Origin of the sequence: Yimella sp. NH-Cas1 (assembly GCF_022359705.1) — a bacterium.
Taxonomy (GTDB): Bacteria; Actinomycetota; Actinomycetes; order Actinomycetales; family Dermatophilaceae; genus Yimella; species Yimella lutea.
The window spans coordinates 743,267-858,609 of the sequence record NZ_JAKSGG010000003.1 but is presented as its reverse complement, the minus strand read 5'-3'; the positions used below and the strand labels follow the sequence as shown (position 1 = coordinate 858,609).

Genomic DNA, 115,343 nt, shown 5'->3' with positions numbered 1-115,343 from the left:
CGGCGGGCACTCCACACCCGAATCGCTCATCGCTCGGTACACCGCGGCGGCGTCCTCGGCGTCGCCGATCAAGCCGTCCGGCAACGGCACCAGCCGCATCGTGGGTGCGGTCCGTGCCGGCCACCCGTGGTCGTAGGCGGGCATGTCACCCGGGAATGCCATCGCAAGTTGCCGATGAACGATCTCCGAACCTGTTCGGAGCAGATCGGTGGACCGTGCGGCGATCTCGAACCCGCCGTGTTCCCGCCAGAACGCCAACCCGTCGAGGATCGCGAGCATCGGCGTGAAGTCGACCGTGCCCGGGAAGTCGTGCGACGCGGGAAATCCGCGTGCGCTGGTCCATGAGGTGACCGCGGGACGGATGGCGTCGCGATACTCGGGGGCCACCCACAGCGCACCGGTACCCCGCGGCGTGTAGCACCACTTATGCAGGTTCGTCGCCCAGAACGCTGCTCCCAGGCCGGCCACGTCGACGTCGAGCGTGCCCGCCGCGTGAGCGGCATCGACGTACACCGGAACGGGCGCGACGGCGTCCACCACGGCCTTCACCGGGAGCATCAGGGCCGTGGGTGAGGTGATCTGGTCGATGACCACCAGCTTGGTGCGTTCGGTGACCTGAGCCCGGAAGGCCTCGACGATCTCGTCGTCCGTCGCATCGATGGCGAAGCCGGCGATCCGCCCCTGGGCGCCGCGCACCGCAGCAGCGGTCGCCACCGTCGGGTACCCGTGGTCGGAGACGACGACCTCGTCCCCTTCCCCCAGGCCGATCGCATCGAGGATCACCCCGACGCCCTCGGACACGTTGCGCACCAGCGCGGTCGAGCCGTCACCGACACCGAGAAAACGTTCCACCTCTGCGCGCACCCGCGCGAGTTCGTCGTGGCACTCCTGCCGGAAGAACCGCACCGGGTTCGCCTCGACCCGGTCGCTCCATCGTCGCTGCGCTTCCCGCACCGAGCGGGGAACCATCCCGAACGCCCCCGAATTCATGTGCAGCACAGTCGGATCGGCGTCGAACATGTCCATCACGTCATCGCGCATGCGGATCATTCTGGTGCATTGCATGACGAAGGGGCCGGACACCACATGCGGTGCCCGGCCCCTTCGGGGTGAAGCTGTGCGATCAGACGCCGACCTTGAAGCGAGCGAAACCGGTGATCTGCAGACCGGCCTCCTCCGCGACCTTTCCGACGGTCTTCTTGGCGTCCTTGGCGAACGCCTGCTCCAGCAGGACGTTCTCTTTGAAGAAGCCGTTGACGCGGCCCTCGATGATCTTCGGCAGCGCGGCTTCCGGCTTGCCCTCTTCGCGGGCGGTCGCCTCGGCGACACGACGCTCGTTGGCGACGGTGTCGGCGTCGACGTCCTCACGGGACAGGACGGTCGGGCTGAACGCTGCGATGTGCATCGCGATGTCGCGAGCGGTCTGTGCGTCGTCACCCTTGACCGCCAGGACGACACCGATCTGCGCGGGCAGGTCGGGGCTCGTCTTGTGCAGGTAGGAGACGACGGTGTCGCCCTCCACGCTCGCGACGCGCTTGATCTCGATCTTCTCGCCGATGGTGGCGTTCGCCTCGTCGAGGATCGACTGCACGGTCTGACCGTCCAGTTCGCTGCTGAGCAGCTCCTCGGCGTTCTTGGCGTTGACGGCGACAGCCTGCTTCAGCACGCGGTCGGCGAGGGCACCGAACTTCTCGCCCTTGGCGACGAAGTCGGTCTCGCACAGCACCTCGACGAGGTTGCCGACCGATCGTTCGGCGGAGGCGGCGACGAGGCCGTTCTCCGTCGTGCGGCCCTCACGCTTGGTGACACCCTTCAGGCCCTTGACCCGAAGGATCTCGGTGGCCTTGGCCTGGTCGCCGTCGGCCTCGTCGAGTGCCTTCTTGACGTCGAGCATGCCGGCGCCGGTCGACTCACGCAGCGCCTTGATGTCGGCCGCGGTGTAGTTCGCCATGTGTTTGTTCGCTCCTTCGCGAATTGAAGTTGAACGAGGGTTGTGTCAGGCCTGGGCGTCGGTGGACGCGGGCGCCTCGACCTCGACCGCACCGGCAGCGTCGGCCGGAGCGGCAGCTGCCTCGGTGGCCTCCGCGAGCGCCTTGGCCTCGTCCTTGTCCGTGGTGTCGTCGGAGGCGAGCAGCTCGCGCTCCCACTCGGCCATCGGCTCGGACGCAGCACCCTCGGTCGCGCCGCTCTGGCCCGAACGGGAAATGAGTCCCCCGGCGACGGCGTCGGCGACCACGCGGGTCAGCAGGGTGACCGCGCGGATGGCGTCGTCGTTACCCGGGATCTTGTAGTCGACCTCGTCCGGGTCGCAGTTGGTGTCGAGGATCGCGATGACTGGGATGTTCAGCTTGCGCGCCTCGGTGACCGCGAGGTGCTCCTTCTTGGTGTCGACGACCCAGACGGCCGAGGGCACCTTGTTCATGTCGCGGATACCGCCGAGGGTGCGCTCCAGCTTGTCCTTCTCGCGCTTGAGGACCAGGAGTTCCTTCTTGGTGCGTCCCGAACCGGCGACGTCGTCGAAGTCGATCTCCTCGAGCTCCTTGAGGCGAGCAAGGCGCTTGTGCACGGTGTTGAAGTTGGTGAGCATTCCACCGAGCCAGCGGTAGTTCACGTACGGCATGCCGACGCGGGTCGCCTGCTCGGCGATCGACTCCTGCGCCTGCTTCTTGGTGCCGACGAACAGGATCGTGCCACCGTGGGCGACGGTCTGCTTGATGAACTCGAACGCGTCGTTCAGGTAGGTGAGCGACTGCTGCAGGTCGATGATGTAGATGCCATTGCGCTCGGTCATGATGAAGCGCTTCATCTTCGGGTTCCAGCGGCGGGTCTGGTGTCCGAAGTGGACGCCGCTCTCGAGGAGCTGGCGCATGGTGACGACGGCCATGCCGAAGTCCTTTCGTAGAGGTTTCCAGTTGTTCTTCACCACGGACGGGTGCCTGCGGTGAACCTGGTGCTCGGACGCCTCCCACCCGCCGCGGAAGCGACGGGACCGAACGGATGCGCCCGGCCGGAGCCGGATCGAGCACGCGAATTCGACCCGACAGTTCGGGCCGTACTTCCAGTGTAGGGGCACCGCCCACGAACCGCCGAATCGCGCGGCCCCCGTAAGGTGCCGAAGGTGAGCAACCCACTCGTGCACCGCATGCAGGACTTCGGCGAGACCATCTTCGCCGAGATGACCCAACGGGCCCTGGCGGCCGACGCCGTGAACCTCGGGCAGGGGTTTCCGGACGCCGACGGGCCGAGCGCCGTGCTCGAAGCCGCCGTCGACGCCATCCGTGCGGGCCGGAATCAGTACCCACCCTCGATCGGATTTCCCGACCTGCGTGAGGCAGTCAGCGAACATCAACGGCGCTTTCGCGGGGTCGAGGTCGACCCGGCGACCCAGGTCATGGTGACGGCCGGCGCCACTGAGGCGATCGCGACCACCATCCTGGCCCTGTGCGAGCAGGGAGACGAGGTCGTCACCTTCGAGCCGTACTACGACTCCTACGCGGCGTCGATCGCACTCGCCGGGGCGGTTCGGCGCACCAGCGTCCTGCGGTTCCCCGACTTCACGGTCGACGAGGCCTCGCTGCGCGCCGCGTTCAGCGAACGCACCCGGCTGGTGCTGCTCAACACCCCGCACAATCCGACCGGCAAGGTGTTCAGCCGGACCGAGATGGACCTCATCGCCGAACTCGCCCGTGAGCACGACGCAGTGGTCGTGACCGACGAGGTGTACGAGCACCTGGTCTACGACGCAGAGCACATCGCAATGGCGTCGCTGCCGGGGATGGCCGACCGCACGCTGACGATTTCCTCGGCCGGCAAGACGTTCGCGACGACCGGGTGGAAGATCGGTTGGATCACCGGTCCTGCCGAACTGATCACGGCGGTGCGGACCGTCAAGCAATTCGTGACTTTCTCCGGCGGCGCACCTTTCCAGCCCGCGATCGCCACCGGCCTGCGACTGCCCGACACCTTCTTCGCCGGGCTGCGTGACGACATGCGGGCGCGGCGCGACCTGCTCGCCGACGGCCTGGCCGACCTCGGCCTGCCGGTGTCGGTGCCGCAGGGCGGCTACTTCGTGGTGGCCGACGCCGCCGCGTGGGGCCCCGACGGTCTCGCCGTCTGTCGGGCACTGCCTGAACAGGCAGGCGTCGCGGCCGTGCCGGTGTCGGCTTTCCTCGATGACAAGACATCCGGAGCGACCCTGGTGCGCTTCGCCTTCTGCAAGCGTCCGGAGGTCATCAAGGAGGGTGTGGCGCGCCTGCACAAGGCGTTCTCCACAGCCTGAGGCTCCGCCGCGATCCGTCCCCGAAACTGCCGGACGGTGTCGTCTGATCTGCCCGTGGCACGCACCGTGTCGTGGATGAAGACCTTTCTCGCACTCGTCTGGCTCTCGGCAACCCTCGGGGCGACCGCGCCGGCGCAGGCGCCGACCTCACCCGCGTCATCCGTGCCGGTGCTCGCCGCGTCCGCCGGCGGGGTGGCGGTGGCCCGGTCGGGGTCCGGCACGGTTGGCACAACCCCGAACGGAGTGGCCCCGACCGGTGACTACCGGTGGCCGTTGGCGCCCACTCCACCGGTGATCAGACCCTTCGAGCAGCCGCCGCAGCCGTGGGCCGCCGGACATCGCGGGGTCGACCTGCTCGGCAGCACCGGTGCGGCAGTGCTGGCGGCCGGCGCGGGCACGGTGACCCACTCCGGGGTGATCGCCGGCCGCGGCACGGTGACGGTCACCCACCGCGACGGACGCCGCACCACCTACGAACCGCTCGACGACCGCAGCGCGGTAGGCACCTCGGTGGCCGGCGGCGATCGCATCGGCACGCTCGCCGCCGGTGGGTCGCACTGCGCCCCGCGCAGTTGCCTGCACTGGGGCCTGCTGGTCGGGCCGCGCGACTACCGCGACCCGCTCACCCTGCTCGGATCGACCCGGGTGCGGCTGCTGCCGGTGCCGTGAGCAGGGTGGTCGCTACGCCTTCGCGGCTGCGGACGGCCACTGGTTCGGGGTGCAGCCGTCAAGACGGCCGGGGCGGCGCTGAAGTACTCGACCCCTTTTGACTCAGCGGCAGTAGTTGAGCACCGCGATGACCAGTTTGGCGAGCAGCTCGCGTGCACGAACCGCACGAGTCGACCCGCTGATTGTCGACGGTGCCGGGTGAGGCGGAGGTGACGACGACGTCGGGCTTCGTACTGGCCTTCACCGGCACCCGGGTCGAGGTGCCTGCCGTGCGGCGACATCGAGCCGGCGTGCACTCCGATGCCTAGGCCGAGCTATTCGACCGCTTAGAGGCCGCGGTCAAAGCTGGCCTTCGCGAAGTCGACCTGCTGACTCTTGAGCAGCTGCTGGACTCGGCGCTCAATCGGCCTGACAGGCTCGTTGATCGGATGGCTCTTCCACAGACCGTCGGAGCGATTCACTAGGGTTTACCTCCTTAGCTGTGACGCACGCCCACCGAGGGCGAGAGACCCGTGGGAGCAGGTGCCGATGACACGAATCTTCGACAACATCGAGGACGACGACCGTCTTGGCCCTCACCTCATCAAGACCTTCGAAAGCTCTGACCGTCTGGACGCAGCCGTCGGCTACTTCAACCTACGCGGCTGGTCGACCTTCGCCGACTCGATCGATGCCAAGCCAACCTCTGACGCCCCGGTCATGCGGGTTCTCGTCGGCATGGCGGTCGGCGGCCAAGACGAGGACGAGCTCCTCCAGACCCTGCAGGCTGAACTTGAAGGGACGGACATCGCCGACGTCATAGACGGCGAGATCGCCCGCGCACGCAAAACACTCGCGGTGATGAAGTTCCGCACCCAACTCATGCGCGGTTTGCCGACGTCGCGCGACCAGGCAACACTTCGACGCCTTCGTGGCCACCTAGCTGAGGAGCGAGTGGCTATCAAGCTTTTCACACGCCGGCCGCTGCACGGCAAGACCTATCTTGCCTTCAAGGAGGACCCGAACCACCCGATCACCGGGTTCGTCGGGTCGAGCAACCTCACCATGGCTGGTCTCGAGCACAACTACGAGCTCAATGTCGACGTGCTCGATTTCAACGCGGCGGCGAAGCTCGCTCAGTGGTTCGAGGACCGCTGGGACGATCGCTTCTCCATCGACATCACCGAAGACCTCATCGCCCTTATTGACGAGTCGTGGGCGGCCGAGACCCCGCCCACGCCCTACGAGGTCTATCTCAAGGTCTGCTATCACCTCTCACGCGATGTCCGCGAAGGCCAGTTGGAGTACAGCCTCCCTCCGGACATGCGGAACCAACTCCTCGACTACCAGGTGAATGCCGTGCAGACGCTCTCACGTCGGGTCTATCAGCGCGGCGGCACGATGCTCGGCGATGTCGTCGGTCTCGGTAAGACCCTGACTGCTGTCGCCACGGCGCTCGTTCTGCGTGAGCAGTACGGCTACTCGACGCTCGTCCTCTGCCCGAAGAACCTCACCCGGATGTGGAAGGAGCACCTCGATGCTTACGACGTGCCGGGCGAGGTTGTCTCCTACTCGACTGCGCACCGTGACCTGCCGGACCTGCGTCGCTATCAACTCGTCATCCTCGACGAGTCCCATAACCTGCGCTCGGACAAGCGCCGAGACTACAAGGCAATCAAGGAGTACATCGAGCGCAACGAGTCCAAGGTGCTGCTCCTCACGGCGACGCCCTACAACGTGCGTTTCACCGACGTTGCGAACCAGTTGAGCATGTACATCGGCGAGGACGACGACCTTGGGCTGGAGCCTCGTGAGGCGCTACGGGGCAACCCCCGTATTCGCGATCTGGTGGACGGGCGAACGAACACGATGCAGGCCTTCCGACGCTCCGAGGAGGCTGAGGACTGGAAGAACCTTATGTCCGAGCATCTCGTCCGGCGCACGCGCTCGTTCGTCAAGGCGAACTACGGCAAGACCGACCCAGTGAACGGCCGTGAATACCTTGCCTTCCCAGATGGCGGCCGCTTCTACTTCCCGATTCGCCTACCTATGCCGATCGATCACGACTTCGGCCCCAAAGACCCTGCAGCCCTGATCTCCAGCGACGACGCACTCGATGCCATCAACGCGCTCAAACTCCCGCGCTACGCGCTTATCGACTATGTCGACAAGAAGGTCAAGCTCACGCCCGCCGAGGAAGAACTAGTCAAGGACTGGGAGCGTGCCAGGAGTCGGCTTATCGGCATCACCCGCACTCACTTCTACAAGCGCCTCTCGTCCTGCGGCTACGCCTACGACATCTCACTGAAACGACATCTGGCGCGTAACGAGATGTGGATTCATGCTTTCGACAACGGCATCGATGTGCCTACGGGCACGGTCATCGATGAGATGTTCTCCGACGGTGAGCCCGACCCGGACGCGAGTGACGAGAACTACGACGCACTCAAGGGCCGCAAGCCGGAGAGTGTGACTTGGGTGCGCCACGACCTCTTTACGGACGACATGGTCCAGCATCTGCGAAACGACTCCGACATCATCCGTCGCCTGATCGCGTTATACAGCGCCTGGGAGGCCAAGAACGACTCCAAACTGGCCGCTCTCATCGACCTGCTGACGAAGACGCATAAGGACGACAAGGTCCTCATCTTCACCGAGTACAAGGACACGGCCGAGTACGTCGAGCGTTCACTCAGGGAGGCCGGAGTGTCCAGCGTCGCTTTGGTCAGTGGAAATACGGACAACCCCACCAACATCGTGCGTCGGTTCTCGCCGGTGTCGAACGCGAAGCCACACGAGGACCCGAAACCAATCTCGAAGAACGACGAAGTCCGCGTCCTTGTTGCTACAGACGTGCTGTCGGAGGGCCAGAACCTCCAGGACTCCCACATTGTCGTCAACTACGACCTCCCGTGGGCGATCATCCGGCTCATCCAGCGCGCGGGACGCGTAGACCGCGTGGGTCAGCAAGCCGAAGAAATCCTGCTGTACACCTTCTTCCACAAGGACGTGGAAAACGTAATTAACCTTCGTCAGCGCATCGCCGGACGACTGGCCAACAATGCCCAGGCGTTTGGCTCCGATGAGAAGTTCTTCGGCTCACCGGAGGAGACACAGGAGTTGCACAATCTCTACGACGGCAAGCTTGTCGAAGGTGAGTCCGAAAGCGAGGTCGATGCCTCATCACTAGCCTACGAGGTGTGGGCAAACGCCGAGGAAGAGACCCCGGACCTCACCCGCAAGGTCCAAAGCATGCCCGACCTCGTCTACTCCACCCGCCCAGCGCTTCCGCGAGGCGATGCCGATGGGGTGGCGTGTTACGTGCGCACTGAGAACGGCTACGACGGTTTCGGCCTCGCCGAGCCAGGTGAGGAGCTCCGCCTCCTAACCGGTCATCAGGCCCTGAACGTGTTCTCTGCCGAGTCGAGCACCCCGACGCTGCCCATTCGCGCCGACCACTTCAACCTCACCGCCGACCTTGTGCGAGGTCCCCTGGCGCAGGCATCAACCATCGAGGGCCGGCTGCGTGGTGTGCGTCTGCAAGTCTGGAACCGGCTCAGTCAGAAGCTCGACACTCCACCCGAGGTCACCGAGGCACTTGAAGCTCTGTATGCACGACCATTGCAGACCATGGCTGAGAGGAGACTGCGCTCCGCACTCAAGACTCGACCCAGCGACGAGGACCTCGGCGACCTGCTCGCCCTCCTGCACCGCGACGAGAACCTGGTGGTTCCCGACGCCGCCGGGGCTGACCCCATCCGAATCGTCTGCACGATGGGGGTTAGCAAGGCATGAGCAAGCTCATCGACCTCGTGAACGCCGGCAAGTGGCGCGAACTTTTCATCGAAGAGCTCGGTTGGACGCGACCGAGCCTCAACCCCGTCACGATCGGCCTCCCCGGGCCCGACGACGAGTACGACGTCGTCTGCACCGAGATCGCTCAATACAAAGGCGTCCGGATCTGGCTGTGCAACGACATCCTCGACGCACGAACCCAGCGGTACGTCGACAAGGAGATTACGAAGCACTCCACTGAACGCCTCGTCATCTTTGCTGGTGACTTCGAGCAAGAGTGGCGGTGGCCGCAGTCCAGCGACGATCAGGGCCGTGGCAAGACCAGACTTGTCTCCCACCGACACATCATCGGTCGCGAGAACGAGGCCCTTGAGCAGCGCCTCGCCATGATCGAGATCAAGGTCACCGAGAGCCCAAGCATCATCGAGGTGCTCCGGCGCCTTCGTGCGGCGTTCGATGCCGACCGCATCACCAAGGCCTTCTACGACAAGTTTTCCAGGCGGCACGAGGCACTGGTCAAGGCGATCGACGGGCTGCCCGACTACGAGCAAGAGCGGACGGACGAGGACAAGAAGACCAAGAACCAAGAACGTAAGTGGTACAGCTCCCTGTTGCTGAATCGGCTCATGTTCATCTACTTCTTGCAGCGCAAGGGTTTCATGGACAACGACCGCGACTACTTGCGCAACCGCCTCAACCAGGTGAAGGCCCTCAGCGGGAACGACAAGTTCTTCGAGTTCTACGCAGATTTCCTCATCCCCATGTTCCATGACGGCCTTGGCGAGCCCGGCCTGGCCATCAAGGACCCGACTATCAAGAAGATCGTGGGTGACATCCCGTACATCAACGGCGGCATCTTCGCAGTGCACGAATTGGAGCTGACCTACAACGAAATCCACATCGAAGATCAGATCTTTCAGGAGATTTTCGATCTCTTCGACGGCTACCAATGGCACCTCGACGACCGCCCTTTGGGGAACCCGAACGAGATCAATCCTGACGTCCTCGGCCACATCTTCGAGCAGTTCATCAACCAGAAGCAGATGGGCGCGTACTACACGAAGGAGGACGTGACCCATTTCATGACCTCCTCGACCCTGCTGCCCGTCTTCTTGGAGCGAGTCGAGAAACTGACTGGAGTGAATCCGTGGGCCTACGTCGCAGCAGAGCCAGCGCGCTACGTGTGGGAATCGGTCAGTTACGGTGTGGACACTCCGTACCCAGAGGACATCACCGCCCAGTCCGCGTCGTTCCCGCGTCCCGCATGGAATGAGAAGGCGTCAGAGGATTGGGGCCTGCCGGGCGAGACCTGGTGGGAGGTCGACCACCGGCACCGCGATCACGAGCGCATCATTGCCTCTGCGAAGGCGGGTGCAATCAACTCCGCCGACGCTGCGGTCACGGCGAACATCGACCTCGAAACGCTTGCGCTTGACGTCGTCGACGGATTGGACACCCCCAAGAACGTTGTTGCGGCCTGGCGCATCCTGACGGACCTGAAGGTCATCGATCCAACTTGCGGCTCGGGCGCGTTCCTGTTCGCCGCACTCAAGATTCTCCTTGATCTTTACGACGCGATCCTCGACGCGGCTCGGTCGCACGCGGTGACCTCCGATGATGCGGAGCTTGCTGCGCTCATCGCCGAGGTTGACGAGCCGCGGCACAACCAGAACTACTACATCCTCAAGCACGCGACATTGCACAACCTCTATGGCGTCGACATCATGAAGGAAGCCACCGAGATCGCTCGGCTCCGGCTGTTCCTCAAGCTCGTGGCCGCGATCGACAAACGACAGGACTTGGAGCCGCTTCCTGACCTCGACTTCAACATCAAGCCGGGTAATGCCCTTGTCGGCGCTCTCAACGCGGAGGAGTTGAGTTTCGCCGGCGATGTTCTGACCGCCGCTGATGTCGTTGAACAGGCAAAGGCTTCTGCCGAGGTAGTAGGACTCGCATACAACGCCTTCCGCGCTGGCTCAGAGGCCGGCGACGAGAACACGATCAAGACAACCCGCAAGGCCCTGTCGTCTGCGCTCTCGTCGGCGCGGCTGGCCATCAACCGCACCTACTTCGGCGGCCAGAGCGCGGCAAGCCTCACCCTGGACGAGTGGGTGGCATCGCATTTGCCGTTCCATTGGTTCATCGAGTTTCCCGAGGTGTTCTCCGAGGGTGGCTTCGACGTGGTCATCGGTAACCCGCCCTATATCGCCAAGAGCAAGATCACCGGCTACAAGTTCAGCGGCTTCAAGACGACCGACTTGCCGGACATCTACGCGCCCTGCACGGAGCGGGCCTCTCAAATCACCCGTCCCGATGGCCGCATGTCGCTCATCATCCCGATTTCGGCCCAGTTCGGCGCCGAGTTCGTCAAGCTTCGTTCGCATCTGGAGAGCCGCTTCGCATCACTCTGGGTGAGTGCGTTCTCACGTAATCCGGCCGCACTCTTCTCGGCCGGCTTAGGAGTCCGCTCCACCATCGTCGTCGCAGGAGGGTGGTCAGCAGAGAAGGCATCTCTCCAGGTCACCAAGACCCACAGATGGGTAGATGACTTTCGGGCATCGCTATTCGAGACGCTCACCTATGTCGACGCGCGTGCCGTCCACCCGCACGCGGGCTGGATCCGGTGCGGTGATGAGGAGCTCGCGGACCTTTTCGCGAGGCTCGCGCCGAAGGGTCGGCTTTCGCAGGTCATATCACGTGCGGGGTCGGGTCGCGTCGGTTTCAAGTCCATCGTCCTGTATTGGATCTCGGTCTTCAACGAGGATCCTCCGGCGTATGACCTCGAGTTCGCGCCGACGCCACAGACGGGCTCGTCGTGGTTGAAGATCACCAACCCTCAGGATGCCAAAGTGGTGCTTGCTGTCCTGGCCTCAAAGCTGGCCTTCGTTTGGTGGTGGTCGACGAGTGACGACTTCCACGCGACAAACGACGGTCTGACCTCGACGCCGGTCGATTTCGGTGCCCTGCCCCAGGAAACGCGCGCGGAGCTCGCCGACCTAGCGGACGAGCTGGTCCAGGACTTCCCGAACCACGTCCAGTTCACCAAGTACGCCGGCAAGTGGATGGGGAACTACGTCCACTCGGAGATGCGGGACATCACGGACAGGATCGATCGCCTGCTGGCCGAGGCGCTCGGGTACACCGCCCAGCTGCCGGTCCTTGAGCGGGCTTATTACAACGCCTACAAGCCGACAGGCGACAGGCCGGGCACCCTGCGCTACGACCCGACGGTCGGTCCCACGGTCTGAGGTGTCGTGACCGCGGGGGTCAGGTCCTGGCGGACGCATTCGGCGAGGGACTCCAAGTACACGCGCCACGCCGCGTCCGTTCGGACGTCTGTTGGCGACGGGAACGGCAGGTCAAGGAGCTGAAGCTCGTAACGCGGCGCAGTCGTCCGGATCAGCACCTCGCGGCTGCGCGTCTTGCCGCGGACCGGCTGGGCGTAGAAGACGGCTCCTGCCTCGGTTAGCACGTCGGAGCCCGGGAGGACCGCGGTGTGGCTGTAGGCAAACATTTGGTCGCCGTCGGAAGCCCCCAGAGCGGACTCGTCCACCTTGTACTTGGCGTCCGCGAGGAAGCGACGGCCGTTCAGGACGAAGATGAAGTCTGCGCTTCGTTTCTCTGGTTTCCGCGTCCCGGACGCAGGGGCCCACGGCGATCCGACGGGCGCCTGGGGGTGCGTGGTCCCCGCATCCGCGACGTGCTGGAGTGCCCCGAGCAGGGACTGCTCCCACCACTTCTCCATCGAGAGGTAGATCGCCACCGCGCGCTCCGTTCCGGCGCTGCCATCCAGCGGCACCACCGAGGTTCGGGACAGGACTCGGACGGCTTGTTCGACAGCGCGCGCCCACGGCCGCTCGAGCTTGTGGAGCACAAGCTGCCGTGCCGCGAGTAGGGCACGCTCGCGCTCCAGCACGGTGACGCTGTCGAGGCGTCGGGCCAAGCCGACCGCCTGCGACCGGACAGGTGCAGCCATGTGGGCAAGCGCAGCGGGGGCATGGTCGGTCGCGACTGTCCTGAGCGCTGCCAGAACGATGCGGAGCACGGGGGTGTCCGTCGTCTGTTCATCGAATCGGTATTCGACCTCGGGTGTGCCGGTCAGCAGCGCTATGGCGAGACTCGTGCCGGACAGCGCCCCCCGCGGGCTGGAGAGCCGGTCGACACGTTCGAGGTAGCCCGGTCTGACGCGATCGATGACGCGTCGGACCTCGTCCACGAAGAGCTGCTGCTCCACGACTCTGAGCAACGACTCCGCGGCAGCGCCGCGGTACTGGTGATCGTCCAACGATGTCCGCTGGCGCTTAGCTAGGAGCATCAGGCTGATGACGGATTCGATGGAGTCGGCACTGAGCGGCGGCGGGGTCGTCCCACTGCCGCGCGCACGCACCAGTTGGAGAAGGTCCTTGCGCCCCTCGCGGTCGCTCATATCCAGCACGCCGTGAGTCAGCGCGCTGACGACACGAGCAGAGCTCGCCATTTCGGCCGACTCACCCTCGAAGAGGGTGGCGTGCGTGCTGGTGCCCGGAACGTGCTCCGGGATCAGCAGATGTCGGCGTTCGTGGGTGTTCCATGGCTTCGGGAGCACGGTGATTGTCAGTGCTCCAGCTGCCCCGTCAGGAATCACTACGAACCCCGCCCGACTGCCCCGCGGGCTCGCACGGAACGCGACGACTGGGCCTTCGGAGCTCATCGCAGCCGGCCTTTACCCCGTCGACTCGGTGACAGCCGGCTCGGCCGCCGCCGCGACCTCAGGCTCGGGCTCGCCGCCTTCGCCCTCCGACGCGTCCAGGACCTCTGGTTCGTGCGCAGGCTCGAAAGGCTCGATGGCAAGGCTGGCGGCGAGCCCGTGGCCGGTGGGCGAGATCTGCAGGCCGAGGTGATTGTTAAGGAACGCCTCGAACGAGGCGAGCGCCATCGCAGCGTCGGCAGCGACGGCGGGGGTCAGATTGGTGGTCAGCCAGTCCTGCCGAGCGGCCGGGCTCAGAAGGTCCAGGGAGAAGGCCTGGCTCACGGTCTCGATGAGCTGGGGCAGGATCGCGTATCGCCACACCGCCAACTCGGTGTCGTCGTAGCTGGTGCCCTTCGTGGACCAGATCCGTCCGAGACCGCGCACCGTGCTTGAGTAGTCGGTCACCGAACGCGCCTTGTGTTCGGCGAGTTGGGTCTTGGCGGCGTCGTGCGGGATGTACTCGAGCTGCACCTCGCCGACGCCGGTCGGCGTCCAGACAGTGATGCCGTCGGTCATGTCCCTGAACGGGATCCCGGTGTTGTTCCCGCCGAATCGGACGTTGCCGCTCGTCGGGTTCTCCAACTTGACCTTCGGGTAGGTGGCGCCGTTGTACCGGATGTCCAGCTCGGCTTCGGAGCCCCGGATGTCGAGCCGGGTGTCGACCCCCACAGCTGCGAGGAGGGCGTTGGCGAACGGCTTCGTGGTCTGGAGCTGGCCCCAGGTAACACACCCTTCGTTCACCTCCATCCAGAACTGGAAGCGCCCTGGCTTTGCGGCGATGTCGAACAGGTAGCTGTGACCCAGCATCGAATCCGGGCCCAGGGCATGCCTGAGCGCGCCGTTGAGGCTGTCGAGTGCCGCGGCCGATCGCTCGACCGCCGGTCCAGCTCCGGGAAGCGCGGCCGTCAGGGCGGTCGTGAGCGGAGTGCCAGAGAGTGGTTCGACACGGACGAACGCGAACCGGCGTCGCAGTGCGGCGTCGAGCGGGGCGATCGACCGGTCGGAGGTGTTCATCGTTCCGAGGACATACAGGTTCGACGGCACACCAAGCAGCTCGTTGGAATACGGCAGCTGGGTCGTGACGCCGTTCGACCAGCACGCCTCGTGCTTCTTGTCCGTTCGGGTGCACGCCGGATCGTGTTTGAGGCGCTTCGATGCCTCCAGGGAGAGCAGCAGGTCGCCAAGCACCTTGGAGACGTTCGCACGGTTCACCTCGTCGAGGAGGACCAGGAAGTCCTTACCGGGTTCAGCTCGCGCGGCGCCGATCCAGGTGCGAAAGACACCTGGCCTGAGCTCGAACCCGCGGGGCTTGCTGTCGGGGTCCGTCGGGTCGGAGGCCGAGGGGTTGTAGCGAATACCCTCGACAAACTCTTCGTACGTGGTGCTCGGGTGGAACGTGATGCCCCAGGACCCGTTGCCGTTCGCTGGTTTGCCGTCCGTGCCTGTGCCGATCACTCCGGGCCACTTCCTCGCAATCTCGGCCACTGAGTATGACTTCCCAGTACCAGGGGGTCCCTCGAGGATGACGTTCTTGAACACTTTGAGAGCGGCGATGGCCTCATCTGTCGTTGACATCAGCGCCACCTCCCAGCCGGATACTCACGACGGCAATCTATCTATGCTGCTCTCTTCGCGGTGGGGAAACCGGCTGGCAGAACCTGAGGCTCTCCCCCTGTCTGTCCCCGACGACGCCGGCAGGTCTCGCGCCCCGGCAGGTCTCGCGCCCCGGCAGGTCTCGCGCCCCGGCGGGACGCGCGCACCGTGACCCGCATGACGGCCCTCGCCCTCATCTGGCTGTCCGCGGCACTCTGGGCGACCGCTCCGGCACAAGCGCCGGCCTCGCCGATCCCGACCGGCGCCTACTCGCGGGGCCTTTGAGAAGCCGCGGTACCCCTGGGCCGCGGGGCATCGCGGGGTCGACCTGCTCGGCAGCACCGGTGCGGCAGTGCTGGCGGCCGGCGCGGGCACGGTGACCCACTCCGGGGTGATCGCCGGCCGCGGCACGGTGACGGTCACCCACCGCGACGGACGCCGCACCACCTACGAACCGCTCGACGACCGCAGCGCGGTAGGCACCTCGGTGGCCGGCGGCCATCGCATCGGCACGCTCGCCGCCGGTGGGTCGCACTGCGCCCCGCGCAGTTGCCTGCACTGGGGCCTGCTGGTCGGGCCGCGCGACTACCGCGACCCGCTCACCCTGCTCGGATCGACCCGGGTGCGGCTGCTGCCGGTGCCGTGAGCAGGGTGGTCGCTACGCCTTGGCGGCTGCGGACGGCCACTGGTTCGGCGTGCAGCCGTCAAGACCCAGTGTCTGCTGGCTCATGATCGGTGCGGGCTTACCCTTGGCCGGGCACTTCTCGTGGAGGTGACCGAGCAGGTGGCCCACCTCGTGGTTGACCATGTACTGCCGGTAGGCACCGAGGTTCGTGCCGTAGAACTCCACCCCGTTGACCCAACGCCAGTAGTTGAGCACCGCGCGCGGGGTGCTCGCGCAACTCGTCCTCCCCTGGGTCGACAGCGGCACGCACAGCTTGTCGACGGTGCCGGGTGAGGCGAACGTGACGACGACGTCGGGCTTCTTGCCCGCCTTCACCTGGGCTTGGTCGAGATGCACGAACCGCACCGTGTCGACCCGCTGCCAGCCCTGCGGTGCTTGCAGCACCGCCTGCACCGCCGCCGCGAGCGCCTTGCCGTCGGCCCGCAGCCCGTGTTCGACCTCCACGGTGTAGGAGACGACGCGTCCGCCACCGGTGCTGTCGGGTCGGGGCACCGCGAAGACGGTGAACTTGCCGTCGCCGTTAGGCACGGCTGTCTCCGGCCGCTGGTTCGTCGGACTTGGCGGAGTTGTCACGGTGAACGGCGTCGCGGACGGTGTCGTTGCCTGGGCGGTGCCCGTGCTCGATCCGGCGGCCGCCCCGGACGTCGAGAACACGCTTTCGCGCACCGAGGCGGATGCCGCGGCCGTCGCGCCGTCGGTCGGTGCGGCCGCCTCGTCGACGACCCCCACGGTCGAGCCGCCGAACAACCGGGAGACACCGAACACGAGGCTGAGAGCCACCACACCGGCGAGCACGCCGGCCACCGACCGGCGCCGCCGGAACATCGCTTGTCGACGTTCCCAGTCACGCCGGCGGGCGAGTTGGGCCGGAGTGGGACGCGGTGCTCGCTGCTGGGGTCGGCTGCCGGGGCGGCTGTTCGGTTGGTGCTGGGGCCGTCGCTGCTCAGGCACGAGGGTGCGCCTGACTGAACGAGCGCCGCAGCCGCTCGACCGAGACGTGGGTGTAGACCTGCGTCGTCGCGAGGCTGGAGTGACCGAGCATCTCCTGCACCATCCTCAGGTCGGCGCCGCCCTCGAGCATGTGGGTGGCGGCACTGTGCCGCAAGCCGTGCGGGCTGAGTTCGGGGGCGTCGGGCACATGTCGTAGGAGGTTCTCGAGCGAGCGCCGCACGGTGCGCGGATCGACGCGGGCGCCGCGTCGGCCGAGGAACACCGCCGGCCCCGACGTCGCGGTCGCCAGTTGCGGGCGGCCGGTGTCGAGCCAGGCGTCGAGCGCGCGAGCGGCCGGCCGGCCGAACGGAACGATGCGTTCCTTGTTTCCCTTACCGAGCACCCGCACAACCATGCGCTCCCGGTCGACATCGTCGATGTCGAGGCCGACGAGTTCGCCGATGCGCAGACCGCTTGAGTAGAGCAGTTCGAGGGCCGCTCGGTCACGCAGGTGCACCGGGTCGGCGTCGTCGGCGGCGACCGCCGCGACGTCCATGAGTTCGCCGGCCGTCGACTGACGCAGTACCCCGGGGAGCGTCTTGGATTTTTTGGGAGACTGCAGCCGTAACGCCGGGTCTTGCGCGAGCGCGCCCCGTCGCACCGCCCACCGGAAGAACGCGCGCACGCTCGTCGCACGCCGCGCGATGGTCGACTTCGCCGCGCCGGCTTCGTCCATCGACGCCAGCCACGAGCGCAGGTCGGCCAGAGCGACGTCGTCCCATCGGTCGACGCCCCGCTCGGCCAGGAACCCCGACAGCGCCTCCAGGTCGCCGCCGTAGGCCCGCACGGTGTGGTCGGACCGGTTGCGCTCGACCCGCAGATGGGTGAGGAAGTCCGCGACGAGGTGCTCGTCGGGCGCGCTGCTCATGATCGCAACTTAGTGCCGACGCACCGTTCCGGCCGGTAACGCCGCACGGTTCAGCTACGGGGAGGCAACAGCACCGCCTACAGGGTGTCTGCAATCCATCCGACGAACTGCTCGTGCGACCAGCCGAGGCCGTCGAGGAGCGTGGCTGGGAGACGGTCGGCATCGACACCGTGCACCGTGCCCTCGACGCAGCGGCCGAGAACAACGCCGGCCTCGACAACGCCACCTTCGCGGAGGTCGACGTCACCCGACTCCAGGACGCGGGGCTCGGCACCTTCGACTCCTTCCTCGACATCGGCTGCTTCCACGGCCTGTCGCACAAGCCGTTGCGCAGGGCGGCGCCGATGTTCTACCGCTTCTCGTTGAACTGAGTATGCGCTGACCCGCAGACCGAGCGCCTACGAATTTCGTTGTGGCCAAACATTGCCGCGACTTGACCTGGAGCGCGCTCCAGGGTCTTGGCTCGTCGTCATGTGGATTCTCCTGCTGACGCCCTTCGCGCTCATCGCCCTGTCTCAACTGGTCGCCCTTGTCGCCCTCGCCCGCGAGGCATCGGGCACCGGTCTCGACGCCGTCGCCCTCGGCGCGCCCGCGGTGGCCTACCTTTCCGCGGCCGTTCTGAGCCTCGCGGCGGTCGTGCTCGCCGGGCTTCCCGACCGATCGGCGGGCGGTGGGCCGCGCGAGGCGTTGATCGCACTCGCCGTCATCGCAGCCGCCCTGGTCTGCGCCGCACCGCTCCTGTGGGGTCGCACCATCGGCGCGTTCCACCTGAGCCACCACGTGGTGCGGGCGACGCTCGTCGCGGCCGCTCTCGTGTTGTACTCATGGTATGTCGCTGCCCATCGGTGAGGTGTCACGCCGCAGCGGGCTCAGCGCCGATGCGCTGCGCTACTACGAGCGCGAAGGTCTCATCCCCGCACCGGACCGGACCCTCGGCGGCGCTCGCCGCTACGAGGAGTCGACGCTCGACCAGTTGCAGGTCATCACCGCCCTGCGGGAGGTCGGCTTCAGCTTGGAGCAGGTGCGCGGGATGCTGGCGGCCAAGACCGAGACCCGCAGGGTGCGCGAGCGGATCGACGCCGCGCGGGACGCGATCGACCGACTGGAGGCGGCGCTGGAGGAGAAGGAGCGGATGCTCCTTGGTGCCCGGGCCCGGTTGACGTCGTGGCGGGCCGAACTCGACTCCGGCGAACCGTGGCCCGACACGCCGCTCGACTGCGGTCCGGACGCAGCGACCGACGCAAAGACCGACATCGAGTCAGTCGTGGACAGCGCGCTCACTGACCGGCCCGGGTGAGGCGCCACCCTTCGTCACGTTGTTCGACCATGCCGAGCGCCCGCAACTCCCCCAACCCGGCGAGCACCTCGCCCACCTCCAGGCCGGCCCGGGCGACCAGGACGTCGACGCTGACGGAACGACCGGTCGGGAAGGCGTCGCGGGTGCGACCGGCAACCTCCGACAACAGGTCGAGCATCGTGTCCTGCTCCCGTTTCGGGTCGAGGGCGGGCACGCTCAGCGGGCCGAGCAACTCCAGCACGTCCGAGGCGTCCGACACCAACACCGCGCCTTGGCGGATCAGTTCGTGGGAGCCGGCGCTGGTCGCGGAGGTCACCGGTCCGGGCATCGCACCCACCGGGCGCCCGAGATCATTCGCGTAGCTCGCGGTGTTGAGCGATCCCGACCGCAGACCCGCTTCGACCACCACCGTGCCGCCGGTGAGTGCCGCGATCAACCGGTTGCGAGCAAGAAACCGGTACTTCATCGGTGTCTGTCCCGGCGGATACTCCGATACGAGGACGCCGTCGTCCCGGATGCGGTCCAGTAGGTCGCGGTGCGCCGCTGGGTAAGCACGGTCAAGCCCACAGGCGAGCGCGGCGACTGTCGCCGATCCCGAGCCGAGTGCTCCCTCGTGGGCTGCGGCGTCGATCCCGAATGCCGCACCCGAGACCACTGTGACGCCGTTGCTGCTCAGTTCGGCGGCCAGGGTCCGCGCGAGCGTGCTTCCGTACGGCGTGGCCGCCCGGGACCCCACGATCGCGACCGAACGGGCGACCAACTGATCGAGCCGTCCGTGCCCGCGCGCCCACAGACACCAGGGAGGCACGGCCAGATCTTCCAGGCCGGTCGGCCATTCGTCGTCGCCGGGGAAGATCGGTCGCATTCGCAGGCACCTTGCGGCGTCCAACAACCGATCGAGTTCGAGTTGTTCGATGCGTGCACGGCACCGTTCGAACGGTCCGCCGAGACCGTTCTGCACGGTCGTCCACGCGTCCTGGGCCGACAGGCCCACCAGCTTCGGAGTGACGACGCGATCGAGCGGTTCGACAGCGATGTTGAGCCGCAGCCTTGCCTCGCGTTCGGCAGTCAGGTGCCGCATTTCGGCGTCGAGCGACTGCCGGTGACCGGACTCGGTACTCATGCCGCCTCCTGTGCCGACCGCAGACCCAATGCCTGCATGAGATGTGGCGCCTGCGGGCGATCAGCGCCGGCGAGGTCGGCGAGTGTCCAGGCCAGGCGCAGGCAGCGGTCGTAACCGCGCAGCGTGAGGATCCCGCGGTCGAGCTGATGGTCGAGCGGCCGCGTGACCTCCGCGGGTAGTCGCCAGCGCCCGGACCGCAGGACGGCCCCGCTGACCGAAGAGTTCGTCGTCTGACCTTCGCTCGCCCAGCGTTCGCGCTGTCGCCGTCGCGCGACCTCCACCCGTTCGGCGATCACCGCGGAGGGTTCCTGGGGCGGCGCGTTCTGCACCTTCGTCACTGCCTGGACCTGCAACTGCACGTCGACACGATCCATCAACGGGCCGGACAGCTTGTTGCGGTAGGTACGCAGAATCGTTGCGGTGCAACGACATCCACGGGTGAGGCCAAGGCCGCACGGGCACGGATTGGAAGCGAGGATCAGTTGGAAGCGCGCCGGGTACTTGAAGTAGCCCGCCGAACGCGCCACCTCGACCATGCCCGACTCCAGCGGTTGGCGCAGCGCGTCGAGCACCTCCCTGGAGAACTCCGGGCACTCGTCCAGGAACAGCACTCCACCGTGTGCGCGACTGATCGCGCCGGGCCGCACTTTCTGCGTGCCTCCGCCGACCATCGCCGCCATGCTCGCGCCGTGGTGGGGCGCCACGAACGGGGCGCGGCGCACCAACTCGCCGTCCTTCAACGCGCCGAGCACCGAATGGATCGCCGTCACCTGCAGCGCGGTCTCCTCCGGCAGTGGCGGCAGGATGCCGACCAGCCGCTCGGCGAGCATTGTCTTGCCGGCTCCGGGAGGCCCGACCATCGCAAGGTTGTGTCCGCCGGCGGCGGCGACCTCGATCGCGAACCTGGCCTCTGGCTGACCGATGACGTCGGCCATGTCGTGCACAGCGCGATCACCCCGCTTACGAGGGGCCGGCACGTCCGGCAACGGCGGGAGCGGCCGCCTCTTGTACACACACTGGTAGCGCTCGACGATCTGGGCCAGGGATGACGCCGGTACGACCTGGATCCCGCTCACCAGACTGGCCTCGCGCGCATTGCCCACCGGCACCACGACGGCCGAGACGCCGTGATCACGTGCTGCAAGCACCGCCGGCAGCACGCCCGCGACCGGACGAAGCATCCCGTCGAGTCCGAGCTCACCGAGGTGCACAATGTCGCGAATCACGCTGGGATCCAGTGCTTTTCGTGTCGCCAACACGGCCAACGCGATCGCGAGGTCGTAGCCGGATCCTTGTTTGGTCAGCGCCGCCGGCGAGAGATTCACGGTGATCTTGTCCCGCGGGAGCAGGAGCGTGCTGTTGGCCGCAGCAGCTTTGATCCGGTCGGGAGCCTGCCGGCATGCGCTGTCGGGCAGACCGATGATCCCGAACGCCGGCTGCCCGGGGCTGGTGAAGGCCTCGACCTCCACGACCGTGCCGTCGATACCGTTGACGGCAACACACAGCGTCCGTCCCAGAGTCATGCGATGTCCCGCAGGTGCTCGAGGTCGACGACGCTGCCGTCGACCAACACGATGCCGATCAGATCGACTCGCACCTGTCGGGCGGACAGACGTTGCTGTGACAGGTACATCCGCACGAGGCGGTGCAGCCGATCGATCTTCGCCTGCTTGACGGCTTCGACGGGCCGTCCGAAGTAGGCGGTCGTCCGGGTCTTCACCTCGACGGCGACCACGCATGCCTCGGCCTGGTCGTACGCGATCAGATCGAGCTCACCGGCAGGGCACCGCCAATTGCGTTCGACCACGATCCAGTCGAGTGATCGCACGTAGTCGGCGGCGATCTCCTCGCCTTCTTCCCCCAGCGACCGACGGTGCCGGGTCATTTCTTCGCTCATCAGCTCACCTCCGACGGTGAGCCTGCGACGACGCCCGAGAACGGGCGAACGCTCAGTGGCGGGCTGTGGACAACCCGGTACTCAGATCGAGGCTGTGGATCACTCCGGCATCTGCAGGTCGCGGGGCGGGAGTTCCTCGACGTTGACGTCCTTGAACGTCAGCACCCGCACGTTCTTCACGAAACGCGCCTGTCGGTACACGTCCCACACCCACGCGTCGTTCATCCGGACGTCGAAGAAGACCTCGGCGCCTTCGCCGCGCACCAGCACGTCGACCTCGTTGCACAGGTAGAACCGACGCTCGGTCTCCACGACGTGCGTGAACAGACCGACGACGTCGCGGTACTCGCGATAGAGCTGGAGTTCCTGCTCGGTTTCGTACTTCTCAAGATCCTCAGCGCTCACGCGCCCTCCTTCACGCTGGTGCGCTCCACTGTAGGCGTGCTGTCGCTGCCGGCGTAGCATCCGTCAAGCACCTGATCGGCTTGAGTGAATCGGCGCCAGGAGCGGCGGTGCAACTCACACGGCCCGTGCTCATCGAGTGCGGCCAGGTGGTCGGGCGCGGAGTAACCCTTGTTACCGGCCCAGTTGTAATGCGGGTGCTGGTCGTGCAGGGCGACAAGGATCGAGTCGCGTTCCACCTTGGCCAGCACGCTTGCAGCTGCAACGGACGAACACTTCATGTCGGCCTTGATCATCGTCCGTACCGGGGGCGCGGGCGGCTGATCACTGACCAGAGCCAGCAGTCCTTCCTGGCGTGGGTCGGTCAACCAGTCGTGGTTGCCGTCCAGAATCACCAGGTCGGGCACGATCGTCAGTTGCGCGAGCGCGCGGCGTCCGGCCAACCGTAGTCCGGCGATGATGCCGATCTGGTCGATCTCGGCCGCACTGGCGTGGCCGACGGCGTGTTCGAGTGCCCAACGCCGCACTCGCGGAACCATCGCGTCACGGGCGCGCGGGCTGAGCAGCTTGCTGTCCTTCACGCCGGCGGGTGCGGTGCGAGTGCGCTCGTCGATGACGACGACTCCCACCGACACCGGTCCGGCCAGCGCTCCGCGTCCGACCTCGTCCATTCCGGCGAGCACCCGGTAGCCCTCGCGTTGCAGCGCCCGCTCCGCTCGCAGGCTCGGCTTGCGGCCGACCGTCACTTGTTCGGCACCTTCTCGAACGTCGCGGGGTGGGCATCGACACTCTGCATCCGTGTCAGCGGCCAGGCGACGGCCACGACCTGTCCGGTGATGTCGGACTCGGGCACCGACCCCGTGCTCCCGGTGCCGTCATCATGACCGCGGGAGTCGTAGGAGGAGTCCCGGTTATCGCCCATGACCCAGATCCGGTCCTTCGGGACGGTGACCGAGAAGTCGGTCTGGCAGGGCTTGACTCCAGGCTTGAGATACGGCTCGTTCAGCGTGACGCCGTTGACCTTCATCTTCTGGCCGGAACACGCCACCTCGTCGCCGGGCAGGCCGATGAGCCGCTTGACGAGGTGCTGAGCGCCACCCGGAAGGATGCCGACGAAGGTCAGGCCGTCCTTGACGACCCGCTTCACGGCGTTGCTGCTCTCGGGCGGCGGGGGTCCCCAGGTGGCCGGCTGGGAGAACACGACGACGTCGCCGCGATGCAGGTCGGAGTGTTGCGGGGTGAACTTCGAGACCACGATGCGGTCACCGATGTCGAGGGTGTTCTCCATCGACTGCGACGGGATGTAGAACGGCTGCGCCACGAAAGTCTTCACCAGGAACGACAGAGTCAGCGCGATGACCGCGACCACGATCGCTTCCTTCAGGACGCTGGCCTTACCGCGCTTGTGCTGGGCATCCTGCTTTTCGGGAACTTCGCCGGGCGCGTAGGAATCATCGATCTTGGCGTCGTCCGGGGTGCTACGCGAGGTGTCGTGCGGGTCGTTCGCCTTCGCGGAGTCCGCGGAGTCGTTCGTCATGAATTCGGCACCTTGTCGAAGGTCGAGGAGAAATTGCTGAGCCCACCCATTCTGTCCAGTGGCCAGACGATTGCAACTGCCCGCCCCGTGATCGAGTCGATCGGGATCGAACCCTGCAGGCCGCCGGATTCCTCATCGTGCGCACGGCTGTCGCTGGAACCGCTGCGATGGTCGCCCATCACCCAGGCTCGACCCTGTGGGACGACGATGTCGAACGGCTCGTCGCAGGCTTCGTCTCCCGAGTAGAGGTAGGGCTCGGAGACCGGCTGCCCGTTGATCTTCATGCGTTCACCCGGCACGCAACTCACCGAGTCACCGGGAAGTCCGATCAGCCGCTTGATCAGGTGGTCGTCGCCCTCCGGGTAGAGCCCGAAGAACTGCAGCGGCTTCACGATCGCGTTGGCGATGGCACTGCGCTCGACGTTCGGCGACTCGAGCCAGTTCTCGTCGTCGGAGAAGACAACGACGTCGCCGCGCTTGAGATCGAACGGTCCGGGGGTCAATTTGCTGACGACCACCCGATCGCCGCGGACGAGGGTGTTCTCCATCGAACCCGACGGGATCCAGAACGGCTGCACCAGAAAGGTTTTCACGAGCACCGACAGGACGAGGGCAATGGCGACGACGATGCCGAGTTCACGCAGGAGGGACCGTGGACGACTCGACTTCTTCTCGCGCCCGAAGCGGCTCTTGCGGGGTGCCGCGGGGCCCGGAAGCCGTCCGACCTGGTTCGGTTCACCTCGCTTGGTGAGCTCCGCCAGTTGTTCGCGGGAGATGGACTCGGTCGCCGATACGTCCGGGTCCTGGGGACGCGGGAGCCGCCCGACCTGCTCGCGTTGCCCGTGTCGGCGCAGTTCGTCGAGCTCGTCGGCCGAGATGGCATCTGTCTGTTGGACCGATGAGTCCTGGGTGTTCGCCTTGAGGCGATTCAGGTCGGCACGAGAAAGAGCACCGGTGACAGCGTCGTTCGTCTTGGATTTCGACTCCTTGCGCGGCAGGCGGAACTGACGGTCATTCATCGTCCACACTCCCCCATCCGCTCTTCGGCCAGTATCTCCACACGACCTCTCCGATGACATCGGCGGCCCGTACGCTCCCTCCACCTGGGTCTCCCAGATGATTACGCGAGTCGTCCGACGCCGGTCGATTGTCACCCATCACGAAGTACCGCCCCGGGGGACCCGGATGCGCAAGGGTGTCGTGCTCGCCAGCACCCCGGGTGCGAGGTACGGCTCCTGGACAACGACGTCATCGATGCGAAGCGTTCCCGCCTCGTCGACGGTCAGTCGTTCGCCCGGCAGACCGATGACCCTCTTCACGTACACGCGCTCGTTCGGCCGGATTCCGAGGAAGTCGCCGATCCGCTGCAGCGTTCCTCGATCGGGGTGCTGATCGTAGAAGGCCTCGTCGGCGACGAACACCACCAGATCGCCGCGCTCGAGTTCTCCGTTCTTGGTGACGACGATGCGGTCTCCGGGTGACAGCGTGGGTGACATCGACCGCGACGGCACGGTGTACGTCTCGAACACCAACGGACGAAGCAACACCAACACCGCAAGTGCGGCCAACACTGCGATCCACGCTCGCCGACGCCCGGAACGCCGAGGGGAAGCAGAAGGCGGCGACGCGTCCGAAGACACATCGCCGCCCTCGAGGGTCACGACTGGACTCAGGCCTTGCTGGCCGGGGTCTCGCGACGCTCCTTGATCTTAGCTGCCTTGCCGCGCAGTTCGCGCAGGTAGTACAGCTTCGCGCGACGCACGTCACCGCGGGTTACGACCTCGATCTTGTCGATGACCGGGGTGTGCAGCGGGAAGGTGCGCTCGACGCCGACGCCGAAGCTCATCTTGCGGACGGTGAAGGTCTCGCCCACACCGGCGCCGTGGCGGCGGATGACGACACCCTGGAAGACCTGGACGCGGGAGCGGTTACCCTCGACGACCTTGACGTGCACCTTGACGGTGTCACCGGCGCGGAACGCGGGGATGTCGGACTTCAGGCTCTTGGCGTCGAGCTCGTCGAACTTCTGCATGACTGCTGCTTCCTTGTGGCGCCACAGGTCGCCACGATTTCGTGGTTCGGAACGTGTCCCTTTCGGCCTCATGACCACCGGAACCTGCCGATGGACCACTCCCCCTGCGGCGGGGGCCAGGACACAAGGATCAAGTTTGCCAGAGACTCGGCCCACCGGTGAAATCGTGCCGCTCCTTGACATGCAGCTCACGTCTGGTGATCCAGGTTGCTTCTGGCACCGCCGGCGGCACCAGTTGCGATCCGGAAGTCCGGACGCGGGCCGGATCGCCAGTTACGCGTCCGGGTGAGACAGCCGGTAGGCGGCGTACATGTCCGGGCGCCGAGCCGAGGTGCGCTCGAGTCGCTGCTGGTGGCGCCAAGCGGCGATCCGTCCGTGATCTCCCGACAGCAGGATCTCCGGGACAACCAGGCCGTTCCAGTCGGCCGGCTTGGTGTAGACGGGGTACTCCAGCAGGCCGTCCTCGTGCGATTCCTCCACGAGCGACTCGGCATTGCCGATGACGCCGGGCAGCAGTCGTGCGATCGCCTCGACCATCGCGAGCACCGCCACTTCGCCGCCGTTCAGAACGTAGTCGCCGAGCGACAACACTCGGACGTCGTAGTCGCGAGCTGCGTACTCGTAGACGCGTTCGTCGATGCCCTCGTAGCGACCGCAGGCGAAGACCAGTCGCTCCTTGCCCGCCAACTCGCGGGCGATCTGCTGGGTGAAGCGTTCGCCGCCAGGACCGGGGACGATCAGCGTCGGACGCGAATCATCTTCTGCAGCAAGCGAATCGAGGGCCTCACTCCACGGCTGCGGCTTCATCACCATGCCGGCGCCGCCGCCGTAGGGAGTGTCATCGACAGTGCGGTGCCGATCGTGCGTCCACGTCCGCAGGTCGTGCACGCGCAGGTCGAGGAGACCGTCACGGCGAGCCTTGCCGATCAGCGACAGGTCGAGGGGCGACAGGTACTCGGGAAAGATGGAGATGACGTCGAGGCGCACGCTCACTCCCCCAGTTCGAGCAGACCGGGCGGCGGATCGGCGATGACCTTGCCGGCGTCGAGGTCGACCTCGGGCACGATCTGCTCGACGAACGGCAGATAGGCGGTGCGACCGTCCGGCAGCTCGATCTCCAGCAGGTCCTGTACCGGACGCGGATGCAACGCAACGACCTTCCCGAGGGTCGTGCCGGCGGTGTCGACGACTTCGAGACCGACGAGGTCGTCCTCGTAGAACCCCTCGTCGTCCTCCTCGTCGGGAGCGGCGAACAGACGGGTGCCACGGAGCGCCTCGGCGGCAGTGCGGTCGCTCGCCTCCTCGAAGGAGAGCAACTGGATGCCGTTGTGCACGCGCTCGGCGCGGATCGTCAGCAATCCGCGATCGGGCTCGGTCGAGAAGCTCGCCCCTTCGACGAAACGCTCCTGCGGGGAGTCCGTGTGTACCTGCACGGTCACTTCACCCTTCAGACCGTGGGGTTTGCCGATGCGAGCGACGAGAACCTCATCCATGGGCGTCATCCTTCCAAAGTCCTCGACCAAGTCCCCCGTGATTCCTCGGTGGGCATCACCAGCGACAGTGCCGACACCATCACGGCACCGGCGAGCGGTAGTAACATCGCGTGCTGAATGCCGAACTCGTGAACGAGCAGACCCATGATTCCCGGGCCGACGAGCGTCGTCGCGTACCCACACGTGACGACCCGCGACATCGCGCGTCCGCCACCGAGCATGCCGGCCAGCCCGTAGATCTGCGGCGCAACGAGTGCCATTCCCCCACCGACGAGTGCCCAACCGAGCAGGAGCACCGGCATCGTGGTGCCCAAGATCGCAACGAGGTACCCGGTTGCTGCGACACCGGCTCCGATGCGCACGACGAGTCGGCGGCCGAACGTGTGCACCAGGTAGTCGCCGGACATGCGAACCCCGACCATGCACACCGAGAACGCTGCCAGACCCCAGGCCGCGGTCGTCGAGGAGACCTCGGCGACGTCGCGCACGTGCACCGAGGACCAGTCGAAGGCAGTGCCCTCGGCCAGACCGAAACCGACGGCCATGGCGGCCAGGATCCAGGCGACGCGGGGGACCTTCGTCCGCCCTCCCGATTCATCGGTGTGATCGATCGGCGCGGTGTCGGCCGCGAACCGGTGCAGCACGGGCAGATCGGTGGCGATCAGCACCGCCGCGATCACGAACGCAGCCACCGAGATCGTGACCGCCCCGCTGAACAACGATCCACACACGAGCACGATCAGCGCCCCCAGCAATGATCCGATCGACCAGCAGGCGTGAAAACGGCTCATCAGCGGACGTGGTCGCGCCTGTTCGACCTGCACGGCCATGACGTTCATCGTCGTGTCCACCAGGCCGTTGCCCAAGCCGTACACCGCCGCCACTGCGACGGCCACGGCCAGGTTCGGGGAGGCCGCGACGAGGAGCATCCCGGCCGCCATCACGACGGTGCCGAGACGCAGCGGACGCAGCGCCCCACCGTGGTCGGCCATGCGTCCCCCGATGTTGATACCGGCGATCGCCGCCAGACCGAAAGCCATCAGCAGAACGCCGAGCCCACGGGCGTCGGTGTTCCAGCGGTCGGCCAGTGTCGGCATCAGAGCGCCGACGGTGCCGACTCCGACACCGTTGACCACGAAGGTCGCGACCGTGGCCACGACGGCGTCGCGGCTGCTCAGCGCAGAACGCACTTGGTGAATCCTCTTGTGACAGTAGTGGATCGGGGAAACGCGAGACTCCCCGGAGGTTTCCCTCCAGGGAGTCTCGTGCAGGTGTCGGCGATCAGCGGCTGCGATCGGTGTCGACGATGTCGACCCTGATGTTGCGGCCGGATGCCAGAGCCTGGACGACCGTGCGCAGCGCCGAAGCGGTGCGACCGGATCGGCCGATCACGCGGCCGAGGTCGTCGGGGTGGACGCGCACCTCCAGGAGTTCGCCGCGGCGAATCTCCTTGTGGCGCACCACCACCTCGTCGTCGTGCTCGACGATGCCCTTGACCAGGTGTTCGAGCGCTTCCTCGAGCACCGGATCAGCTCTCGGTGGTCTCGGCCTCGGCCTCGGCCTTCGCCGAGTCCGGGGTCTCGTCGACGGTCACTGCCTCGTCGGCCTCGACCTGCTCGACCGTCTTGGCCTCGTCCTTCTTTGGGGACTCCGCCTTCTTCTTGGCGGTGGTCGCCGAGCCCTTGTCAGCCTTGTCGGCACCGTCCTGAGCAGCCTTGAGGGCCGCCTCGTACAGAGCCTTCTTCTCCGGCTTGGCTTCCTTGACCTTCAGGGTGCCTTCGGCGCCGGGCTCGCCCTTGAACTTCTGCCAGTCACCGGTGACCTTCAGCAGCGCCGCGACCTGCTCGGTCGGCTGCGCGCCGACGCCGAGCCAGTACTGCGCGCGCTCGGAGTCGATCTGGATCAGGCTCGGCTCTTCCTTGGGGTGGTAGAGGCCGATCTCCTCGATCGCGCGACCGTCACGCTTGGTGCGCGAGTCCATGACGACGACGCGGTACTGAGCGTTGCGGATGGCGCCGAGGCGCTTCAAACGAATCTTGACTGCCACAGTTGTGGTGTCTCCTGTTCATAGTTATGAGCGGCGGCAAGACCGGGTGAAGTCCACACCGGGGAGCCGTCGCTCGGGGCCGTAGTCCCTCGCCGCCGGGCGCGCGAGCGAGCCGTGTGCGAGTGGGTACGCGATCCATCATGCCAGAGCAGCCCGTGACCCTCCCAATCCGAAGTCTCACTCCGCCGGGGCGTGCTTCTCCAGGAACGCGTAGATCTCGGTGTCGTCGACGCCGGGAAAGACTCCCGGCGGCATGGCCGCCAAGAGGTGCGAGTGCACCCGCGCGGACGGCCACGCACGTCCGTCCCAGCGTCCGGCGAGGTCGGTGGGCGGCTGCAGGCAGCACGAAGGATCGGGGCAACGCGACTTCGACCGCTCCTGGGTGTCGCGGCCGCGCATCCACTTCACGTGCTGATACGGCACACCGACGTTGACCGAGAACGATCCGGCCGGCGTGCGGTCGACGACGGCGGTGCACCAATACGTGCCCGAACGGGTGTCGGTGTACGCCTGGTAGGCCTTCGTGAGATCAGGCTGCTCGAAGACGCGGCGCGCGGTCCACTGGCGGCACACCCGCTGCCCCTCGATCGCACCCGTCGTGTCGGACGGGAAGACGATGCCATCGTTCTCGTACGCCTTGTAGATGACACCGTCCTGGGAGATACGCATGAAATGCACCGGAATGTCGAGGTGCTTGGTCGCCAGGTTGGTGAAGCGGTGAGCTGCGGTCTCGTACGACACCGCGAACGCGTCACGCAGGTCCTCGATCGCAATGTCCTTCGCGGTCTTGGCCGATCGCAGGAGGGAGACGGTGTCCCTCTGCGGCATGAGCAGCGCGGCGGCGAAGTAGTTGATCTCGACGCGTTGCGACAAGAACTCCGAGTAGTCGGCCGGGGGACGGTGCCCGAGGACGAGGTGGCCGACCGCCTGCATCGCCAGCGAGCGTGAATCGTGTTGCCCCGCTTCGGGTTGCGGCAGGTAGATGCGCTTGTTGCGCAGGTCGCTGACCGACCGGGTGGACGTCGGCAGGTCGGACGTGTGCACGAGTTTGTAGCCGAGGTGCCCCGCGATCCGGTCGATCGCGGCGCGACTGATCGGACCGCCCGGGTGGTTGATCGACTTCAGCAACTGGGCGGCTTCGTTCTCGAGTTCACCGAAGTAGTTGTCGGCCGAGCGCATCCGCTCGCGCAACTCACCGTTGGCCCGGCGTGCATGTTCGGGTGTGGCCGCCTGATCGGCCTGCGCCGATGCCATCGCCTCATGCATTCCGACGAGGGCTTCGAGCGCCTCCATCGGCAGCCGCGGACCGATCTTCACCTTCGGCAGACCGAGCGACTCGTAACTCTCGGCACGCTGCGCCTTCTCCAGCCGAATCTCCAGGGCCGCGCGCCGGCTCGGCGGAGTTGCTGTCAGGAAGTCCTGCACGGACGCGTCCAGCACCTTGGCCAGAGCCGCCAGGACCGACAACCGCGGCTCACGCTTGCCTGTCTCGATCAGCGACAACGCGGACGCCGAGATGCCGATCGCGTCGGCGACGTCACCGAGCGTGCGGCCAGCCTCCTGGCGCACGTGCCGCACCCGGCGTCCGATGGTCAGCGGGTCGGGGGCAGCGCTGTCGAGATCGACCTGTTCTCCCGGCGCTTCGGGCTCGGTGAGGCGGCCGATTGCGGCAACGGAGTTCATACGCCCCACCCTGGCGCGACCCTTGGAGGCGGTGCGACGTAGGTCACTCGAAACAGACGTCATGGCTGCATGTTACATAAAAATTCGTGGATATTTACATCGGCAACCCGGTTACTTTCGCGTCAGGCCGGTCAAGAATCGAGATGCAGCAAGGATTCCACCGAACGAATGAGGAGCCATGACCGACCACAAACAGCTGTCCGCCGAAGAGCTGGCCAAGGACTGGGAGACCAACGAGCGCTGGAAGGGCATCGACCGCGATTACACCGCGGAAGACGTCGTCAAGCTGCGTGGCTCCTTCCCCATCGAGTACACGCTCGCGCGGCGTGGCTCCGAGCAGCTCTGGGAGAAGCTGCACACCGAGGACTTCGTCAACGCCCTCGGCGCCCTGACCGGAAACCAGGCCGTCCAGCAGGTGAAGGCCGGCCTCAAGGCCATCTACCTGTCGGGTTGGCAGGTCGCCGGTGACGCCAACCTCTCCGGCCACACCTACCCCGACCAGTCGCTCTACCCGGCCAACTCGGTGCCGTCCGTCGTCCAGCGCATCAACAACGCGCTGCTGCGCGCCGACCAGATCGAGCACTCCGAGGGCATCAAGACCGTCGACGAATGGGTCGTGCCGATCGTCGCCGACGCCGAGGCCGGCTTCGGTGGACCGCTGAACGCGTACGAGCTGATGAAGGCCATGATCGCCGCCGGCGCGTCCGGTGTGCACTGGGAGGACCAGCTGGCCTCCGAGAAGAAGTGCGGTCACCTCGGTGGCAAGGTGCTCATCCCGACCCAGCAGCACGTCCGCACCCTCAACGCCGCCCGCCTCGCCGCGGACGTCGCCGGCGTGCCGAGCGTGGTCATCGCCCGCACAGACGCCGAGGCCGCGACGCTCATCACGACCGACGTCGACGACCGTGACAAGGAATTCCTGACCGGCGAACGCACCGGAGAAGGCTTCTACAAGGTGCGCAACGGCATCGAGCCGTGCATCGCCCGCGCCAAGGCGTACGCGCCCTACTCCGACCTCATCTGGATGGAGACCGGCACGCCTGACCTGGAGCTTGCTCGCAAGTTCGCCGAAGCGGTCAAGGCCGACTTCCCCGACCAGATGCTGGCGTACAACTGCTCGCCGAGCTTCAACTGGAAGAAGCACCTGGACGACGCGACGATCGCGAAGTTCCAGCGTGAACTGGGTGCGATGGGCTTCAAGTTCCAGTTCATCACCCTGGCCGGCTTCCACGCGCTCAACTACTCGATGTTCGACCTGGCCCACGGCTACGCCCGCAACCAGATGTCGGCCTACGTCGAGCTGCAGGAGCGCGAGTTCGCATCGGAGGAGCGCGGCTACACCGCCACGCGTCACCAGCGCGAGGTCGGCACCGGCTACTTCGACATGATCTCCACCGCCTTGAACCCGGACAGCTCCACCACCGCGCTCAAGGACTCCACGGAGACCGCTCAGTTCCACAAGTGAGCACCACCTAGTACCACTCGGGCTCCTGCGGTCAACTGGCTCCGGTCGCAGGAGCCCGAGTTCTCAATCAGCACAACGCAACCCGCGAGTCAGAACCAACCGGCACAGAGCCGGGGCCCCTGAAGGAGGCACGTCATGAATCGACCCAACGGCACCCCGACGGTGCGTGGAACCATGCACCCCCGCTTCGACGAGATCGTCACCCCCGAGGCCCTTGCGTTCGTAGCCAAGCTCGACGCCGAGTTCGCCGGCCGCCGGGCCGAGTTGCTCCAGGCACGTCGTCAGCACTCACGCCGGATCAGCCAGGGCGCAAACCTCGACTTCCTGCCCGAGACCGCGTCCATCCGCGAGGACACCTCGTGGCGGGTCGCCGATCCGGCACCGGGCCTGGAGGACCGCCGGTGCGAGTTGGTTTCCCCGGCCAACCGCAAGATGGCCGTCCACGCCCTCAACTCCGGCGCCGACATCTGGCTCGCCGACCTCGAGGATGCCACCGCGCCGTCCTGGAAGAACCTCGTCCAGGGTCAGCTCAACCTGTTCGACGCGGTGCGGGGCCAGCTGAGCTACGACGAGTCCAACGGCGAGCGCCTGTCCGTCGGTGAACACCGTCCGACCCTGGTCATGCGTCCGCGTGGGTGGCACCTGTGCGAGAAGCACCTCGCCGTGGACTCGCGTCCGATGTCGGCTTCATTGGTCGACTTCGGTTTGTACTTCTTCCACAACGCCCAGAAGCTGATCGACCTCGGTGCCGGTCCGTACTTCTACCTGCCGAAGATCGAGAATCACCACGAGGCCCGCCTGTGGAACGACGTCTTCGTCTTCGCGCAGAACCAACTCGGCATCCCGCATGGCACTATCCGCGCGACCGTGCTCATCGAGACGATCACCGCAGCGTTCGAGATGGAGGAGATCCTCTACGAACTGCGCGAGCACTGCTCGGGCCTCAATGCCGGACGCTGGGACTACATCTTCAGCTACGTGCGCACCTTCGCTCACCGTGGCGAGGAGTTCGTGCTCCCCGACCGCGACAAGATCACGATGACCACCCCGTTCATGCGGGCGTACACCTCGCTGCTGGTCTCGACCTGTCACAAGCGCGGCGCGCACGCCATCGGTGGCCCGGCCGCGGTCAATCCGACGCTGCAGGACGAGGAGCGCCGCCTGCGCGCCCTCAACGTCGTCCGGGCGGAGAAGGAGCGCGAAGCTGCTGAGGGCTTCGACGGTTCATGGGTCGCTCACCCGGCGCTGGTCGAGACCTGCCGAACCGCGTACGCGGCCGTCCTCGGCACCAAGCACGACCAGCGTGATGTCCAGCGCAACGTGCAGGTGACTGCGGACGACCTCATCTCGCTCGACGGCGTGCAGCAGACGATCAGCCTGCAGGGTGTGCGCACCAACGTCTCGGTCGCGCTTCGCTACCTCGCCTCGTGGATCGGTGGACGTGGCGCGGTCGCGATCGACACACTGATGGAGGACGCGGCAACGGTCGAGATCAGCCGAGCCCAGTTGTGGCAGTGGCTGTTCCACGAGTCGCAGTTGGCCGAGGGTCCGTTCGTGACGCGTGACCTGCTCGACCGGGTGGTCGACGAGGAGATGACCAAACTGACCCGCGGCTTGGACGACCGACACACCGAGCGCTACCAGCAGGCCCGCGGTGTGCTGGAGGAGACCGCGTTCGGCGACTACCTGCCGGGCTTCTTCACCACCTACGCGTACGTGCGATACCTGATCGACCGTCCGCTGCGGATCAGCGGACCGATCGACAAGGAAGACATCCGCCAGTCGGAGATGGTCGACAGCTCGGTGAAGGCCGGTTCGGCCGCCTGACACACGACCGCGAAAGTCCGCGGATCTGCGAGGTCAACTCGCCGGATCCGCGGACTTTCGCGTTGTTCAACCGAGAGCGAGGGCGCGTGCCTCAAGCGCAATTCGTGCGATGGCGGCGGGGCCGGTGGCGCCTGCATGGACGAACAACACTCGCTCGGGCTGAACGTCTGCCCTTCGTAGGATCTCGTCGACGACGGCGGATCCCGTTGTGCCCGAGCCGATCTCAAGCACCGCTCCCCCAGCCGCGTCGGCCAGTACCGCCGCCGTCTGCTCCGGACTGAGCACTGCGTCGGACAGGACGGGGACGCCGAGTTCGCACGCCAGGTCCCGGGCCGTCGGAGACGACCCACCTGCGGACTCCACGACCACGGTGACCCTTGGATGGTCGTTCGGCCGGTACGCGACGGGATGCTCCTCAGCGGTGATCGCGTACGAGTCGTGGTCGCGCCAACTCGCCGGTCTGCCCGCGCCCTCGAGCCAGAGCATCCGCTTCATGTGCCGTTCACGCCGAAAACCGATGGACCGCAACAGACCTGCCGACCGGACGTTGGCCGGTTGCACGTTCGCTTCGAGGCGATGCAGACCCATTCCGTAGGGCTCGGCGGTGAAGACAAGACCGAGCAGGACACGCATACCCTCGGCGAACAAGCCCGTGCCGGCGTACGGGTCGTAGGAGTTGTAGCCCATCGTCGCCGATTGGAATCGTCCGCGAATTACGTTGGAGACATTGACGATTCCGACGATCGCGTGATCGCCGACGGGTTTGCGGGCGTGGATGACGAATGTACGGTGAACCGAACTCTGGCGCTCGAGTTGCCCGGCGAGGTCGCCCGGGTCGACCGGGTTCCACTCCCGGATTCGCTCGGCCGAGCGCGCAACGGCCCGCATGTACGGGACGACGTCAGCCTCGTGCACGGTCGCGACCCACACCCGCTCTCCGTCCGCTCGCAGAGGCGGCAAGGGACCAGACATGGGGTGTCAGACGACCTGACCGCGCAACACGACCTGCTGCGGGTCCTTGAGCACGCCGACGTCCTCGCGTGGGTCGGACGCGTAGACCACGAAGTCGGCGCTCTGGCCTTCCTCGATGCCCGGACGCTCCAGCCAGGCTCTCGCCCCCCAGGTCGCGGCGCTCAACGCTTCGAGGTTGGTCATGCCCGCCTTCACGAACTCGGCCACTTCGTCGCCGACGAGTCCGTGCGGCAATTGCCCGCCCGCGTCCGTGCCGACGTAGATCTTGACGCCGGCCTCGTGGGCGGCGGCGACCGTCTCGAACCGGCGGTCGTACAGGTCGCGCATGTGTGCGGCGTACTTGGGGAACTTAGCCTCACCGGCCTCGGCGAACTTCGGGAAGTTCTCAATGTTGACCAGCGTCGGGACGATCGAAATTCCTTGAGCCGCAAACTGATCGATGCTCTCAGTGGTGAGACCGGTGGCATGTTCGATGCAGTCGGTGCCGGCTGCGGCGAAGTCGAGCAGCGACTCCTCGCCGAAGCAGTGCGCGGTGACCCGTGCGCCTTCCTCGTGCGCTGCGTCGATCGCCGCCTTCAGCGCTTCACGTGGCCAGCACGGCGCGAGGTCACCGCGGTCGCGGTCGATCCAGTCACCGACGAGCTTGACCCACCCGTCGCCGCGCCGAGCTTCCTGGCGGACGTAGGCGACGAGGTCTTCGGGTTCGATCTCGTGCGCGAAGTTGCGGATGTAGCGCTTCGTGCGAGCGATGTGGCGGCCGGCCCGGATGATGCGCGGCAGGTCGTCGCGCTCGTCCATCCAGTGCGTGTCGACCGGTGAGCCGGCGTCCCGCAGCAGCAGAGCGCCCGCCGTCCGATCGGTGATCGCGTGTTCCTCGGCCCGCTCCTGCGTCACCCCGCCGGTCGCCTCGAGACCGACGTGACAGTGCGCGTCGACCAGCCCCGGAAGGACATAGCCCGACACGGTGTCGACGTCGCCGGACAGCGGCCGGTTGAAGGTCACCCGTCCGTCGACCACCCAAAGTTCGTCACGAACCCCGGTCTCGGAGACCAGGATCTGGCCCTTCACGTGCAGGACGGCGCTCATGTCCTGACACTATCGGGCGGGGCAACCCCTCAGTCCAGCGAACGTTCGCGCTGTCTGCTTGGCGTCGGCGAAATCCCAAGTGCGGGAAAGGGATCGGTGATCGAGCATATTGTTCTCAGTCCCGCTCGGCTGCAAGGAAAGGGCGGATCGTGCTCAAGAAGACGTCCGGCTTCTGAGAGTGCGGCCAGTGGCCCACGTCCTTGATGGTCACCAACCGGACGCGTGGAAACAACGCCCTCATCGCGTCGGTGTTGCGCGGCTGCACGTAACCCGAGTCACTGCCTGCCACCCACAGGGTGGGCCCGTCGTACGGCTGGGCAGCGGACGCGACGTCCTGCGGCCATCCCCCCAGATCCGCCAGTGAGCGGGCGATCAGGTCGAGGTTCATCTGCCAGCGCCAACCGTCGTCCTCGCGGCGCAGGTTCTGCAGGAGAAAAGCGCGTACACCCGCATCGTCGACCCATTCCTGGGCAGCGCGGTCGGCGTCCGACCGGTTCTCGATGCGGCCGAGGTCCATCGCCTGCATGCCCTCGACGTAGTCGTCGAAGGTGGTGAGCCCACCGTAGGAGACCGGCGAGATGTCGACGACGATCAGTCGCTTCACCAGTTCCGGGTGCTGCAACGCCAGCAGCATCGCGGTCTTTCCACCCATCGAGTGGCCGAGAACGATCCACTGCTCCCCCGGTGCCGATCGGTCGAGTTCCTCGGCAACGGCGTCGGCCATCGCTTGGTACGAGAAGTCCTGGGTCCACGTCGACCGTCCATGGTTCGGCAGGTCGATCAAGGTCGGCCGGTACTGGTCACCGAGAGCTTTGGCGATCTGGTTCCAGTTCTTGCCCTGACCGAACAACCCGTGCAGGAAGGCGATTCGCGGACCCTGCGAGCCGACGGACGTGGTGTGCAGACGGGGCGACACGGTTCTCCTGATCGAGGTGGTTCGAACGGCGACAGCCTAACGCTGTCGTGACCACGCGACCTTCGCTGCCGGGCGGCACCTCGGTCCGCTCGAAGGGGTGCAGGGCCTCATGTGGCGCACCGCCAGCCAACGGATCACTTCGTCCGACGGCGAGAACGCGAGCTTCGCGCAACAGGCGCCGGGCCGGTGGCCCGACCTAGGACGCGCTCAGTCCTTGTCGGCTCCCGGGCCGAGGAACTTTTCGAAGCCCTTGGGGAGCTTGAGGTTGCTCATGTCCGGTTCGTCCTGCTGCCCGAACGCGCCGCCGAAGGCCTTCTCGCGAGCCTCCGATTGCCGTTGCGCGAGTGCTGCTTCTTCCTGGGCACGCTTGGCCGGGTTGCCCGACTTACCCTTCTTCTTCGGTTGCTGCTTGGCCCGCTTGCCGCCACCACCGGCCATGCCGGGCATCCCTGGCATGCCTGGCATCCCTGGCATCCCACCGCCCTTGCGCATCTGGCGCATCATCTTCTGCGCCTGACCGAAGCGTTCCAGCAGCTGGTTGACCTCGGACACCGTGACGCCCGAACCCTTGGCGATACGCGCGCGCCGCGAACCGTTGATCTGCTTGGGGTGAGTGCGCTCGAAGGGGGTCATCGAGCGCACCATCGCCTCGACCCGGTCGAACTCACGCTCGTCGAGCGAGTTCAGTTGGTCGCGCATCTGCGCCATGCCCGGCATCATGCCCAGGATCGACTTGAGGTTGCCCATCTTCTTGACCGCCTGCATCTGCTGCAGGAAGTCGTCGAAGGTGAAGTCCTCCTCGTCCATGAACTTCTTGGCCATCGCCGCGGCCTGACCACGGTCGAACGCCCGCTCGGCCTGCTCGATGAGGGTGAGCACGTCACCCATGTCGAGGATGCGCGAGGCCATGCGGTCGGGGTGGAAGACCTCAATGTCCTTCACACCCTCGCCGATGGAGGAGTACAGGATCGGCTTGCCGGTGACGGTCGCGACCGACAGCGCCGCACCACCGCGGGCGTCACCGTCCAGCTTCGACAGCACGACACCGGTGAAGTCGACACCCTTGCTGAACGCGAGCGCCGTCTCGATCGCGGCCTGACCGATCATCGCGTCGATGACGAACAGCACCTCGTTCGGCTCGATCGCGTCACGGATGTCACGGGCCTGCTGCATCAGACTCTCGTCGACGGCAAGGCGTCCGGCGGTGTCGACGATCACGACGTCGTACTGGCGCACCTTCGCCTGGCCGATGCCGGCGCGTGCCACCCAGACCGGGTCGCCGAAGCTGCGCGTGCCTTCACCGGATTCGGTGGTCGCGTCGTGGCCGCCCTCGTTGCCCCGCTCGGGAGCGAAGCACGGCACTCCCGCGCGCTCGGCGACGACCTCGAGCTGACGGACGGCGTTCGGACGCTGCAGGTCGGCCGCGACCAGGAGCGGGAAGTGGCCCTTGTCGCGCAGATGGCGGGCCAACTTTCCGGCGAAGGTCGTCTTACCCGAACCCTGCAGACCGGCGAGCATGATGACGGTCGGGCCGGTCTTGGCCATGTTGAGATTGCGGGTCTCGCCGCCGAGGATCGCGATGAGTTCCTCGTTGACGATCTTCACGACCTGCTGACCCGGGTTCAGCGCCGCGCTGACCTCGGCTCCGAGCGCACGCTCGCGGACGCGTCCGGTGAACTCGCGCACCACGGCGGTCGCGACGTCGGCGTCGATCAACGCCATCCGGATGTCACGGATGGTGGCGTTGATGTCGGATTCGGTCAGTCGACCCTTGCCACGGATGTTCTTGAAGGTGGCTGTGAGGCGGTCACTCAGGCTGTTGAACACCGCACAAGGGTAATCGGTCGAGCGCCTCGGTCGAATCCGCGCATCGCCGTCCGGAGATGTGGCTTCGGCGGCCGAACCCTGGTCAGGCCTGCATCGCGTCGATGACGGATCCGATCAGTGCTGCCGCAGCTGGTGGTTCGAGCGGTCGTCCGTCGGCAGCCGTCACATAGAACGTGTCGAGGGTCTGGCCGGCGTAGGTCGCCACATGGGCCGAACGCACCGCCATTCCGGCCTTCGTGAAGGCCAGACCGATGTCGCGCAGCAGGCCCGGACGGTCGGGGCACCGGACCTCCACCACGGTCGCCGTGTCGGACGCGCCCGGAACGACAGTTGCGCGCGGCGGTGGCGAACCCAGCGGGAACGGCGCCCGCCGCCGTCGCTCGAGAGCCCGCAGCGGTGACGAGTCGCCGGATGCGAGCTGACTCAAACCACGGACCAGGTCATGTTCGGCCGGGAGGTCACCGAAGGGGGACTCGATCTGCCACGTGTTCACCGCCACGCCGTCGATCGTGCGGACGCGGGCAGCGCGCACCACAACCCCGGTCGCCGCCAGGAGGCCGGCCGAGTCCGCGAACAGGCCGAGCCGGTCGCGGTCGGCGATCAGGATCTGCGCACCGCCCGGCGTCGATTCGACACGGACGTACGGCTCCCCCATCTGCAGCGACGGCATCGCATCGGTGACGATCTCGGTCGCCGGGTCCTCCTCCGGCTCCAGGGTCGGACGCGCGGTGAGGGCGCCGCGCACCTGGTCGGACAGTTCGTTCACCAGCCCCGAACGCCAACCCGTCCATGCCTTGGGCCCGGCCGCGAGGGCGTCCGCCTCGGTGAGCGCGCGCAGTTGCTCGAACAGATCGAGCCGGTCGTCCACCGCCTTCGTGAGAGCGGCGACGGTCGCGGGGTCACGCGGGTCACGGCGGGTGGCGAGATCGATGAGCGTGAGGTGCTCACGCACCAGCAGTTCCAGGTCGGCCACCTCACGATCTCCCAGACCGATGCGGCGGGCGATCGTCGCCGCGACCGGTGCTCCTTCCGCAGCGTGGTCGAGCACCCCGGCGATCTTGCCGATGTCGTGCAGCAGAGCCGACAGCAGCAGGACATCTGGACGCGCGACATCGGCTCGGCGTTCGTAGGCCTGCACGACCGTCTCGATGAGGTGCCGGTCGACGGTGAAGCGATGGACGGAGTTGCGCTGCGGTCTGCTGCGCACGGCTTTCCACTCGGGGATCCACTGGTCGATGATGCCGGCGAGGTCGAGCGTCTCCCACACCTGCACCAGACCGGGGCCCGTCGCGAGCAGGTCGAGGAAGGCGTCCCGGACCTCCGTCGGCCACGGAGTCGGCAAGGGCGCTAGGTCACGCGACAGGTTGTCGATCGTAGTGGGCGACAACGGGATTCGAGATCGTGCCGCTGCTCGTGCGGCGCGCATCAACAGCAGGTGATCCGGTTGGGTCGAGCGGTGATTCGGGCCGAGCACGACCTCACCGTCGTGCTCGTAGAGTCCGTATCCGAGTGGGTTGAGGATCGGGCGCCGCGGGCCGACACGCAGCACGCGCGCCCGTTGGCTCTGACCGGCGCGGCGCAGCGTCTCCTCCAGTGCGTGGCTGATCCGGCGGCCGGAATCGGCGACGGTCACCAGGAGCGAGTCGCTGTCGGGGCGTCCGAGCAGGGCTGCGACGGCGTCCTGGTCCTCGAGGTGCAGCTTCTCGCGCCCGCGCCCGGTCGCGACATGCAGCGCGTCCCGCACGTCGAGCAGTCGCGCGTACGCCTCGTCGACGTCGCCGTGGGGACGGTCGGCGAGCCAGGCTCCGGCGAGCGCGCGGAGCACGGTCATGTCGCGTAGACCACCGCGACCTTCCTTGATGTCCGGCTCGAGCGAACTGGCGAGGTTGCCGTGACGGTCGTGTCGTGCACGCAGCGATTCGATGACCTCGGGCAGTCGGGTGCGGGCGTTGGAGCGCCAGTCGTGGGCGATGCCGTGCCGGACACCGGCCACCAGCACCGGGTCCCCTGCGATCCATTCGATGTCGAGCATGCCGATCGCCGCGCTGAGGTCACCGGAGGCGACCGTTCGGCACTCCCCCAAGGTCCGGACGCTGTGGTCGAGACGGATCCCGTTGTCCCACAACGGATACCAAATGGATTCGGCGATCGCTGCCACGTCACCCGCGCCGACCGTCCGCCCGTCGTGGACCAGGATCAAGTCGTAGTCGCTCAGTGGTCCGGCGTCGCCGCGGCCGAGGCTGCCGACTGCGGCGAGCGCGATGCCGTCCGCGGTGCGGTTGCCGTAGGGCTGGGTGGCGGCGTCCCACAGGTCGGCGAGCACGGTCTGGGTGTAGGCGCCGAGCCGCTGCCTTCGGACCGGTCCGGAGCCGGCCTGATGGAACGACCGGGTGTCGGCCAGATCGAGGCGCTTGGCCGCGTGGTCGTTGCTCATGTGGCTTCCCTCCCTGAAGCAAGTGTTCACCGGGTGGCCCGCGCTGGGGGACGCGGGCCACCCGGAGGTCTCACAAGGCTGCTTCGCCGCGTTCGCCGGTGCGCACGCGGACGACGTCCTCGACCGGCATGATCCACACCTTGCCGTCACCGATCCGTCCGGTCTGGGCGGACTTCACGATCACCTCGGCAACGCTGTGGGCATCCATGTCCTCCACGAGCACCTCGATGCGCAGCTTGGAGACGAAGTCGACGGTGTACTCCGCACCACGGTAGACCTCACTGTGCCCACGCTGGCGGCCGTAACCGCTGGACTCACTGATCGTCATCCCGGCGACGCCGTACGCCTCGAGGGCTTCCTTCACCTCATCGAGCTTGAAGGGTTTGATGATGGCGGTGACGAGCTTCATGCCTGCGCTCCTGCCTTCTGCGTTTCGTTGTGGTGGCGAGCGTCCTTCTCCGGACGGCTCTGCCCGATGCGGTTGCCGCTGCCGAATCCGACCAGATCGTAAGCAGATTCAGCGTGTTCGGCGGTGTCGATTCCGGCGATCTCGTCGTCCTCGTCGATCCTCCAACCCATCGTCTTCTTCAGCGCGAAGCCGATGACGAAGGTGATGACGGCGGTGTAGACGAGGGCGACCAGCGCGATGACGATCTGGACGACGAGCTGCTTCCACTCCCCGTAGGCAAGGCCCGTGCCGCGGGCGAAGATGCCCAGGGCGACCGTGCCCCACAGACCGGCGACCAGGTGGACGCCGACGACGTCGAGCGAGTCGTCGTACCCGAACTTGTACTTCAGGCTGACCGCGAGTGCCGCGAGTGCTCCGGCGATCAGGCCGATGCCGATGGCGCCGAGCGGGGTCACGTTGCCGCACGCCGGGGTGATGGCCACCAGACCGGCCACGACACCGGACGCACCACCGACGGAGGTCATGTGCCCCTCACGGACCTTCTCGATCAGGAGCCAGCCGAGTACCGCGGCGCAGGTGGCGACGGTCGTGTTGATCCATGCGAGACCGGCGGACTCGTTCGCGCCGAGCGCGGAGCCTGCGTTGAAACCGAACCAGCCGAACCACAGGATTCCGGCACCGAGCATGACCAACGGAACGTTGTGCGGACGCATCGGCTGGCGTCCGAACCCGATGCGCTTGCCGACCAGGAGGGCGAGCACCAGACCGGCCATACCGGCGTTGATGTGCACGACGGTGCCACCGGCGAAGTCGATCGGTGCCACCGATGCGGCGCCGTCGGTGGTGCCGAACAGCTTGGCCGCAACGCCGCTTTCCGAACCGGACAGCAGTCCCCCACCCCACACCATGTGGGCGAGCGGGAAGTAGGCGAGCGTGACCCAGAGGGCGCTGAACACCATCCAGGTGCTGAACTTCACGCGGTCGGCGATCGCGCCACTGATCAGGGCGACGGTGATGGCGGCGAAGGTGAACTGGAACCCGACGAAGACGAGGGCCGGGATGCCGGCGCTGGTGATCGTCTCAGCGCCCGGCTCACCGGGGATCAAGCCTTTGAGGCCGAAGAACTCGAAGGGCCCGGCGAACAAGCCGCCGATGTCCTTGGTGCCGAACGACATCGAGTAGCCGTACAGCACGTACAGGATGCCGATGAGCCCGAACGACCCGAACGACATCATCATCATGTTGAGGACGCCCTTGGAACGGCCGAGACCGCCGTAGAAGAGCGCCAAGCCTGGAATGGTCATGAACAGGACGAGTGACGCCGCCATCAACATCCAGGCCGTGTTGCCCGTGTCGAGTGGTGTCGTCGCCGCGACCTGCGTCAGGGCGGTGTAGGTGTTCATGACGAACTACCTTGTGCGGCTGCGGTTTCGCCCGATGCGTCGTCGTGTTTCATCCATGTGACATGTTCCGCGGCCCCGTAAACACCTCGTTTCACGGCTCAGTACCGATACTGGGACCCATGTTTTCCCCGTGGCAGGCCGTCATCAGGGTGCACGACGAGGTGCGCCACAAGGCGGCACTCGACCTGCGCTCGCGTACCGGTGGCGCGGACGCGACCGCCCGGGCTCGCACGATCTGGGGAGCGCCTGGGCCGCGCTGGTTCACCCCGGACGACCCCATCTGGCAGGTTCATGCGAACGCTTCGATGTTCCTCGGCGGCCTGCGTGCCCTGCTGCTTCAGGCCTTGCACCCGGTCGCGATGGCGGGAGTCGCCCAGAACTCCACCTACCGCGAGGATCCATGGGGTCGGTTGCAGCAGATCAGCACCTTCATCTCGATGACCACCTACGGACCGGTGCCGGATGCCGAGCGGCTGATGGCACGGGTGACGAAGGTGCACTCGATGATCACCGGGGTCGCACCGAACGGTCGGCACTACACCGCGAGCGATCCCGATCTGCTGCTGTGGGTGCACTGCGCCGAGATCGACAGCTTCTTGGACGCCTACCGCCGCTTCGGCCACGCGGATCCGCTGGACGCCGACCGTTACGTCGCGCAGGCCGCCCGCGCCGCCGAGGGCATCGGTGTGCCTGCTGCCCCGCGCTCGGAAGCCGAACTCACCGACGTCCTCGCCTCCTACCGTCCGCTGCTGGAAGCGGGCCCTGACGCTCTGGACGTACTGACCTACCTACGCCGACCCGCCGGCCTGGATCGCACCGGACTCCTCGGATATGCGGCGCTGTTCAACGGCGCACTCGCGTCGCTCCCGCCTTATGCCCGCGCCCTGTTCGGAATCGAGTGGGGCTCAGCCAGATCGGCGACCGCGCTGCGTGTCGGAGACTCGGGTGTCACTGCCGTCCGCTGGATGTTGAACGATCCCCTCGTCGCCGACGACCGGCTGACGCACGAGCAACTTTCCCCAGCAGGCACGGCGCGATGATCTTCCTCCGATTGCACACCGCGCTCTCCGGTCGGACGCCGAGGTCACTCTTCAGTCGAGGACGGCGTCGACGAACGCCTTCGGGTCGAACGGGGCGAGATCGTCGGCACCTTCGCCCAGGCCGACGAGCTTGACGGGCACCCCGAGTTCACGCTGTACGAGCACCACGATGCCGCCCTTCGCGGTGCCGTCGAGCTTGGTGAGCACGACGCCGGTGATGTTGACCGCCTGCGCGAACACCTGCGCCTGACGCATGCCGTTCTGACCCGTCGTCGCGTCGAGCACCAGCAGGCACTCATCGATCGGGCTCTGCTTCTCGATGACTCGCTTCACCTTCGACAGCTCGTCCATCAGACCGACCTTGTTGTGCAGGCGACCGGCGGTGTCGATGATGACGACGTCGACCTCCTCGTCCTTACCAGCCTTGACCGCGTCGAAGGCGACTGCAGCCGGGTCGGCGCCCTCCTTCTCGGAGCGGACGGTAGCCACGCCCACGCGGGCACCCCAGGTCTCGAGCTGGTCGGCCGCTGCGGCGCGGAAGGTGTCGGCGGCGCCGAGCAGCACCTCCTTGTCCTCGGCAACCAGGACGCGCGCGAGCTTGCCGACCGTGGTGGTCTTGCCGGTGCCGTTGACGCCGACGACCATCACGACGGCGGGACGGTCACCGACCCGGCTGGCCGCGATGCGACGGTCCATCGTCGGGTCGACGAGCTTCAACAGTTCCTCGTGCAGCCACATCTCCAACTGCTCGGGGCTTGCGGACCCTTCGGTCTTGACCCGCTTCTTGAGGTTGTCGACGAGTTCGGTGGTGGCTTCAACTCCGAGGTCGGCGCCCAGCAGGATGTCCTCGACCTCTTCCCACACGCTCTCATCGAGCTTGCCGCCGCCGGAGAAGGCGCCGAGCAGTCCCTTGCCCATGGCGCTGTTGGACGCGGCCATCCGGGAGCTCAACCGGGTCATGCGACCACGCGCGGATTCCGGCTCCTCGATCGACGGTTCGGTGGGAGGCGCAGGCGCGGGCTCGACCGGCGCGGGCGCTTCCTCGACGGCCGTGCCGCCGCGGTTGGCTACCTTCTCCTTCGGTTCGGCCGAGCGGACCGGCGGTTCGTCGCGCTCGTCGGTGTCCGCCGGCGGCGGCGCGGTGGCGGTCGACCCCTTGCTGGTGTCGATCTTGGCGGTGCTGCTCGGCGTGTAGGTGTTCGCCTTGCGTTGCGGAGCATCCTTCGCTGCGGGCGGCGGCTCCTGCGGCGGCAGTTCCTTGGTCTTGCCTCCCTTGCCGCGAAGGAAGGCGACGGCGAGACCGACGGCTCCAAGAAGGACGACGGTCAGAACGACAAGGATTTCCCAGAGCTGATCCACGCGCCCATCATGACAAACGGGGCCGACATCGTGTCGCCCCCGGGTCATCGTGCGAGACGAACTCGCAAGATGTGCAGGTCAGGCTTGCGAGCGCTCCCGTTTGACGGTCCTGACGACGCCGTCGGTGGCTCCCTTGGCCTTGGTGCTGACCTTGTCGGTGGTCTGCGAGACGGTGGTCACCAGGTGTTCGCCACGCTGGGTCAGGACAGGCCGACCCTCACGACGGGCAGGCACGGCAACCATGCCGAGAACGGCGGAGGCGAGGGCTACGCAGACGACCAGCGCGAGGATCAACCAGAGCATGTCTCCATGGTGACCGAACGACCCGCACAAACCCGAATCCGAAACACCGTTTCTCGGCGAAATTCCGGTGAACGACGCGTTTTGTGCCGGATCTCACACCGCGGCGGCCTCGTCGGCCGGCCGCACGTCACTCATCCGCTGACTCACCACATTGGTCACACCGTCCCCACGCATGGACACGCCGTACAGCGCATCGGCCACTTCCATGGTGCGTTTCTGGTGGGTGATGACGATGAGCTGGCTGGAGTCACGCAGTTCCTCGAACAGCGTGATCAGGCGTCCGAGGTTGGCGTCGTCGAGGGCGGCCTCGACCTCGTCCATGATGTAGAACGGGCTGGGGCGCGCCTTGAAGATCGACACCAGCAGCGCGACGGCGACCAGCGACCGCTCGCCGCCCGACAGCAGTGACAACCGCTTGATCTTCTTGCCCGGCGGGCGCGCCTCCACCTCGAGTCCGGTAGTCAGCATGTTGTCCGGGTCGGTCAGGATGAGTCGGCCTTCGCCGCCGGGGAAGAGACGGGAGAACACTCCCTCGAACTGCGCGGCGGTGTCGTGGAAGGCACTCGCGAACGCCTCCTCGACCCGGCGATCGACCTCGTCGACGATGTCGAGCAGGTCGCGCTTGGAGGTTCGCAGGTCCTCGAGTTGCTCGACCAGGAACTTGTGCCGCTCCTCCAGCGCCGCGAACTCCTCGAGCGCGAGCGGGTTCACCCGTCCGAGCTGTCCGAGTTTGCGTTCGGCGGAGCGCAGCCGCTTCTCCTGCGCCTCGCGGACGAAGGGCTTCGGTTCCGGCAGATCGTCCGGATCGTCGTCGGGACCGGGCACGGGCGGGATCAACTGGTGCGGCCCGAACTCCTCGACCAGCACCTCCGGGTCGATCCCGTGTTCCTCTACGGCCTTGGTCTGAAGGGCTTCGATGCGCAGGCGCTGCTGCGCGCGAGCGACCTCGTCACGGTGGACCGTGTCGGTCAGTACGCGCAGTTCGTCATTGATCGCGGTGACGTCCTTGCGCTGCGTGGCGAGCGCCTGGTCACGTTGAGTGCGGGCCCGGTCAGCCTCGGCGCGGCGTCCGGTGGCGATCGACAGAGCTGCGGCGACGTGCCCGGCCAGTTCGACGGCGGCAGTCTGCACGGTGCGTGCGGTCGCCGCCTCACGGGCACGGCGTTCGCGGCGCACGCGCGCCTTCTCGCGAGCTTCGAGCTCCGATCGCGCAGCGGCTTCCAGTCCGTCGGCACGACCGGAGACCGAGCGGGCCTGCTCCTCCTTGGTGCGCAGACCGAGCCGGACGTCGGTCTCGCGGCTGCGAGCAGCGGCGGCTTCTGCGGCGAGCCGATCGCGCTCGTCGGTGGTGGGTTCCTGCTCCTGCGGCGCTTCTTGCGCAGCGGTCAGCCGCTGTTGCAGTTCTTCGAGCTCGGTGCGGGCGGTGGCGAGGTTCTGTTCGACGCCGGCCCGCCCGTTCACCAGACGCTCCTGTTCCGAACGGGCGTTGCGCAGCGCCTGTCCCAGACGACTGAGTTGTTCGGCCACGGAGGACAGACGGGCATCGGACGCGTTCAACCGGTCGAGCGCGGCGTCCAGCTCAGCCTGGATCTCTTGCACGGCGGTACGCGACTTCTCGACGGCGAACTGGGCCTGCTCACCGTTGCGCCTGGCGGTCTCGACCTTCTCGCGACTTTCGTCGACGGCGGCCTGGATCTCGAGCAGCGACGGTGCAGCAGTCGACCCGCCACGCACGTACCCGGCCGCAAAGACGTCGCCCTCCTGAGTCACCGCGATCAACGAAACATCCTGAGCCGCAAGTCTTTTGGCCGAGGAAGCGTCGGGGACGACGGCAACACTGGCGAGCAGATGGGCGACGGACGTTCGCAGGCCGTCGTCCGCGGACACCACATCGATGGCCCACCGCGCGCCGTCCGGCAACGAGATCGACTGCACGTCGACGGTTTTCGATCCGGACGCGAGCAACAGCGTTGCCCGGCCCGCGTCGTCCTGCCGCAGCCGATCGACGGCAGACGCCGCGGCTTCGAGGTCGTCGACGACGACCGCGTCCGCGGCCCACCCGAGCGCGGCGGCGATCGCCGCTTCGTAGCCGGACTCGACCTGCAGCAGTTCGGTCAGCGAACCGCGCACCACACCGTTCTCAATGAGATGTGCGGCGCCGTCCTTGCGGGTCAGGCTCATCTCGAGCGCATCGACACGGGCCTGGTAGGTGCTGCGTTCCTTCTCGGCATCGGCGAGCCGCTGCTTCGCGCCGGCGAGTTCCTCCTCGGCCGCAGCCAGACGCGTCTCGGCGTCCTCGTACGCGGCGTCGAGCCCTTCTTCGCCCTCTTCGTCCTGCGCGACCGTGGACTCGAGTTCGCGGTGATCGCGTTCGATACCGGCGATGCGATCCGCGATCTCCTGGGCACTGGAGGCCATTCGTCCGAGCTCGGCCTCCCCCGCCTCGATCCGGCTGCGGCGGGCCGACACCTGGCCCTCCAGCTTGGCCAACCCCTCGCGGCGGTCGGCGGCTGCGCGGGCGAGTTTGGTCAGCCGCTGCTGCTCTGCGGTGTGGGCGTTCTCCAGATCGCCACGCCGCTGCACGGCCTCGTCCAGCGCACGACGGCCCTGCTCGATCTGATCGTTGAGCCGCGCGAGTTCCTCGCGGGCGGCCGCGGCCTGAGCCTTCAGCTTCTCCGGGTCCCGACCCGAGCCCTGCTGCTGTTCATGAGCATCATCATCGGCGAGCAGTCGCACTCGTTCGGCGGCGAGGCTCGCGGTGGCGTCGACCCGCTCCTTCAGCGAGGACAGCGCGAACCACTGGTCCTGGATCTTCGACTGCAAAGGGGCAGCGGCTTCGGCCTCGGCCTCCAACTCGCCGAGCATCCGCTGAGCGGCAGCGAGACGTTCTTGGACTCGCTTCTGCTGCTCCAACAGCGCGGTCTCGTCGGCGACCTCCTGCTCGAGGGTCGTCGTCAGCTGGACGAGGTCGTCCGCGAGCAGACGCAGCCGGGAGTCACGCACATCGGCCTGGATCATCGCCGCCTTGCGCGCCGTCTCCGCCTGACGACCGAGCGGTCCGAGTTGCCTGCGGATCTCGGTCGTGAGGTCACTGACGCGGGTGAGGTTGCCCTCCATCTGCTCCAGCTTGCGCAGCGCCTTCTCCTTGCGCTTGCGGTGCTTCAGGACGCCAGCGGCCTCCTCGATGAACCCACGGCGCTCCTCGGGGGTCGCACGAAGGACGGTGTCGAGCTGGCCCTGTCCGACGATCACGTGCATCTCGCGGCCGATACCGCTGTCGGACAACAGTTCCTGAATGTCGAGCAGTCTGCAGCTCGTGCCATTGATCGAGTAGTCGGAGCCGCCGCCCTTGAACATCGTCCGGGTGATCGTCACCTCGGTGTAGTCGATCGGCAGCGCACCGTCGGAGTTGTCGATGGTCAGCGAGACCTCTGCCCGACCGAGCGCCGGCCGGTTGGGGGTGCCGGCGAAGATGACGTCTTCCATCTTGCCGCCGCGAAGGCTCTTGGCGCCCTGCTCGCCCATCACCCACGCGAGTGCGTCGACGACATTGGACTTGCCGGACCCGTTGGGGCCGACGATGCAGGTGATGCCCGGTTCGAGCTTCATCGTGGTGGCCGAGGCGAAGGACTTGAAGCCCTTCAGGGTCAGGCTCTTGACGTACACGAGTTGAGGATCCTCCGGCCGGGCTACGGGTTCGGTCAGCCTACCGGCACGAGGGTTCGTCACCGCGGCGATCAGCGGTGATGCCGCGGACAGGAACGATCGCGACATGATCTTCCCCGAGGCCATCGGCTTCGGACAGACTCCTCTGATGACTCCGATTCGCGTCAGGTACGACGCCGACGCCGACGCTGCCTACTTCTGTTTCGCCGACGTGATCCATCCTGGAGAGGCCGTCCTGACGGTGCCCGTCAGTGGCGTCAGCATCGACGGAATCGTCAATCTGGACGTTGACGCTCAGGGACGCCTCCTGGGCCTTGAGGTACTCAACGCACGGCGCCTGTTGCGACCGGAGATCCTGCCGTCCGAGTAGGTGCGTCGAGACACAGATCAAACCTGCGCGACCATGCCCTCGGCTCACCGACGGAGGTTGTCGGTGGTCCCGCCTAGAGTTTCTTCATGGGCATCAGCTACGAGTTCTACGAACCGGTCTCACCGGTGGAATTCGTTCTGCTGCAATCGCTTTCAGACCCGAAGGAGCGATTGTTGAACCAGCTTCTGAACGCTTTGGGGTCACCCGCGGAAGTCCTGACGTTCGCAAACCGGATGTCCCGGGAAGCGTTTCACCGGCTCGAGACCGACGCCGTGCGCAACGCCGGGTCCGTCGCCACCGCTCGGCCTGTCGATGTCGATGACATGCGGCTGTTGGAGGAAGCCATCAAAGGCTCCACCCAGTTGGCGTCCACCTCGCAGGCCGTGCAGGCGATGGCCATGGCTCGGTATGCCGCGATCGATGAAGAGTTGGTCGATTCCGACACCGGTGTCACCGCGAAGGTCGAACACCCGCTCGGACACCAGGCGTCGTTCGCCGACACCGACCTGGCGGCTGCCTGTCAGATGGCGCCCCGCACCGCATCGAGCAAGATGAGCAACTCCATCGACGCGTGCACCAAAACTCCCGGGTTGCTGGCGGCCGCGGTCGAGGGTTCAATCCCGTACTGGAAGGTCAGCCTCGTTGCCTCAGAGTTGGTGAGCGCCTCACCCGAGACATCCCGCCGGGTCGAGCAGCACCTGCTCGACACGAAAGGCTTCGACGCCTGGGGTTACCTGACGGTGAAGACCGCGGCACGGGCGTTGGTGACCCAGTGGGAAGAGGAAGCCGCGAAGAAGGCGCGGGTCAAGGAAGCCAAAGACGCCACTGGTGTCTGGGTGCGTCCCTCCGACATTGCCGGGATGGCCGAGTTGTGCGCCGTCGGCCCGGCCGACCAGATCGCCCGCATCTACGGAGCCGTGGACCAACTCGCTGACCATTGCTCGAAGAACCCACCAAAGGCCGATGACCCGGCCACAGATGCGAAGCCGACGCTCGGACAACTGCGCCTCTGCGCGTTGCACGACCTCGTCACACAAGGCGTCGACGTCAGCTACCAGGTCGTGATCCAGGTCCCTGTCGTGCGCGAGGAAAGCGAGGAACAGGCTGCGACCGCGGCCAAACGTGCCACCGACGACCCAGAACACGAGCCCGAGGCGTCCCCGAACGACGGGTCACCCCCACCCGGACAGTCCGCCTCATCGCCCCGCGGCCCGGATACCGCTCGCGAGCCCACCGATACTCCCGATTCCGAATCGTGTTCAACATCAGGCGAATCGGGAACCTCATACTCAACGGGGTGGGCACGCATCGCCGGGATCGGGTTCATCCGGCCCGAGGTGCTCGACGCGTTGATCGAGCAGTTCGGTTGCCGCCTGACCCGAGCACTGGTCGACGCCGACACCGGAGTCACCTGCGAAACCTCGACGACGGCGTACGAGCCGACATCAAAGATGAGGGAGTTCGTGCAACAACGCGACCAAACCTGCCGGTTCCCCATGTGCACCCGCGCCGCCATCAGGTGCGACATCGACCACGTCATCGAATGGCCGCAGGGACCGGCCGCCGGGCACAACCTTGCCGCACTCTGCCGCCACCACCACGACGCGAAGACCAAGAAGCACTGGGACTACCACATGAGCGACGACGGAGTCTGTACCTGGACCTCCCGCACCGGCCGCACATATGTCACCTACCCAGACTCCGTGCACGACGCTTCATGAACTCGGCCCGTGCGGTCGGGTAGCCGTTCACGGTCACCGGGTTTCGGCGCATGCGCCCTCCTTCGTCGGGCGCATGGCTCAACCAGCGATTCGCGACAACTCAGTACAAGCCTTCGTCGGACACCTGGCTCAACCAGCGGTTCGAGGACGGCTCGGTACGAGCGTTCCTTGTCCATGAGATTCGATCAGCGGGCGCGGTGACCATGCGGTCACCAGGCGTCCACCCCTCGAACATCGGTTCGGTGACTGGTCCGTACGGGTGAGGCGCCGGGTACTGTGCGCTCGTGCACCAAGAACGAATCACCGACTCGACCGACGCCCACCTGGACGTCTGGTCCGCCATGTTCAGCGACGACGACGGGCGTGATCGAGAGACCGAAGGGGTCCTCAACCGAGTCGTGCGCCTGAAGAACGAGTCGGATCGCCGGTTGCGCGAGGTGCTCCAGAACGACCCGCTCTCACTGGATGAGTACATGACGCTGCACGTGCTGGTCGGTGGTCAGACCAAGGGGCGTCCGCGCTCCACCCCAGCCCAACTGGCCGATCTGGCCGGCGTGAGCCGCGCGGGCATGACCGGGCGTCTGGACAAGCTGGAGCGTTCCGGTCTGGTTACCCGCACCCCCGACACCGATGATCGCCGCAGTGTCATCGTCGAGATCACCGCCAAGGGCCGCGAGGCCTGGGAGCGCATCGCCAACCGCTGGTCCGGTGAAGATGTCCGGATGCTCGACGGCCTGTCGGTCGAGGAACTGCGGGAACTGAACGCACTGCTGCGCAAGGCGTTCAACACCATCGAGAGCCGGCGCGACAGCTGACGTCCGCAGTCCGGTGCGGGTACTCAGCCCCGGGCGGTCAGCACCAGTGGGCCGTCCTGCGTGACCGCAACGGTGTGCTCGCTGTGCGCGCCCCGCGAACCATCGGCACTGCGCAACGTCCAGCCGTCCTCATCGGTATAGATCTCGTCGGTCGACTCCATCAGCCATGGTTCGATCGCGATCACCAGCCCCGGCTGCAATTTGAGTCCGCGACCGGGCCGACCGTCGTTGGGCACGTGCGGTTCGCCGTGCATCGTGCGGCCGACACCGTGTCCACCGAACTGAGTGTTCACCCGGTAGCCGGCTGCCTTGCAAACCTCCGCGATGGACGCAGAAATGTCGCCGAGCTTGTTACCCACAGTCGCCGCTGCAATGCCGGCTTCGAGCGCCTTCTCGGTCGTCTCGATCAGACGAAGGTCCTGTGCTCGGGGCGTGCCGACGACCAGCGACAGCGCCGAGTCCGACACCCACCCGTCGATCGACACCGCGAAGTCGACGCTGAGCAGGTCACCCTCGGCCAGGACGTAGTCGTGCGGCAGACCGTGCAGCACCGCATCGTTGACGCTGGTGCACAGCACCTTGCCGAACGGGCTCGCCCCGAAGCTCGGGTGGTAGTCGATATAGCACGACTCTCCCCCGGCGTCCCGAATCATCTTGTGCGCCAACGCATCCAGTTCGAGCAGGTTGACGCCGACGTCCGCCTTCTCCCGCAGCGCGGTGAGCACCTCAGCGACGAGCCGACCGGCCGGACGCATCTGTTCGAGCTCCTTGGCGGAGCGGAGTTCTATCACTTTTCGAGCCAATCGGCGTAGGCGTCGAAGGTGTAGTCGCGTCCGAGGAAGTCGCGCACCAGTTCAGCAGCGTCCTTGCGTCCGCCCATGCCGAGCACCGTCTCCCGGTACCGGGTCGCGACGTCCTGGTCGAACAGGTCGCCGGCATCGAAGGCGCTGAACATGTCCTTGGCGATGACCAGCGACCACATGTAGGTGTAGTAACCCGAGCCATATCCGTCGAGGTGGCCGAACGAGCAGTGGAAGTGGTTGTCCGGCAACGGCGGGAAGACGGAGTACTTGCGCTGCGTCTGCTGCAGATAGGACGTCATGTCCTCGGGCCGGTCGACGTGCAGCCCAAGGGACACCGCCGCGTAGAACATCTGCGTCCGCGCCATGAAGCCCTTGCCGAACTCGTCGGCTTCCTTCATGCGTGCGACCAGGTCGGCCGGGATCGGCTCGCCCTCGTCGTTGGTGGCGAACGTCGCGAGAACGCTTGCGTCCCAAGCCCATTCCTCGAGCATCTGGCTCGGTGCTTCGACGAAGTCCCACTCGGTGGCGACACCGGAGAAGCGGTTCCACTGCTGTGCCTGACCGCCCACCACGTGGTGAACGAGGTGACCGAACTCGTGGAAGAGCGTGACGACCTCGTCGTGCTCCATGAGCCCGCGGCTGAAGTTGCAGACCAGCACTCCCTCGGGCAGTTGCACACCGTCGACACCACTCACCAGCGTGAACTGTGCGGCGTGCTTGAACTTGCCCTCGCGCGGGTGCAGGTCCAGGTAGATCCGGCCGATGCGTTCGCCGTCCTTGAGGACGTCGTAGCCGGTGACGTCCGCGTGCCACACGGTGGCCTCCGGGACGGCTTTCCATTCCAGACCGAACAACCGACCGGTCACGTCGAGCAGACCCTGCCGGACGCGATCGAACCGGAAGTAGGTGCGGGTCAGCTGCGCGTCGACGTCGTACTGCTCCTTGCGCACCAATTCCGAGTAGTACGCCGTGTCGACGGCAGTGACGTCCTCGACGTCCGGGTGGTCCTGGTGCAGTCGATCGAGCAGGATCTGCTTGTCGGCGAGCGCTCGGTCGTTCGCGGCGTCGGTGATCTTGTCGATGAAGGTACGGATCTCCTTGCCCTCACCGATCATCTTCACCTCGGCATCGAAGTCGGCCCAGTTGGCGTACCCGAGAAGTTCGGCGTGCTCCTGGCGAAGAGCGAAAAGCCGTTGCAGCACAGCGTCATTGGCCGGCCACGCGATGTTGCTGCGCTCGTGCGTCATTGCCTGACGAACGGTGCGGTCGGCGCAGAAGGTCATCAGCGGGACGGAGTCGGGGTAGTCGGTGGTGACTGTGACCGTGCCGTCCGGACCTGCCGGGTGGGCATCGAGCCAGTCCTGCGGCATACCGGCGAGCTGCTCCGGTGCGACGGTGATGGAGCGGACGCCGTCGCGGATGTTCTTGCCGAACTCCTGCCCGGCCTTCAGTTCCTCCTGCGCAAGCTGACGCAGGCGCTCACGGTCGGCCTCGGACTTGTCGACGCCTGCGCGGCGGAAGTCGCGCCGGGTGAGTTCGAGCAGGCGCTGGGCGTCGGGGTCGCCGCCCGGATCAGCCGCGTCGAGCACCGCGAACAGTTCGCTGTCGAGACCGAGCTCCGTGGAGTATGCGTCGACGCGTTGCATCGCCTCGTCGGCGGCGTCACGTACGCCCGCGTCCGGGTGCACCTCGGAGAACAAGGACGATGCGGCCGCAGCGTTACCGAGCTCGATCTGCACCGCGTTCCAGGTCGCGAGCACGTCCTTGACCGAGCCGTCCTTCAGTCGCTCGACGAGGGTCTTGGCATCATCCAGAGCACCGTCGCATCGGTCGGTCAGCCAGTCGAGAGCGTCGTCGGTGGGCAGGGCAAGCGGAGTCGAAGTCACGTCCGCCAGCCTAACCGCGCCGGCGCGGTGGCAAGCGACTGCCGGACCTCAGGGACGCGGAGTGATGGTCGAGATCATCTTCATGACCTCGGCATCGCTAGGCACCTGCTTGCCGCCTTGGTCCCGCACCAACATCCATACGGTCGATTTGGTCCCGACCGGCACCGCAACGGCGAACACATCCGAGCGCACCGCGTTGCAGTTCTTGCCACCAGGGGCGCCGTTCGTCGCCGTCGTTCGAGCAAGAGTCGCCATGCAGCCGTTCACCCGCACCGACGTCACCTTCGGCGCGGCCGGCACCGGTCCCGCTGAGCCGTCGGCCTTCGCCGCGATCGTCTTGGCCATGCGCGTGGCGGCGTCCGTCGCAGCGCTGCTCGGGGGATCGCTCACCTGTCCCCGCAGACCGACCGCGGTCGTGGGAGCACTCGGCTCGGTCGCGCAGCTCCCGGATCCCTGCGTCGCGGCGGAGTGGACTCCGAACAGGTTGGGGCTCTGCAGACCCTCGGCGTTCTGCTGTCCCCAGATGACGTTCGGCACCTGCTTCCAGCCGGCAGGCACCGAGTAGGCGACCTTGTCCGCGGGCTTTCCCTGGACCACCTGCCAGCCGGGAACAACGGAAGGGTTCGGTCCGGTCGGTGACGAGGTGCTGGGTGAGGACGTCTGTTGCACAGACGAACCGGAGGTCGTGGTGGCTGGCGAGGTCGTCGACGATGTGGCCGCCTTGTCGTCACCGGCCTGCTGAGTCGCCCAGTACCCGAGCCCGGCGACCGCGAACAGACCTACCACGGCACCCGCCAGCAGCGCTTTACCCTTGCCGCCCGAGTTGTCCTGCGGGTCGCGAAGCTTCTTCGCATAGTGGTCGTAGTACCGCGACTGCGGATTGGTCTCCTGCTCGTGCCGCTTGGCCATGCGCCCTCCTGAAGCTCGCCAACGAATCCTAAAGGCATGGACGGCAGATCAGGTCGGCACAGATCAGCGTGACCGCCGCGGTCTCGGCTGGCAGACAGGGCAGGAGAACGACCCGCGGTTCATGAACTGCTCGCGCACCATGAGCGCACCGCAGCGGCGGCACTCCTTGCCCGCGCGGCCGTAGGCGTTGAGAGAACGGTCGAAGTAGCCGCTGGCGCCGTTCACGTTCACGTAGAGCGCGTCGAAACTGGTGCCGCCCTGGCCGAGCGCTTCGGACATCACGGTCGCCGCGTGCGCGAGCACCTCGCCGGCCGCCTTCGCACTCACCTTGTCGGTCAGCCGCTCACCGTGCAGCTTCGCGCGCCACAGCGCCTCATCGGCGTAGATGTTGCCGATGCCGGACACCAGAGTCTGATCGAGCAGGGCTCGTTTGATCTGGGTGTGCTTGCGCCGCATCCGGGTGAGGGTCTGCCGTAGGTCGAACGCGGACTCCAGTGGGTCGGGCGCGATATGCCGAATGACGCTGGGGATCGACGCATTCGAGTGATCGTCCGGCAGCATCTCGACGAGTTGGAGCCCACCGAAGGTGCGCTGGTCGACGAACCGTAACTGCTTGCCGTCGTCGAGTCCGAAGAGCGCGTGACAGTGCTTCTCCCGCGGCGCATCGGGATCCTCTACGAGCAACTGGCCGCTCATGCCGAGGTGGACGACGAGCGCCTGCCCGTCGTCCAGATCCATCCACAGGTACTTGCCGCGTCGGCGGGCGGAGTCCACCCGCACGCCGGTGAGCGCAGCAGCGAGCGCAGCCGGTCCGGCCTCGTGGCGGCGCGCCACCCGCGAGCCGAGCACCTCGGCCGTTTCGATGCGTCGCCCGACCACGTGATCGGCGACCCCGCGGCGGACGACCTCCACCTCAGGCAGTTCAGGCAAGCTCGACGTCCCGCTCGAGTTCGGTGGCGGGTTTCGCGGAGGTGCGGGCCTTGAGCGTCTTCCACGCTGCCTCGGCAGCGACCTGCTCCGCGGACTTCTTGTTGCGACCCACTCCGGTGCCGAGCACCTCACCGGCCACCAGGACGGATGCGGTGAACACCTTGTCGTGGTCGGGGCCCTGATCGGTGACCTGGTAGGACGGAGAGCCCAGTTCGTGGCCGGCGGCGAGTTCCTGCAGGGAGGTCTTCCAGTCCAGACCGGCGCCGAGATCCGCAGCCTGCTCGATCAGGTCGTCGACCATGTGGTGCACCAGGCGGTGTGCCGGCTCGATGCCTCCGCACAGGTAGACAGCACCGATGACTGCCTCGACGGTGTCGGCCAGGATCGAGTCCTTGTCGCGTCCGCCGCTGGTGTCCTCGCCGCGTCCGAGCAGGATGTACTCGCCCAACTCCAGAGCGCGGCCGACGCCGGCGAGCGCACGCGCGTTGACGACCGAGGCGCGGAACTTCGCCAGTTGCCCCTCGGGCAAGTCAGGGTGGGTGACATACAGCGCTTCGGTGACCACCAACCCCAGCACGGCGTCGCCGAGGAACTCCTGGCGCTCGTTGTGCGGCAGGTTCCCGTTCTCGTACGCGTACGACCGATGCGTCAGCGCACGCAGAAGCAGCGGCTCGTCGATGTCCGTCCCGCTGATCTGCGCGAGCAGGGCGGAAAGGTCAGCGACGGGCCGCTGCGAAGCCTTCGCAGAGGCAGCCCGTTTCGACGAAGCCACGTCGACCGGGTGTCTCAGGCCTGGTGAGCGGTCTGCTCCGCGGCGCTGTAGTGACGACCCTTGTAGGTGCCGCAGGCCGGGCAAGCCATGTGCGGCTGGGCCAGGGCGCTGCAGTTCGGGCACGTCGTGGTCACGACCGGCGTCGTCTTCCAGTTCGCACGGCGCGAACGGGTGTTGGAGCGCGACATCTTCCGCTTCGGGACAGCCACGTCAGTTCCTCTTCTCGTCGTTCTCGGCGTCGGCCATACCGGCCAGCGCCGACCATCGGGGATCGATCACTTCATGATGGTGGTCCGGGTCGTCCGCCAGGCGCGCTCCGCATTCGGAGCACAGACCCGGACAATCTTCCCGGCACACCGGCTGGAAGGGCAGCAAAGGCACCACCACATCCCGCAACATCGGCTCCAGATCGGCGAGATCGCCGTCCAGAACGTGCATGTCCTCATCGTCGCCGGCCACCTGGTTGTGGTGGGCCGCGCGGTCGGCGTAAGCGAACAGCTCCTGGAATTCGACATCCACAGGTTCGTGGACCGGTTCCAAGCACCGCACGCAAGCACCGGTCGCCGTGGCACAGGCCGAACCGGAGATCAGCACCCCTTCCATCACCGACTCAATGCGCAGGTCGAGCTCGATCGGCTCGCCCTGCGCGATCTCGATCACCTCGTTGCCGAAGAGATCGGGCGCCGGCACATCACGTTCGATCTGAGCCATGTGCCCCGGACGCCGCCCCAATTCCTTGGTGTCAAGGACGAGCGGGTTACGCGGGTCGAGGTGCATGTCGGCTCGGCGATCTTCGTGGTGAGTCATGGGTGGTGGTACTGCTCGGTTCGGACCACGTCAAGGACGACGCAGACCGACACACAAGGTTACCGGTGCGATCGCCGATTCCCCAAACTCGCGGTCGGCACTCAGCCACCGGCGCGCTCAGTCACCGCGCAATCGCTGCACGAGTGGCTCGAGTACCGGGGGCGGCACCATCGCCGACACGTCCGCGCCGTGCTGCGCACACACCCGCACCAGCGAGGAGGAGTAGTGCGAGACGCTCGGATCGGCCGCGACGAAGAGCGTCTCGACACCGGTCATCTCGGTGTTCATCTGAGCCATCGGCATCTCGTACGCGAAGTCGGTGCCGTTGCGCAGGCCCTTGATCATCACGCCCGCGTCGAGTTCGCGGCACACATCGACGACCAACCGGTTGCCGAACGCCTGCGCGCGCACGTTGGGCAGGTGTGCGACGGACTCCTCGATCAGCCGGACGCGTTCCTCGGGCGTGAAGGTGCCGTTCTTGTCGGGGTTGTAGACGACCGCGACGACGACCTCGTCGAACAGCTCGGCGGCGCGGGTGATCACGTCGAGGTGGCCGACGGTGATCGGGTCGAACGAACCGGGGCTCACAGCCCGACGCACGTCGGCGCTCACATCATTCACGCGGCATCTCCTTCAGGCACGAACTCAGCGAACCACACGGTCGTCTCGCCGTAACGGCGCGGACCGATCAACTCCACATCGGCCGGCCACACCGGCTCGGGCGAGCGCGACGAGCGCTCCACCACCAGCACCGCGTCCTCATTGAGCCAACCCGTTGCCAGACGCTGCAGGACGGTGGCGAGATTGGCGTCGTCGATGTCGTACGGGGGGTCGATGAGGACCAGATCGAAGGGCTCCCCCGTCGCACCGGCCACCACCTTCTCCACCGACTCGGTACGCACCTGCACGTCCGGTAGCCCGAGTTCACGCACATTGCGCTGAACCACCGCCGCCGCGCGGCGGTCCTTCTCGACCAGCACCACTGCGCAGGCGCCCCGACTGGCGGCTTCGAGGCCGAGCGCTCCGGATCCTGCGTAGAGGTCGAGCACACGTGCGTCCTGCAACGCATCAAGGTGTTCGAGTCGGGCGAACAACGCCTCCCGGACTCGCTCACTGGTCGGACGCGTGGAGTCACCGGGGGGCGTTGCCAAACGGCGTCCGCCCGCGACACCGGCGATGATGCGGGTCATGTCAGCCCCTCTCCAGGAAGGCGACCTGCTCGGCGTCCAGGCGTTCCCACAGGAGTTCGGCCAGTCCCGGGTGGTCGGCGAGCGTCGGGTCGTCGGCGATGAGCTGCGTTGCGTCGGCACGGGCGAGTTCGATGAGTTCGACGTCCTTGGGGTGGGTGATCCGTAGGTGCTTCAGGCCGCTCTTGCCGCCGGACTGCCGCCCGCCGAGGACGTCGCCCTCACGCCGCAGGCTCAGGTCGAGGTCTGCGAGCTCGAATCCGTTGTTGGTCGCAGCGACGGCCTCGAGCCGCTCGAGTGTCACCGGGTTCTCCGAACCGGTGACCAACAGGCACAGCCCACCGGCACTGCCTCGACCGACGCGTCCGCGCAACTGGTGCAACTGACTGATGCCGAAGCGTTCGGCGTCCATGATCACCATCATCGTGGAGTTGGGCACGTCGACGCCGACCTCGATGACGGTGGTCGACACCAACACGTGGATGCGGCCCGCCGCGAACTCGCTCATCGCGAGCTCCTTCTCCTGCGCGCTCATCCGGCCGTGCAGCATCTCGATCCGTAGGCCCGCCAAGGCAGGTTCGGACCGCAGCGTGTCGAGGGTCTCAAGCACTGATGCAGTCTGTTGTTTCGTCGGGTCAGGCAGGTCGGACTCATCGGCCCAGGGGTTCGCGATGCCGTAGTCGTCCAGGAACGCGTCCGGGTCCTCCGCGCCGATCCGCGGGCACACGACGTACGCCTGGTGGCCGCGCCCGACCTCCTCGGCCACGCGCTGCCAACTGCGCTGGAGCCAACCGGGTCTGGCGGCCGGGACGACGTGGGACACGATCGGCGCGCGCCCGGACGGCAGTTGGCGCAACTCGGACGTCTCCATGTCGCCGAACACCGTGATCGCGACCGTCCGCGGGATGGGGGTGGCGGTCATCACCAGGACGTGCGGTGGACGAGTTGCCTTGCCGCGCAAGGCATCTCGTTGCTCCACCCCGAATCTGTGCTGCTCGTCGACGACCACCAGTCCCAGATCGAAGAAGTTGACGTTGTCCTGGATCAGCGCGTGCGTGCCGATCACGATGCCGACCTCGCCGGAGACGATGTCGAGCAGAACACGCTCCCTGGCCGACTTGCTCATCGAGCCGGTGAGCAGCGCCACCCGGGTACCGCCGTCGGCGCCGCCGAGCATGCCCCCCTCGGCGAGGTCGCCGAGCATCTTGCGGACGGAACGTTCGTGTTGTTGCGCGAGTACCTCGGTGGGAGCGAGCAACGCGGCCTGCGCGCCGGCGTCGACGGTGGCCAACATCGCTCGGAGCGCGACGATCGTCTTGCCGGAGCCGACCTCGCCCTGGAGCAGACGGTGCATCGGCCGCTCGGCCGCGAGATCGGCGGCGATCTGAGCACCCACTTCCTGCTGTCCGGCGGTGAGTTCGAACGGCAGTCGCTCGTCGAAACGGGCAAGGAGGCCGTCCGCCTGGGGCACGCGCGGTGTCGCGGTCTGGGCGTCGTACTGCGCCCGACGTGCGGCCAGCGCCGTCTGCACGACCAATGCCTCGTCGTAACGCAGCCTGCGGCGGCCACGGCCGACGTCGGCCTGTGAGGTGGGCAGGTGCAGCAACCGATATGCCTCGTGCATCGACGGAAGTCGATGTCTGGCAAGGAGATCGGCAGGCAGCGGGTCCTCACCCTCCCAGGAGCCCAGCACCTGCTGCATCGCGATCGTGAGCGACAGATCGGTCGTCTTGGGCACTGCGAGATAGGTGGGGACGATGCCCGAGGCGTACACGCTCGCGGAGTCGTCGGTGGTGAAGGTGTACTCCGGATGGGACAACTGGAACGACCCGCGGTACGCCTCCAGCTTGCCGCGGAACAAGGCGGTGGCCCCCGGAACGAGCTTCTGTTCGTGGCCGTAGGCACGGAAGAAGACAAGCCGCGCCGTCGTGCCGTCGGCGTCCTCGATGACCGCCTCCAGCATCCGGCCCTTGCGGTTACGCATCGAACGGGCGTTCGCGCTGACCACGGTCGCGACGAGCACCGCCATCTCACCGACCTGGAACTCCGCCAGGCGTCCGGCGGTGTTCGCATCGATATATCGACGCGGCAGGAAATCGAGGAAGCCACCCACGGTGTGGACGTCGCGCGCCTCGGCCAGACGCCCGGCGACACGTTTGTCGATCACCTTCGCCAGGTCGGTACCCCGTGTGACCTGCACGCTCACTCCACCCCGACGGCCAGAACATACGGGCCGCCGCCCTGCACGATCGTCACCTCGATGTCCGGGTGGGTGCGGCGCAGGCCGGCGCGCAGCGTGTCGGCAAGCGCGTCCGGCACCTTCTCCCCCACCACCAGCGTGACGATCTCGCAGTCGTGTTCGGTGACCAACGTCTGCACCACGCGCGCCGCCACAGGCAGAGCCTCGTGGCCGTACTCGATCACCTCGCCGTCGATGCGTCCCACGACCGCACCCTTCGGGCAGGTGCCGGACGGGGTCTCGAACTCCTCCGACGCGATCGTCAGGATGCCGGTCGACAGGCTCACGAGCGCATCGTCGACTGCTGCGATCACCTCCGCACCGGCCTGCTCGGGATGTGCGACGGTGAGGGTCGCCAGGAACTCGGTCGGTCCGGTCGAGCCGGGACGCATGACGCGGATGTCCTTGTCGCGCAGCGCTTTCTCGAGCGCGTCGGCGGTGCGACCGCTACGTCGTCCGTCAGCCACGAGCAACACCTCGGCCAGTCCGGTCTCGCGGACAGCCCGAACGGCGGAAGCCCGGGCGATGCGCCCGGCGTCACCGGTCACGACCATGCGCTCGTCCTGGCGGGCCAATTCGGCCAGGCCGGGTGAATCTGCGACGGCGACGACGAGCGTCTTCGTCTCGGTGGAAACAGGTACCGGGTGACGCGCAGTGATCTCGTCCTGGAAGCGGGTCACCTCGAACCGGTGCGGACGCCCGGCGTCAGCACCCGCGTTGAGGGCTGCAGCGACATCGTCGACATGCACGTGGACCGACCACACGTCGGGTCCCCCCGCCACGACGAGGGAGTCGCCGAGCCGGTCGAGGACACCTCGCAAGCGCGAAACGCGGGACTCGTCGGTCTCGGCGAGCATGAACATCACTTCGTAGCCGGGCCCCTCGATGCTCTCGCAATCGGAGTCGCGAATCGCCCCTTCGCCGGCGAGCCAGGACGGCGGTTCGCCGAGGCCCTTGATCGGCCCTGCGTCGGCCTCGATGACCCGACGCAACGAGTCGAGGAGTACCACGAATCCTGCGCCCCCGGCATCGACGACGCCGGCCTCCTTGAGCGTGGGGAGTTGGTGCGTGGTGTTGACCAGCGCGATCTCCGCGGCGCGAACTGCGCCGGTCACGACGTCCTCGAGCGAGCCGGAGGCCTGCATCGCGGCACCGTCGGCGGCGGCGCTCGCCACCGTGAGGATCGTCCCCTCGACCGGGATGCTGACGCTGCGCCAGGCGTAGTCCGCTGCCCGTCGCAGCGCATCGGCGAGTTGCCTTCCGGTCACGCGCTGGTCGGGAGATTCAGTCAGCACCTCGGCCACACCGCGAGCGACCTGGCTGATGATCACGCCGGAATTGCCGCGTGCGGCCATCAAGGTGGCCTGCGCGAGATCGCGCGCCGCCTGCACCAGGTCAGCAGGCTGGGTGAAGGCGAGCGACCCCATCGCACCGTCGACTGTCATCAGCAGGTTGGTGCCGGTGTCGCCGTCTGGTACCGGGAAGACGTTGAGCCGGTTGATCCGCTCGGCGTAGGTGGCGAGATCGGCGCGCGCGGTGACGACCCAGCGACGCAGGGCGTCGAGGTCGAGCGTTTCCAGCGCCATCTGTCTGTCATCCTTCGTGCGTGGGCCGACCGAGCGTTCAACGCAAGGAAGATTATCCGTCGCCGCCGACAGCACGTGACGCAAGCCACCCGACTCGCCCGAATCCGCCCCGGCCGACGGCCGGTTTGGTCATGTCCGGTCGCGCCGCTATCCTTGTGAAGTTCCCACGCGAGTTCCGGTCATTGCCGTGCGCCCGCATCCCGGGAACAAGAAGATTCTTATCGACCAACTTCAGGAGATCACCGTGGCTGCCACCTGCGACGTCTGCGGCAAGGGACCCGGCTTCGGTCACAACGTCTCGCACTCGCAGCGCAAGACCAAGCGCCGCTGGAACCCGAACATCCAGCGCGTTCGCGCGCTCGTGGGCGACGCCGGCGTGACCCCGAAGCGTCTCAATGTCTGCACTTCCTGCCTGAAGGCCGGCAAGGTCACCCGCTGACCCCCGCCTTCTCGCACTGAATCAGCCGACCCCTCGGGGTCGGCTTTTTCGTGCCCGTCGGCTCAACCACGTGTCGTGACGGCTAACCGGCGAAGTGGTCCCAACCGCCGCCCTGCTGGGCGCGCCCGTCGAGCGTGACGTCGCCACCTTCGACCACCTCGCCGATCGGGTACCAGTCGTCCGGCACCTTTCCCCGCGGGAAGGTCGCCAGGAGGGTGTGCTCCTCTCCCCCGGTCAGCACGCATGACCACGCGTCTTCGCCGAGCGCGATCAGGTGATTGACCAACGGACGCAGCAGTGCGCTGTCGAGATCGAGCCGGACGCCGGACGCCGTGGCGATTCGTCGGCCGTCACGGACCAAGCCGTCGCTGACGTCCATCATCGAGGTCGCCCCGGCTCGCGCAGCCTGGGGACCTGCGGCCAGGCGAGCGACCGGGCGACGGTGGAAGTCGACGAGTTCGGGGGCATGGTCCACATCGCCACGCTGCAACAGTCGCAGTCCGGCGTCGGACCGGCCGAGCAAGTCGCTCACCGCGACCACATCACCCACCCGTGCCCCGTCGCGGCGGACAGCCGGCACGTCCCGCAACTCCCCAGCGCCGTGATGCTGACCATGCGGACACCGTCGGGAGCCGAGCTCAGATCGCCGCCGAGAACAGCGACATTCTCGGCGCGGCAGGCGTCCGCGATTCCTTCGTTGAGGGCGCGGCACCACTCGATCGTCGTGTCACGTCCCGCGATGAGGGAGACCACGACACCAGTGGAGGTACCGCCCATCGCGGCGATGTCGGCGAGATTCTGGACGACGACCTTGTGACCCACCTCGTGCCCGCTGCTCCAGGCGTCCAGCCAGTCACGTCCGAGCACCATGGAATCGGTGGTGACGAGTACCGACCCGGTCGGCACCCGAAGCAACGCTGTGTCATCCCCGACGCCGATCATCACCTCGTTCCGGGTGGGTAGGGTCGCAAAGATGGTGGCGAGCAGTTCCTCCTCACTCGTCTCGGCGAGCGTGCGTCCACCTGCCGGGATCATTTCGGCCCTCTCCGTTGTCGGCTCAGGTCGCACGGTAGCGTCATGGCGACAGACCGAGGCTGCCCGGTAGGGCATCGAGCGAGCGGGAGAACCATGGTCCAGGCGTACATCTTGATCCAGTGCGAGGTCGGCAAGGCGCACGCGGTCGCCACCGCGGTCGCGCAGATCAACGGCGTCACGATGGCCGAGGACGTCACCGGTCCCTATGACGTCATCGCCCGGCTCGAGGCCGAGAACGTCGACGAACTCGGCAAGCTCGTCATCGCCCGCATCCAGGAAGTGCCCGGCATCACCCGCACCCTCACGTGCACCGTCGTCAAGGTCTGAGGCTCCTCGCCGCGTCGAGCGCGGCGACGTTCCTGCTCACCGCCTGCGGTTCGTCCGAAGTGTCGGTCACCAAAGCCGAGAAGGCTGCGAATCCATTGTGCGCCAAGGTTGCCCAGCACTGGCCCCAGAAGGTGGCCGGTCAGGAACAACGCGACGTCTCGACCTCCGGCGGTACCGAGGCCGCTTGGGGTGACCCCGCGATCATCGCCCGCTGTGGGGTCACCTCGCCGGGGGCCGACGAGCACTGTGTCGACGCGAACGGCGTCGACTGGGTGTACAGCGAACTGTCGGACGGTGCGGGCTTCGTCACGTTCGGACGTGAACCGGCGATCCAGGTGCTGGTGCCGTCCGACTACGCCGGGGACGCAATCGGCGCCTTCGCTGCGGCGGCGAAGCAGATCCCGCAGGGCAACAGGAAGTGCAGCTGACCGCTCAGCCGGCCAGTTGCCGGTAACGCCGCATCCACGCTCGAGCGACATCGGCCGCATCGGGAAGTTCAGCCGCTCGACGAATTCCACTGGCGCGCAGCGAATCTGCGAGAGCATCATCGGCGAGCACCCGCCCGAGAGCCTCCGCGAGCGCAGCCGCGTCACCCACCGGCACCAGGACGCCGGCGGAACCGACCAGGTCGGGAAGGCCACCGGTGTCGGTCACGACGCACGGCAACCCGCCGGCAAGTGCCTCCTGGACGACCAGCGAGCGAGCCTCCCACCGGCTCGGCAACGCGAGCACCGACGAGGCGGCGATGAAGCGCGGCACCTCGCGGCTCGCGCCGATGAGGTGCACCGGCAGACGCTCCGCCGAAATCCGTTGCGAGAGATACTCGGTCAGCTGCGTGTCGCCATCACCGACGATGACGAACGAGACGTTGTGATCCTTCATCCGGGCGGCGGCGTCGAGCAGTACCGGCAGGTCCTTCTGCGGTGCGATACGGCTGACGGTGAGCACCCACGCCCGATCGCCCGGAAGGCCGTACATCTGCGCGAGGTCCGCCTTGACCATCGCCGGGTCGCCCTGCCACGGGGTCAGATCCGGCGCCGCGACCTCGCTGAGCCGAGCGTCTGCACCGAGTGAGCGCGCACGCTCCACCAGGTCACTGCTCGCCCCGGTGACCAACTGCGCACCGGCGATCTGTAGACGCTCGACCGCGGCACCGCCCGTGGCCCGAGGACCGGACCCGAGGAGTGCGTTGTGCCAGGTGATCACCAACGGTGGCCGACGTCGAAGCCCCTGCAGGGCCAATGCGGCCTGCAGTCCGGCCTGGTGACCGTGGGCGTGCACGATGTCGGCGCCCGCACACAACCGACGCAGAGCAGGCAACCCGGCCGGCAGTGAACGTCCGCTCCGCAGGACCGGCCGCAGGACAACGGAATCCGGCAACGAACCGTCGAGCCTGCCGGCACTGCCAAAAGTGGTCGCGATCGTCACCGGCGAACCCGCGGCGGAGAGTTCGCAAGCGAGGCTCGCCACGTGGCCGGCGATGCCGCCGCTCGCCTCCGCCATCACCAGCAGGACGCGCGGACCGGTCATCGGCGGATCAGCGCAGTCCGACGCGACGGTGCAGCGCGAGTTCGATCAGCTCGGTGATCAGGCTCTGGTAGTCGACACCCTCGGCGTCCCACACCCGCGGGTACATCGACGACGGCGTGAAGCCGGGCATCGTGTTGATCTCGTTGAGGGTCAACGTGCCGTCGGGCGAGTAGAACCAGTCGACGCGGGCGAGCCCCTCGCAACCGGCGGCGTCGAAGGCGCGGATCGACTGCTCGCGGATTTCCTGCGCGACGGCGTCAGGCAGGTCTGCCGGGCAGGTGAGACGAGCGGAGTCGTCGAGGTACTTGGACTCGAAGTCGTAGAAAGCGTGCGTGCCCTCCGTCACGGTGATCTCGCCGATCCGCGAGGCACGGGGCAGGTCGCTTCCGCGACCTTCGAGGATGCCGCACTCGACCTCGCGGCCGTCGATCGCGGCCTCGACGAGCACCTTCGGGTCGAACCGGCGGGCCTCCTCGATGGCGGCTTCGAGCTGTTCCTGGGAGTCGACGCGGCTGACGCCGACACTGCTACCCGCGCGGGCCGGCTTGACGAACACCGGCCGGCCGAGCGCAGCGACCGGCTCCATGCACGCCGCCTTGTCGCGTTGCCACTCCTTGTCGGTGATCAGCACGTACGGGCCGACCGGCAGCCCGGCGGCACGGAAGACGACCTTCATCAGGTGCTTGTCCATCATCACTGCGGACGCCGACACCCCTGATCCGACATAACGCATGTCGGACAGTTCCATGAGGCCCTGGATGGTTCCGTCCTCACCGAACGGGCCGTGCAGCAGCGGGAAGACGACGTCGACGTCCCCCAGTTCGCGCGGCACGTCACCGGGTTCGCGCACAGTCAGCCCGCGACTCGCCGGATCGGTGCTGATCAACACCTCACTCGTGCCTTGCACGGACGGCGTGTGAGTTGCGGTGAGCTGCAACGGTTCAGGGTCGTCCGCCATCAGCACCCAACGGCCTTCGGCGGTGATGCCGATGGGCAGCACGTCGAACTTTGCGCGGTCGATGGACCGCAGCACGCTGGCAGCTGTCGCGCACGACACGACGTGCTCGGCGGAACGACCACCGAACACGAGGGCAACGACCGGCTTGCGATCGGTGGGCGCGTCGGTCGGCTGGGCTTCGGGCGCAGGCTGGGTACTCATCGCGCAGCAGCCTAGCCCGCGGACCGCCGCTCGCACGGAAGGCGCCGTCTGGGACGCTTTCGCCCATGAGCCAGCCGCACTCCCCCGCCACTCTGGTCGTCGGTCTCGGTCGCCCCGAGCGCACGCCGGGCGCTTCGGTCGGTCCGTCCGTCGAGTTCACCTCCACCTTCGTGCGGGGAGGCGACAACGCGTACGCCCGGTTCGGCAACCCGACGTGGAGCGCCTTCGAGGAGGCCATCGGCACACTCGAGGGTGGTTCGGCCCTCGCGTTCGCCAGTGGGATGGCGGCCGTGCGTGCCGCCGTCGATCTGGTTGCTCAGGGTGGAAGCGTCCTGGTGCCGCAGCACTGCTACAACGGCACGACCTCGCTGCTGCAGCAGCTGGAGGACGCCGGACGGCTCAGCGTGCGACGAGCCGACATCGCCGACACCTCGGCATACATCGACGCGATGGACCACGTCTCCATGGTGTGGTTGGAGTCGCCGACCAACCCGATGTTGGAGGTTGCCGAGCTGCCCGCCTTGATCAAGGCAGCCCGCGAGTCGGGTGTGATCACGGTGTGCGACAACACGTTCGCCACCCCTGCTGCAGAAGCCGCTCGAGCTGGGCGCGGACCTCGTCGTCCACTCCGCCACGAAGTATCTGTCCGGCCACTCCGACCTACTGCTCGGCGTGACGGTCACCACGAATCCCGAACTGCAGCAACGACTCCTGACTTCCCGGACACTCGGGGGCGCCATCGCGGGCCCGATGGAGGCCTGGCTCGCGTTACGCGGTTTGCGCACCCTGCACGTGCGCTTCGAGCGCGCGTGCGACAACGCGGCGCAACTCGCGACCCGCCTCGCCGAGCACCCCGTCGTCGAACGGGTTCGCTACCCCGGCTTCGGAGCGATGATCGCCATCGAGGTACGCGGTGATGCAGCGGCAGCGGAGAAGGTCGAGCAACAGGTCGAGGTCTGGCTGCCGGCGACCAGCCTCGGCGGCGTCGAGTCGATGGTCGAACGGCGCCGCCGGCACGCGTCCGAGCCGGTCACTGTCCCTCCGCAGTTGCTCCGCCTTTCGGTCGGCATCGAGGACGTCGAGGACCTCTGGGAGGACCTGGATCAGGCACTCAGCTCGTCTCGAGCTTCCTAGCGCGCGACATCAGCGCCGCCACGACCTCGCGGGTGCTGCGTCCCTCGTAGACGACGGCTTCGACGTTCTCCACGATCGGCACCTCGACGTCGAGCGATCGGGCGAGGTCGAGGATCGACTTACACGACTTCACGCCCTCCGCGACCTGTTTGGTGGCGGCGATCGTCTCCTGCAGCGTCTTGCCCTGCCCGAGTGCGTAACCGAAGGTTCGGTTGCGGGACAACGGCGAGGCACAGGTCGCCATCAGGTCACCCACTCCGGCGAGACCCAGGAAGGTCTGGGGATCGGCGCCCAACGCCGTGCCCAGACGGGCCGTCTCGGCGAGACCGCGCGTGATGAGGCTGGCAAGAGTGTTGTCCCCCATGCCCATTCCGGACGCCATGCCGCACGCCAACGCGATGACGTTCTTCGTCGCTCCGGCGATCTCGGTGCCGATCACGTCGCCGCCGAGGTAGGGCCGGAAGTACGGCGTGGCGCAGGCTTCGGCGACGCGAGCACGCATCCGCGGACTGGTGGACGCGACCACGGACGCTGCGGGCTGCCGCTGCGCGATCTCCTTGGCGAGGTTGGGCCCGGACACGACGACGACGCGTGCCGGGTCGATGCCGGCCGCGTCGGTGATCACCTCACTCATCCGCTTGCCGGTGTCGAGCTCGATGCCCTTCATCAAGGACACGACGGCCGCGTCCTCACCGATGTGGTCACCCCACCGGCCGAGGTTCTCGCGCAGACTCTGCGACGGCACCGCGAGCACGACGATTTGCGCACCGTCCGTCGCCTCGACGACATCGCTGGTAGCCCGGATGTTCTGGGGCAGAACGAGATCCGGCAGGTAGTCGACGTTCATGCGGTCGGCGTTGATGGCCGCGGCGAGCTCGGGTCGACGAGCCCACAGCATCACGTCCTGCCCGGCTTCCGCCATCACGAGGGAGAAAGCGGTACCCCAGCTTCCACTGCCCAGAACTGCGACGCGGGTCATCAGTGTTCTCCGTTCATGTCGTTCGACCGATCAGGTGCAACCTCACCACGTGCACGCTCGAGTTGCACGGTGATCGCGTCCATCAGGCGGGCAGTCGCTTCGCGAAGCACCCCGCCGGTCATCGGAACGCCGCGCAGATCGTCGAGGTCGACGGCCGCCCCTGCATAGACCTTGATCGTCTTGCGAGGCAGCAGTTTCGGCGTGACACCGCGGTAGGGGAACAGGACGTCCTGGGTGCCCCACATCCCGATCGGGATCAGCGGGCAGCCGGTCGACAAGGCGATTCGCGCCGCCCCGGTCTTACCGGGCATCGGCCACAGATCCTCGTGCCGGGTCAGGGTGCCCTCCGGCATTACGCAGATGCAGTCGCCGCGCTCGATCGCGTCCAGTGCCGCCTCGTAGGCCTGCACCGCCTGCGCGGACCCGCGCACGACCGGAATCTGTCCGGTGCCCGTCATCACCCGCTTGACCCCTGGCATACCGAACAGCGCCGACTTCGCGAGGTAACGGGGCGCCCGACCCTGGCTGATCAGGAACTGCGCCAGGGTGAAGCCGTCCAGGTAGGAGATGTGGTTCGCGGCGGCGACGAAACCACCGCTCTTCGGGATGTGCTCGCCGCCCTGCCAGTCGTGACGCCAGGTGCGCAGGAGCACCGGCCATAGCCCCTTGACGATGTTCTTGTACATCGGCGGGATGTCCTCACTGATCGTGGGATGCGCCACCGGACCTCCTCGTCTGCGTGCCTGCTTGCGTGTGCGACCACATCTTCGTGGGCGTGGACGTCGATGTCGACCGGTTGGGGGCATGCATCAGGGGTCGACGTAACCAACGGCACCATCTGGGACGATGAGAGGCGTGAGCCCCACTTTGACATCCACCTGGTTTCTGGTCCTGCCGGTGAAGAACACCGAACGGGGCAAGAGTCGGCTCACCCCGCCGGGCGGCGTGGCCCGCCGCGACCTCGCACTGGCGATGGCACTGGACACCATCGAGGTGGTGCTGCAGGTCGTTCCGGCCGCTCAGATCGTGCTGGTGACCGACGACCCGATCGTGCGCACCAACGCCGAATCGATGGCGATCAACGTCGTCGACGACCCGGGACGAGGACTCAACCCGGCCATCGAACTCGGCCTCGCCAAGGTGGGCGAGATGGCCCCGGGTGCGCCGGGAGCTGTCCTGCTCGCCGACCTTCCCGCGCTGACCCCAGACGCGCTCTACGAGGCGCTACGTGCCTGTGCCGCAACAGAATCCAGCATCGTCCCCGACGAATCCGGCGACGGGACGGTGCTGCTCACCCACCACGACGCCTCACGTCTCGTCCCCCGCTTCGGCACCGGTTCGGCCGCCCGGCACAGCCGCACCGCCAGCGTCCTGCGTCCCGACCTACCGCAGCTACGCACCGACGTCGACGACACCGAGGCACTCGGACGCGCCCGTCGTCTCGGCCTGGGGCCGCGGACCCGGGGGTTGCTCGACACCGCCCCCGAGGCAGGCTGAGGAGAGCCATGCAGGCCACCGTGCACCGCTTCGACCCCGACACCGCTTCGGGCAGCGTTCTGACCGACAACGGTCGCGAGATCGACTTCGGCGCAGCCGCATTCGCCAACACCTCACTGTTGCATCTGCGTCCGGGGCAACGGGTCAACATCGAGGTCGGCGCCTCCGGTATCAGCAGGATGTGGATCGAGGGCATCGGACCCGGTCAACGCATCCGCTGACCGACCGCAGACGACGGACCGGCCCCGCTCGCTTCGCGCGGGGCCGGTCTGTCGTTCGGTGCGACTACTTCTTGGCGGTCTTGCGCGTGGTCGCCTTGGTCGCGGTCTTCTTCGCCGGAGCCTTCTTGGCGGCGGCCTTCGTGGTGGTCTTCTTCGCCGGAGCCTTCTTGGCCGCCGCCTTGGTGGTGGCCGTGGTGCCGGCGGTGCCTGCCGACGCGCGGCCGGCCGCGTTACCGGTCTTCGGCAGCGAGCTCGGCTTGGCGACGACGGCCTTGAAGCCGGTGCCCGGCTTGAACTTCGGGACGGCGGTCTTCTTGATCGGCACGGTGTCGCCGGTGCGCGGGTTACGGCCGGTGCGCGCTGCCCGGGTGACCTTCTCGAAGGTGCCGAAGCCGGTGATCGTGACCTTGTTGCCACGTGCCACCTCACGGATGATCGCGTCGAGGACGGCGTCGACAGCGTCGGTGGCCGCCTTCTTGCCGCCGAGTCGGGTCTCGATGGCGGTGATGAGATCTGCCTTGTTCACTACTGACACCCCTTCGGGTTTCGGGCGCTCCGGCGAACCGGTGGGCGTTCCTGTCCGATGCGCCGTCCGTTCTCGCACGGCTCACTACAGACGTTAGGACCCGCGAGACTCGCAGGCAACCATTCAGAGCACGCAATACGTTGCGCCACAAGGACATTCGGACGTCGACCCCGCTGCACGAGCAGCACGGTCCGAATACCTGGACGATCCAACGAACTGGCGAATTCTTCTGCACGACAACGAAACACGCCCCGATCCAAACGGATCGAGGCGTGAATCGTCGTTGCTGTCAGGGAACTTCGACAGTGGGCTTCCAACCCGGACGGGATGATTCGAATTCCTCGATGGCGTGCGCGTGTCGCAGCGTGAGGCTGATGTCGTCGAGTCCCTCGAGCAAACGCCAACGGGTGTAGTCGTCCACCTCGAACGCGAACGTGTGCTCGCCGGCGGTCACTGTGCGCTCGACGAGATCCACCGTGACCTGCGTGCCCGGCTCGTTCTCCAGCAGCTTCCACAGCAGTTCGATGTCGTCCTGCGTCAGCTGCGCGGTGAGCAGTCCGGCCTTGCCGGAGTTGCCGCGGAAGATGTCGGCGAACCGTGAGCTGAGCACGACCTTGAAGCCGTAGTCCATCAACGCCCAGACCGCATGTTCACGCGACGATCCGGTGCCGAAGTCGGATCCGGCCACCAGCACCGATCCTTGCGCGAAGGACGGATTGTTCAGCACGAAGCTCTCATCGTTCCGCCACGCGGCGAACAAGCCGTCCTCGAAACCAGTACGCGTCACGCGCTTGAGGTAGACAGCCGGAATGATCTGGTCGGTGTCGACATTGCTGCGGCGCAACGGAACTCCGACGCCGGTGTGAGTCGTGAACTTCTCCATCGTCACTCCTTCAGTTCAGGTCGGCCGGGCTCGACAGGGTGCCGCGGACAGCGGTCGCGGCGGCGACCAACGGACTCACCAGGTGCGTCCGACCGCCCTTGCCCTGGCGCCCTTCGAAGTTGCGGTTCGAGGTGGAAGCGCTGCGCTCCCCGGGGCTGAGCTGGTCGGGGTTCATGCCCAGACACATCGAGCAACCCGCGAGGCGCCACTCGGCACCGGCGTCCTGGAAGACCGCGTCCAGTCCCTCGGACTCTGCCTGCAGGCGGACCCTGGCCGAGCCGGGCACCACGAGCATCCGCACACCGTCGGCGACCTTGCGACCCTTGATGACGTCGGCCGCCGCACGCAGATCCTCGATGCGCCCGTTGGTGCAGGAACCGAGGAAGACCGTGTCCACCGCGATCTGCTTCAACGGCATGCCCGGGGTCAGCCCCATGTACTCGATCGCTTTCTCCGCCGCGAAGCGCTGGTTGTCGTCGCCGATGCGATCCGGTTCCGGAACGCTCGCCGTCAACGGCAACCCCTGACCCGGGTTCGTGCCCCAGGTGACGAACGGGGCCAGGTCGGCGGCGTCCAGATCCACGACCGCGTCGAACTCGGCGTCGTCGTCGGTGCGCAGTTCACGCCAGGCCTCGACCGCGGCGTCCCAGTCGTCACCCGACGGTGCCTTGTCCCGACCCTTGAGGTACTCGAACGTGATCTCGTCCGGCGCGATCATACCGGCGCGTGCACCGGCCTCGATCGACATGTTGCACATGGTCATTCGCGCTTCCATCGACAACGAGCGGATTGCCGAGCCGCGGTACTCCAGCACATATCCCTGCCCGCCGCCGGTGCCGATTTTTGCGATGACGGCGAGAATGACGTCCTTGGCGGTGACGCCTTCGGTGAGTTCACCCTCGACGTTGATGGCCATCGTCTTGAAGGGTTTCAGCGGGAGGGTCTGTGTGGCCAGCACGTGCTCGACCTCACTGGTGCCGATGCCGAACGCGAGAGCACCGAACGCGCCGTGTGTCGAGGTGTGGCTGTCACCGCAGACGATCGTCATACCCGGCTGAGTCAGGCCCAGTTGCGGGCCGATGATGTGGACGATGCCCTGCTCGGCCGAACCCATCGGGTAGAGCTTGACGCCGAACTCCTCGCAGTTCGTGCGCAGAGTCTCGACCTGGGTGCGGCTGACGAGGTCGGTGATCGGGCCGGGGGTCGTCGGGACGTTGTGGTCCTCGGTCGCCAGCGAGAGGTCAGGCCGGCGCACCGGACGGCCGGCGAGGCGAAGTCCGTCGAAGGCCTGCGGGCTGGTGACCTCGTGCAGGAGGTGCAGGTCGATGTAGAGCAGATCCGGCTCTCCTTCGGCACGTCGTACGACGTGCTGCTCCCACACCTTCTCAGCGAGTGTGCGCCCCATGACCCATCCTTCCTACCGACTTCGCGTCAGACTCGTACCAGTTGTGATCAGCACAATCGCCGACCGATTTTGCAAATGAACTTGCGTCTCGCTCAATGAGACGGCAATATCATTACATGGACAACTCTAGCGGTGTCGGTGTCCTCGACAAGGCCGCCGTCGTTCTTGCGGCTCTCGAGGCAGGTCCCTCGACCCTCGCGCAACTTGTTGCGCACACCGGACTCGCCCGCCCGACGGCGCATCGACTCGCCGTCGCGCTCGAGCATCACCGTCTCGTCGCCCGCGACCTGCAGGGACGCTTCATCCTCGGACCGCGCCTGGGTGAACTTGCCTCTGCCGCAGGTGAGGACCGCCTGCTCGCCGCAGCCGGACCCGTGCTCGGCGCCCTGCGCGACCACACCCACGAGAGCGCGCAGCTCTTTCGCCGCCAGGGCGACCAGCGTATCTGCGTCGCGGCCGCCGACCGCCCGATGGGTCTGCGCGACTCGATCCCGGTCGGAGCCACCTTGTCGATGGCCGCCGGCTCGGCCGCCCAGGTACTGCTCGCCTGGGAGGAGCCGGACCGGTTGCACCGAGGCCTGCAGGGCGCGAAGTTCTCGGCGACGATGCTCTCCGGGGTCCGCCGGCGCGGCTGGGCCCAGAGCGTCGGCGAACGCGAGCCGGGGGTCGCGTCCGTGTCGGCCCCGGTGCGCAGCCCGTCCGGACGCGTCATCGCGGCCGTGTCCATCTCGGGTCCGATCGAGCGCGTGTCCCGCCAACCAGGACGCCTGCACGCGGCGACCGTCGTGGCCGGCGCGAACAAGCTGACCGAGATCCTCGCCCGGGCACACGCCGCACAGCAGCGTCCGCGTCCGTCGTCCGACGTGGGCTGATTCGCATCGCCCGGCGATCAGTCCTCGCCGGGTGCGCGCTGCGGGTTCTTCGGCGCAAGACTGGCCAGGTACGCAGCGATCGCAGCGTCGTCCAGGTGATGCGTCTCGCGCAGACCACGGGCGATGGTGTCGAGGTAACCCTGGCTCGGCGGGTTCAACGGCGGCCGGTGGTCGACCGGGCAGGTGAAGGTGACGACCGGGAGATCGTGGAGTTCGTCGACGACCAGGAGCCGCTCGTAGCGATCCATACCGAGTTCGTGCACCCGGTGCTGCCACAGCGGTTCGAGATCGAGATCGTCGCCGACGGTCCGGTGCATCTCCTGTGCCACGAGGTCGGAGAACTGGGTGTGCGTGATCAGATAAGCGGTGGCCAGAGCACGTCCGACGACCTCCGGGTCGTAGAACGCCACTCCCCCGCCCCAGGTCGGCGACTCCCAGGCGAAGAACACCGATCCCGGTAGCTCGATCGGACGAACATCGCGCGGCGGCGCGCAATCGCGGGAGCCTTCGTGTACGCGCTGCGCATCACGTGGCCGGCCGCCTTCGAGATAGTGCGAGAAACGCTCGGCGGACAGGTTGGAACCGTACGCCGCGTACCAGACGAGTTCATCGTTCACGACCGACGAGGTTACCGAGACAAATCCGCGGAAATGGCGAAACCCCCTGCAATGCAGGGGGTTTCGGCTACTTGTAGCCCCGACGGGATTCGAACCCGCGCTACCGCCTTGAGAGGGCGGCGTGCTAGGCCGCTACACAACGGGGCCGCACTTCGCGCCACTTGGCACGTGGAGGAACTTTACCGGAACGGCGCCGTTTCTCCGAATCGAGAACTGCTTCTCGAAAGCTGGGGTACCAGGACTCGAACCTAGACTAACTGAACCAGAATCAGTCGTGCTGCCAATTACACCATACCCCAAGGGGGTATCGACCTACTCGCACGTCCGGGCATTCAGCACGAACCTTCGAGTGGGGCGAACCGAGGAGCAACAGTACCGGAGCAGCGCGCCTTGCCCAAATCCGGGACGTCCCACATGCCTTCGGATCGCCACACCACTTCCCGCCGGCCGCACCGCGACCATCAGCTCGTGCGAAGCGCACCCGACGGAGTCGCACGACCACATACCCACCGGCTGGTCCTAGCGATCTGCACAGGGCTCGCCGACGCCGCCATTCCTAGCGTTTGAGCATGGAAACCGACGTGTCCTCGCGCCCTCTGCCCGGCAAGGTGCGCGGCACCACACCGAACGGCCGCCGTCGTCACCCCCACACATTCGCTCGGACGTGGGACTGGGCAGGTGTCCACTCAAACGCACGCAGGGAAAGTGACTCAGAGCTCGTCGCGCAACAGCTTCAACCGGTTCATCGTCGAGGCCTTGCCGAGGATCTCCATCGACTCGAACAGCGGCGGCGAGATCTTCTGGCCCGAGACAGCGGTACGCAGCGGCCCGAAAGCCAGGCGCGGCTTCACCCCGAGCCCCTCGACGATTGCCTCACGCAGTTCCTTCTCGATGCGCTCAGCGGTCCACTCGACGCCGTCGCCGAGCGCATCGCCGAGCGAACCACTGATCGGCTCCAGTGCATCGATCGCGGCGGACAGCACCTCCTTGGCGTTGTCCTTGAGGTCCTTGCGCGCGTCCTCGGAGATCTCAAGGTCGTCGTCCGGCACGTAGAACGGCTTCACCAGAGGCGTCGCCTCCGATAGCAGGACGATGCGCGTCTGGACGAGTTCGGCGACCCGCTGCAGGCGTCCGAGTTCGGGCAGCGACGGGTGCGCGTCGAGCACCCCGTCGGCGTGCAGGAACGGCAGCAGACGCGACGCGAAGTCGCCCACCTCGAGTTCGCGGATGTAGTGACCGTTCAACCAGTTCAACTTCTCCAGGTTGAAGATCGCGCCGGCCGGGTTGATCTTGCTCCAGTCGAAGCGCTCGACGAATTCCTCGAAGGTGAAGATCTCGCGCTCCGTGCCGTCTGCCTCGATGACCGGCGGGTGACCCTGCAACGCAAGGAAATTGACGAGCGCCTCGGGCAGGTAACCCTGCTCCTTGAACCAGGTGAGGCGAGCCCACGGGTTCTTCCGCTTGGAGATCTTGGCCTTCTTCTCGTCCCGCAGCAGCGGCATGTGCGCAAACTTCGGTGCCTCCCATCCCAGCCACTTGAACAGCAGCAGGTGCTTGGGGGTGCTGGAGATCCATTCCTGGCCGCGCACCACGTGCGTGATCTTCATCAGGTGGTCGTCGACGACCACGGCCAAGTGGTACGTGGGGAATCCGTCGGCCTTGAGGATCACCTGGTCGTCGGGCTTGGGCGCACTGGTGCGGCCCAGGATGAGGTCGTCGAAGGTGAGCTCGACATCATCGGGCACGAACATCCGGACGACCGGCGTCGAGTTGAAGCCCGGCAGTTCGGCGCGCTCTTCCTCGGTCTTGCCGTAGCAGAGGCGGTCGTAGCCGGTGGGCTGCTTCAGCTTCTGCTGACGCTCGCGCATCTCGGCGAGCCGCTCGGAGGAGCACCAGCAGTAGTACGCCTTGCCGTCGGCGAGCAGCTGCTCGACGTACGGCTTGTAGGTGTCCAGGCGCTCGGACTGGCGGTAGGGCCCGTAGGGGCCGCCCTTGTCGGGGCCTTCGTCCCAGGTGAGGTCGAGCCAGTGCAGCGTGTCGTACAACTGCTGCTCGCTGTCCTCACGGAAGCGGGCGCGGTCGGTGTCCTCGATCCGCAGGATGAACTGGCCGCCCTGCCGGCGCGCGAACGCGAGGTCGAACATCGCCATGTAGGCGGTGCCGACGTGCGGGTCACCGGTGGGCGACGGGGCCACACGCAGGCGGACAGGACCGGTTTCGGAATGCTTCGTCATGGTGAGCGCCATTCTAGGCGGCTACCCGCCCCTTCGACCTCAGCCGGCGGTGCGCGCTGCTTCGAACATCGAGTCGGGCGCGAGCACGGCGATGACGGTGCCGGTCGCGCACATCTCGCCGTCCGCGGCGAGGGTGATGTCGACGACCACCTTGCGCTCCTTCACCTGCGTCGGGGTACCACGCAGTTCGAGCTCGACCCCCATCGGTGTCGGTCCGCTCGCACATGGTGCTCCTTGGGTCAGTCGACGAGCGCGAGCGAGATGGTCTCCTGCAACCAGGTGAGAAACTCGTAGTAGTACATAAGGGTCAGCCTCGGTTCTTCCAACGCCTGCTCGGAATTGAGGTCGGCGTGCAGTTTGAGGCTGTCCTCGTCGGTGCGCAGACCGAGCCGCTCCCCCAGCGCAAGGCGGACGTCCGCGAGCGCCATCATCAACGTGACCGCGTCGCCCTCGGTGAGTTCGATGCGTGACTCGCGCTCGCAGACACCGGAGAGCAGGTCGATGGCGGCGGTCAGCTTTCGGGTCTTCTGCTCGCGCAGGTTGCGTTCGGTCGCGGCACGGAACTCGGCGCTGGCCTCGGGGTCGTCCCGGTGCCCGTCGGGCAGGATGCGGCGGACGACGGGGTCCCGTCCGGCCACCTCTCGAGGGTCGTACTCGTCACCGAGACCGGCCACCAGGTCGGTGAACGGGTCGCCCGTCTTCTCTGTCTCCTCGGGGGCGACCAGTTCGCGGGTCTGGTCGAGCAGGTCGATGACGACGCTGCGCTCGATGCGGTCCAGGACACCGACGAACTTCTTCCCCTTGCGGACGAACGCCTGTGCCATCACTCGTCCTTCTGGAAGGTCGCCCACAGCGAATACCCGTGCATCGCAGCGGTATCGGTCTCCATCCGCTCACGCGTGCCGTGCGAGACGACGGCGCGGCCCTCGTGGTGCACGGCCATCATCAGTTGCTCGGACTTCTCCTTGGAGTAGCCGAAGTAGGTCTGGAACACCCAGGTCACGTAGGACATCAGGTTGACCGGGTCGTTCCAGACGATGGTAACCCAGGGTTTGTCGATTTCTGTGCCGAAGTCGATCTCGACGACCTCTTCGACCTCGGGAGGAGCCACGGACACGCCTCCCACCATAGGGTGAACCGCGTGACCACGGAAAAGGATGTCGCCGCTGCTGCGAGCACGGCCCTGCTGACCGACCACTACGAGCTCACGATGCTTCAGGCCACCCTGAACAGCGGTGCCGCACACCGTCGGAGCATCTTCGAGGTGTTCGCCCGACGCCTGCCGGACGGTCGCCGTTACGGGGTCGTCGGCGGCACCGGTCGCGTCCTGGATCTCATCGAGCAGTTCCGGTTCGGGGATGCCGAACTCGAGCACCTGCGCCGCACGAAGGTCGTCGACGAGCCGACGTTGGAGTGGTTGGCGAACTACGAGTTCAAGGGCAACATCTGGGGCTATGCCGAGGGCGAGACCTTCTTCCCCGGCTCTCCTGTCTTCGTCGTGGAATCGACCTTCGCCGAGGGCGTGATCCTCGAGACACTCGTGTTGTCGATCATGAATCACGACAGTGCAATTGCCGCTGCAGCCTCCCGCATGACCGCTGCGGCCGACGGACGCCCTTGCATCGAGATGGGCTCTCGCCGCACCCACGAATGGTCTGCCGTCGCTGCTGCCCGCGCGGCGTACATCGCAGGGTTCGACACCACCTCCAACCTCGAGGCCGGACGCAGTTACGGCGTTCCCACCAAGGGCACCGCCGCACACGCGTTCACCCTCGTGCACGACAACGAACGTGAGGCCTTCCAGGCGCAGGTCGACTCCCTCGGCAAGGACACCACGCTATTGGTCGACACCTACGACGTCACCAACGCGGTGAACATCGCCGTGCAGGTGGCCGGCACCGAGCTCGGCGGTGTCCGCCTCGACTCCGGCGACCTGCTCGTGCAGGCCCGCGAGGTACGCAAGCAGCTCGACGACCTCGGCGCGACCGACACCAAGATCGTGGTCACCTCCGACCTGGACGAGTACGCGATCTCCGCGTTGCAGGCCGGGCCCGTGGACGCGTACGGCGTCGGCACCTCGCTGGTCACCGGATCGGGCGCACCGACGGCGAGCATGGTCTACAAGTTGGTGCAGCGGGAGGACGACAACGGCCAGATGGTCGGCGTCGCCAAGGCCAGCAAGGACAAGAAGTCGGTCGCGGGTCGCAAGTACGCGATGCGCCGGCTGAACACGTCCGGGATCGCGGAGGCCGAGATCATCGGCATCGGTGAGATCCCCGACGGCGACTCCAACGACCGGCACCTGATGGTGGAGTTGTTCAAGGACGGTAGGCGCGTCGACCACTCCGGGATCGAGGAGGCTCGCAAGCGGCACGAGCAGTCACGGGCCGAGCTGCCCGCCAAAGCGCTGCAGATGTCTCGCGGCGAGGCCGTCATCCCGACGATCTATCAGGACGAGTCCGCACGCTCCTGAGATCGGCCGCACCGACGTCGGATGCGTTCGGCAGCAGAGGCGAATCCCAGCCAGGAGTAACGGTTGTTCGCCCAGCACCAACCGAGCTTCGGTGCGTCGCGGCGCTCGCGTCCGCCGAGGTGTTCCCGCGCACGCGGCGATGACGCAATACCCTCGTTGTCATGACTCGCGCGCTGATCATCGTCGACGTCCAGAACGACTTCTGTGAGGGTGGTTCGCTCGCCGTGGCGGGCGGCACCCAGGTCGCGTCCGAGATCGCCGAGTACGTCAGAGCGCAGGGCGACGACTACACGACGATCGTGGCGACGGCCGACTGGCACATCGACCCTGGCACCCACTGGTCCGACTCCCCCGACTTCGTCGACAGTTGGCCGGTGCACTGCGAGGTGGGCACGGCAGGAGCCGACTTCAGGCCGGAGGTGCTGCCCGCGATCGAGCGCACCGACCGCACGTTCCGCAAGGGCGAGTACGAAGCGGCCTACAGCGGGTTCGAGGGCAAGAGCGAGGACGACGGGGCACTTGTCGACTGGCTGCGTTCGCGCGAGGTCTCATCCGTGGACGTATGCGGCATTGCCACCGACTTCTGCGTCAAGGCAACCGCACTGGATGCCAAGGCCGCCGGCTTCGACACCACCGTGCTGCTCGACCTCACCGCCGGCGTTTCATCCAGCACTACTGCGGACGCCTTGAGAGCGTTGCGCGACAACGAAGTCGGCCTGACCGGCACCCCCGTCGTCCGAAGCTGAACCCACCCGCCCCGGCCGCTGGTTCGGACAACCCGACACCACGTGGTCCCGTCCTCGTGTTTGTCACCGTGGTTTCGGCGCGGGCAACCTCGTCCCTCGGTTGTCCGGCTCAACCAGCGCGCGTTCGAACGAGAACACAACCGAGGACTAGCGCCCGATGGGTCCCCGGCGGCTCACCACGAAGGCCGCACCCGAACGGGTGCGGCCTTCGTGCTCACCGAGAATCGCTGCTATTCGGTGACGGTGATCGCGGTCGAGCCTGAGACCAGGCGCCAGTCGTCCGAGGCGAACAGCGGCGGGTCGATGACCTTGTTCGCGGTGACCCAGTCGATGAGCAACTGTCGGATCTCGACCTGCTGGTTGTAGATCACCGGCGCCGTGGTGACCCCCGGGAAGCTGCCGCCGCCGGAGGCGCGGTAGTTGTTGATCGCGATGACGAAGGTCGCTTCGTCGACCAACGGTTCTGCGCCGTACTCGAGGTTGCGGATGCGGTTGCCGGGAGCGGACGCGATGTCGATGTCGTAGGTGAGGCGCTCGTCCAGGCCGGCCACGATGTCGTAGTTGTAGTCGGGCGTGCCGCTCGGAGCCTGCGGCGTGGACGCGTTCGTGACCTGGTCGGCGGTGAACGGACCGGTGCCCGAGACCTGCTTGAAGTACTGAGCCGACGTCTCGAGATAGGCCCGAATCTGCTTGCCGGTCAACGTGATCGCCATCAGGGTGTTGTCGAAGATGTACAGGCCCGCGACGTCGCGGACGGTGACCTCACCGGCCGGAATGGCCGCAGCCTTGTTGAACGGGGCGGCGATCGACAGCACCGGCAGGTTCATGTACGGCGTACCCACGAGCGCGTCCTGCACCGCCTTCGCCTGCACGTAGTTGATGAAGTCGATCGCCGGTGTGTCCTCGTAGCGCGAGGTTGCCGCGGACATCGCGACCTTGCTGGTGCCGATCACGCCGTTGACGTAGGCGAGCACCTTCTGGTCGGCTGGGCCGACGAGGGCAGCGACCTTCGGGTCTTCGGGAACAGTGTTGGCATTCAACAGAGTTGCCGACGACGACTGCACCTGCCACTGGCCGCGCACCTTCACCAGGTCAAGGTCCATGACCGTCACCCGCATGCCCCAGTACAGCGGCTCGGAGAGCAGGACCTGCTTGCCGGTCGCCTTGTTGGTGACGTACCGCTGCGGGATCTCCTTGTGTGCGTGCCCGACGAGGATCGCGTCGATGTCCGGCACTTCTTCGGCCAGCACCGAGGACGCGTTCTCCAGGTACGGCAACGCGTCACCCCAGGAGGACGAGGTGTCGGCACCGGAGTGGGCCGACACGATGACGACGTCCGCACCCGCCCGCTTCACCTGCGGGATGACGACTTTGGCCTGCTCGACGATCCCGTTGAACCGCAGTTTGCCGTCGACGATCGCCTTGTCCCAGATAGACACACCGGGCGTCACCAGGCCGACGATGCCGACACGAATCGGCTTGTGCCCCTTCAGCTTCACCGTCTTGATGACATAACTCGGGTACACCGGACGACGGGTGTTCCAGTCGAGGGCGTTCGCGCAGAGCATCGGGAAGTTCACCTGGCGACGGAACTCGTCCAACGTGTCGAGTCCGTAGTTGAACTCGTGGTTACCCATCGCCGCGGCGTCGTACCCGATCTCGTTCATCGCCAACGCCATCGGGTGGGTCGACCCCTTGGTGATCGGGTCGATCTTCGCGTAGTAATACGCGAGCGGCGTTCCCTGGATCGTGTCACCCGCGTCGAGCGTGATGCAGGAGTCTGCGCCCCGCTCCTGCCGCATCGCCTTGATCAACGTCGAGCACTTGGCGGCGCCGATGTCGTTGTGGGTGCGGTCGTCGTACTCGGCGTTCTTGAAGTAGTCCCAGTTGAAGATGTTGCCGTGCAGGTCGGTGGTGCCGAGCACGGTGAGGCGGGCGCCGTTCGGCTTGGCCTGAGCGGACGGCGCGGACGCGGCGAACAAGCCGGCACCGCCGACCACCGCCATTCCGAGCATCTGACGGCGGGTGGTCTGCAACTTGTCGGACATGGTGCTCCAGGCTGTGCGGGCAGGGGTACCCATCGACGCTAGCCGCGCCTCACCGCCGGGAGAAGACCGGTCGGCAAAGCATGACGAACTGTTTACCTGCCGTTCGGACAAGAGTTGACCGGTCGGCCGTCGCACCTCATGGGGTCTCGATCGCGGCACTCGCCCCAGGGGGCTCGCACCTACTCGACCGGCGTATTGATCCGTCCGCCGATCCAACTCCAGGCATATTTGCCGTCGTCGACCGCCTGGCCGGCTTCTCCGAGTTCGAGCGGACGGAACGTGTCGACCATGACAGCGAGTTCGTCGAACGCTTCGACCCCGATCGACTTCTCGGTTGCACCCGGCTGCGGGCCGTGCGCGTGACCACCCGGGTGCAGCGAGATCGAACCCCTGCGGATCCCCGATCCCTTGCGCGCTTCGTAGTCGCCGTCGACGTAGAACATGACCTCGTCGCTGTCGACGTTCGAGTGGTAGTACGGCACCGGGATCGCCAAGGGGTGGTAGTCGACCTTGCGCGGCACGAAGTTGCAGATGACGAAGTTGTAGCCCTCGAACACCTGGTGGACGGGCGGCGGCTGGTGGACGCGTCCGGTGATCGGTTCGAAGTCGTCGACATTGAACGCGTACGGGTAGAGGCAGCCGTCCCAGCCGACGACGTCGAGCGGGTGGAAGGGATAGGTGTAGACGGTGCCGACGATGCCGGTCGAGCCGCGGTGCTTGATGTAGACCTCGGTGGACTCGGACGGTTCGGCGCCGACGTCCTCGGCGAGCAGCGGCCCCTGCGGCCCGCGCAGGTCCCGCTCACAGAACGGCGCGTGCTCCAGCAGCTGACCGAACTTGGACAGGTAGCGCTTGGGCGGCGCGATGTGGGAGTTGGATTCGATCGGGTAGGCGCGCAGCGGTTCGACGAAACCTTCGTCGCCCTCGGCCAGCGGGATCCAGCGGTGTGTGGTCGCCCGCGGGATCAGCATGTAGTCGCCCTGGCCGACCGTGAAAGCACCGAACACGGTCTCGACGCGGGCGCCACCGCGCTCGATGTACACGCATTCGTCACCGATGCCGTTGCGGTACCAGGGGCTCGGTGCATCGGCGACGACGTAGGAGATGCGCACGTCGGCGTTGCCGAGCACGAGCCGGCGACCGGTGACGACGTCGACGCCCTCCTGGTCGGGACCGAACAGGTCGTGCAGCTTGAGACGCCTCGGCAACAGCGGATGGTTCGGTGTGGTGCGCAGCGCGTCGGTCAGTGGCCAGTCGCGGGCATCGCTGATCGCCGACGGGATGTAGCGGTGATACAGCAACGAGGAATCGGAGGAGAACCCCTCCTCACCCATCAACTCCTCGTAGTAGAGGTCGCCGTCGGCGTTGCGGTGCTGGGTGTGCCGCTTCGGGGGCACCGAGCCCTGGGACCGGTAGAAAGCCACGTTGCTTCTCCCCTTCACTTCTCGCGAGCCCACAACACCGGAGCGAGGCCCAACCGCACGACCGATAATCGGACGCGACTGTTCTACTTTTCGCTACGAGCATTCAGTACGGTGTGGCTCATGTCAACGCCGTCCCGCCGGTCGCAGTCCGCGTCGCCCCTCGCGTTGTTCGCCGGCCTCTTCGACGACGCCGCCGTCTTCCCGCCCGGTAGCTACCCCGTCGACGTCGCTCTGCAGCGCCGGTTCGAGCGCGCCGCGACGGTCGACGCGCGATACGTCGGCTCGTTGCTTGCACCACCGGCGCTGATCGACCGCATCCTGCAGGAGGTGCACCCGGTCACCGTCGTGGTCATCGGACGTCCGGGCGCCGACCTCGATGAGGTCCTTGGGTCGGCGGACGCCGTCGCGGAGGACTCGACGCACGCCCTCGCCGGCGTGCAGCTGGCCCGACAGGGAGGCTGGGAGAAGATCATCGGACTGGGCGTCCCCGTCGCCGTCGAACTACCCGCCGGCGATTATGAGCGCGGCCTGGATTCGCTTGTGCCGCACCGCTTTCAAGTGCTGGCCAAACTGCGCACCGGCGCGACGCCGAACAACGACGTCCCCTCCTGCGCCCAACTGGCGGCGTTCATTGTCGTCTGCCATGAGCGAGAGGTCTCGTTCAAGCTGACCGGCGAGATGCATCACGCGATCAGCCACGGCGCCGGCGACGAACGCGAGTTCGGTTTCCTCAACGTGCTCGCCGCCGTGAACGCCGTGCTCGACGGCGTCACCGCCGTCGACCTCGAAGCGATCCTCGACGAACGCGAGGCCGCCCGCGTGCTCGAACACGTCGGCCGGATCGACGATGGCCGCGCCCATGACGTCCGCAACCTGTTCCAGTCGTACGGCTGCTGCGACGTCGACGACCCCATCCGTGACCTTCGCACGCTCGGACTCATCGAGGAGAACCTGTGACCGACCTGCCCACCACCGAACTCTTCGGCCTGGACAACCTCCCCTACGGTGTCGCCACCAAGGCGTGCCACGCACCCCACGTGGTCGCCCGGCTGGGAGATCACGCCGTCGACCTGGCGGGCCTTGCGACCGACGCCGACGGAGCCGCCTGGATAGATGCGTGGTCGCAGCCGAACCTCAATGCCTTTGTTGCACAAGGACCTTCTTCCTGGGCGGCGGCACGAACCTGGTTGCAGGAAACGTTGCATGACCAGAGCCGGCGTGATGCCGTGCTGGCTCGGCTCCACCCCCTCGACGACCTGACCATGCAGTTGCCGATCGCGGTCGCCGACTACGTCGACTTCTACGCCAGCGAGAACCACGCCACGAATGTCGGACGCATCTTCCGACCCGACGGTGACGCGTTGACGCCCAACTGGAAGCACTTGCCGATCGGATATCACGGCCGCTCCGGAACCGTCGTGGTCAGCGGCACCGACATCGTCCGGCCGTGCGGTCAGCGCAAAGCCCCCACCGACACCGAACCGACGTTCGGCCCGAGCATCAGGCTCGACATCGAAGCCGAGCTCGGGTTCGTCGTCGGCGGCGACACGGCGGTCGGCAGCCCGGTGTCCATCGACGAGGCGAGCGACCACCTGTTCGGAGTCGGCTTGTTCAACGACTGGTCGGCACGCGACATCCAGGCCTGGGAGTACGTGCCGCTCGGCCCGTTCCTCGGCAAGTCGTTCGCGTCCTCGCTCGCTGCCTGGATCACCCCGATGGCGACGCTCCGGGCGGCGAAAACGGCTCTGCCGAAACAGGATCCGCAACCGCTGCCGTACCTGCAGGGCGACGACCTCTTCGGACTCGACATCGCGATCGAGGTCGAGATCAACGGTCAGGTCGTGAGCCGTCCTCCGTACTCCACGATGTACTGGTCACCGACCCAGATGCTCGCGCACATGACGGTCAACGGCGCCGGCCTGCGCACCGGCGACTTGTTCGCCTCGGGCACGGTGTCGGGCGATGAGAAGGACGAGCGCGGCAGCTTCCTCGAACTTTCCTGGAGCGGCAAGGAGCCGTTCGCGCTCGCCGACGGATCGACCCGATCATTCCTCGAGGACGGCGACATCGTCACTTTGCGCGCGACCGCCCCGGGCACCGACGGCGCACGCATCGGCCTGGGCGAGGTCACCGGCAGGATCCTCCCGGCGCGCACCTGACCTCCCGACCGGCGGGCGTCGTGCCCGCGAGCCGAGAGCCGAGATCATGTGTCCGACAAACCGGTAACCCTGCATGACGGTCGCGCGGGCGGGGGCGGCATCGGGATCCCCGGACTCTACGTGACCGGCGACCCCGGTGCTGTCGACGACAGCGCCAAGGAAGGCACGCTCGGCGTCCGGCTCGACCTGGGTTGGGCGAAGTCGCACTCCTTCTACACCGGCCAGTGCCCGGTGAGAAGTACAACCGCGGTCTGATGAAGATGATCCTCGCGGACAAGGCCGATGTCGCGAAGGCCGTCAACGCGACGGTCATCTCCCTGGACGACGCCCCGCAGGGCTACTCCGATTTCGACCAAGGAGCCGCGAAGAAGTACGTCATCGACCCGCACGGTATGACGAGGTCCGCCTGATCGGCGGCAGGAACAGAGTCGGCGCACCCGGAGTGGGTGCGCCGATTCTGTTGCTGCTCAGTGATTCTCAGTACATGCGGTCGCCGGGTGGTGTCTGCTCCTTACTTGCACCACCGCGCTGCTTGCGCACCACATAGGTGCCGGGCCACGAGTCGTGGAAGGCCTGGTTCATGCGGTCGCTCAGCGGGCGCAGGTAGTCGACGATCTGGAAGATCGTCACCAGGAAGCTCAGCAACGGAACAGGGCCGACGATCGAGGTGAGTTGTTTGACCGCGAACCGGTAGACGGCGGCACCGAAGGTGGGCGGTTTGTCGTTCTCCTCCCGGCGCACCTTGATGCCCAGCAGCATCTTGCCGACGGTCTGGCCACGCCATACTGTCAGGGCCACCTCGTACACGAAGTAGACCGCGACGGCGACGAGTCCGACCTGCCAGGGGAAGTTGTAGAGCGCGTCCGGGGCGTCGGGTGTACCCCGGCCTTCGCGGGCAGCGTCCAGACTCTCGTTGAAGTAGGTGCGGACCACGTGCACCCAGTCCGACAACCAGGGCCAAGCCAGCGGCGCGGCGATCGCGGAGGTCAGGATGTTGTCGACAATGAATGCCAGCGCTCGACGCCAGAACGGTGCGAGTTCGGCGCCGTCCGGTGTGCGTGCCGTGGCGGACGCCGGCTGGAACCGGCCACGATACGGACCGTTCGGACTGCTCTGCTGCTGACCGGGCCGGTGCTGGCCCGGATGCGGGAGGTGCGGGTGCTGGTGGTGCTGGGGCACCTGCGGCGCCGCGCTGATGTGGGACTTCTCCAGGCCCGGCTTGACGCGGGGCATCGTCCGGTCGGTCCACAGGATTCCGTCCCAGTACCGCAGGGTGTCCGGGTCGTTCGGATCCGGATACCAGCCGGACGCACGTTCGCTCATGTCCGCATTGTGTCAACCGCCTCGGGCGGCGGCGACCACCGACCGCGTACCTCCCCCTGGGGAGGAGGCGAACAGCCGTGCTCAGTTGTCCCGCTGACGCGCTACGGCCAGGGCGATCTCGTCGTGGGTACGCAGCAGTTCCAGCGCGCTTCCCCAACGTTGCATCAGTTGGCGCAACTGCTCGCGAGTGGTGTCGTGCGGCGATTCGAACGCCATCACCCAGTGACGGCCGTGTTCGCGCAGGTGGTCGCCGACGTGTGCCCGCAGCGTCCGGCTGGTCAGCCCCGGAAAGCGGGCGGGGTCGGCCACGAGCGCCGCGGGGAGTGCGGGATTCACCGACGCGGGAGTGATGACATGTCGTTCGGTCGCCCAGCGGTACCCGATCATCGCGAACTGGACGCCCGTGTCGGCCACTCGTTGCCCGAGCGCGAACAGACCGTTCGCGACACTGTGCCTGCATCCCAGGCTCCCCGGGCCTATGCGCCCGCCGACGTCGAGGTGGCGTTGAGAAACGCGCCCACCAACGCCGATGGTGTCCGGGTGGATCCGCGGACCGGTCGTCCCGTCGTGCTGGAGAATCCGCGAGGAGCCCGAGGGGTGGGAGATGTGTTGGGATCCCCAGTCGCGAGACTGGGTCGCACGCAATCGTGGCGACGGCTGGGGTAGAGAAGGCCGGCCGGTGCCGACATTGGGCGTCGACGAGACTGCGGCTGGTCGGTACCGCTCGGGCGACGTCCACTATCCAGGAAACCACCCTCCCGAGGTATCTTCGCGATCAACGTCATTCACACACCGAAGGTCTGAACAGATGAACCCGACTAACCCGGATCGTTCACGGTGCCGCGGAGTGATCGGCGCGTAGAAGCACGGAAGTGCCTGCCCAGCAGGGGAAACTTGGACTTGCGACGGTTCAAGATCTCCAGATTGGAAGGCACTCCGTAGGTGAAGCGTACTTTGTGGTCCAGTGGGTTGTCCGTGTCCGGTGATGGTGTCGGCGTGGTGGCCCACGCGGGGAGTGTCGGACTTCGGCTGCTGGCCGACCGAACCGGCCTGACGGGTGGTCTCGCTGCAGCGATGGCGCGCCACTCGTTCACCCCGGTCCACGACCGTGGCCGGGTCCTGGTCGATGTCGCGGTGATGCTCGCCGATGGCGGTGAGGCGATCGCCGACATCGACGTGCTGCGCCATCAGTCCGGGGTGCTGGGTCCGGTCGCCTCGCCACCAACGGTGTGGCGCACCTTGGACGAAGTCACGCCCGGTCGGCTGAAGAAGATCGCCATCGCGCGGGCACGCACCCGACGCCACGTGTGGGCGCAGTTGCCGGGCGGCGTCCCGGCGAGCAAGGTCGCCGGCAGTGACCTCGGGAGTGACCTCGGGAGTGACCTCGGCTCGACCGTGGCGCTCGATGTCGATGCCACGATCGTGATCGCTCACAGTGACAAGGAGCATGCTGCGCCGACGTTCAAGCGGACCTTCGGGTTCCATCCGCTCGGCGTATGGTGCGACAACACGCAGGAGTTTCTCGCAGCGAAGCTGCGCACCGGTCGAGCGGGGTCGAACACGGCGACCGATCACATCGAGGTCCTCACCGACGCGATCGCGCAGGTCCCCGCAACCCACCGTCGCGATCTGCTGATCCGATCCGATGGCGCTGGCGCATCCCATGGGCTGCTGGACTGGCTCACCGAACAAGGTCAGATCCGTGGCCGCAGCCTGGAGTACTCGATCGGGTTCGCGGTCACCGAGAAGATCCGCGAGGCGATCAGGCTGGTCCCGCAGCAGGTGTGGTCGCCCGCGACGAACGCGGACGGCGGGGTGCGCGAGGGTGGTGACGTCGCCGAGCTGACCGGGCTGCTGAACCTGGAGAAGTGGCCGGCCGGGATGCGGGTGATCGTGCGCCGTGAACGGCCGCACCCCGGAGCACAACTGTCGCTGTTCGAGGAGACCGACGGGTGGCGCTACCAAGCCTTCGTCACCAACACCAGCACCGGGCAGCTCGCGTTCCTCGAAGCGCGGCACCGTGCGCATGCCCGGGTCGAGGACCGGATCCGGCACGCCAAAGACACCGGCCTCGGACGGTTCCCCTCGCGGGAATTCGCGATCAATACCGCGTGGCTGGCGTTGACCATGATCGCGGCTGATCTGGTCGCCTGGACCCGGGTGCTCGCCCTGACCGGCGACGCCGCTCCACTGGCATCGTGCGAGCCGAAAGCGTTGCGGTACAGGCTTCTTCACGTCCCCGCCCGGCTGACCCACGGTCAGCGGCGACGACGGTTGAAGATCCCTGAAACGTGGCCCTGGGCCACCGCGATCGTCGCGGTCTTCGCGAACATCGCCGCCATCCCGTGGCCAGCCTGACCCAACCCGTCCGCCCACGACATCACCACCCGGAGAACCGCAGACCGGCAGCGCCAGCCGGCACCTCGTCATCCCCACGGAACATCACCGAGCGAACTCACGCAGCAACACCGTCGATCACGACCTCATGAAAGACCGAGGCTAACACCACGTCGGTTGAAGAGGTCAGCGTCCGCGTTGTATGGGCGCGGCCGCAGGAAACCGCCAAGGAGATCGCGCACCAGGTCGATCTGTTCATGCACGGAATGCGAGAACGTACCGGCATCTCGGTGTGGACCCTGGGGACCGAACGCACGCCGTGGCCCAAGGGCCAGGCAGAACAAGCGGAACTGGTCTCGCAGATGAGGTCGACCGAAGGGCTGGCGCGGCAGGGCGATTGGGACGGTTACGCGTTCTGGGTGCGAGGCTTCACCAGTGAGGCGGTGGCAGTCGCGCATGTCAGCGCGGGTCAGGATCACACGGGGGGACGCATCCCGGCTCAACGCGCTGACATCGAGGTCACCGCGGTCGACGGTGAACATATCCCGCGGGCCTTCACCGATGCTGTCGTCAGTTCAGCGGTCGAGGGGTGGGATCCCCTGATGGTTCGGCTCGGAACGATCGAAATGCAGCGTCTGGCGCGCCGCGGAAACTGGAAGATCACTCCCGGGTATCGGCTCTGGCTCGCTGACGCCGTCGGCAGAATCGATCACGTCGCCGACGGGGTTCAGGCAGAGCGAGTAGAGACCGGCACTCTGCTGACCCTGCCCGACGACTGGTCCGCCCAACAGGTTGTCGATGCCACTCAGAAAACGCTCGAGCTGAACGGGCTCGACGAGCTACCTCATTGACGGTGCGGTCCATCTGGCAGTCGATTCCGGTCGATGAAGCGCTCGACATGCTGCAGTTCTGGGTGGACGCGAACTGGCCGATGACCGAGCGGGAGGCCGCGGAGTTGTCCAGCGAGATCGGCTGGACCCAGGACCAGGACGGATGGGTTTCCAACGACCGCTTCGGACTGAGCTTTCCCGACGTCGAGGGCATCGGACCGGCAGATGACCCCGTGAAGACGATCATGCTGACCCTCACCGATCACGAGAAGAACATCACCGACGACTTTGCTCGATTCATCGCCGACCGCTTCGCCGATTACGTCGACGGTGCCGAAAAGCGTTGGGGTAAAGGCGCATTGCTTCGCGGCGAGGTTGATCGCGCCTACTTCGATCTGGAATCACGGGGCGGTGTCATGATCGTCCGCTCGAAAGTTGTGGAGGCGCTGTACCTCACTCAACCCGAGGTCGACCTGCGGAAGGCGAACAAGGAGTGGGCCGCGTGAGCGTGCAGCAGGCGGGACTGGGCTGGGAGGAGTTCACGACACAACTGGCGCGTGCCATTCGTGAACTTCCGGATCGAGGATTCCTCGTCGTCCAGGACGAAGCGACTCACGCCTATGTGCAGTTCGCCGCCGACCACGACGCAGTCGCAGCGGAGTGCACCAGTAACAGCAATCAACAACTCACTCACCCTGCCGACGACAACGGTGAGCAGCTGCTCGCAGAATCAGGTTGGACGCCTTACTGCGATGCCCAGCCGAACTGGACGTTTCGCCTCGACCTTCCGGCGATCACAGCACGGTTCGACCAGCTCGCGCACAGCTGTGTCGTCGCGTTGCGCGATGTGTACGGAACCTCGGCCCCCGAGCAACTCAGCTACACCGCATGGCGTGAGCCGGAAGTCATGCACTCAGGCCGGACCTACACCGACGAGGAGATCTCTTCCCTCGATGCGGGGCAGAACCCCCTGCCGGTCGAGAGCCTCACCATCCCGATGACGCGTAGGTGACGAAGTCGTCCCGAAGTCGGTGTCGTTCAACACTGAAGGTCTGAGCAGATGAACACGACCACCACCGCGCCGGTCGCAGAGGTCAGCGTCCGCGTCGTCTGGGCGCGGCCGCAGGAAACTCCCGAGGAGATCGCGCACCAGGTCGACCTCTTCGTGCACGGAATGCGAGAACGTACCGGTATCTCGGTGTGGACCCTGGGGACCGAATGCACGCCGTGGCCGAAGGACCAGGCCGAACAAGCGGAACTGGTCTCGCAGATGAGGTCGACCGAAGGGCTGGCGCGGCAGGGCGATTGGGACGGTTACGCGTTCTGGGTGCGAGGCTTCACCAGTGAGGCGATGGCTGTCGCACATGTCAGCGCGGGTCAGGATCACACGGGGGCTCAACGCGCTGATATCAGGGTCACCGCGGTCGACGGTGGGGACCGCGTAGTCAGCGAGCGAATCCGTGGTCGTCGAGAGCTTCGTCAGCAGCGTCCCGAAACCCGCCGCGCCGCCTGACCGGCGGGAGATCAACACGTTGAGGTTCACCTCGGAAACAACGCGATGTACAGAACCAGAGCGTCGAGCATCTCGGTCGCCAACGTCATCTCGTTCAGGCCGAGCGGAACCAGCCCCGGTGCCGGTGATCCCGCCAACTGATCGTGCGGCACCACAGGCGGCAACACTCGGATGCGCGGAGCCGTGTCGACCGCGCTCGAGCGCACCCGGGCGACGAGATCGGCGAGCCCCTCCGCCACGGTCAGTCGGTCGGCTTCACCGTCGACGCGCGGCAATGCGCGGCAATGCGATCTGCGCGAAAAGGCCCGTCGACAACAGCGCACGTCCCGGCGGTGCGTCCTTCAACGTGGGCGATGTCGTCTGCGAACCGGTGGGCGCCTGGTTACGTTTGAGGGCCGGGTCGTTGGCCAACAGATTGCTGACGAAGCTCACCGCGATACACACCGCGCAGACCAGGCCGGCGGTGAACGCAGAGGCCAGGTGGGTGCCGATCCGGTTGGTCCATCGACGCAACAAACGGTCGGGGCCGTACATCAACGCTTGCGCGAGTCGCTGCCGGCGAGCGCCCATCGCCTCGATGAGTTGCTCGTCATAGTCGTACGCCATCGGTCCTGCTCCCCCGGGGTTCCCCTGGTTTTACGCCCACAGCACCGTACGCGAAGCGGGCCGTGGCCTGGGACGCCGGAACCCGCGTCCTGGTTTCCGCGACCTGTGGATCCATTGTGTTGTGCGGCTGTGACACCCCGCATCGTCGGCGCCTGGTGTCACACTGAGCCGGTGAACGTGCTCGGGCTACAGGCCCTCTCCGATCGCTGGTCCGCCTCGCGGATCGGCCGGATTCATCGCGAGTCGAACGAACTCGAACTCGGCATGCACTCCCTGGCGCTCGCCGCACAACACGTCCTGTGCGCGGCGCCGTTCCTCGTTGCGATGTCTGCGATCACGCGCACCCTGCACATGGGCGACGTGGCGTTGCTGTTGTCCGACACGATGGGACTGCGGGGCGACGCACAACACGAGATCATGCAGTTGTTCCGGGTTCGTACGCACGACGGCGCCGGAGCCTTCATCACCGGTTTCCTGATCTCGTTCGTGTTCGCGACCGGAGTCTCGTTGACGATGCAGCGCACCTTCGAACGCATCTGGCGTCTGCCGCACGCCGACCTGCTCAGTGCCTGGCGGCATCTGGTGTGGGCTCTGATGACCTCCGTGCTGTTCGCCTCGGCGCTGTGGGTCAACACCGCAACCCGCAACTGGAACGTCTCGGCCACGGTCGAGGGCTGGGTCGAAGCACTCACCACGGGTTTCGCGGCGTTCGGCTACTACTGGTGGACGCAACGAATCCTGTTGCGCGGTAAGGCACGCTGGGGGCAATTGTTGCCCGGTGCGGTCCTGATCGGTCTCGGCACGACCGTTCTGATCCTCGCCGTGCAGGTGCTCGCGCCGAACGAGATCACCGAACAGGTCGCCGACTACGGACTGGTGGGGGCCGCATTCATCCTGGCGCTGGTACTCGTGGCGTTCAGCACCATCCTGTTGTGGGGCGTCTTCCTCGGCCGCGACCTCAGCAGGTGGCTGGTGGCCCGCCGGTTCGACGCCGCGCACTCGAGTGACAACCCGGACGCCACCACCGCCACCGCCACCGCCACTGCTATCGACACCGGTGCAGCGCCGGCTGTCCTCGAAGGTCCGGTGACGCAGCCGACCGCTGCGCTCTGACCGAGCCGAGTCAACTCCCCGAGCCCTGCGTGCGGGGTCCACGTAATGCAAGGATCACCGCAGCGAGCAGTGCCGTGGCGCCACAGATCGCCCACACCGTCAGGTAACCGCCCAGCGAGGCGTGGTTCGCCGCGGCGTTAGCGTCGATGCTGCCGGTGGTCGCCAGCGCGATCGCGAACACACTGCTGGCGACCGCGCCGCCGATGGTCTTGGTCATGTTGGTCATCCCGGTCACGAAGCCGGTATGGGTGTCCGGTGCCTCCGCGGCCGCAGCCGCCGGGAGCGCCGCCACCAGCAGTCCGGAACCGAGGCCGGCCACAGCCATGTTGATCATCAACTGCGCCAGCCCGTCATGGAGCGGCAGGAACATCAGATACCCGACCCCGACCAGCGTCGCTCCCAGGACGAGCGCGCCGTTCGGTGTCAGCAGCCGCGCCAGCCAAGGCAGAGCCAGGGCGCCGATCGCAAGCGTGATCACGTAGAGCCCGATGATCGTCGAGACGCTCGCCGCGGTCGCCCCCAGTCCGTAGCCGGTCACGTCCGGGTCGGTGCGCGCGAAGGTCGACAGCGGGATCTGGGCGCCGAGCACGGAGACTCCCAACAGGAACGCGGTCAGCTGGATCGGCCACTGCCGGCCGGCACCGAGTACGCGCAGATCGACCAGGGGTTCGTGGTGGCCCAACTCGTACCGCCCGAACACGACGAACGCCGCGACCGCGGCGACGAGCAGGATCAACGGCCAGACGCTGAGCGGGCCGCGCAGACGTACCAGGATCAGACCGCCCATCATCAGCGACAACGCGATGGTGATCAGCGCGAACCCGCCGAGGTCGAGCGACGCTCTGCGCAGCACCGGCACTTCCGGAACCCCGAACCAGATCGCCGGGATCGCGAGGGTGACCACGACGGCGGGGATCGACAACAACGCGGTCATCGACCAGGTTTGTGCGAACGCCCCGGCGAACACCGCAGCCGCGATGACCGATACCTCGAGTCCGAAGACCAGCAGTGCGGCCGCAAGGCGGGTGCGTTTCGGGTCGCCCTCCGTGCGGCGGTGGATGATCGCCACCTCCAACGGCAGCCACACCACGTAGAAACCGGCGAACGCCCAGGCGATGAGGAAGGTCCAGAAGGTCGGCGCGAACGCAACCGCCCACGTCGCGACCGCGGTGACGACCGTCGACAGCAGCAGCACCTTGCGATGCCCGATCACGTCTCCCAGTCGAGCGAGAATGGGTACGACCAGCGCAGAGACCGTCAACTGTGCCGCCTCGAACCAGTTGACGTCGGCGTCCCGGATGCGCAGTTCACGAGCGATGTCGGTGAACAACGGCGTGTAGAAACCCTGCAGGAAACCGCTGGCGATCTCGACGCAGACCAGGAACCCGACGACAGCGCCGATGCCCTTGAGCCCGGTCTTGCTCAGATCTGCGTCAGAAGTGTTGTGTACCAACGGATTCCCTCCTCGAAGGACGACACTTCCAGGCGCTCGTCGACGTTGTGCAGGCTCTCGCGCTGGCTCGCGGTCATCCGGAAAGGATTGAACCGGTAGCAGTCGGGCCACTCCCGCTGGAAGTGGCGAGCATCGGTGGCTGCCATCACCACGTACGGCGTCGGGACGACGTCCGGCATGACCTGTTCGGTGACCGATGCGATGAGTTCGTACGCGTCACCCATCGCTGCGACCGGGCTCGGGTCGTACGAGGTCAGCACGGCCACCTCGATGTCGTCACCCAGGATGCGTCGAATCCGGGCAACAGCCTTTTCGGCGCTCTCGTCGATCGACACCCGGACGTTGACCGTGGCGGACGCGTCCGTCGCCAGGACGTTCTGCGCCGGGGACCCTTCCAGCTGGGTGACCGCGTAGGTGGTCCGCACCATGGCCGCGGTCGCCGGTCCCGTGCGAGCGAGCAGTTGGGTCAGCGGTTTCCGCATCGAACCCGCGCGGGACAGCAGCTGACGGACCGGCGCTTTGGCATGAGGCGCGATGGTCTCCAGCATGCGCAGACTCGGCTCGGTCAGGTTCGACGGTGCGGGGTGTTTCTCCAACGCCAGGATCGCCTTCGCGAGGATCGCCGGCGCACTCCTGCGAGGCGGCATCGAGGCATGCCCACCTTCCGCGCGCGCAGTCAGACGGACGACGACCAGCCCCTTCTCTGCGAGACCGATCACGGCGAGCGGAGCATCGACGCCCGGGAAGACGCCCGTGACCGCCATGCCGCCCTCGTCCAGCACGAACCACGGGTCGACCCCGCGCCGCTTCAACTTTGTGACGGCCGCGGGCGCGGTGTGCCCGGCGATCTCCTCGTCCGACGAGAAGGACAACCAGACGTCCCGGCTGGGAGTGACCCCCTGGACGATGAGCTGTTCGACCGCGGCGCAGATTGCGATCAACGACCCCTTGCAATCGAGGGTGCCTCTCCCCCAGAGGAATCCGTCGGCGGCCACTGCCTCGTAGGCCGGGTGCGTCCAGTCGTCGCAGCTGTTGACAGGCACGACGTCCTGGTGGGCCATGAGAACCACCGGCCGTTCATCACCGGATCCGCGCCAGCGCAGCAGCAGTGCATGGTCGGGAAGTTCGACGCTTTCGCACGCCTCGAACAGCCGCGGGAAGTGTGCCCGAAGGTCGCCGTGCAACCCCTCGAACTGAGCTGGGTCCTTGTCCGGCCCGGCGACCGTGCGCCACCGGACGGCGGCCTGCAGTGCGGCGAGCGCGGGAGAGATCTGCGACATGTCGGCGAGCCTAACCAGCGAACGCCCCACCCATACCCAGGTTTCGAGGAACCAGGTTTCGAAGAACGAAGAGCCCCGACGGCGGGCCGTCGTCGGGGCTCTTCGAGTGCCGAAGGTTTCGGCACTCAGCGGCGGTCAGAGGTTGCCGCGGCGGTCCTGCTCACGCTCGATCGCCTCGAACAGGGCCTTGAAGTTGCCCTTGCCGAACCCGAGCGAGCCGTGCCGCTCGATCAGTTCGAAGAACACCGTCGGGCGGTCACCCAGCGGCTTGGTGAAGATCTGGAGCAGGTAGCCGTCTTCGTCGCGGTCGACCAGAATGCCGCGCTTCTGCAGTTCTTCGACCGGCACGCGAACGTTGCCGATGCGGGCCCGCAGCTCCGGGTCCTCATAGTAGGAGTCAGGGGTGTCGAGAAACTCGACTCCGTTGGCGCGCAACGCATCCACCGAGTTGAGGATGTCGTTGGTGGCCACGGCGAGGTGCTGTGCGCCGGGGCCGCAGTAGAACTCGAGGTACTCATCGATCTGCGACTTCTTCTTGGCGACGGCCGGCTCGTTGAGCGGGAACTTCACCCGGTGGTTGCCGTTCGCGACAACCTTGCTCATCAGCGCGGAGTAGTCGGTGGCGATGTCGTCACCGATGAACTCGGCCATGTTCACAAAGCCCATGACCTTGTTGTAGAAGGTGACCCACTCGTCCATCTTGCCGAGCTCGACGTTGCCCACGATGTGGTCCAGGGCCTGGAACAGACGCTTGGGATGACCCTCGCGCTTGACGAACGTCGAGGACGCCTCGGAGTAGCCGGGCAGGTACGGACCGTCGTACTTGGAGCGGTCGACCAGCGTGTGGACGGTGTCGCCGTACGTGGCGATCGAGGCGATGCGGACGGTGCCGTGCTCGTCGGTGATGTCCTCCGGCTCACGCACGATCTTCGCGCCGACCGAGCGGGCCCGATCGATGCACTTGTCGACGTCAGGCACCTCGAGCGCGATGTCGACGACGCCGTCGCCGTGCTTGCGGTGGTGCTCGACCAGTTCGCTGTTGGGGTCGACCGCGCCCTTGATGACGAATTTGATGGAGCCGGACTTCAGCACGAACGACTTGTGGTCGCGGTTGCCGTTCTCCGGGCCGCTGTATGCAACGAGGTCCATGCCCCAGACGCTCTGGTAATACTGCGCCGACTGGGTGGCGTTTCCGGACACGAAGACGATGGCGTCCCAACCGGTGACAGGGAAGGGGTCGTTCTTGGCGTCGTACTCGACGAGGCCGACCAACTGCTTCAACTGGTCGAAGTCGAGGTTGGCTTCGCGCTCCTGCGGAGTGAGGTCAGGGGTGTCAGTCATGGACACACTGTGACCCAAGCCACAGAGACTGTTCAACCGGGCCTTCCAAGCTTGATCATCATGTACAAACTGACACCTGCGGGCGCGTGAACTCTGTACAGTTCGACCATGTTGGACCATCTCGACCGCCGCCTGCTGCACCTCCTGGACGCTCAGCCGCAGATCGGAGTGCTCGGCGCCGCCCGTGAACTCGGCGTCGCCCGCGGCACGGTGCAAGCCCGCCTGGACAAACTGCGCTCGCGCGGCGTGATCGCCTCGGAGAGCCCTTCCCTCTCCCCTGCCGCCATGGGCTTCCCGGTCACCGCGTTCTGCACCCTGTCGATCGCCCAGCGGCACGGACACGACCCGGCCATCGCACATCTGGCCGGTGTCCCGGAGGTGTTGGAGGTACACACGATCACCGGTGAGGGCGACCTGTGGATCCGGATCGTCGGTCGGGACAACGGCGATCTACAACGCGTGATCGACGAGGTGCTCGCGACGGACGTGGTCGTGCGCAGTTCGACGGTGATCGCGCTCGCCGAGCTCGTCCCCTATCGCACTCAGCCGCTGGTGGAGGTCAGTGGTTGAGCGCGATGGCGAGATCGGATGCCGCTGATTGGACCGCGGCACCGACACGGTCGCCGTCGAACGGCGCCATCGCGACCAGGCCGATGGAGGCGTCCAGCCCGTGCGCGCCTATGACCGGGGCGGCCAATCCGTGTGCACCCGGCTGGAGTTCGCCGTCGCTGGTCACCCACGAGTCGTTCCCGTCGCGCCCGCCGAGGATCGCCCGGCCGGCGGCGCCCACCTCCAGCGGGTGGCGAGTGCCCTCGCGGTAGGAGACGTGCAGACCCGTCCAGCGCGGCTCGACGACAGCGATCGCGAGCGCCTCGGAGCGGTCGGCGACGGTGAGGTGCGCGGTGAGTCCGGTGTTCTCAGCGAGCTCCCGCAGGATCGGTGAAGCGACATCGCGCAGGCCCGGCCAAACCGCGTTGGCGAGGTGAATGAGCCCCACTCCCAACGAGATTCGTCCGTCGATGCGGCGAATCACGATGTCGCGACGTGCCAATGAGGCGACCAGACGGTAGATCACCGGACGCCCGACACTCAGCTTCTGGGCCATCTCGGTGACCGTGAGCCCACCTGCGTGCGCCGGGTCGGCGAGCAAGGCGATGACCGCGAGGCCACGATCCATCGTCTGCGAGGTCTCACCGCCCAGGTCGTTCTCATTCACCATGCGATGCACCGTACCTGCCGGCACGCGGAGGATAGGGTCGTTCGGCCATGACCGATCGACTCGCAGTCCTCACCGATACCGGCAGCATCAAGGATGTGCCGGGGGTGCGCGTCGGGCACCGCACGATCGTGCGCGACGACGTCCGCACCGGCGTGACCGCCATCGTCCCCACGCCTGTGCCGACACCGGAACGACCGCTGCCATGCGGGTTGTTCGTCGGCAACGGACACGGCAAGCTCATCGGTTCGACCCAGGTGGCCGAGATGGGCACGTTGGAGACCCCGATCGTTCTCACCAACACCCTCAGCGCGTTCGGTGCTGCGGACGCGCTGGTGGGATGGATGCTCGACCGTCCCGACTGTGCCGACGTGGTCACTCTCAACCCGTTGGTCGCAGAGTGCAACGACTCGTGGCTGTCCGACATCCGGCAACGGGCGGTCACGGCTGCGGACGTCCGCGCAGCCCTGGACGACGCGAGCGACGACTTCGCGCTCGGTGCCGTCGGAGCGGGCACCGGAATGCGCGCCCTCGGATTCAAGGGCGGCATCGGCACCGCGTCCCGTGCGGTCGGAGACCAGCGACTCGGCGTGCTGGCTCTGACCAATTTCACGGGCCATCTCCGACTCGACGGACGGCCCGTCGAACCGGCCAACACGGCTGATCCGGAAGGAAATTCGTGCGTGGTTGTCGTCGCGACCGATGCCCCGCTCGATGCACGCCAACTCGGCCGCATCGCCCGTCGCGGGGTGTACGCGATGGGCACGGTCGGTGCCGCGTACAGCCACGGGTCGGGTGACTACGCAATCGCGTTCAGCACACGCCGCGCGGACGACGCCCGCTCGGGCTGCGTTCGCGAGAAGGATCTCGATCCGTTCTTCAGCGCGACGCTCGAGGCGTCTGCGGAGGCGATCGTCTCCTCGCTCTGGCACGCCGAGACCACACACGGTCGTGCGGGCCATGTGGCGTACGGGCTACGCGAGACCCTGCGCGAGCGCGGCCTGCTCGACCGTTGAGTTCAGCGCTTGCCGACGAACCAGCGTCGGATGAGATCGATGCGAGCGCCGACCTCGTCGTTGGAGGCGCGGTCCAGCGTCGGCCCCCCGCACTGCCCACGCAGATCGTTGTGGATGACCGCGTGCGGCTGCCCCGTCTTCTTGGCGTAGGCGGCGACGAGTGAGTTGAGTTCCTTGCGCCGGGCCGCGAGCGCCCGGTGAGCGGCGAGCGGGGCGTCCTGTTCCTGCTTCTTCTTGCTGCTCTTGCTCTGCTGCTTGGCTTGCCGTTCACGCAGCAGATGAGTCATCTGGTCGGGTTCGAGCAGACCGGGAAGTCCGAGATACTCCTGCTCGTCCTCACCACCGGTCTCGCTGCCCAGACCCCACTGCTGCTTGTCGAACAGCACATGGTCGAACTCCGCCTCGGACTCCAGCGCCTCGAACGACATCTGCTCGTCGGCCAGCGCTTTCTCCTGCTGGTTCGCCTCCTGGAGCAAGCCGTCCTCCTCGGCCCACAGCGGCTCCTCCCCCTCGGGCTTGGGGCGGTCGAGCGCATGGTCGCGCTGCTCCTCCAGTCGGGCGGCGTGTTCGAGGATCAGCGGGACGGTGGGCAGGAACACCGACGCCGTCTCACCGCGTCGCCGGGCACGGACGAAGCGTCCGACCGCCTGGGCGAAGAACAGTGGCGTCGAGGTGGAGGTGGCGTAGACGCCGACACACAGACGCGGGACGTCGACGCCCTCGGACACCATGCGCACCGCGACCATCCACCGGTCGTCGGACTCGGCGAACTGCTCGATGCGGGCCGAGGCCCCGGCGTCGTCGGACAGCACGACGGTCGGCTTGACACCGGTCAACTCCTCCAGCGTGCGCGCATACGACCGCGCGGCCGTCTGGTTGGAGGCGATGACCAGGCCTGCGGCGTCCGGGACGTGCCGACGCACCTCGGACAGTCGCTTGTCGGCGGCGCGTAGCACGGCAGGGATCCACTCGCCCTTGGGGTCGAGTGCGGTGCGCCAGGCGGCAGCCGTGACGTCCTTGGTCATGGGTTCGCCGAGGCGGGCCGCGATCTCGTCGCCCGCGCGGGTACGCCACCGCATCGCCCCGCCGTACGCCATGAACAGCACCGGCCGGACGACGCCGTCGCGCAGCGCCTCGGAGTACCCGTAGCTGTAGTCGCTGGCCGAACGACGGATGCCGTCGGCGCCCTCCTCGTACCGCACGAACGGGATCGGGCTGGTGTCGGAACGGAACGGCGTACCGGTCAGCGCCAGCCGGCGGGTCGCGGGCTCGAAGGCCTCGCGGATCGCGTCACCCCACGACTTGTTGTCGCCGCCGTGGTGGATCTCGTCGAGGATCACCAGCGTGCGGCGGGCGAGGGTGCGAGCGCGGTGCAGTGCCGGACGGCTGGCGACGCCCGCGTAGGTCACCGCGACGCCGTCGTAGTCGGCGGCGTGCTCCTCCTGGGCGTTGGTGAAGCGCGGGTCGATGTTGATCCCGACCCGTGAAGCGGCGTCGGCCCACTGCACCTTGAGGTGTTCGGTCGGCGCGACGATCGTGACCTGGTCGATGACACCGCGGTCGATGAGCTCGGTCGCCAGCCGCAATGCATACGTCGTCTTGCCGGCACCGGGGGTCGCGACTGCCAGGAAATCGCGGGGCTCATGTTCGAAATAGGTGTGCATCGCCCCGGCCTGCCAGGCACGCAATTTGCCGGCGGTGCCCCACGCTGCGCGTTCGGGGAAGGCCGGCGACAGATGGGAAGCGGCCGAGGTACTCACGATGGCAAACCCTAACCGCCCACGGTGACAACGATCGAATGCGCAGGTCAGCGCCGTGAGGCGGAACGAGCCCGCCAGGCCACCCAGGACGCACCGCGGCGGCCGACCCCACTTTCGAGGGATTCGGCCGCCGCGACGCGCTGGTTCAGATGCGCCTCACAACCAAGGACGGTGGGTCAGGCGCGGTAGGTCGTCCACTGGTTCTGCATGCGGGTGACCTGCCCCGGGGTGAACTTGTTCATGCACACGTCGCTCGTGTAGTCCATGAAGTTGGTGATCGGGTCGAGTCCGGCAGACGACGGGCAGGAGTCGCGGCCGGTCGGGCAACCGGATGCCGGTGAAGCCTCCGCGGGGGTGTCGCTCACCTGGTCGCCCTGACCCTTACAGCCGCCCTGGAAGGTGTGGTACAGGCCCAGCCAGTGACCGACCTCGTGGGTGCCGGTGTCGCCCTGGTTGTACGGCGCGGCACTGCCGCCGGGCAGGCTCTCGTCGAGCAGTACGACGCCGTCACGAGAGCTCAGGCTGCTGGTCGGGAAGGTCGCCCAGCCGAGCAGGTCCTGGCCGAGGTCGGCGGTGTAGACGTTGAGGTCGCCCATGTCGCCCTTGCGCAACTTGGACTTCATCTGCGACTCGGCGGTCGAGCCGTGCACCAAGCCGTTGTACCAGGTGGCGTTGTTGGTGCGGTCGGTCGAGACCAGGCGGAAGGAGAAGCCCGAACCGCTGTAGGCCTGGTTGAGCACGGAGATCTGGCTCGACACCTCGGAGTCGGTCAGCGCACCCTTGGTGCCGTCGGTGATCACGTGGAAGTACACGTCGATGACCGCGGCACTGAACGTGCCGGTACCCGGCTTTGCTGCCTTTGCGCCGGTCTTGGTCAGCTTGCCGTCGGCGTTCTTCGCCAACCCCTTGTGAGCGGCGTCCGCCTGGAATTTCTTCTCTGCGGCCGCCACCTGTGCCGGGGTCAGCTCGTTCGGGTCGTGCTTGCCGGAACCGTGCTTCACCCGGGCGGTCGCTCCGGCGCCTTCGTGGTCATGGCTGTCGGGAACACACACCGACGCGGAGTCGATCTTGGCCTGGGCGAGCGAAAGGCTCGCGTTCGCGCCGGGGGCGAGGCTGAACGCGGCGCTACCGGCGAGAGCGACGGAGGCGAGCACGGTGGTGGAACGGCGGATCATGAGCGTCCTTTCCAAGACGTCAGCCGGACGGCGGGGCGTCCGGCTCAGGGGAACCCGCTCAGGCTAGAAACAACTCGGTCAAGACGAGGTCAAGAGAGGACAAAGATCGCTCCAGACTTCTCCGACTCCCGCGACGGAAGGGACGACGAAGGCCCTGCGTGGTGCTTGCACCGGGCCTTGGTCTGATCTCGTGAGGTCAGTCGCCGGAGTCGTCGCCGCCGGCGCCGAACTTCTCGTACACCTCTTTGCAGGCCGGGCAGACCGGGAACTTCTGCGGGTCACGACCGGGCACCCAGACCTTGCCGCACAACGCCGTGACGGGGTCTCCGGACAGCGCGCTTTCGAGGATCTTCTCTTTCTTCACGTAGTGGCTGAACCGTTCGTGATCGCCCGGTTCCTGCAACTGCGGTTGGACCTCTTCACGCTCGAGGACACCCGTCGAGGTGCTCGGCGACGAGAGGCGTTCGTTCTCCAACGGTTCGGTACTCATGCGTCCAGCATAGGTCGGCGCTGACAAAATGACCGGCAATGAGTCGTCCCCCGCAACGCACCGGCGGTGATAGCCGTCGCGGTCGGGGCGTTCGGTGGTCACCTGCCACAACACGTCGACCAGGGAGGGTTTCCGGATCGCCGGGTCGATGTACCGCTCGACCCCGTGAACCGGGTCAGTTCATCGTCGGGTCGTCCGGGAAGGTGATCGACCAGGCGGCGACTCCCCCGACTCGACGCAGCACGTCCTCCCACAGACGCAGGGGCGATTCGGAGAAGGCGTCGGCAGCTTCGGCGTCCACCACGAACCAGTGACCTTCGCGGATCTCGGTCTCCAATTGGCCCGGACCCCAACCGGAATGACCCGCATAGATACGCAGTGCCGCGATCTCGGGAAGCACGACCGAGGGCGGGGCGTCCAGGTCGACCAACCCGACTCCACGGAACAGTCTCTTCAGACCGAGCGACTCCCCGCCACCGGGCATCGAGACGAGCCCGAGCGCGGAATCGAGTCCGAGCGGACCGCCCTGAAAGAGGTGGTCCGGGTCGGTGACGTGCTCCTGCCAACCCGGCAGGACGGCGTCCACGACGGCTTCGAGCGGGCGGTTCAGCACAATGCCGTGGGCACCCTCGCTGCTGTGGTTGAGCAGCAACACCACCGAGCGGTCGAACAGGTCGTCGTCGGCGACGTCCTGTTCTTCGCGCGGGACTGCGACCAGCAGTCGTCCGGTGAGGTTGTCCACCGTCCCATTCTGACGCGAGCCGATCCTCCCGTGGACGACTGCCCCGGCGCGGATGCGATGTCGCCGAGCCAGAACTGCTCAAACCGCGGATCAGACCCCCCAGATGTGCAAACCGCGGCCGATCGGCCGCGGTTTGCACCACCAGGACGTTTCAAACCACGGTTTGCACAGTCCCGCTATGACTCAGTAACGCGGACGACGTCCACCGTCACGGCCGCCACGACCCTCGCGGTCACCGCGGTAGCCGCCGCCCCCGCCGCCACGGCGCGGACCACCCCGGTGGCCACCACCGGCGTAACCGCGTCCACGACCCTGGCCGCGTCCACCGCGACCTGGCTGCAACACCTGCTGCAGGTCGTCGTCGCTCACCGGTGCACCCTGCGGGGTGCTGCCCCCGGTGGCCGCGATGACCTCGTCGCCCGGACGGGTCTTCTTCAGTTCGGTGTCGACTCCCGCCTGGTCGAGCAGACGCTCGACGGTACGGCGCTGGTGCGGCAGCACCAAGGACACCACGACACCCTGCTCACCGGCGCGAGCGGTACGCCCGGAACGGTGCAGGTAGTCCTTGTGGTCGGCCGGCGGGTCGACCTGCAGGACGACGCCCACGTCGTCGACGTGGATGCCGCGAGCTGCGACGTCGGTGGCGACGAGAACCGGCAGGCGTCCGTCGCGGAAGGCCGACAGTGCGCGGTTGCGCTGGCTCTGGTTGAGGCCGCCGTGCAAGGCAGCTGCGACGACGCCGCACTCGCGCAGTTCGGAGGCGATGCGGTCGGCACCGAGCTTGGTGCGGGCGAAGACGACCGTGCGTCCGGGTCGGTTGACGACCTCGGCGGTGACGATCTTCTTGTCCTTGGGCTCGATCAGCAGCGCGTGGTGCGCCATCGTGGTGACGGTCGCGGTGCCGTCGTCCGTCGAGTGCTCCGCCGGATCGGTGAGGTACTTCTCGACCACACCGTCGATGCCGCGGTCGAGGGTGGCCGAGAACATCAGGCGCTGGCCGTCGGCCGGCACCAGGTCGAGGATCTCCTCGATCGCTTCGAGGAAGCCCATCTCCGCCATGTGGTCGGCCTCGTCGAGGATCGTGATCTCGACGCGGGACAGGTCGGCGGCGCCGCGCTCGATGAGGTCCTTCAGACGACCCGGGGTGGCGATGAGGACGTCGACGCCGCGCTCGAGAGCCGACAACTGCGGCTCGTAGGGCATCCCGCCGGCAACCAGCTTGTGGCGCAGGCCGATGACGTGCACCAGCGGCTGCAACGCATCACTTACCTGCATGGCGAGCTCACGGGTCGGGACGAGGATGACCGAACGCGGCTGGTGTGCGCGCGCCTTGCCGCCCTTGGCCAGACGGGTCAGCGTCGGCAGACCGAACGCGAGCGTCTTGCCGGAGCCGGTACGGCCACGGCCGAGGACGTCGCGCCCGGCGAGGGCGTCCGGGATGGACGCGGTCTGGATGGGGAACGGCTGGGTGATGCCGTCACGGGCCAAGCGCGCGACCAGCAACTCGGGAAGACCGAGATCGGCAAAGCCATTGCCCTCCAACTCGATCGGCTCGGTCGTGGTGACCTCGTCGACCTCGTTGCGCTCGGACCAGCCGAACGCCTCGTTGGTCGGCTCGAGTTCCTCGAGGTGACCTGCGGGCTTCTCGGTCTCTTCGAAACGGGGACGGTCGTCCCGGCGATCGAACGAACGACGGTCATCGCGGCCCTGGTAGCCACCACGGTTGCCCTGCGGACGGTCGTCACGACGGAAGCCGCGGTCGTCGCGGCGGCCGAAGTCGCGTCCACCATCGCGTCCGCCATCGCGGTCCCAGCGACGCTGACCACGGTTTTCGGAGCGGTTTTCGGAGCGGTTGTCGGAGCCACCGCGGGGACGGTCGTCACGGCGGTCGAAGGAACGTCCGCCCTGGTAGCCACCACGGTCGTTGCTGCGGTCAGCCTGAGCACGGTCGAACGAACGACGCTCATCGCGGTCCTGGTAGCCACCGCGGTCGCCCTGCGAACGGTCGTCACGACGCTGGTAGCCGCCCCGGTCACTCGTGCGGTCACTGTTGCGGTCGTCGCGACGGTCGAAGGAACGTCCGCCCTGGTAGCTGCCACGGTCGTTGCTGCGGTTCCCCTGAGGGCGGTCGTCACGACGGTCGAACGAACGACGGTCATCGCGGCCCTGATAGCCGCCGCGGTTACCCTGCGGACGGTCGTCACGCCGCTCGAACGAACGACGGTCATCGCGGCCCCGATAGCCGCCGCGGTTACCCTGCGGACGGTCGTCACGCCGCTCGAACGAACGACGGTCATCGCGGCCCTGATAGCCGCCGCGGTTACCCTGCGGACGGTCGTCACGCCGGTCGTACGAGCGACCCTCACGGTTTTCGGAGCGACCCTGGTACCCACCACGGTCGTTGCTCCGGTCATTGTTTCGGTCGTCGCGGCGGTCGAAGGACCGGCGGTCGTCGCGGTCGAACCGGCGAGCGCCGGAACGCTCCGGACGGTCCTCGCGGCGGGCGGGCTTGCCGCGTTCGGCGGACGTGCGACGAACTTCGCCGCGCTTGGCCTCGACCTTCTGGCTACGGCTCCAGCGGGCCTTCTTGGTTCCGTCGTTCTTCTTGGGCGTCATCGTGCAGTACCTCTTGTCGGGTTACGGGCACCGCAAGAGAACCCCTACAAGGGCCGATTGTCGGCCGAAAGTGACTGCGTTTCAGGCGTATTCGCCACGCTGTGGATGGGGTGATCCGGGTGCCTCAGATCTCGGCGCCCACAAGAAAATTCACACAGATGAACGCAAGACCGCGAAAATGGATTCCCCCAGTCTAACGGCTCCCGCGCGAACTTCCGACCACGCAGGGGTTGCTGGGCGGTGACGTCGGGCACACCGTGGCGCTCCTCGCCGCGAGACACCTGGAAGTGCACGAGGGAACTGCGCCTACGCAGTTCCCTCGTGCATTTCGCGCTACCTCGCCCGAACGTCGGTCAGTCCTCGAACGGCTCGTCCTGCTTGGTGCTGTGCCGCTCCCCTTCGAGTTCGGCGCGGGCAGCCTTCTCGACGGCGCGGGCCACGACCATCGAGATGTCGGGCTGGAACACCGACGGGATGATGTAGGCCGGGTTGAGTTCGTCGGGGCTGACGACGTCGGCGAGCGCTTCGGCCGCAGCCAGCATGATGTTGTCGTCGATGCCGTCCGCTACTGCGTCGAGCAGGCCGCGGAACACACCCGGGAACACCAAGACATTGTTGATCTGGTTCGCGAAGTCGCTGCGGCCGGTCGCCACCACGGTCGCGTGCTGAGCGGCGGCGGTCGGATCGACCTCGGGCATCGGGTTGGCGAGCGCGAAGACGATCGCGTCCTCGTTCATGGTCGCGATGTCGTCACCGGTGAGGATGTTGGGCCCGGAGACCCCGATGAACACGTCCGCGTCGCGCAGCGAGTCGCGCAGCGTGCCCGAGATGCCGTCGGGGTTGGTGTGGTCGGCGACCCAGCGCAGGAACGGGTCCTTGCCCTCGACGATGTCCTCACGGTCGCGGGAGACGACCCCCTTGATGTCGGACACCACGACGTGGGTGGCGCCGGCGGCGAGCAGCAGTCGGGTGATCGCCGTACCGGCCGCGCCGGCTCCGGACTGAACGACCTTGACGTCCTTGAGCTCCTTGCCGACCACGCGCAGCGCGTTGCGCAGTGCGGCGAGCACGACGATCGCGGTGCCGTGCTGATCGTCGTGGAAGACCGGAATGTCGAGTTCGTCGCGCAGGCGGCGCTCGATGTCGAAGCAGCGCGGGGCGGAGATGTCCTCGAGGTTGATCCCCGCGAAGACCGGCGCGATGGCCTTCACCGTGGCGATGATCTCCTCGGTGTCCTTGGTGTCGAGGCAGATCGGGAACGCGTCGATGTCGGCGAACCGCTTGAACAGCGCCGCCTTTCCTTCCATGACCGGCATGGCCGCGAGCGGGCCGATGTCGCCGAGCCCGAGGACTGCGGTGCCGTCGGTGACCACCGCGATCGTGTTGCGCTTGATGGTCAGGCGGCGGGCGTCCTCGGGGTTGTCGTGGATCGCCATGCAGACGCGTGCGACGCCCGGGGTGTAGACCATCGACAGGTCGTCACGGTTACGGATCGGGTGCTTGGACTTGATCTCGATCTTGCCGCCCAGGTGCGCCAGGAAGGTGCGGTCGCTGACCTTGTGGACGACGACGCCGGCGACGGTACGCATGGCCTCGACGATCTCGTTCGCGTGGTCGCCGTCGCGCGCGGCGACGGTGACGTCGATCTTGATGCTCTCGGCGTCGGACGAGGTGATGTCGAGGCCGGTGATGAGGCCGCCCGTGCGCTCGATCGCGCCGGTCAACTCACTGATCGCGGTGGCCCGGCCGGGCACCTCGAGTCGGACGGTGATCGAGTTGGAGACGGAAGGCATCGCAGTCATGACTCCTTTCTTACCGTGTCCACGCCTGCCGTGCGGACGGGGTCACGTGTCAGGGTGGGTTCATGCGACAGACACAGAGCGGAATCACCGTCATCGGGTCGTCCACCGTGAGCACCGCGGCCGACCGCGTCCGCCTCCGGATCGCAGTCGAGCAGTTCGCGGCCGGTGCCGCCGAAGCACTCACCCGGTCGTCGGAGAACGCCCGGACGTTGCGTGCCGGACTGCGCGGAGCCGGCATCGCCGAGCGGTCCATCCAGACCACCGGACTCTCGGTCGACGTCCAGTGGGGTGAGCGCCAGAAGGTCGTGGGATACGTTGCACGACAACGCTTTTCAGCAGTCGCAGAGAACGTCGAACAGGCCGGAGAGCTGCTCGAGACGCTCGGCGCACAGCTGGGTGACGCGTTCCGTGTGGAGGGCGTCGAGGTGTTCGCGCACGACACGTCGACGGCTGCTGCGGCCGCTCGCGCCGCCGCGTACGACGACGCCGTGGAGCAAGCACGAGCCCTCGCTCAGAGGTCCGGACGAACCCTGGGTGAGGTGCGTTCGGTGACCACTGTGATGCCCGCGGACCGCCCGGAAATATATAAGGGGCAGACCATGGCGATGGCCAAGGCGGGCTCGTTCGCACCCGGCGAGATCGAGGTCGCCGAACAGGTGCAGGTGAGTTGGGGCTGGGCCGACTCCACAGCGTGACGTGCCCATTCGGTGGTGGTGGAGGTGGCGGGAATCGAACCCGCGTCCGCTCACCGCGAGAAGGGACTTCTCCGGGTGCAGTGCGCTGTGGATTTTCTCGGCCCCAGGGCTCGCGCGCACACGTTCCCTGACAGGCCCAGTCGAGTAAGAGTCCCGCGTCGTCCCTCGACATGACGACGCAGCAAGTTCTCTAGCTGACGCCAGACACTGAGGCGAGAACTAACTCAGGCTGACGGACTTCGAGGCTCGCTCAGGCGGCGAGGGCGAAGTCGGTGCGCTTGTTGTTGGCACCTATTGGTTTTGCACGGAGCGTTTACGAGATAACCGTGCCTCCTCGACCCGCTTCTCCCTCGTCGGCGATCAACGTCGAAACCGATCACCCCCGAGTTCGTGTGGTGGCACACCTGAAAGTTCAGGGGTGACACCGGCGAGCACGTCACGCTGTGGAGTTGTAAGGCTTGGCCAGCCTAACGGTGTAACGGCGCCGGACGCGAACCAATTCCCGTCGGGTGTATCGGGATCACCAGCTTCCGGTGCCTCCACCGCCCCCACCGCCGCCGGAGAACCCGCCACCTCCGGAAAAGCCTCCACCACCGAACGCCGATCCACCCGAGGATCCGGGGGTGGACACGAAGGTGCCGGCCGAGACGGTGCCGAAGTCGTCGATCCCGCCGGCGATGCTGCCGAAGTCACCGAAACCGCCGCCCAGCGGGATGTACCACATCGGCATGACCAGCGGCCGGCCCGCGGCTTCGGCCGCTCGCGCCACCTGGGCGAACTTGTCGGCCCACTGCTGGGCGATACCGAAGACGACGGCGTACGGCATGTACCGGCTGAAGATCTGCTCCGCCTCGTCGAACTTGATCTGCTGCGCCTCGGCGGTGACGAGGTACTCGCGGAAACCGAGCGACTGGTCGGTGACCGCCGAGCCGCGAGCGGTACGCGATGCCATCTTGCGGCCCATCAGCATGACGATGACGCCTGCGATCGCCAGCCCGATCGGCAGGCCGATGGCGGCTGCGCTGATGCCCGGGAGCAGGAAGAATCCGAAGAACGCCGCCCCGATGAGGGCCATGCCGCCCATCTGGAAACCGGTGCGAACCGCCTCCGGCGATCGCCGGAACCAGCCGCGCTGCACGACCTCGGTGTACATCTGGCTCTGCGCCTTGGTCAGCGTGGACTTGAAGTGGTTACGCAGTTGCGACAGCAGGACCGGCGAACCCAGTTGGAACAGCCCATAGAGCAAGGTCTCCTCGTACGGCAGCAGTTGTTCGCCGTCCGGCGGGTCGAGAAGGGTGAGCTGCCAGTCGTTCTTGGTGAACAGACCGCCGCGCTCGACCTCCTCCATCCGTAAGAAGCCGCGCACCGCGAGGTCGACCACCGTGGCCGAGACGTCGACGGTGCCGGCTTCTTCATCGATCACCGTGCCCATGAGTCCAGGGCGCACACCGGCCGGCGGCTGGAACTGCACCACCACGGTGCGGCGCCCGCCCCGGACCACCGAGTCGTCCTGGCCGTCCGCCGGTTCGAGCCCGGGCGCAACAGCGGCATAGCGCTCGTCGCGGCCCCGCTTCCAGACGGCCAGACCCATGACCGCCGCAGCCAGGGCCGGCAGACCCACCGCCGCACCGGAACCCACCGCTCGCAGCGTGTCCTGCTGCTGCGGGGTCAGCGACGAGTTTTCAGCGCCGCCCTTGGAATCGTCGACCGTGCCTTGTTCGAGATCGGGTGCGGTGCTGGTGAAAGGCGCCGCAGGGAACGCTGCTCCGATCGTCACCTGCTGAAACGGCTGGAGGGACGAGGCGCTGAACGTGGCCTTCTGCCCGGCGGACGATTCACACTTGTCGGACGTCTTCGTGACTCCGTAGTAACACACCGCGTTCGTGACGGCGGCCGGCCCGGTGACCGAGACCCGCACCTCGTCGGTGGGCACTCCGGTCTGGGATCCTGTTGCGTTCCAATAGAGTTCGACGGTCCCGTCGGGTTGCTTGTTGACGACGGAACCGAGCTTGTACTTCACGATGTAGGTGTGGGTGCCACGGACCGTCTCGTCGGCGGATCCGACCCGGATGACGGTCATCGCACCGAAGTCGGACAGGTCGACATCGTCCGGTGCGCCGGTCGGGCTGCTCACCCGGACGTCGGTCATCGGGTAGACGCGGTACTTGTCGGGCTCGGGGTCGTAGCCCTGCGAGGTGATGATCGATCGCTTGATGCCATGCGACTGGTCGCCGGCGAACTGGTACCTGATCGTCTCTGTCACCTCGGCCGAGCCATTCGGCTGCACGTCGTAGTCGGCGGTGAACGACAGGATTCGCTCCCCGCCTGCAGCGCTCGCGCTCGAGACGGGCAGGAACACGACCGCTGCCGACCAGAGGAGTACGGCCAACACGGCCCAGAACCTTCGCATGACTGAACCCTACGAGGCGGGCGCCTGGATCCGGTGGATCAGTCCTGGCCGTCGCGCGCGGCGACTTCGTGCGGGCGCGCAAGAACGGTGGCGACGAAGGTGAGGACGGCGACGGCGATGATCAGCCATCCGGCCCATGGAGCCCCGCCGTCACCGACCGTGAAGCCGATCGGCAGGAGCAGCGCGTTCCACAATAGGGTCGGCGTGCGCGCCGCGGACCGTCCCGCGTTCAGTAGCCAGGCGAGGGCGGCGACACATCCGGCGAGCACCACCAGCGTTGCAGCGAACGACCACGAACGCGCTGAGCCGCCGTCGAACCCCGACCAGATTCCCACCCCGAACAGAGCCACTGCCTGCACGACCATGAGGGCGGCGGCCACCCGCCATGGGGTGGTCACTCCCGGGGTCGCCTCGCGCAGCGGTGAAGATGTCTGATCGGACACACGGCATCCTTCCTCCGGGGCACGGACAGAACAGGTGAAACGCTGAAAAGCGCGAGTTACGGGGCAGGTCGAGGGCGTGGTGTGACCAAGGACTCACCTTCGAAAGGAAAAGATTCGGTCAAACCCCTTGTGCAACACAGCCAGCATCTGTGAGCCTAGACAGTCGGCACGCCCAACCACAGCGTAGCCACTCGAAACGAACCGACGAACGATGGGTGCCCCGTCGGTTTCACGCGCACGACGCATGGCCCGGCACCGGGAACATCTACTCAAGGAGCAGGACGACTATGGATTGGCGCGACCGCGCTGCATGCCTGGAAGAGGACCCGGAGCTTTTCTTCCCCATCGGGAACACGGGCCCTGCCTTGCAGCAGATCGAGGACGCCAAGGCTGTCTGTCGACGCTGCGAGGTCATCGACACTTGTCTGAAGTGGGCCATCGAGAGCGGGCAGGACGCCGGCGTCTGGGGTGGACTGTCGGAGGACGAACGACGCGCCATGAAGCGGCGCAATGCACGCGCCCGCCGTGCCGGTTGAACGTACCGGCTGAACGCGCAGGCTGAGTCCGCCGAAGTCAACGCTCCACCGGGATATCCCGCAGCACCGCCGTGAACTTCACGGCGGTGCCGTTTTCTGTCCGTTCCCAGTCGATGTCGCCGCTCAGGTCGGCGACCAGCGACCGGACGATCTGCACCCCGAGTCCGCCGCTGCCCGGCGCGAAATCGTCCGGTAACCCGGCACCGTCGTCGGCCACCTCCACCCGCAACAGGTCGCCGTCACGAGTCTGCTTCCGACGCACTGTCACCTGCACGTGACCGTCCTGCTGCGCGAGGCCGTGCTCGACGGCGTTCTGGACGAGTTCGGCGAGCACCATCGCGATCGAGGTCGCGTCCTCGGAACACAGCGTCCCGAAGCTGCCGTCGATCGCGCCGCTGACCCGCATGCCCGAGCGGTTGCCCAGGTCGAGGGCTGCCTGCACTCCGCGCTGCGCCACCTCGTCGAAATCCAGGTGGTCGTCCAGCCGGGACGAGAGCGTCTCGTGCACCGAGGCGATCGTCGCCACCCGACGGACCGCGTCGTCCAAGGCTGCGCGGCCGGCCGGATCGTCGACCCGCCGTGCCTGGAGTCGAAGCACAGCGGCGACGGTCTGCAGATTGTTCTTCACCCGGTGATGGATCTCGCGGATCGTGACGTCCTTGGTGGCGAGTTCACGCTCACGACGACGCAGCTCACTCACATCGCGCACAAGAAGCACGGCACCGATGCGACGACCGTTCTCCTGCAACGGAATGGAACGAACCATCACGCTCGCCGACCGGGTGCGTACCTCACCGCGGTGCGCGACGCGTCCGCGCAGCACCTGGGTGAGGTCCTCGTCGGCCGGTGAACGCGCGGGCAGCAGGTCGTAGACGGCCGAGGCCAGCGGCATCCCGATGACATCGGCTTCGTACCCGAGGCGGTGCACCGCAGACACCGCATTCGGGCTGGCGTAGGTGACCAGGCCGTCGACGTCCAGGCGCAGCACCCCGTCGCCCACCCGCGGGGTGCCGCGCCGGACGTGGGTGGCCGGCTCGTGTTGCGGAAAGGTACCGGCAGCGATCATCCGGGCGAGCGCGTCGGCGGTCGCCAGGTAGGTGACCTCGAG

General features: G+C 66.8%; 110 protein-coding genes, 2 tRNA genes, 1 other RNA gene and 3 pseudogenes (2 of these 116 running past the window's edge). 36 read left to right on the top strand and 80 right to left on the bottom strand.

Going from position 1 to position 115,343, the window contains the following annotated elements; all coding sequences use genetic code 11:
• The 3 genes from MF407_RS04470 to rpsB all read right to left on the bottom strand — a co-directional run.
• Positions 1–1,041 carry the 5' portion of an aminotransferase class V-fold PLP-dependent enzyme gene (locus MF407_RS04470; RefSeq protein WP_239701469.1) on the bottom strand. 120 nt of this gene lie to the left of the window's left edge, so only the first 1,041 of its 1,161 coding nucleotides appear in the window; its start codon is at positions 1,039–1,041; the stop codon falls past the left edge of the window.
• An 82-nt stretch (positions 1,042–1,123) separates the two neighbouring features.
• The gene (gene tsf, locus MF407_RS04465) at positions 1,124–1,951 is read right to left on the bottom strand and encodes a translation elongation factor Ts (protein WP_239701468.1); all 828 of its coding nucleotides are present in this window, start codon (positions 1,949–1,951) and stop codon (positions 1,124–1,126) included.
• A 45-nt stretch (positions 1,952–1,996) separates the two neighbouring features.
• A complete protein-coding gene (rpsB, locus tag MF407_RS04460) occupies positions 1,997–2,884 on the bottom strand; it encodes a 30S ribosomal protein S2 (RefSeq protein ID WP_239701467.1) in 888 nt (295 codons plus the stop codon).
• 234 nt (positions 2,885–3,118) lie between these two features.
• Here rpsB and MF407_RS04455 point away from each other — a divergent pair, with 234 nt between their 5' ends.
• From MF407_RS04455 to MF407_RS04440, 4 genes are all read left to right on the top strand, one after another.
• Complete coding sequence (locus MF407_RS04455; protein WP_239701466.1) at positions 3,119–4,279, top strand: pyridoxal phosphate-dependent aminotransferase; 1,161 nt, start codon at positions 3,119–3,121, stop codon at positions 4,277–4,279.
• 75 nt (positions 4,280–4,354) lie between these two features.
• Positions 4,355–4,948 (top strand): M23 family metallopeptidase, encoded by a 594-nt coding sequence (locus tag MF407_RS04450; RefSeq protein WP_239701465.1) that lies wholly within the window; start codon positions 4,355–4,357, stop codon positions 4,946–4,948.
• A 528-nt stretch (positions 4,949–5,476) separates the two neighbouring features.
• Positions 5,477–8,722, top strand: a complete 3,246-nt coding sequence (locus tag MF407_RS04445) for a helicase-related protein (RefSeq protein WP_239701464.1) — start codon at positions 5,477–5,479, stop codon at positions 8,720–8,722.
• Between the two features lie 386 nt (positions 8,723–9,108).
• Complete coding sequence (locus MF407_RS04440) at positions 9,109–11,970, top strand: DNA methyltransferase (RefSeq protein WP_239701463.1); 2,862 nt, start codon at positions 9,109–9,111, stop codon at positions 11,968–11,970.
• Here the strand turns inward: MF407_RS04440 and MF407_RS04435 are convergent.
• The gene (locus MF407_RS04435; protein ID WP_275578181.1) at positions 11,940–13,412 is read right to left on the bottom strand and encodes a hypothetical protein; all 1,473 of its coding nucleotides are present in this window, start codon (positions 13,410–13,412) and stop codon (positions 11,940–11,942) included. The two genes, MF407_RS04440 and MF407_RS04435, sit on opposite strands and share 31 nt — an antisense overlap.
• Before the next feature lie 12 nt (positions 13,413–13,424).
• Positions 13,425–15,026: an AAA family ATPase gene (locus MF407_RS04430; RefSeq protein WP_239701461.1), complete on the bottom strand. Its 1,602-nt coding sequence runs from the start codon at positions 15,024–15,026 to the stop codon at positions 13,425–13,427.
• 340 nt (positions 15,027–15,366) lie between these two features.
• On the opposite strand from MF407_RS04430, the pseudogene MF407_RS04425 reads away from it, so the two are divergent.
• Positions 15,367–15,690, top strand: a pseudogene (locus MF407_RS04425) (peptidoglycan DD-metalloendopeptidase family protein); the annotation flags it as partial.
• Between the two features lie 12 nt (positions 15,691–15,702).
• On the opposite strand, the gene MF407_RS04420 reads toward MF407_RS04425, so the two are convergent.
• Both MF407_RS04420 and xerC read right to left on the bottom strand, forming a co-directional pair.
• On the bottom strand, positions 15,703–16,680 hold the full coding sequence (locus tag MF407_RS04420; protein ID WP_239701459.1) for a DUF3152 domain-containing protein: 978 nt from the start codon (positions 16,678–16,680) through the stop codon (positions 15,703–15,705).
• The gene (xerC, locus tag MF407_RS04415; RefSeq protein WP_239701458.1) at positions 16,673–17,587 is read right to left on the bottom strand and encodes a tyrosine recombinase XerC; all 915 of its coding nucleotides are present in this window, start codon (positions 17,585–17,587) and stop codon (positions 16,673–16,675) included. Before xerC ends, MF407_RS04420 begins: the two co-directional genes overlap by 8 nt.
• Positions 17,588–17,700: 113 nt before the next feature.
• On the opposite strand from xerC, the gene MF407_RS04410 reads away from it, so the two are divergent.
• From MF407_RS04410 to MF407_RS04400, 3 genes are all read left to right on the top strand, one after another.
• A complete protein-coding gene (locus MF407_RS04410; protein ID WP_239701457.1) occupies positions 17,701–17,958 on the top strand; it encodes a hypothetical protein in 258 nt (85 codons plus the stop codon).
• Positions 17,959–18,058: 100 nt separating this feature from the next.
• Entirely contained in the window at positions 18,059–18,436 is a 378-nt protein-coding gene (locus MF407_RS04405) for a hypothetical protein (protein WP_239701456.1), read from the top strand.
• Positions 18,417–18,884 (top strand): MerR family transcriptional regulator, encoded by a 468-nt coding sequence (locus tag MF407_RS04400; protein WP_239701454.1) that lies wholly within the window; start codon positions 18,417–18,419, stop codon positions 18,882–18,884. The genes MF407_RS04405 and MF407_RS04400 overlap by 20 nt, the downstream gene beginning before the upstream one ends.
• Here the strand turns inward: MF407_RS04400 and dprA are convergent.
• From dprA to MF407_RS04325, 15 genes are all read right to left on the bottom strand, one after another.
• Positions 18,865–20,007: a DNA-processing protein DprA gene (dprA, locus tag MF407_RS04395; RefSeq protein ID WP_239701453.1), complete on the bottom strand. Its 1,143-nt coding sequence runs from the start codon at positions 20,005–20,007 to the stop codon at positions 18,865–18,867. The genes MF407_RS04400 and dprA overlap by 20 nt on opposite strands.
• Positions 20,004–21,530 (bottom strand): YifB family Mg chelatase-like AAA ATPase, encoded by a 1,527-nt coding sequence (locus MF407_RS04390; RefSeq protein ID WP_239701452.1) that lies wholly within the window; start codon positions 21,528–21,530, stop codon positions 20,004–20,006. Before MF407_RS04390 ends, dprA begins: the two co-directional genes overlap by 4 nt.
• Positions 21,527–21,904: a YraN family protein gene (locus tag MF407_RS04385; RefSeq protein ID WP_239701451.1), complete on the bottom strand. Its 378-nt coding sequence runs from the start codon at positions 21,902–21,904 to the stop codon at positions 21,527–21,529. Before MF407_RS04385 ends, MF407_RS04390 begins: the two co-directional genes overlap by 4 nt.
• Positions 21,905–22,003: 99 nt before the next feature.
• Positions 22,004–22,309, bottom strand: a complete 306-nt coding sequence (locus tag MF407_RS04380) for a DUF2469 domain-containing protein (protein ID WP_115922624.1) — start codon at positions 22,307–22,309, stop codon at positions 22,004–22,006.
• Positions 22,306–23,052, bottom strand: coding sequence for a ribonuclease HII (locus tag MF407_RS04375; RefSeq protein WP_345770826.1), 747 nt, complete (start codon positions 23,050–23,052; stop codon positions 22,306–22,308). The genes MF407_RS04380 and MF407_RS04375 overlap by 4 nt, the downstream gene beginning before the upstream one ends.
• The gene (gene lepB / locus MF407_RS04370; protein WP_239701450.1) at positions 23,049–23,843 is read right to left on the bottom strand and encodes a signal peptidase I; all 795 of its coding nucleotides are present in this window, start codon (positions 23,841–23,843) and stop codon (positions 23,049–23,051) included. The genes MF407_RS04375 and lepB (MF407_RS04370) overlap by 4 nt, the downstream gene beginning before the upstream one ends.
• Positions 23,840–24,862, bottom strand: a complete 1,023-nt coding sequence (gene lepB, locus MF407_RS04365) for a signal peptidase I (protein WP_239701449.1) — start codon at positions 24,860–24,862, stop codon at positions 23,840–23,842. The genes lepB (MF407_RS04370) and lepB (MF407_RS04365) overlap by 4 nt, the downstream gene beginning before the upstream one ends.
• A gap of 138 nt (positions 24,863–25,000) precedes the next feature.
• Positions 25,001–25,414: a signal peptidase I gene (lepB, locus tag MF407_RS04360; protein WP_239701448.1), complete on the bottom strand. Its 414-nt coding sequence runs from the start codon at positions 25,412–25,414 to the stop codon at positions 25,001–25,003.
• A 98-nt stretch (positions 25,415–25,512) separates the two neighbouring features.
• Complete coding sequence (rplS, locus tag MF407_RS04355; RefSeq protein ID WP_129627415.1) at positions 25,513–25,875, bottom strand: 50S ribosomal protein L19; 363 nt, start codon at positions 25,873–25,875, stop codon at positions 25,513–25,515.
• Positions 25,876–26,148: 273 nt separating this feature from the next.
• Positions 26,149–26,862 carry a tRNA (guanosine(37)-N1)-methyltransferase TrmD gene (gene trmD, locus MF407_RS04350; protein WP_345770825.1) on the bottom strand — a complete coding sequence of 238 codons (714 nt, stop codon included), beginning with the start codon at positions 26,860–26,862 and terminating at the stop codon, positions 26,149–26,151.
• Between the two features lie 2 nt (positions 26,863–26,864).
• Positions 26,865–27,368: a ribosome maturation factor RimM gene (gene rimM, locus MF407_RS04345; protein ID WP_129627421.1), complete on the bottom strand. Its 504-nt coding sequence runs from the start codon at positions 27,366–27,368 to the stop codon at positions 26,865–26,867.
• Between the two features lie 5 nt (positions 27,369–27,373).
• Complete coding sequence (locus tag MF407_RS04340) at positions 27,374–28,558, bottom strand: MFS transporter (protein WP_239701446.1); 1,185 nt, start codon at positions 28,556–28,558, stop codon at positions 27,374–27,376.
• A 91-nt stretch (positions 28,559–28,649) separates the two neighbouring features.
• On the bottom strand, positions 28,650–28,892 hold the full coding sequence (locus MF407_RS04335; RefSeq protein WP_115922617.1) for an RNA-binding protein: 243 nt from the start codon (positions 28,890–28,892) through the stop codon (positions 28,650–28,652).
• A 4-nt stretch (positions 28,893–28,896) separates the two neighbouring features.
• Complete coding sequence (gene rpsP, locus MF407_RS04330) at positions 28,897–29,415, bottom strand: 30S ribosomal protein S16 (RefSeq protein ID WP_129627427.1); 519 nt, start codon at positions 29,413–29,415, stop codon at positions 28,897–28,899.
• Positions 29,416–29,592: 177 nt separating this feature from the next.
• The gene (locus MF407_RS04325) at positions 29,593–31,161 is read right to left on the bottom strand and encodes a helix-turn-helix transcriptional regulator (protein ID WP_239701445.1); all 1,569 of its coding nucleotides are present in this window, start codon (positions 31,159–31,161) and stop codon (positions 29,593–29,595) included.
• A gap of 115 nt (positions 31,162–31,276) precedes the next feature.
• On the opposite strand from MF407_RS04325, the gene aceA reads away from it, so the two are divergent.
• Positions 31,277–32,563 carry an isocitrate lyase gene (gene aceA / locus MF407_RS04320; RefSeq protein WP_129627433.1) on the top strand — a complete coding sequence of 429 codons (1,287 nt, stop codon included), beginning with the start codon at positions 31,277–31,279 and terminating at the stop codon, positions 32,561–32,563.
• Between the two features lie 135 nt (positions 32,564–32,698).
• Positions 32,699–34,390 (top strand): malate synthase A, encoded by a 1,692-nt coding sequence (aceB, locus tag MF407_RS04315; protein WP_239701444.1) that lies wholly within the window; start codon positions 32,699–32,701, stop codon positions 34,388–34,390.
• A 66-nt stretch (positions 34,391–34,456) separates the two neighbouring features.
• Here aceB and MF407_RS04310 read toward each other — a convergent pair whose 3' ends face one another.
• From MF407_RS04310 to MF407_RS04280, 7 genes are all read right to left on the bottom strand, one after another.
• Positions 34,457–35,362, bottom strand: coding sequence for a GNAT family N-acetyltransferase (locus tag MF407_RS04310; protein ID WP_239701443.1), 906 nt, complete (start codon positions 35,360–35,362; stop codon positions 34,457–34,459).
• Between the two features lie 6 nt (positions 35,363–35,368).
• Positions 35,369–36,448: an amidohydrolase family protein gene (locus MF407_RS04305; RefSeq protein ID WP_141928946.1), complete on the bottom strand. Its 1,080-nt coding sequence runs from the start codon at positions 36,446–36,448 to the stop codon at positions 35,369–35,371.
• 115 nt (positions 36,449–36,563) lie between these two features.
• Positions 36,564–37,364 carry an alpha/beta fold hydrolase gene (locus MF407_RS04300; protein ID WP_239701442.1) on the bottom strand — a complete coding sequence of 267 codons (801 nt, stop codon included), beginning with the start codon at positions 37,362–37,364 and terminating at the stop codon, positions 36,564–36,566.
• Positions 37,365–37,571: 207 nt separating this feature from the next.
• A complete protein-coding gene (ffh, locus tag MF407_RS04295) occupies positions 37,572–39,191 on the bottom strand; it encodes a signal recognition particle protein (RefSeq protein WP_129627449.1) in 1,620 nt (539 codons plus the stop codon).
• Between the two features lie 82 nt (positions 39,192–39,273).
• Positions 39,274–41,625, bottom strand: a complete 2,352-nt coding sequence (locus MF407_RS04290) for a [protein-PII] uridylyltransferase (protein WP_239701441.1) — start codon at positions 41,623–41,625, stop codon at positions 39,274–39,276.
• 70 nt (positions 41,626–41,695) lie between these two features.
• Entirely contained in the window at positions 41,696–42,034 is a 339-nt protein-coding gene (locus MF407_RS04285; RefSeq protein ID WP_129627455.1) for a P-II family nitrogen regulator, read from the bottom strand.
• Entirely contained in the window at positions 42,031–43,437 is a 1,407-nt protein-coding gene (locus MF407_RS04280; protein WP_239701440.1) for an ammonium transporter, read from the bottom strand. The genes MF407_RS04285 and MF407_RS04280 overlap by 4 nt, the downstream gene beginning before the upstream one ends.
• Positions 43,438–43,556: 119 nt before the next feature.
• Here MF407_RS04280 and MF407_RS04275 point away from each other — a divergent pair, with 119 nt between their 5' ends.
• Entirely contained in the window at positions 43,557–44,477 is a 921-nt protein-coding gene (locus MF407_RS04275; protein ID WP_239701439.1) for an oxygenase MpaB family protein, read from the top strand.
• Positions 44,478–44,528: 51 nt separating this feature from the next.
• Here MF407_RS04275 and ftsY read toward each other — a convergent pair whose 3' ends face one another.
• The 3 genes from ftsY to smc form a co-directional block, all read right to left on the bottom strand.
• Entirely contained in the window at positions 44,529–45,836 is a 1,308-nt protein-coding gene (gene ftsY / locus MF407_RS04270) for a signal recognition particle-docking protein FtsY (protein ID WP_239701438.1), read from the bottom strand.
• A 78-nt stretch (positions 45,837–45,914) separates the two neighbouring features.
• Positions 45,915–46,139 carry a hypothetical protein gene (locus MF407_RS04265; RefSeq protein WP_141928954.1) on the bottom strand — a complete coding sequence of 75 codons (225 nt, stop codon included), beginning with the start codon at positions 46,137–46,139 and terminating at the stop codon, positions 45,915–45,917.
• Between the two features lie 93 nt (positions 46,140–46,232).
• The gene (gene smc / locus MF407_RS04260) at positions 46,233–49,805 is read right to left on the bottom strand and encodes a chromosome segregation protein SMC (RefSeq protein ID WP_239701436.1); all 3,573 of its coding nucleotides are present in this window, start codon (positions 49,803–49,805) and stop codon (positions 46,233–46,235) included.
• A 106-nt stretch (positions 49,806–49,911) separates the two neighbouring features.
• On the opposite strand from smc, the gene MF407_RS04255 reads away from it, so the two are divergent.
• The 3 genes from MF407_RS04255 to MF407_RS04245 all read left to right on the top strand — a co-directional run bounded on the left by MF407_RS04255 (position 49,912) and on the right by MF407_RS04245 (position 52,711).
• Complete coding sequence (locus MF407_RS04255) at positions 49,912–50,175, top strand: DUF2283 domain-containing protein (protein WP_239701435.1); 264 nt, start codon at positions 49,912–49,914, stop codon at positions 50,173–50,175.
• An 86-nt stretch (positions 50,176–50,261) separates the two neighbouring features.
• The gene (locus tag MF407_RS04250; protein ID WP_239701434.1) at positions 50,262–51,896 is read left to right on the top strand and encodes an HNH endonuclease signature motif containing protein; all 1,635 of its coding nucleotides are present in this window, start codon (positions 50,262–50,264) and stop codon (positions 51,894–51,896) included.
• Between the two features lie 284 nt (positions 51,897–52,180).
• Positions 52,181–52,711, top strand: a complete 531-nt coding sequence (locus tag MF407_RS04245) for a MarR family transcriptional regulator (protein ID WP_239701433.1) — start codon at positions 52,181–52,183, stop codon at positions 52,709–52,711.
• 23 nt (positions 52,712–52,734) lie between these two features.
• Here the strand turns inward: MF407_RS04245 and map are convergent, their stop codons facing one another.
• From map to MF407_RS04190, 11 genes are all read right to left on the bottom strand, one after another.
• The gene (gene map, locus MF407_RS04240; protein ID WP_239701432.1) at positions 52,735–53,502 is read right to left on the bottom strand and encodes a type I methionyl aminopeptidase; all 768 of its coding nucleotides are present in this window, start codon (positions 53,500–53,502) and stop codon (positions 52,735–52,737) included.
• Positions 53,499–55,400, bottom strand: a complete 1,902-nt coding sequence (locus MF407_RS04235) for a M3 family metallopeptidase (RefSeq protein ID WP_239701431.1) — start codon at positions 55,398–55,400, stop codon at positions 53,499–53,501. Before MF407_RS04235 ends, map begins: the two co-directional genes overlap by 4 nt.
• Before the next feature lie 48 nt (positions 55,401–55,448).
• A complete protein-coding gene (locus MF407_RS04230; RefSeq protein WP_239701430.1) occupies positions 55,449–56,309 on the bottom strand; it encodes a hypothetical protein in 861 nt (286 codons plus the stop codon).
• 63 nt (positions 56,310–56,372) lie between these two features.
• Positions 56,373–57,239, bottom strand: a complete 867-nt coding sequence (mutM, locus tag MF407_RS04225) for a bifunctional DNA-formamidopyrimidine glycosylase/DNA-(apurinic or apyrimidinic site) lyase (protein WP_141928962.1) — start codon at positions 57,237–57,239, stop codon at positions 56,373–56,375.
• Positions 57,232–58,011: a ribonuclease III gene (gene rnc / locus MF407_RS04220; protein ID WP_239701429.1), complete on the bottom strand. Its 780-nt coding sequence runs from the start codon at positions 58,009–58,011 to the stop codon at positions 57,232–57,234. The genes mutM and rnc overlap by 8 nt, the downstream gene beginning before the upstream one ends.
• Positions 58,012–58,025: 14 nt before the next feature.
• Positions 58,026–58,220: a 50S ribosomal protein L32 gene (gene rpmF, locus MF407_RS04215; RefSeq protein WP_129627494.1), complete on the bottom strand. Its 195-nt coding sequence runs from the start codon at positions 58,218–58,220 to the stop codon at positions 58,026–58,028.
• A gap of 1 nt (position 58,221) precedes the next feature.
• Positions 58,222–58,788, bottom strand: a complete 567-nt coding sequence (locus MF407_RS04210) for a YceD family protein (protein WP_239701428.1) — start codon at positions 58,786–58,788, stop codon at positions 58,222–58,224.
• Between the two features lie 147 nt (positions 58,789–58,935).
• Entirely contained in the window at positions 58,936–59,439 is a 504-nt protein-coding gene (gene coaD, locus MF407_RS04205) for a pantetheine-phosphate adenylyltransferase (protein WP_342771354.1), read from the bottom strand.
• Positions 59,436–60,008, bottom strand: coding sequence for a 16S rRNA (guanine(966)-N(2))-methyltransferase RsmD (gene rsmD, locus MF407_RS04200; RefSeq protein ID WP_239701427.1), 573 nt, complete (start codon positions 60,006–60,008; stop codon positions 59,436–59,438). The genes coaD and rsmD overlap by 4 nt, the downstream gene beginning before the upstream one ends.
• Position 60,009: 1 nt before the next feature.
• Positions 60,010–62,205 carry an ATP-dependent DNA helicase RecG gene (locus MF407_RS04195; protein ID WP_239701426.1) on the bottom strand — a complete coding sequence of 732 codons (2,196 nt, stop codon included), beginning with the start codon at positions 62,203–62,205 and terminating at the stop codon, positions 60,010–60,012.
• Between the two features lie 2 nt (positions 62,206–62,207).
• Positions 62,208–63,830, bottom strand: coding sequence for a DAK2 domain-containing protein (locus MF407_RS04190; protein WP_239701425.1), 1,623 nt, complete (start codon positions 63,828–63,830; stop codon positions 62,208–62,210).
• A 244-nt stretch (positions 63,831–64,074) separates the two neighbouring features.
• Between MF407_RS04190 and rpmB the strand changes: the two genes are divergently transcribed.
• Positions 64,075–64,269 carry a 50S ribosomal protein L28 gene (rpmB, locus tag MF407_RS04185; protein ID WP_129625701.1) on the top strand — a complete coding sequence of 65 codons (195 nt, stop codon included), beginning with the start codon at positions 64,075–64,077 and terminating at the stop codon, positions 64,267–64,269.
• 82 nt (positions 64,270–64,351) lie between these two features.
• Here rpmB and MF407_RS04180 read toward each other — a convergent pair whose 3' ends face one another.
• Both MF407_RS04180 and MF407_RS04175 read right to left on the bottom strand, forming a co-directional pair.
• Positions 64,352–64,801 carry an AIR synthase-related protein gene (locus MF407_RS04180; protein ID WP_239701424.1) on the bottom strand — a complete coding sequence of 150 codons (450 nt, stop codon included), beginning with the start codon at positions 64,799–64,801 and terminating at the stop codon, positions 64,352–64,354.
• Complete coding sequence (locus MF407_RS04175) at positions 64,798–65,304, bottom strand: AIR synthase related protein (protein WP_239701423.1); 507 nt, start codon at positions 65,302–65,304, stop codon at positions 64,798–64,800. Before MF407_RS04175 ends, MF407_RS04180 begins: the two co-directional genes overlap by 4 nt.
• A 93-nt stretch (positions 65,305–65,397) precedes the next feature.
• On the opposite strand from MF407_RS04175, the gene MF407_RS04170 reads away from it, so the two are divergent.
• Both MF407_RS04170 and MF407_RS04165 read left to right on the top strand, forming a co-directional pair.
• The gene (locus tag MF407_RS04170) at positions 65,398–65,631 is read left to right on the top strand and encodes an Lrp/AsnC ligand binding domain-containing protein (protein ID WP_129625703.1); all 234 of its coding nucleotides are present in this window, start codon (positions 65,398–65,400) and stop codon (positions 65,629–65,631) included.
• Entirely contained in the window at positions 65,610–66,059 is a 450-nt protein-coding gene (locus MF407_RS04165; RefSeq protein WP_239701421.1) for a DUF3515 family protein, read from the top strand. Before MF407_RS04170 ends, MF407_RS04165 begins: the two co-directional genes overlap by 22 nt.
• Before the next feature lie 4 nt (positions 66,060–66,063).
• Here MF407_RS04165 and MF407_RS04160 read toward each other — a convergent pair whose 3' ends face one another.
• On the bottom strand, positions 66,064–67,161 hold the full coding sequence (locus MF407_RS04160; RefSeq protein ID WP_239701420.1) for a glycosyltransferase family 4 protein: 1,098 nt from the start codon (positions 67,159–67,161) through the stop codon (positions 66,064–66,066).
• 7 nt (positions 67,162–67,168) lie between these two features.
• Positions 67,169–68,320 carry a D-alanine--D-alanine ligase family protein gene (locus MF407_RS04155; RefSeq protein WP_129625705.1) on the bottom strand — a complete coding sequence of 384 codons (1,152 nt, stop codon included), beginning with the start codon at positions 68,318–68,320 and terminating at the stop codon, positions 67,169–67,171.
• Positions 68,321–68,385: 65 nt separating this feature from the next.
• On the opposite strand from MF407_RS04155, the pseudogene MF407_RS04150 reads away from it, so the two are divergent.
• Positions 68,386–69,454 (top strand): annotated as a pseudogene (locus MF407_RS04150) (PLP-dependent transferase).
• Here MF407_RS04150 and MF407_RS04145 read toward each other — a convergent pair.
• Both MF407_RS04145 and MF407_RS04140 read right to left on the bottom strand, forming a co-directional pair.
• A complete protein-coding gene (locus tag MF407_RS04145; protein WP_129625707.1) occupies positions 69,432–70,433 on the bottom strand; it encodes an NAD(P)H-dependent glycerol-3-phosphate dehydrogenase in 1,002 nt (333 codons plus the stop codon). The pseudogene MF407_RS04150 and the gene MF407_RS04145 sit on opposite strands and share 23 nt — an antisense overlap.
• Positions 70,433–71,155 carry a lysophospholipid acyltransferase family protein gene (locus MF407_RS04140; RefSeq protein WP_239701419.1) on the bottom strand — a complete coding sequence of 241 codons (723 nt, stop codon included), beginning with the start codon at positions 71,153–71,155 and terminating at the stop codon, positions 70,433–70,435. Before MF407_RS04140 ends, MF407_RS04145 begins: the two co-directional genes overlap by 1 nt.
• A gap of 133 nt (positions 71,156–71,288) precedes the next feature.
• On the opposite strand from MF407_RS04140, the gene cofC reads away from it, so the two are divergent.
• Positions 71,289–71,930: a 2-phospho-L-lactate guanylyltransferase gene (gene cofC / locus MF407_RS04135; protein ID WP_239701418.1), complete on the top strand. Its 642-nt coding sequence runs from the start codon at positions 71,289–71,291 to the stop codon at positions 71,928–71,930.
• A gap of 8 nt (positions 71,931–71,938) precedes the next feature.
• On the top strand, positions 71,939–72,151 hold the full coding sequence (locus MF407_RS04130) for a hypothetical protein (RefSeq protein WP_129625710.1): 213 nt from the start codon (positions 71,939–71,941) through the stop codon (positions 72,149–72,151).
• Between the two features lie 64 nt (positions 72,152–72,215).
• On the opposite strand, the gene MF407_RS04125 is transcribed toward MF407_RS04130, so the two are convergent.
• The 3 genes from MF407_RS04125 to leuC form a co-directional block, all read right to left on the bottom strand.
• Positions 72,216–72,677, bottom strand: coding sequence for an HU family DNA-binding protein (locus MF407_RS04125; protein ID WP_239701417.1), 462 nt, complete (start codon positions 72,675–72,677; stop codon positions 72,216–72,218).
• Positions 72,678–72,966: 289 nt separating this feature from the next.
• Positions 72,967–73,560, bottom strand: a complete 594-nt coding sequence (leuD, locus tag MF407_RS04120; protein WP_239701416.1) for a 3-isopropylmalate dehydratase small subunit — start codon at positions 73,558–73,560, stop codon at positions 72,967–72,969.
• A gap of 10 nt (positions 73,561–73,570) precedes the next feature.
• Complete coding sequence (leuC, locus tag MF407_RS04115) at positions 73,571–74,965, bottom strand: 3-isopropylmalate dehydratase large subunit (protein WP_129625713.1); 1,395 nt, start codon at positions 74,963–74,965, stop codon at positions 73,571–73,573.
• A gap of 116 nt (positions 74,966–75,081) precedes the next feature.
• Between leuC and MF407_RS04110 the strand changes: the two genes are divergently transcribed.
• Positions 75,082–75,837, top strand: a complete 756-nt coding sequence (locus MF407_RS04110; protein ID WP_141928976.1) for an IclR family transcriptional regulator — start codon at positions 75,082–75,084, stop codon at positions 75,835–75,837.
• A 17-nt stretch (positions 75,838–75,854) separates the two neighbouring features.
• On the opposite strand, the gene MF407_RS04105 is transcribed toward MF407_RS04110, so the two are convergent.
• From MF407_RS04105 to clpS, 7 genes are all read right to left on the bottom strand, one after another.
• On the bottom strand, positions 75,855–76,454 hold the full coding sequence (locus tag MF407_RS04105) for a histone deacetylase (RefSeq protein ID WP_239701415.1): 600 nt from the start codon (positions 76,452–76,454) through the stop codon (positions 75,855–75,857).
• Positions 76,455–76,528: 74 nt separating this feature from the next.
• Positions 76,529–76,601, bottom strand: a tRNA-Glu gene (locus tag MF407_RS04100).
• Positions 76,602–76,681: 80 nt separating this feature from the next.
• A tRNA-Gln gene (locus MF407_RS04095) sits at positions 76,682–76,753 on the bottom strand.
• 411 nt (positions 76,754–77,164) lie between these two features.
• The gene (gene gltX, locus MF407_RS04090) at positions 77,165–78,688 is read right to left on the bottom strand and encodes a glutamate--tRNA ligase (protein ID WP_239701414.1); all 1,524 of its coding nucleotides are present in this window, start codon (positions 78,686–78,688) and stop codon (positions 77,165–77,167) included.
• Between the two features lie 39 nt (positions 78,689–78,727).
• A complete protein-coding gene (locus tag MF407_RS04085; RefSeq protein ID WP_168990232.1) occupies positions 78,728–78,892 on the bottom strand; it encodes a hypothetical protein in 165 nt (54 codons plus the stop codon).
• Positions 78,893–78,927: 35 nt separating this feature from the next.
• Positions 78,928–79,512, bottom strand: coding sequence for a DUF2017 family protein (locus tag MF407_RS04080; RefSeq protein ID WP_239701413.1), 585 nt, complete (start codon positions 79,510–79,512; stop codon positions 78,928–78,930).
• Complete coding sequence (gene clpS, locus MF407_RS04075) at positions 79,512–79,805, bottom strand: ATP-dependent Clp protease adapter ClpS (RefSeq protein WP_239701412.1); 294 nt, start codon at positions 79,803–79,805, stop codon at positions 79,512–79,514. Before clpS ends, MF407_RS04080 begins: the two co-directional genes overlap by 1 nt.
• A 24-nt stretch (positions 79,806–79,829) precedes the next feature.
• On the opposite strand from clpS, the gene MF407_RS04070 reads away from it, so the two are divergent.
• The gene (locus MF407_RS04070) at positions 79,830–81,161 is read left to right on the top strand and encodes a nicotinate phosphoribosyltransferase (protein ID WP_345770824.1); all 1,332 of its coding nucleotides are present in this window, start codon (positions 79,830–79,832) and stop codon (positions 81,159–81,161) included.
• Here the strand turns inward: MF407_RS04070 and MF407_RS04065 are convergent.
• Positions 81,137–81,310 carry a DUF5701 family protein gene (locus MF407_RS04065; protein ID WP_239702846.1) on the bottom strand — a complete coding sequence of 58 codons (174 nt, stop codon included), beginning with the start codon at positions 81,308–81,310 and terminating at the stop codon, positions 81,137–81,139. The genes MF407_RS04070 and MF407_RS04065 overlap by 25 nt on opposite strands.
• 12 nt (positions 81,311–81,322) lie before the next feature.
• Here MF407_RS04065 and MF407_RS04060 point away from each other — a divergent pair, with 12 nt between their 5' ends.
• Positions 81,323–81,907, top strand: a complete 585-nt coding sequence (locus MF407_RS04060; RefSeq protein ID WP_239701411.1) for an isochorismatase family protein — start codon at positions 81,323–81,325, stop codon at positions 81,905–81,907.
• 230 nt (positions 81,908–82,137) lie between these two features.
• Here MF407_RS04060 and MF407_RS04055 read toward each other — a convergent pair whose 3' ends face one another.
• Together MF407_RS04055 and MF407_RS04050 are read right to left on the bottom strand one after the other, a co-directional pair.
• A complete protein-coding gene (locus MF407_RS04055; protein WP_239701410.1) occupies positions 82,138–83,955 on the bottom strand; it encodes a 5'-nucleotidase C-terminal domain-containing protein in 1,818 nt (605 codons plus the stop codon).
• Positions 83,956–84,134: 179 nt separating this feature from the next.
• Positions 84,135–85,379 carry a homogentisate 1,2-dioxygenase domain-containing protein gene (locus MF407_RS04050; RefSeq protein ID WP_239701409.1) on the bottom strand — a complete coding sequence of 415 codons (1,245 nt, stop codon included), beginning with the start codon at positions 85,377–85,379 and terminating at the stop codon, positions 84,135–84,137.
• Between the two features lie 120 nt (positions 85,380–85,499).
• Here MF407_RS04050 and MF407_RS04045 point away from each other — a divergent pair, with 120 nt between their 5' ends.
• From MF407_RS04045 to MF407_RS04035, 3 genes and pseudogenes are all read left to right on the top strand, one after another.
• Positions 85,500–86,336 (top strand): hypothetical protein, encoded by an 837-nt coding sequence (locus tag MF407_RS04045; protein WP_239701408.1) that lies wholly within the window; start codon positions 85,500–85,502, stop codon positions 86,334–86,336.
• Positions 86,333–87,538, top strand: coding sequence for a fumarylacetoacetase (fahA, locus tag MF407_RS04040; protein WP_239701407.1), 1,206 nt, complete (start codon positions 86,333–86,335; stop codon positions 87,536–87,538). Before MF407_RS04045 ends, fahA begins: the two co-directional genes overlap by 4 nt.
• Positions 87,539–87,628: 90 nt before the next feature.
• Positions 87,629–87,948: pseudogene (locus MF407_RS04035) on the top strand (formaldehyde dehydrogenase, glutathione-independent); the annotation flags it as partial.
• Between the two features lie 67 nt (positions 87,949–88,015).
• On the opposite strand, the gene MF407_RS04030 reads toward MF407_RS04035, so the two are convergent.
• On the bottom strand, positions 88,016–88,861 hold the full coding sequence (locus MF407_RS04030; RefSeq protein ID WP_239701406.1) for an RDD family protein: 846 nt from the start codon (positions 88,859–88,861) through the stop codon (positions 88,016–88,018).
• Between the two features lie 81 nt (positions 88,862–88,942).
• Entirely contained in the window at positions 88,943–89,275 is a 333-nt protein-coding gene (locus tag MF407_RS04025) for a hypothetical protein (protein ID WP_239701404.1), read from the bottom strand.
• Positions 89,276–89,803: 528 nt separating this feature from the next.
• Here MF407_RS04025 and MF407_RS04020 point away from each other — a divergent pair.
• The 5 genes from MF407_RS04020 to MF407_RS04000 all read left to right on the top strand — a co-directional run bounded on the left by MF407_RS04020 (position 89,804) and on the right by MF407_RS04000 (position 93,541).
• Positions 89,804–91,219, top strand: coding sequence for an IS1380 family transposase (locus MF407_RS04020; RefSeq protein WP_239701403.1), 1,416 nt, complete (start codon positions 89,804–89,806; stop codon positions 91,217–91,219).
• 245 nt (positions 91,220–91,464) lie between these two features.
• Positions 91,465–92,049: a hypothetical protein gene (locus MF407_RS04015; protein WP_239701402.1), complete on the top strand. Its 585-nt coding sequence runs from the start codon at positions 91,465–91,467 to the stop codon at positions 92,047–92,049.
• A 2-nt stretch (positions 92,050–92,051) separates the two neighbouring features.
• On the top strand, positions 92,052–92,534 hold the full coding sequence (locus MF407_RS04010; RefSeq protein WP_239702845.1) for a DUF6301 family protein: 483 nt from the start codon (positions 92,052–92,054) through the stop codon (positions 92,532–92,534).
• Positions 92,531–93,040 carry a hypothetical protein gene (locus MF407_RS04005; protein ID WP_239701401.1) on the top strand — a complete coding sequence of 170 codons (510 nt, stop codon included), beginning with the start codon at positions 92,531–92,533 and terminating at the stop codon, positions 93,038–93,040. Before MF407_RS04010 ends, MF407_RS04005 begins: the two co-directional genes overlap by 4 nt.
• A 48-nt stretch (positions 93,041–93,088) precedes the next feature.
• Entirely contained in the window at positions 93,089–93,541 is a 453-nt protein-coding gene (locus tag MF407_RS04000) for a hypothetical protein (RefSeq protein WP_239701400.1), read from the top strand.
• Between the two features lie 26 nt (positions 93,542–93,567).
• On the opposite strand, the gene MF407_RS03995 is transcribed toward MF407_RS04000, so the two are convergent.
• Positions 93,568–93,780, bottom strand: a complete 213-nt coding sequence (locus MF407_RS03995; protein WP_239701399.1) for a hypothetical protein — start codon at positions 93,778–93,780, stop codon at positions 93,568–93,570.
• A 16-nt stretch (positions 93,781–93,796) separates the two neighbouring features.
• Positions 93,797–94,147: a hypothetical protein gene (locus MF407_RS03990; RefSeq protein ID WP_129625731.1), complete on the bottom strand. Its 351-nt coding sequence runs from the start codon at positions 94,145–94,147 to the stop codon at positions 93,797–93,799.
• 171 nt (positions 94,148–94,318) lie between these two features.
• Between MF407_RS03990 and MF407_RS03985 the strand changes: the two genes are divergently transcribed.
• Positions 94,319–95,260 carry a hypothetical protein gene (locus MF407_RS03985; protein WP_129625732.1) on the top strand — a complete coding sequence of 314 codons (942 nt, stop codon included), beginning with the start codon at positions 94,319–94,321 and terminating at the stop codon, positions 95,258–95,260.
• 10 nt (positions 95,261–95,270) lie between these two features.
• On the opposite strand, the gene MF407_RS03980 is transcribed toward MF407_RS03985, so the two are convergent.
• The 3 genes from MF407_RS03980 to hppD form a co-directional block, all read right to left on the bottom strand.
• Complete coding sequence (locus tag MF407_RS03980; RefSeq protein ID WP_239701398.1) at positions 95,271–96,713, bottom strand: MFS transporter; 1,443 nt, start codon at positions 96,711–96,713, stop codon at positions 95,271–95,273.
• The gene (locus MF407_RS03975) at positions 96,683–97,993 is read right to left on the bottom strand and encodes a M20/M25/M40 family metallo-hydrolase (protein WP_239701397.1); all 1,311 of its coding nucleotides are present in this window, start codon (positions 97,991–97,993) and stop codon (positions 96,683–96,685) included. The genes MF407_RS03980 and MF407_RS03975 overlap by 31 nt, the downstream gene beginning before the upstream one ends.
• A 135-nt stretch (positions 97,994–98,128) precedes the next feature.
• Positions 98,129–99,334 carry a 4-hydroxyphenylpyruvate dioxygenase gene (gene hppD, locus MF407_RS03970; RefSeq protein ID WP_239701395.1) on the bottom strand — a complete coding sequence of 402 codons (1,206 nt, stop codon included), beginning with the start codon at positions 99,332–99,334 and terminating at the stop codon, positions 98,129–98,131.
• 108 nt (positions 99,335–99,442) lie between these two features.
• Between hppD and MF407_RS03965 the strand changes: the two genes are divergently transcribed.
• Positions 99,443–99,904: an Lrp/AsnC family transcriptional regulator gene (locus MF407_RS03965; RefSeq protein ID WP_129625736.1), complete on the top strand. Its 462-nt coding sequence runs from the start codon at positions 99,443–99,445 to the stop codon at positions 99,902–99,904.
• Here the strand turns inward: MF407_RS03965 and MF407_RS03960 are convergent.
• The gene (locus MF407_RS03960; RefSeq protein WP_129625737.1) at positions 99,894–100,553 is read right to left on the bottom strand and encodes a helix-turn-helix domain-containing protein; all 660 of its coding nucleotides are present in this window, start codon (positions 100,551–100,553) and stop codon (positions 99,894–99,896) included. The two genes, MF407_RS03965 and MF407_RS03960, sit on opposite strands and share 11 nt — an antisense overlap.
• A gap of 47 nt (positions 100,554–100,600) precedes the next feature.
• Here MF407_RS03960 and MF407_RS03955 point away from each other — a divergent pair, with 47 nt between their 5' ends.
• Positions 100,601–101,566, top strand: a complete 966-nt coding sequence (locus MF407_RS03955) for a P1 family peptidase (RefSeq protein ID WP_129625738.1) — start codon at positions 100,601–100,603, stop codon at positions 101,564–101,566.
• Between the two features lie 2 nt (positions 101,567–101,568).
• Here the strand turns inward: MF407_RS03955 and MF407_RS03950 are convergent, their stop codons facing one another.
• The 6 genes from MF407_RS03950 to MF407_RS03925 form a co-directional block, all read right to left on the bottom strand.
• Positions 101,569–103,326, bottom strand: coding sequence for a DEAD/DEAH box helicase (locus MF407_RS03950; RefSeq protein ID WP_239701393.1), 1,758 nt, complete (start codon positions 103,324–103,326; stop codon positions 101,569–101,571).
• 176 nt (positions 103,327–103,502) lie between these two features.
• On the bottom strand, positions 103,503–104,501 hold the full coding sequence (locus MF407_RS03945; protein WP_239701391.1) for a zinc metalloprotease: 999 nt from the start codon (positions 104,499–104,501) through the stop codon (positions 103,503–103,505).
• Positions 104,502–104,697: 196 nt separating this feature from the next.
• Positions 104,698–104,991, bottom strand: a complete 294-nt coding sequence (locus MF407_RS03940) for a DUF3039 domain-containing protein (RefSeq protein WP_129625741.1) — start codon at positions 104,989–104,991, stop codon at positions 104,698–104,700.
• A 175-nt stretch (positions 104,992–105,166) separates the two neighbouring features.
• Entirely contained in the window at positions 105,167–105,733 is a 567-nt protein-coding gene (locus MF407_RS03935) for a YqgE/AlgH family protein (protein ID WP_141928994.1), read from the bottom strand.
• A gap of 183 nt (positions 105,734–105,916) precedes the next feature.
• A complete protein-coding gene (locus tag MF407_RS03930) occupies positions 105,917–108,349 on the bottom strand; it encodes a DEAD/DEAH box helicase (RefSeq protein ID WP_239701390.1) in 2,433 nt (810 codons plus the stop codon).
• Positions 108,350–108,702: 353 nt separating this feature from the next.
• Positions 108,703–110,151, bottom strand: a complete 1,449-nt coding sequence (locus tag MF407_RS03925; RefSeq protein WP_141928996.1) for an NAD-dependent malic enzyme — start codon at positions 110,149–110,151, stop codon at positions 108,703–108,705.
• Between the two features lie 62 nt (positions 110,152–110,213).
• Between MF407_RS03925 and MF407_RS03920 the strand changes: the two genes are divergently transcribed.
• Positions 110,214–110,846, top strand: a complete 633-nt coding sequence (locus MF407_RS03920; RefSeq protein WP_129625745.1) for an SIMPL domain-containing protein — start codon at positions 110,214–110,216, stop codon at positions 110,844–110,846.
• A gap of 16 nt (positions 110,847–110,862) precedes the next feature.
• On the opposite strand, the gene ssrA is transcribed toward MF407_RS03920, so the two are convergent.
• From ssrA to MF407_RS03905, 3 genes are all read right to left on the bottom strand, one after another.
• Positions 110,863–111,230, bottom strand: a transfer-messenger RNA (tmRNA) gene (gene ssrA, locus MF407_RS03915).
• A gap of 136 nt (positions 111,231–111,366) precedes the next feature.
• Entirely contained in the window at positions 111,367–113,238 is a 1,872-nt protein-coding gene (locus tag MF407_RS03910; RefSeq protein ID WP_239701389.1) for a DUF2207 domain-containing protein, read from the bottom strand.
• 56 nt (positions 113,239–113,294) lie between these two features.
• On the bottom strand, positions 113,295–113,699 hold the full coding sequence (locus MF407_RS03905; protein ID WP_129625747.1) for a hypothetical protein: 405 nt from the start codon (positions 113,697–113,699) through the stop codon (positions 113,295–113,297).
• Between the two features lie 287 nt (positions 113,700–113,986).
• On the opposite strand from MF407_RS03905, the gene MF407_RS03900 reads away from it, so the two are divergent.
• Complete coding sequence (locus tag MF407_RS03900; protein WP_115922524.1) at positions 113,987–114,235, top strand: WhiB family transcriptional regulator; 249 nt, start codon at positions 113,987–113,989, stop codon at positions 114,233–114,235.
• A gap of 37 nt (positions 114,236–114,272) precedes the next feature.
• Here the strand turns inward: MF407_RS03900 and MF407_RS03895 are convergent, their stop codons facing one another.
• On the bottom strand, positions 114,273–115,343 hold the 3' portion of the coding sequence (locus MF407_RS03895; RefSeq protein WP_141929000.1) for a histidine kinase N-terminal domain-containing protein. The gene runs 408 nt beyond the window's last position; 1,071 of the gene's 1,479 nt are visible here — the last part of the coding sequence; the start codon falls outside the window, past its right edge; the stop codon is at positions 114,273–114,275.

Excerpts from the sequence above, each read along its gene's own strand:
- MF407_RS04265 (WP_141928954.1), bottom strand. The coding sequence starts at position 46,139 with ATGCTCTGGTTGATCCTCGCGCTGGTCGTCTGCGTAGCCCTCGCCTCC.
- MF407_RS04440 (WP_239701463.1), top strand. The coding sequence starts at position 9,109 with ATGATCGAGATCAAGGTCACCGAGAGCCCAAGCATCATCGAGGTGCTC.
- MF407_RS04210 (WP_239701428.1), bottom strand. The coding sequence starts at position 58,788 with ATGCACCTCGACCCGCGTAACCCGCTCGTCCTTGACACCAAGGAATTG.
- MF407_RS04290 (WP_239701441.1), bottom strand. The coding sequence starts at position 41,625 with ATGAGCAACGACCACGCGGCCAAGCGCCTCGATCTGGCCGACACCCGG.
- tsf (WP_239701468.1), bottom strand. The coding sequence starts at position 1,951 with ATGGCGAACTACACCGCGGCCGACATCAAGGCGCTGCGTGAGTCGACC.
- MF407_RS04400 (WP_239701454.1), top strand. The coding sequence starts at position 18,417 with ATGTCGCTGCCCATCGGTGAGGTGTCACGCCGCAGCGGGCTCAGCGCC.
- MF407_RS04445 (WP_239701464.1), top strand. The coding sequence starts at position 5,477 with ATGACACGAATCTTCGACAACATCGAGGACGACGACCGTCTTGGCCCT.
- MF407_RS04435 (WP_275578181.1), bottom strand. The coding sequence starts at position 13,412 with ATGAGCTCCGAAGGCCCAGTCGTCGCGTTCCGTGCGAGCCCGCGGGGC.
- lepB (WP_239701449.1), bottom strand. The coding sequence starts at position 24,862 with ATGAATGACCGTCAGTTCCGCCTGCCGCGCAAGGAGTCGAAATCCAAG.
- MF407_RS04155 (WP_129625705.1), bottom strand. The coding sequence starts at position 68,320 with ATGAGTACCCAGCCTGCGCCCGAAGCCCAGCCGACCGACGCGCCCACC.
- MF407_RS03930 (WP_239701390.1), bottom strand. The coding sequence starts at position 108,349 with ATGACGCCCAAGAAGAACGACGGAACCAAGAAGGCCCGCTGGAGCCGT.
- MF407_RS04085 (WP_168990232.1), bottom strand. The coding sequence starts at position 78,892 with ATGGGGGTCGAGCTCGAACTGCGTGGTACCCCGACGCAGGTGAAGGAG.
- MF407_RS04190 (WP_239701425.1), bottom strand. The coding sequence starts at position 63,830 with ATGGCGCTGGAAACGCTCGACCTCGACGCCCTGCGTCGCTGGGTCGTC.
- MF407_RS04055 (WP_239701410.1), bottom strand. The coding sequence starts at position 83,955 with ATGTCCGACAAGTTGCAGACCACCCGCCGTCAGATGCTCGGAATGGCG.
- MF407_RS04285 (WP_129627455.1), bottom strand. The coding sequence starts at position 42,034 with ATGAAGCTCGTCACCGCCATCATCAAACCCTTCAAGCTCGATGAGGTG.
- rimM (WP_129627421.1), bottom strand. The coding sequence starts at position 27,368 with ATGGATGAGGTTCTCGTCGCTCGCATCGGCAAACCCCACGGTCTGAAG.
- MF407_RS04255 (WP_239701435.1), top strand. The coding sequence starts at position 49,912 with ATGATCTTCCCCGAGGCCATCGGCTTCGGACAGACTCCTCTGATGACT.
- MF407_RS04130 (WP_129625710.1), top strand. The coding sequence starts at position 71,939 with ATGCAGGCCACCGTGCACCGCTTCGACCCCGACACCGCTTCGGGCAGC.
- MF407_RS04080 (WP_239701413.1), bottom strand. The coding sequence starts at position 79,512 with ATGGCACAGGCGTTCGTCCGCAAGGGGAAGAAGTTCGTCGGTGTCCTG.
- MF407_RS04175 (WP_239701423.1), bottom strand. The coding sequence starts at position 65,304 with ATGATCCCGGCAGGTGGACGCACGCTCGCCGAGACGAGTGAGGAGGAA.
- MF407_RS04390 (WP_239701452.1), bottom strand. The coding sequence starts at position 21,530 with ATGACTCTGGGACGGACGCTGTGTGTTGCCGTCAACGGTATCGACGGC.
- MF407_RS03965 (WP_129625736.1), top strand. The coding sequence starts at position 99,443 with ATGTTGGACCATCTCGACCGCCGCCTGCTGCACCTCCTGGACGCTCAG.
- gltX (WP_239701414.1), bottom strand. The coding sequence starts at position 78,688 with ATGACGAAGCATTCCGAAACCGGTCCTGTCCGCCTGCGTGTGGCCCCG.
- MF407_RS04250 (WP_239701434.1), top strand. The coding sequence starts at position 50,262 with ATGGGCATCAGCTACGAGTTCTACGAACCGGTCTCACCGGTGGAATTC.
- lepB (WP_239701450.1), bottom strand. The coding sequence starts at position 23,843 with ATGACGAACGACTCCGCGGACTCCGCGAAGGCGAACGACCCGCACGAC.
- MF407_RS04310 (WP_239701443.1), bottom strand. The coding sequence starts at position 35,362 with ATGTCTGGTCCCTTGCCGCCTCTGCGAGCGGACGGAGAGCGGGTGTGG.
- MF407_RS04450 (WP_239701465.1), top strand. The coding sequence starts at position 4,355 with ATGAAGACCTTTCTCGCACTCGTCTGGCTCTCGGCAACCCTCGGGGCG.
- MF407_RS04015 (WP_239701402.1), top strand. The coding sequence starts at position 91,465 with ATGCGAGAACGTACCGGCATCTCGGTGTGGACCCTGGGGACCGAACGC.
- MF407_RS04000 (WP_239701400.1), top strand. The coding sequence starts at position 93,089 with ATGAACACGACCACCACCGCGCCGGTCGCAGAGGTCAGCGTCCGCGTC.
- MF407_RS03920 (WP_129625745.1), top strand. The coding sequence starts at position 110,214 with ATGCGACAGACACAGAGCGGAATCACCGTCATCGGGTCGTCCACCGTG.
- MF407_RS04385 (WP_239701451.1), bottom strand. The coding sequence starts at position 21,904 with ATGAGCGAAGAAATGACCCGGCACCGTCGGTCGCTGGGGGAAGAAGGC.
- MF407_RS03900 (WP_115922524.1), top strand. The coding sequence starts at position 113,987 with ATGGATTGGCGCGACCGCGCTGCATGCCTGGAAGAGGACCCGGAGCTT.
- MF407_RS03925 (WP_141928996.1), bottom strand. The coding sequence starts at position 110,151 with ATGACTGCGATGCCTTCCGTCTCCAACTCGATCACCGTCCGACTCGAG.
- MF407_RS03960 (WP_129625737.1), bottom strand. The coding sequence starts at position 100,553 with ATGGTGAATGAGAACGACCTGGGCGGTGAGACCTCGCAGACGATGGAT.
- MF407_RS03990 (WP_129625731.1), bottom strand. The coding sequence starts at position 94,147 with ATGGCGTACGACTATGACGAGCAACTCATCGAGGCGATGGGCGCTCGC.
- MF407_RS04045 (WP_239701408.1), top strand. The coding sequence starts at position 85,500 with ATGTCAACGCCGTCCCGCCGGTCGCAGTCCGCGTCGCCCCTCGCGTTG.
- MF407_RS04230 (WP_239701430.1), bottom strand. The coding sequence starts at position 56,309 with ATGGCCAAGCGGCACGAGCAGGAGACCAATCCGCAGTCGCGGTACTAC.
- MF407_RS04060 (WP_239701411.1), top strand. The coding sequence starts at position 81,323 with ATGACTCGCGCGCTGATCATCGTCGACGTCCAGAACGACTTCTGTGAG.
- MF407_RS04145 (WP_129625707.1), bottom strand. The coding sequence starts at position 70,433 with ATGACCCGCGTCGCAGTTCTGGGCAGTGGAAGCTGGGGTACCGCTTTC.
- MF407_RS04170 (WP_129625703.1), top strand. The coding sequence starts at position 65,398 with ATGGTCCAGGCGTACATCTTGATCCAGTGCGAGGTCGGCAAGGCGCAC.
- hppD (WP_239701395.1), bottom strand. The coding sequence starts at position 99,334 with ATGACTGACACCCCTGACCTCACTCCGCAGGAGCGCGAAGCCAACCTC.
- xerC (WP_239701458.1), bottom strand. The coding sequence starts at position 17,587 with ATGAGCAGCGCGCCCGACGAGCACCTCGTCGCGGACTTCCTCACCCAT.
- MF407_RS03975 (WP_239701397.1), bottom strand. The coding sequence starts at position 97,993 with ATGTCGCAGATCTCTCCCGCGCTCGCCGCACTGCAGGCCGCCGTCCGG.
- leuC (WP_129625713.1), bottom strand. The coding sequence starts at position 74,965 with ATGGGGCGCACACTCGCTGAGAAGGTGTGGGAGCAGCACGTCGTACGA.
- dprA (WP_239701453.1), bottom strand. The coding sequence starts at position 20,007 with ATGAGTACCGAGTCCGGTCACCGGCAGTCGCTCGACGCCGAAATGCGG.
- MF407_RS03945 (WP_239701391.1), bottom strand. The coding sequence starts at position 104,501 with ATGATCCGCCGTTCCACCACCGTGCTCGCCTCCGTCGCTCTCGCCGGT.
- MF407_RS04405 (WP_239701456.1), top strand. The coding sequence starts at position 18,059 with ATGTGGATTCTCCTGCTGACGCCCTTCGCGCTCATCGCCCTGTCTCAA.
- MF407_RS04325 (WP_239701445.1), bottom strand. The coding sequence starts at position 31,161 with ATGACGTCTGTTTCGAGTGACCTACGTCGCACCGCCTCCAAGGGTCGC.
- MF407_RS03940 (WP_129625741.1), bottom strand. The coding sequence starts at position 104,991 with ATGAGTACCGAACCGTTGGAGAACGAACGCCTCTCGTCGCCGAGCACC.
- MF407_RS04430 (WP_239701461.1), bottom strand. The coding sequence starts at position 15,026 with ATGTCAACGACAGATGAGGCCATCGCCGCTCTCAAAGTGTTCAAGAAC.
- aceB (WP_239701444.1), top strand. The coding sequence starts at position 32,699 with ATGAATCGACCCAACGGCACCCCGACGGTGCGTGGAACCATGCACCCC.
- MF407_RS04030 (WP_239701406.1), bottom strand. The coding sequence starts at position 88,861 with ATGAGCGAACGTGCGTCCGGCTGGTATCCGGATCCGAACGACCCGGAC.
- aceA (WP_129627433.1), top strand. The coding sequence starts at position 31,277 with ATGACCGACCACAAACAGCTGTCCGCCGAAGAGCTGGCCAAGGACTGG.
- rsmD (WP_239701427.1), bottom strand. The coding sequence starts at position 60,008 with ATGACCCGCATCATCGCCGGTGTCGCGGGCGGACGCCGTTTGGCAACG.
- leuD (WP_239701416.1), bottom strand. The coding sequence starts at position 73,560 with ATGGAGAAGTTCACGACTCACACCGGCGTCGGAGTTCCGTTGCGCCGC.
- rpsB (WP_239701467.1), bottom strand. The coding sequence starts at position 2,884 with ATGGCCGTCGTCACCATGCGCCAGCTCCTCGAGAGCGGCGTCCACTTC.
- MF407_RS03955 (WP_129625738.1), top strand. The coding sequence starts at position 100,601 with ATGACCGATCGACTCGCAGTCCTCACCGATACCGGCAGCATCAAGGAT.
- MF407_RS04160 (WP_239701420.1), bottom strand. The coding sequence starts at position 67,161 with ATGACCGGTCCGCGCGTCCTGCTGGTGATGGCGGAGGCGAGCGGCGGC.
- MF407_RS04280 (WP_239701440.1), bottom strand. The coding sequence starts at position 43,437 with ATGAACACCTACACCGCCCTGACGCAGGTCGCGGCGACGACACCACTC.
- MF407_RS04110 (WP_141928976.1), top strand. The coding sequence starts at position 75,082 with ATGGACAACTCTAGCGGTGTCGGTGTCCTCGACAAGGCCGCCGTCGTT.
- MF407_RS04305 (WP_141928946.1), bottom strand. The coding sequence starts at position 36,448 with ATGAGCGCCGTCCTGCACGTGAAGGGCCAGATCCTGGTCTCCGAGACC.
- MF407_RS04275 (WP_239701439.1), top strand. The coding sequence starts at position 43,557 with ATGTTTTCCCCGTGGCAGGCCGTCATCAGGGTGCACGACGAGGTGCGC.
- rplS (WP_129627415.1), bottom strand. The coding sequence starts at position 25,875 with ATGCAGAAGTTCGACGAGCTCGACGCCAAGAGCCTGAAGTCCGACATC.